At 65.8% G+C, this 112,395-nt stretch carries 100 protein-coding genes, 1 other RNA gene, 1 pseudogene and 1 riboswitch; of the genes and pseudogenes, 44 read left to right on the forward strand and 58 right to left on the reverse strand.

Going from position 1 to position 112,395, the window contains the following annotated elements:
• On the reverse strand, positions 1-412 hold a 412-nt coding region (locus tag CI41S_RS34975; protein WP_139863579.1), incomplete at its 3' end, for an IS110 family transposase.
• Between the two features lie 464 nt (positions 413-876).
• Here CI41S_RS34975 and CI41S_RS34980 point away from each other — a divergent pair.
• Entirely contained in the window at positions 877-1,740 is an 864-nt protein-coding gene (locus tag CI41S_RS34980) for an alpha/beta hydrolase (RefSeq protein WP_172628312.1), read from the forward strand.
• Between the two features lie 45 nt (positions 1,741-1,785).
• Here the strand turns inward: CI41S_RS34980 and CI41S_RS34985 are convergent, their stop codons facing one another.
• Positions 1,786-2,340, reverse strand: a complete 555-nt coding sequence (locus tag CI41S_RS34985) for a DUF308 domain-containing protein (RefSeq protein ID WP_139863580.1) — start codon at positions 2,338-2,340, stop codon at positions 1,786-1,788.
• 162 nt (positions 2,341-2,502) lie between these two features.
• On the opposite strand from CI41S_RS34985, the gene CI41S_RS34990 reads away from it, so the two are divergent.
• Positions 2,503-3,090 (forward strand): TetR/AcrR family transcriptional regulator, encoded by a 588-nt coding sequence (locus CI41S_RS34990; protein WP_139863581.1) that lies wholly within the window; start codon positions 2,503-2,505, stop codon positions 3,088-3,090.
• Positions 3,091-3,184: 94 nt separating this feature from the next.
• Here CI41S_RS34990 and CI41S_RS34995 read toward each other — a convergent pair whose 3' ends face one another.
• Positions 3,185-5,446: a fused MFS/spermidine synthase gene (locus CI41S_RS34995; protein ID WP_139863582.1), complete on the reverse strand. Its 2,262-nt coding sequence runs from the start codon at positions 5,444-5,446 to the stop codon at positions 3,185-3,187.
• Positions 5,447-5,676: 230 nt separating this feature from the next.
• Between CI41S_RS34995 and CI41S_RS35000 the strand changes: the two genes are divergently transcribed.
• Positions 5,677-7,278, forward strand: coding sequence for a phytoene desaturase family protein (locus CI41S_RS35000; protein ID WP_139863583.1), 1,602 nt, complete (start codon positions 5,677-5,679; stop codon positions 7,276-7,278).
• A gap of 357 nt (positions 7,279-7,635) precedes the next feature.
• Here the strand turns inward: CI41S_RS35000 and CI41S_RS35005 are convergent, their stop codons facing one another.
• Complete coding sequence (locus CI41S_RS35005; RefSeq protein ID WP_139480104.1) at positions 7,636-7,800, reverse strand: Flp family type IVb pilin; 165 nt, start codon at positions 7,798-7,800, stop codon at positions 7,636-7,638.
• Positions 7,801-7,980: 180 nt separating this feature from the next.
• On the opposite strand from CI41S_RS35005, the gene CI41S_RS35010 reads away from it, so the two are divergent.
• Positions 7,981-8,862, forward strand: coding sequence for a 50S ribosomal protein L11 methyltransferase (locus CI41S_RS35010; protein WP_139863584.1), 882 nt, complete (start codon positions 7,981-7,983; stop codon positions 8,860-8,862).
• Positions 8,859-9,365 (forward strand): hypothetical protein, encoded by a 507-nt coding sequence (locus CI41S_RS35015; RefSeq protein WP_139863585.1) that lies wholly within the window; start codon positions 8,859-8,861, stop codon positions 9,363-9,365. Before CI41S_RS35010 ends, CI41S_RS35015 begins: the two co-directional genes overlap by 4 nt.
• Positions 9,366-9,372: 7 nt before the next feature.
• Here CI41S_RS35015 and CI41S_RS35020 read toward each other — a convergent pair whose 3' ends face one another.
• The gene (locus CI41S_RS35020; protein WP_139863586.1) at positions 9,373-9,555 is read right to left on the reverse strand and encodes a hypothetical protein; all 183 of its coding nucleotides are present in this window, start codon (positions 9,553-9,555) and stop codon (positions 9,373-9,375) included.
• A gap of 239 nt (positions 9,556-9,794) precedes the next feature.
• On the opposite strand from CI41S_RS35020, the gene CI41S_RS35025 reads away from it, so the two are divergent.
• Together CI41S_RS35025 and CI41S_RS35030 are read left to right on the forward strand one after the other, a co-directional pair.
• Positions 9,795-11,621 carry an aminopeptidase P family protein gene (locus CI41S_RS35025; protein WP_139863587.1) on the forward strand — a complete coding sequence of 609 codons (1,827 nt, stop codon included), beginning with the start codon at positions 9,795-9,797 and terminating at the stop codon, positions 11,619-11,621.
• A gap of 257 nt (positions 11,622-11,878) precedes the next feature.
• The gene (locus CI41S_RS35030) at positions 11,879-13,156 is read left to right on the forward strand and encodes a multidrug effflux MFS transporter (protein WP_139863588.1); all 1,278 of its coding nucleotides are present in this window, start codon (positions 11,879-11,881) and stop codon (positions 13,154-13,156) included.
• 153 nt (positions 13,157-13,309) lie between these two features.
• Here CI41S_RS35030 and ligA read toward each other — a convergent pair whose 3' ends face one another.
• The 20 genes and pseudogenes from ligA to rsmH all read right to left on the reverse strand — a co-directional run bounded on the left by ligA (position 13,310) and on the right by rsmH (position 39,333).
• Positions 13,310-15,457 (reverse strand): NAD-dependent DNA ligase LigA, encoded by a 2,148-nt coding sequence (gene ligA, locus CI41S_RS35035; RefSeq protein WP_139863589.1) that lies wholly within the window; start codon positions 15,455-15,457, stop codon positions 13,310-13,312.
• Between the two features lie 7 nt (positions 15,458-15,464).
• Positions 15,465-17,150 (reverse strand): DNA repair protein RecN, encoded by a 1,686-nt coding sequence (gene recN / locus CI41S_RS35040; protein ID WP_139863590.1) that lies wholly within the window; start codon positions 17,148-17,150, stop codon positions 15,465-15,467.
• Between the two features lie 13 nt (positions 17,151-17,163).
• Positions 17,164-18,072, reverse strand: coding sequence for an outer membrane protein assembly factor BamD (locus tag CI41S_RS35045; protein ID WP_244626777.1), 909 nt, complete (start codon positions 18,070-18,072; stop codon positions 17,164-17,166).
• A gap of 261 nt (positions 18,073-18,333) precedes the next feature.
• On the reverse strand, positions 18,334-19,296 hold the full coding sequence (lpxC, locus tag CI41S_RS35050) for a UDP-3-O-acyl-N-acetylglucosamine deacetylase (protein ID WP_139480092.1): 963 nt from the start codon (positions 19,294-19,296) through the stop codon (positions 18,334-18,336).
• 352 nt (positions 19,297-19,648) lie between these two features.
• Entirely contained in the window at positions 19,649-21,439 is a 1,791-nt protein-coding gene (gene ftsZ, locus CI41S_RS35055; RefSeq protein ID WP_139863591.1) for a cell division protein FtsZ, read from the reverse strand.
• A gap of 89 nt (positions 21,440-21,528) precedes the next feature.
• Positions 21,529-22,845: a cell division protein FtsA gene (gene ftsA, locus CI41S_RS35060; protein WP_139863592.1), complete on the reverse strand. Its 1,317-nt coding sequence runs from the start codon at positions 22,843-22,845 to the stop codon at positions 21,529-21,531.
• Positions 22,842-23,849: a cell division protein FtsQ/DivIB gene (locus CI41S_RS35065; protein WP_139480088.1), complete on the reverse strand. Its 1,008-nt coding sequence runs from the start codon at positions 23,847-23,849 to the stop codon at positions 22,842-22,844. Before CI41S_RS35065 ends, ftsA begins: the two co-directional genes overlap by 4 nt.
• A pseudogene (locus CI41S_RS44735) lies at positions 23,789-24,057 on the reverse strand (hypothetical protein); the annotation flags it as partial. The gene CI41S_RS35065 and the pseudogene CI41S_RS44735, both read right to left, overlap by 61 nt.
• Positions 24,058-24,167: 110 nt before the next feature.
• The gene (locus CI41S_RS35075; protein WP_139863593.1) at positions 24,168-25,160 is read right to left on the reverse strand and encodes a D-alanine--D-alanine ligase family protein; all 993 of its coding nucleotides are present in this window, start codon (positions 25,158-25,160) and stop codon (positions 24,168-24,170) included.
• On the reverse strand, positions 25,160-26,083 hold the full coding sequence (murB, locus tag CI41S_RS35080; protein ID WP_139863594.1) for a UDP-N-acetylmuramate dehydrogenase: 924 nt from the start codon (positions 26,081-26,083) through the stop codon (positions 25,160-25,162). The genes CI41S_RS35075 and murB overlap by 1 nt, the downstream gene beginning before the upstream one ends.
• A 271-nt stretch (positions 26,084-26,354) precedes the next feature.
• Entirely contained in the window at positions 26,355-27,758 is a 1,404-nt protein-coding gene (gene murC, locus CI41S_RS35085; protein WP_139863595.1) for a UDP-N-acetylmuramate--L-alanine ligase, read from the reverse strand.
• Positions 27,759-27,878: 120 nt separating this feature from the next.
• The gene (gene murG / locus CI41S_RS35090) at positions 27,879-28,994 is read right to left on the reverse strand and encodes an undecaprenyldiphospho-muramoylpentapeptide beta-N-acetylglucosaminyltransferase (protein ID WP_139863596.1); all 1,116 of its coding nucleotides are present in this window, start codon (positions 28,992-28,994) and stop codon (positions 27,879-27,881) included.
• 34 nt (positions 28,995-29,028) lie between these two features.
• Complete coding sequence (ftsW, locus tag CI41S_RS35095; RefSeq protein WP_139863597.1) at positions 29,029-30,180, reverse strand: putative lipid II flippase FtsW; 1,152 nt, start codon at positions 30,178-30,180, stop codon at positions 29,029-29,031.
• Between the two features lie 270 nt (positions 30,181-30,450).
• Positions 30,451-31,851 carry a UDP-N-acetylmuramoyl-L-alanine--D-glutamate ligase gene (gene murD / locus CI41S_RS35100; protein WP_139863598.1) on the reverse strand — a complete coding sequence of 467 codons (1,401 nt, stop codon included), beginning with the start codon at positions 31,849-31,851 and terminating at the stop codon, positions 30,451-30,453.
• Between the two features lie 145 nt (positions 31,852-31,996).
• Entirely contained in the window at positions 31,997-33,103 is a 1,107-nt protein-coding gene (gene mraY, locus CI41S_RS35105; protein WP_139480077.1) for a phospho-N-acetylmuramoyl-pentapeptide-transferase, read from the reverse strand.
• A gap of 10 nt (positions 33,104-33,113) precedes the next feature.
• Positions 33,114-34,547 carry a UDP-N-acetylmuramoylalanyl-D-glutamyl-2,6-diaminopimelate--D-alanyl-D-alanine ligase gene (locus tag CI41S_RS35110; RefSeq protein ID WP_139863599.1) on the reverse strand — a complete coding sequence of 478 codons (1,434 nt, stop codon included), beginning with the start codon at positions 34,545-34,547 and terminating at the stop codon, positions 33,114-33,116.
• Positions 34,544-36,001, reverse strand: coding sequence for a UDP-N-acetylmuramoyl-L-alanyl-D-glutamate--2,6-diaminopimelate ligase (locus tag CI41S_RS35115; protein WP_139863600.1), 1,458 nt, complete (start codon positions 35,999-36,001; stop codon positions 34,544-34,546). Before CI41S_RS35115 ends, CI41S_RS35110 begins: the two co-directional genes overlap by 4 nt.
• Positions 36,002-36,125: 124 nt before the next feature.
• Positions 36,126-37,883, reverse strand: coding sequence for a peptidoglycan D,D-transpeptidase FtsI family protein (locus CI41S_RS35120; RefSeq protein WP_139863751.1), 1,758 nt, complete (start codon positions 37,881-37,883; stop codon positions 36,126-36,128).
• 11 nt (positions 37,884-37,894) lie between these two features.
• Positions 37,895-38,335, reverse strand: coding sequence for a cell division protein FtsL (ftsL, locus tag CI41S_RS35125; RefSeq protein ID WP_139863601.1), 441 nt, complete (start codon positions 38,333-38,335; stop codon positions 37,895-37,897).
• Positions 38,336-38,337: 2 nt separating this feature from the next.
• Positions 38,338-39,333 (reverse strand): 16S rRNA (cytosine(1402)-N(4))-methyltransferase RsmH, encoded by a 996-nt coding sequence (rsmH, locus tag CI41S_RS35130; RefSeq protein ID WP_244626778.1) that lies wholly within the window; start codon positions 39,331-39,333, stop codon positions 38,338-38,340.
• 460 nt (positions 39,334-39,793) lie between these two features.
• On the opposite strand from rsmH, the gene CI41S_RS35135 reads away from it, so the two are divergent.
• The 4 genes from CI41S_RS35135 to CI41S_RS35150 all read left to right on the forward strand — a co-directional run bounded on the left by CI41S_RS35135 (position 39,794) and on the right by CI41S_RS35150 (position 43,864).
• Entirely contained in the window at positions 39,794-40,666 is an 873-nt protein-coding gene (locus CI41S_RS35135) for an N-acetylmuramoyl-L-alanine amidase (RefSeq protein ID WP_139863603.1), read from the forward strand.
• A gap of 202 nt (positions 40,667-40,868) precedes the next feature.
• On the forward strand, positions 40,869-41,390 hold the full coding sequence (locus tag CI41S_RS35140; protein WP_139863604.1) for a FecR domain-containing protein: 522 nt from the start codon (positions 40,869-40,871) through the stop codon (positions 41,388-41,390).
• Positions 41,391-41,461: 71 nt separating this feature from the next.
• Positions 41,462-43,309, forward strand: a complete 1,848-nt coding sequence (locus tag CI41S_RS35145; RefSeq protein ID WP_347339280.1) for a CHASE2 domain-containing protein — start codon at positions 41,462-41,464, stop codon at positions 43,307-43,309.
• A gap of 324 nt (positions 43,310-43,633) precedes the next feature.
• A complete protein-coding gene (locus CI41S_RS35150; protein WP_139480069.1) occupies positions 43,634-43,864 on the forward strand; it encodes a hypothetical protein in 231 nt (76 codons plus the stop codon).
• An 83-nt stretch (positions 43,865-43,947) separates the two neighbouring features.
• Here the strand turns inward: CI41S_RS35150 and CI41S_RS35155 are convergent, their stop codons facing one another.
• Together CI41S_RS35155 and CI41S_RS35160 are read right to left on the reverse strand one after the other, a co-directional pair.
• Complete coding sequence (locus CI41S_RS35155; RefSeq protein ID WP_139863752.1) at positions 43,948-45,183, reverse strand: RNA polymerase sigma factor; 1,236 nt, start codon at positions 45,181-45,183, stop codon at positions 43,948-43,950.
• Between the two features lie 98 nt (positions 45,184-45,281).
• Positions 45,282-45,641: a YciI family protein gene (locus CI41S_RS35160; protein WP_139863606.1), complete on the reverse strand. Its 360-nt coding sequence runs from the start codon at positions 45,639-45,641 to the stop codon at positions 45,282-45,284.
• A gap of 268 nt (positions 45,642-45,909) precedes the next feature.
• On the opposite strand from CI41S_RS35160, the gene CI41S_RS43870 reads away from it, so the two are divergent.
• The gene (locus CI41S_RS43870; protein ID WP_172628314.1) at positions 45,910-46,062 is read left to right on the forward strand and encodes a hypothetical protein; all 153 of its coding nucleotides are present in this window, start codon (positions 45,910-45,912) and stop codon (positions 46,060-46,062) included.
• On the opposite strand, the gene CI41S_RS35165 is transcribed toward CI41S_RS43870, so the two are convergent.
• A complete protein-coding gene (locus CI41S_RS35165; protein WP_139863607.1) occupies positions 46,037-46,477 on the reverse strand; it encodes a PAS domain-containing protein in 441 nt (146 codons plus the stop codon). The genes CI41S_RS43870 and CI41S_RS35165 overlap by 26 nt on opposite strands.
• A gap of 106 nt (positions 46,478-46,583) precedes the next feature.
• Positions 46,584-47,480, reverse strand: a complete 897-nt coding sequence (locus tag CI41S_RS35170) for a LysR family transcriptional regulator (protein WP_139863608.1) — start codon at positions 47,478-47,480, stop codon at positions 46,584-46,586.
• 135 nt (positions 47,481-47,615) lie between these two features.
• On the opposite strand from CI41S_RS35170, the gene rnpB reads away from it, so the two are divergent.
• The 3 genes from rnpB to CI41S_RS35185 all read left to right on the forward strand — a co-directional run bounded on the left by rnpB (position 47,616) and on the right by CI41S_RS35185 (position 50,360).
• Positions 47,616-48,031, forward strand: an RNA gene (rnpB, locus tag CI41S_RS35175) — RNase P RNA component class A.
• Positions 48,032-48,188: 157 nt separating this feature from the next.
• On the forward strand, positions 48,189-48,368 hold the full coding sequence (locus CI41S_RS35180) for a hypothetical protein (protein ID WP_139480064.1): 180 nt from the start codon (positions 48,189-48,191) through the stop codon (positions 48,366-48,368).
• Positions 48,369-48,575: 207 nt separating this feature from the next.
• Entirely contained in the window at positions 48,576-50,360 is a 1,785-nt protein-coding gene (locus CI41S_RS35185; protein ID WP_139863609.1) for an adenylate/guanylate cyclase domain-containing protein, read from the forward strand.
• A 60-nt stretch (positions 50,361-50,420) separates the two neighbouring features.
• Here CI41S_RS35185 and CI41S_RS35190 read toward each other — a convergent pair whose 3' ends face one another.
• On the reverse strand, positions 50,421-51,137 hold the full coding sequence (locus CI41S_RS35190; RefSeq protein ID WP_139863610.1) for an alpha/beta fold hydrolase: 717 nt from the start codon (positions 51,135-51,137) through the stop codon (positions 50,421-50,423).
• A 123-nt stretch (positions 51,138-51,260) separates the two neighbouring features.
• On the opposite strand from CI41S_RS35190, the gene CI41S_RS35195 reads away from it, so the two are divergent.
• Entirely contained in the window at positions 51,261-52,004 is a 744-nt protein-coding gene (locus CI41S_RS35195) for a sulfite exporter TauE/SafE family protein (RefSeq protein WP_139863611.1), read from the forward strand.
• A 17-nt stretch (positions 52,005-52,021) separates the two neighbouring features.
• Here CI41S_RS35195 and CI41S_RS35200 read toward each other — a convergent pair whose 3' ends face one another.
• The 4 genes from CI41S_RS35200 to CI41S_RS35215 all read right to left on the reverse strand — a co-directional run bounded on the left by CI41S_RS35200 (position 52,022) and on the right by CI41S_RS35215 (position 58,628).
• Positions 52,022-53,410: an MATE family efflux transporter gene (locus tag CI41S_RS35200; protein WP_139863612.1), complete on the reverse strand. Its 1,389-nt coding sequence runs from the start codon at positions 53,408-53,410 to the stop codon at positions 52,022-52,024.
• A gap of 66 nt (positions 53,411-53,476) precedes the next feature.
• Entirely contained in the window at positions 53,477-55,279 is a 1,803-nt protein-coding gene (locus tag CI41S_RS35205; protein ID WP_244626779.1) for an ABC transporter ATP-binding protein, read from the reverse strand.
• A 330-nt stretch (positions 55,280-55,609) separates the two neighbouring features.
• Positions 55,610-57,202 carry a DHA2 family efflux MFS transporter permease subunit gene (locus tag CI41S_RS35210; RefSeq protein WP_139863614.1) on the reverse strand — a complete coding sequence of 531 codons (1,593 nt, stop codon included), beginning with the start codon at positions 57,200-57,202 and terminating at the stop codon, positions 55,610-55,612.
• A gap of 211 nt (positions 57,203-57,413) precedes the next feature.
• Positions 57,414-58,628, reverse strand: coding sequence for an HlyD family secretion protein (locus tag CI41S_RS35215; protein ID WP_430650063.1), 1,215 nt, complete (start codon positions 58,626-58,628; stop codon positions 57,414-57,416).
• 243 nt (positions 58,629-58,871) lie between these two features.
• Between CI41S_RS35215 and CI41S_RS35220 the strand changes: the two genes are divergently transcribed.
• Complete coding sequence (locus tag CI41S_RS35220) at positions 58,872-59,510, forward strand: TetR/AcrR family transcriptional regulator (protein WP_139863616.1); 639 nt, start codon at positions 58,872-58,874, stop codon at positions 59,508-59,510.
• 285 nt (positions 59,511-59,795) lie between these two features.
• A complete protein-coding gene (locus CI41S_RS35225) occupies positions 59,796-60,638 on the forward strand; it encodes a GNAT family N-acetyltransferase (protein WP_139863617.1) in 843 nt (280 codons plus the stop codon).
• Here the strand turns inward: CI41S_RS35225 and CI41S_RS35230 are convergent.
• The 6 genes from CI41S_RS35230 to CI41S_RS35255 all read right to left on the reverse strand — a co-directional run bounded on the left by CI41S_RS35230 (position 60,635) and on the right by CI41S_RS35255 (position 67,971).
• Entirely contained in the window at positions 60,635-63,304 is a 2,670-nt protein-coding gene (locus CI41S_RS35230; protein WP_139863618.1) for a flavin-containing monooxygenase, read from the reverse strand. The genes CI41S_RS35225 and CI41S_RS35230 overlap by 4 nt on opposite strands.
• A gap of 201 nt (positions 63,305-63,505) precedes the next feature.
• Entirely contained in the window at positions 63,506-64,759 is a 1,254-nt protein-coding gene (locus CI41S_RS35235; RefSeq protein WP_139863619.1) for a Spy/CpxP family protein refolding chaperone, read from the reverse strand.
• 337 nt (positions 64,760-65,096) lie between these two features.
• Positions 65,097-65,801, reverse strand: a complete 705-nt coding sequence (locus CI41S_RS35240) for an SDR family oxidoreductase (protein WP_139863620.1) — start codon at positions 65,799-65,801, stop codon at positions 65,097-65,099.
• An 89-nt stretch (positions 65,802-65,890) separates the two neighbouring features.
• Complete coding sequence (locus CI41S_RS35245; protein ID WP_139480051.1) at positions 65,891-66,085, reverse strand: hypothetical protein; 195 nt, start codon at positions 66,083-66,085, stop codon at positions 65,891-65,893.
• 126 nt (positions 66,086-66,211) lie between these two features.
• Complete coding sequence (locus tag CI41S_RS35250) at positions 66,212-66,595, reverse strand: response regulator (protein WP_139480050.1); 384 nt, start codon at positions 66,593-66,595, stop codon at positions 66,212-66,214.
• Positions 66,596-66,702: 107 nt separating this feature from the next.
• A complete protein-coding gene (locus CI41S_RS35255; RefSeq protein ID WP_139863621.1) occupies positions 66,703-67,971 on the reverse strand; it encodes an extensin-like domain-containing protein in 1,269 nt (422 codons plus the stop codon).
• A gap of 635 nt (positions 67,972-68,606) precedes the next feature.
• Here CI41S_RS35255 and CI41S_RS35260 point away from each other — a divergent pair.
• The 6 genes from CI41S_RS35260 to CI41S_RS35285 all read left to right on the forward strand — a co-directional run bounded on the left by CI41S_RS35260 (position 68,607) and on the right by CI41S_RS35285 (position 74,338).
• Complete coding sequence (locus CI41S_RS35260; RefSeq protein WP_139863622.1) at positions 68,607-69,371, forward strand: DUF2147 domain-containing protein; 765 nt, start codon at positions 68,607-68,609, stop codon at positions 69,369-69,371.
• Positions 69,372-69,498: 127 nt separating this feature from the next.
• Positions 69,499-70,608 carry an AraC family transcriptional regulator gene (locus CI41S_RS35265; RefSeq protein ID WP_139863623.1) on the forward strand — a complete coding sequence of 370 codons (1,110 nt, stop codon included), beginning with the start codon at positions 69,499-69,501 and terminating at the stop codon, positions 70,606-70,608.
• Positions 70,609-70,705: 97 nt separating this feature from the next.
• Positions 70,706-71,506 (forward strand): CPBP family intramembrane glutamic endopeptidase, encoded by an 801-nt coding sequence (locus tag CI41S_RS35270; protein WP_139863624.1) that lies wholly within the window; start codon positions 70,706-70,708, stop codon positions 71,504-71,506.
• A gap of 21 nt (positions 71,507-71,527) precedes the next feature.
• Positions 71,528-72,142, forward strand: a complete 615-nt coding sequence (locus CI41S_RS35275; RefSeq protein ID WP_139863625.1) for an inner membrane-spanning protein YciB — start codon at positions 71,528-71,530, stop codon at positions 72,140-72,142.
• Positions 72,143-72,298: 156 nt separating this feature from the next.
• Positions 72,299-72,613 (forward strand): hypothetical protein, encoded by a 315-nt coding sequence (locus CI41S_RS35280; protein WP_229179885.1) that lies wholly within the window; start codon positions 72,299-72,301, stop codon positions 72,611-72,613.
• A gap of 177 nt (positions 72,614-72,790) precedes the next feature.
• Positions 72,791-74,338, forward strand: a complete 1,548-nt coding sequence (locus CI41S_RS35285; RefSeq protein ID WP_347339281.1) for a FecR family protein — start codon at positions 72,791-72,793, stop codon at positions 74,336-74,338.
• Between the two features lie 75 nt (positions 74,339-74,413).
• On the opposite strand, the gene CI41S_RS35290 is transcribed toward CI41S_RS35285, so the two are convergent.
• The 3 genes from CI41S_RS35290 to CI41S_RS35300 form a co-directional block, all read right to left on the reverse strand.
• Positions 74,414-75,241 carry a class I SAM-dependent methyltransferase gene (locus CI41S_RS35290; RefSeq protein ID WP_139863628.1) on the reverse strand — a complete coding sequence of 276 codons (828 nt, stop codon included), beginning with the start codon at positions 75,239-75,241 and terminating at the stop codon, positions 74,414-74,416.
• A 58-nt stretch (positions 75,242-75,299) separates the two neighbouring features.
• Positions 75,300-75,713, reverse strand: a complete 414-nt coding sequence (locus CI41S_RS35295; RefSeq protein ID WP_172628315.1) for a hypothetical protein — start codon at positions 75,711-75,713, stop codon at positions 75,300-75,302.
• Between the two features lie 77 nt (positions 75,714-75,790).
• The gene (locus CI41S_RS35300) at positions 75,791-76,096 is read right to left on the reverse strand and encodes a nickel-binding protein (RefSeq protein ID WP_139480041.1); all 306 of its coding nucleotides are present in this window, start codon (positions 76,094-76,096) and stop codon (positions 75,791-75,793) included.
• A gap of 157 nt (positions 76,097-76,253) precedes the next feature.
• Between CI41S_RS35300 and CI41S_RS35305 the strand changes: the two genes are divergently transcribed.
• Entirely contained in the window at positions 76,254-78,074 is a 1,821-nt protein-coding gene (locus tag CI41S_RS35305) for a winged helix-turn-helix domain-containing protein (RefSeq protein ID WP_139863630.1), read from the forward strand.
• Here CI41S_RS35305 and CI41S_RS35310 read toward each other — a convergent pair whose 3' ends face one another.
• Together CI41S_RS35310 and asd are read right to left on the reverse strand one after the other, a co-directional pair.
• Positions 78,075-78,869 carry an NUDIX hydrolase gene (locus CI41S_RS35310; protein WP_139480039.1) on the reverse strand — a complete coding sequence of 265 codons (795 nt, stop codon included), beginning with the start codon at positions 78,867-78,869 and terminating at the stop codon, positions 78,075-78,077.
• 217 nt (positions 78,870-79,086) lie between these two features.
• Positions 79,087-79,950 (reverse strand): archaetidylserine decarboxylase, encoded by an 864-nt coding sequence (gene asd, locus CI41S_RS35320; protein ID WP_139863753.1) that lies wholly within the window; start codon positions 79,948-79,950, stop codon positions 79,087-79,089.
• Between the two features lie 34 nt (positions 79,951-79,984).
• On the opposite strand from asd, the gene CI41S_RS35325 reads away from it, so the two are divergent.
• Positions 79,985-81,649, forward strand: a complete 1,665-nt coding sequence (locus tag CI41S_RS35325; RefSeq protein WP_139480037.1) for an aminotransferase class III-fold pyridoxal phosphate-dependent enzyme — start codon at positions 79,985-79,987, stop codon at positions 81,647-81,649.
• A 699-nt stretch (positions 81,650-82,348) separates the two neighbouring features.
• Here CI41S_RS35325 and CI41S_RS35330 read toward each other — a convergent pair.
• The 3 genes from CI41S_RS35330 to CI41S_RS35340 form a co-directional block, all read right to left on the reverse strand.
• Complete coding sequence (locus CI41S_RS35330) at positions 82,349-82,969, reverse strand: hypothetical protein (protein ID WP_139480036.1); 621 nt, start codon at positions 82,967-82,969, stop codon at positions 82,349-82,351.
• 230 nt (positions 82,970-83,199) lie between these two features.
• The gene (locus CI41S_RS35335) at positions 83,200-83,889 is read right to left on the reverse strand and encodes a class I SAM-dependent methyltransferase (RefSeq protein WP_139863631.1); all 690 of its coding nucleotides are present in this window, start codon (positions 83,887-83,889) and stop codon (positions 83,200-83,202) included.
• Positions 83,890-83,913: 24 nt separating this feature from the next.
• The gene (locus tag CI41S_RS35340; protein WP_139863632.1) at positions 83,914-84,969 is read right to left on the reverse strand and encodes a glycosyltransferase family 4 protein; all 1,056 of its coding nucleotides are present in this window, start codon (positions 84,967-84,969) and stop codon (positions 83,914-83,916) included.
• 139 nt (positions 84,970-85,108) lie between these two features.
• On the opposite strand from CI41S_RS35340, the gene CI41S_RS35345 reads away from it, so the two are divergent.
• On the forward strand, positions 85,109-86,491 hold the full coding sequence (locus tag CI41S_RS35345; RefSeq protein WP_139863633.1) for a TAXI family TRAP transporter solute-binding subunit: 1,383 nt from the start codon (positions 85,109-85,111) through the stop codon (positions 86,489-86,491).
• A 307-nt stretch (positions 86,492-86,798) separates the two neighbouring features.
• Positions 86,799-87,581 carry a sulfite exporter TauE/SafE family protein gene (locus CI41S_RS35350; RefSeq protein WP_244626780.1) on the forward strand — a complete coding sequence of 261 codons (783 nt, stop codon included), beginning with the start codon at positions 86,799-86,801 and terminating at the stop codon, positions 87,579-87,581.
• A 36-nt stretch (positions 87,582-87,617) separates the two neighbouring features.
• Here the strand turns inward: CI41S_RS35350 and CI41S_RS44740 are convergent, their stop codons facing one another.
• Positions 87,618-88,331: an acyltransferase family protein gene (locus CI41S_RS44740; protein WP_244626781.1), complete on the reverse strand. Its 714-nt coding sequence runs from the start codon at positions 88,329-88,331 to the stop codon at positions 87,618-87,620.
• Positions 88,274-88,819 (reverse strand): acyltransferase family protein, encoded by a 546-nt coding sequence (locus tag CI41S_RS44745; RefSeq protein WP_244626782.1) that lies wholly within the window; start codon positions 88,817-88,819, stop codon positions 88,274-88,276. The genes CI41S_RS44740 and CI41S_RS44745 overlap by 58 nt, the downstream gene beginning before the upstream one ends.
• Before the next feature lie 250 nt (positions 88,820-89,069).
• On the opposite strand from CI41S_RS44745, the gene CI41S_RS35360 reads away from it, so the two are divergent.
• The 3 genes from CI41S_RS35360 to CI41S_RS35370 all read left to right on the forward strand — a co-directional run bounded on the left by CI41S_RS35360 (position 89,070) and on the right by CI41S_RS35370 (position 92,858).
• Positions 89,070-89,759, forward strand: coding sequence for a L,D-transpeptidase (locus CI41S_RS35360; RefSeq protein ID WP_139863635.1), 690 nt, complete (start codon positions 89,070-89,072; stop codon positions 89,757-89,759).
• A 190-nt stretch (positions 89,760-89,949) separates the two neighbouring features.
• Positions 89,950-91,518, forward strand: a complete 1,569-nt coding sequence (locus CI41S_RS35365; protein WP_139863636.1) for a DUF4403 family protein — start codon at positions 89,950-89,952, stop codon at positions 91,516-91,518.
• Between the two features lie 128 nt (positions 91,519-91,646).
• Complete coding sequence (locus CI41S_RS35370; RefSeq protein WP_139863637.1) at positions 91,647-92,858, forward strand: ABC transporter substrate-binding protein; 1,212 nt, start codon at positions 91,647-91,649, stop codon at positions 92,856-92,858.
• A gap of 108 nt (positions 92,859-92,966) precedes the next feature.
• Here the strand turns inward: CI41S_RS35370 and CI41S_RS35375 are convergent, their stop codons facing one another.
• Positions 92,967-93,182, reverse strand: a complete 216-nt coding sequence (locus CI41S_RS35375) for a dodecin family protein (protein ID WP_139480027.1) — start codon at positions 93,180-93,182, stop codon at positions 92,967-92,969.
• A 175-nt stretch (positions 93,183-93,357) separates the two neighbouring features.
• Positions 93,358-93,645 (reverse strand): hypothetical protein, encoded by a 288-nt coding sequence (locus CI41S_RS35380; protein WP_139863638.1) that lies wholly within the window; start codon positions 93,643-93,645, stop codon positions 93,358-93,360.
• A gap of 440 nt (positions 93,646-94,085) precedes the next feature.
• On the opposite strand from CI41S_RS35380, the gene CI41S_RS35385 reads away from it, so the two are divergent.
• Together CI41S_RS35385 and CI41S_RS35390 are read left to right on the forward strand one after the other, a co-directional pair.
• Positions 94,086-95,393, forward strand: a complete 1,308-nt coding sequence (locus CI41S_RS35385; RefSeq protein ID WP_139863639.1) for an MFS transporter — start codon at positions 94,086-94,088, stop codon at positions 95,391-95,393.
• A gap of 42 nt (positions 95,394-95,435) precedes the next feature.
• Positions 95,436-96,590, forward strand: a complete 1,155-nt coding sequence (locus CI41S_RS35390) for a mandelate racemase/muconate lactonizing enzyme family protein (protein WP_139863640.1) — start codon at positions 95,436-95,438, stop codon at positions 96,588-96,590.
• Between the two features lie 83 nt (positions 96,591-96,673).
• On the opposite strand, the gene CI41S_RS35395 is transcribed toward CI41S_RS35390, so the two are convergent.
• Entirely contained in the window at positions 96,674-97,243 is a 570-nt protein-coding gene (locus CI41S_RS35395; protein ID WP_139863641.1) for a PRC-barrel domain-containing protein, read from the reverse strand.
• A gap of 326 nt (positions 97,244-97,569) precedes the next feature.
• Here CI41S_RS35395 and CI41S_RS35400 point away from each other — a divergent pair, with 326 nt between their 5' ends.
• Entirely contained in the window at positions 97,570-98,976 is a 1,407-nt protein-coding gene (locus CI41S_RS35400; RefSeq protein ID WP_244626783.1) for a glycerophosphodiester phosphodiesterase family protein, read from the forward strand.
• Positions 98,977-99,076: 100 nt separating this feature from the next.
• On the opposite strand, the gene CI41S_RS35405 is transcribed toward CI41S_RS35400, so the two are convergent.
• The gene (locus CI41S_RS35405) at positions 99,077-99,454 is read right to left on the reverse strand and encodes a PRC-barrel domain-containing protein (protein WP_139479452.1); all 378 of its coding nucleotides are present in this window, start codon (positions 99,452-99,454) and stop codon (positions 99,077-99,079) included.
• 279 nt (positions 99,455-99,733) lie between these two features.
• On the opposite strand from CI41S_RS35405, the gene CI41S_RS35410 reads away from it, so the two are divergent.
• Both CI41S_RS35410 and CI41S_RS35415 read left to right on the forward strand, forming a co-directional pair.
• A complete protein-coding gene (locus CI41S_RS35410) occupies positions 99,734-100,471 on the forward strand; it encodes a response regulator (protein WP_139863642.1) in 738 nt (245 codons plus the stop codon).
• Positions 100,472-100,473: 2 nt separating this feature from the next.
• Positions 100,474-101,838 (forward strand): ATP-binding protein, encoded by a 1,365-nt coding sequence (locus CI41S_RS35415; protein WP_139863643.1) that lies wholly within the window; start codon positions 100,474-100,476, stop codon positions 101,836-101,838.
• Between the two features lie 44 nt (positions 101,839-101,882).
• On the opposite strand, the gene CI41S_RS35420 is transcribed toward CI41S_RS35415, so the two are convergent.
• On the reverse strand, positions 101,883-102,092 hold the full coding sequence (locus CI41S_RS35420; RefSeq protein ID WP_139863644.1) for a hypothetical protein: 210 nt from the start codon (positions 102,090-102,092) through the stop codon (positions 101,883-101,885).
• Positions 102,093-102,402: 310 nt separating this feature from the next.
• On the opposite strand from CI41S_RS35420, the gene CI41S_RS35425 reads away from it, so the two are divergent.
• The 7 genes from CI41S_RS35425 to CI41S_RS35455 all read left to right on the forward strand — a co-directional run bounded on the left by CI41S_RS35425 (position 102,403) and on the right by CI41S_RS35455 (position 108,678).
• Entirely contained in the window at positions 102,403-102,939 is a 537-nt protein-coding gene (locus tag CI41S_RS35425) for a lytic transglycosylase domain-containing protein (RefSeq protein ID WP_139863645.1), read from the forward strand.
• A gap of 165 nt (positions 102,940-103,104) precedes the next feature.
• Positions 103,105-103,247: riboswitch (TPP riboswitch) on the forward strand.
• Positions 103,235-104,248 carry an FAD-dependent oxidoreductase gene (locus tag CI41S_RS35430; RefSeq protein WP_139863646.1) on the forward strand — a complete coding sequence of 338 codons (1,014 nt, stop codon included), beginning with the start codon at positions 103,235-103,237 and terminating at the stop codon, positions 104,246-104,248. It overlaps the preceding riboswitch by 13 nt.
• Positions 104,239-104,436: a sulfur carrier protein ThiS gene (gene thiS / locus CI41S_RS35435; RefSeq protein ID WP_139479446.1), complete on the forward strand. Its 198-nt coding sequence runs from the start codon at positions 104,239-104,241 to the stop codon at positions 104,434-104,436. Before CI41S_RS35430 ends, thiS begins: the two co-directional genes overlap by 10 nt.
• A 178-nt stretch (positions 104,437-104,614) precedes the next feature.
• Entirely contained in the window at positions 104,615-105,397 is a 783-nt protein-coding gene (locus CI41S_RS35440) for a thiazole synthase (RefSeq protein WP_139863647.1), read from the forward strand.
• A complete protein-coding gene (gene thiE / locus CI41S_RS35445; protein WP_139863648.1) occupies positions 105,384-105,992 on the forward strand; it encodes a thiamine phosphate synthase in 609 nt (202 codons plus the stop codon). Before CI41S_RS35440 ends, thiE begins: the two co-directional genes overlap by 14 nt.
• A gap of 168 nt (positions 105,993-106,160) precedes the next feature.
• Positions 106,161-108,026, forward strand: a complete 1,866-nt coding sequence (thiC, locus tag CI41S_RS35450) for a phosphomethylpyrimidine synthase ThiC (protein ID WP_139863649.1) — start codon at positions 106,161-106,163, stop codon at positions 108,024-108,026.
• Positions 108,027-108,273: 247 nt separating this feature from the next.
• The gene (locus CI41S_RS35455) at positions 108,274-108,678 is read left to right on the forward strand and encodes a hypothetical protein (protein WP_139863650.1); all 405 of its coding nucleotides are present in this window, start codon (positions 108,274-108,276) and stop codon (positions 108,676-108,678) included.
• A gap of 132 nt (positions 108,679-108,810) precedes the next feature.
• Here the strand turns inward: CI41S_RS35455 and CI41S_RS35460 are convergent, their stop codons facing one another.
• The gene (locus CI41S_RS35460; protein ID WP_139863651.1) at positions 108,811-109,035 is read right to left on the reverse strand and encodes a hypothetical protein; all 225 of its coding nucleotides are present in this window, start codon (positions 109,033-109,035) and stop codon (positions 108,811-108,813) included.
• A 253-nt stretch (positions 109,036-109,288) separates the two neighbouring features.
• Positions 109,289-110,944 (reverse strand): flavin-containing monooxygenase, encoded by a 1,656-nt coding sequence (locus CI41S_RS35465; protein WP_139863652.1) that lies wholly within the window; start codon positions 110,942-110,944, stop codon positions 109,289-109,291.
• Positions 110,945-111,165: 221 nt separating this feature from the next.
• On the opposite strand from CI41S_RS35465, the gene CI41S_RS35470 reads away from it, so the two are divergent.
• A complete protein-coding gene (locus CI41S_RS35470; protein ID WP_139863653.1) occupies positions 111,166-111,681 on the forward strand; it encodes a mismatch-specific DNA-glycosylase in 516 nt (171 codons plus the stop codon).
• Between the two features lie 135 nt (positions 111,682-111,816).
• Here the strand turns inward: CI41S_RS35470 and CI41S_RS35475 are convergent, their stop codons facing one another.
• Complete coding sequence (locus CI41S_RS35475; protein ID WP_139485697.1) at positions 111,817-112,251, reverse strand: hypothetical protein; 435 nt, start codon at positions 112,249-112,251, stop codon at positions 111,817-111,819.
• Positions 112,252-112,395 lie beyond the last annotated feature (144 nt).

Raw genomic sequence — 112,395 nt, forward strand, 5'->3', positions numbered from 1 at the left:
GGAGCTTGTTCTGGACCAGCTTGCGCGCCGTCAGCATTGCGCGGGTCTCCTGCGCGCTCATCGACTTGCAGTGGACCGGCCGGAACCAGCCGAGCCGGATCAATTGCGCGATATTGCGGGCATCGTTGCGGTCAGACTTCACCGGCATCGCCTTGAACGCGTCGCTCACATGGCGCGTCTCCAGAAGCTCGACCGCCAGACAGGCCTTCTTCATCGCCGCATAGAGCCATTGCGACAGCGGTCCGGCTTCAAGTCCGATCCTGGCCAGATCGAACCCGAGCGAGCGGAACCAGTCGATCAGCGCCTCCGGCTCGCTCGCCACCTTGGCCTCGCGAACGATCTTGCCGTTCGCATCGACAACGCACACGCTGGAGCATTCCAATGACACGTCGATTCCGGCATAATGGTCCATGGTCGTCTCTCCTCGATGCTTGGAGCGGGCTCAAGCCCCGACTCCGTTACACCATCAATGTGAGGGACGACCGCCCCCCTTCCAAGCAAGCCGCGCGACGCGCGCATCAAAACAGCGCCGTAGCTAGCGCGGCTTGCTTGGAAGGGAGGACCGCGGGCCCGTTACCCCATCTACACGCTGAGATGCACCTCGCCTCACTGCGTCGCCCGCTTGAACCAACGGGACGGTGCTCTCGCGGCTGCGCGACATGCGCTTCCGAACCCGCTTCACCGGTTTGTGACCCTTCCCGGCCCCCCGGCGGGTTCCGGGACCGGGGCTTGTCGTCGTGCCGTCATCCGATTGTAAAATTGGCCCGATATTTCGCCGGAACAGCGCCCGCTCGGCCTCTTTGGGCCGTTTCACGCGATGTGCCTGATGATGTCAGAGCCAGAGCGCAGCCACGTTACGCAGGATCAGGGGTCACAATGAAACGGGGCATCGTCGTCCTTTGTCTGTGTGCCGTGGCGATCGCGGCCTGCTTCTCGGCAGACCGCTGGGCCATCCGCCGCACCGAGATGACCTTCAACGACATCCTGCGCGAAGACCGCAACGTGACGGTCGAGGTCGCAGTGCGGCGCGACCGCGAGATGCAGGCGATGGCCGACATGATCGAGCTGCCGGTCGCGATCCTCAGTCACGGCAACACCGTCAAGCACACCGAGTACTCGTTCCTCACCAACGTTTTCGCCTCGCGCGGCTACCTCGTGGTCAGCATCCAGCACGATCTCGATACCGACGCGCCGATGGTGACCAAGGTCGGCGAGGAATATGTCGGCCGCCGCATGCAATATAACCGCGGCGCCTTCAACATCATGTGCGCGATCGATGAGCTGAAGAAGCGCTATCCCAACGCGGACTTTCGCCACCTGACCCTGATCGGCCATTCCAACGGCGGCGACATTTCGATGTTCTTCGCCAAGCAGCATCCCGAGCTGGTCAAGAAGGTGGTCACGCTGGATAATCTGCGCGTCCCCTTCATCACCGACGGCAAGATCAAGATCCTGTCGTTCCGCTCCAAGGATCCGCACTTCAAGGCCGACCCCGGCGTCGTCCCCGACGACGACACCGCCGCCAAGGCCGGCATCAAGGTGGTCAGGACCGAGTTTCAGCACAACGATCTCAGCGACCGCGGGTCCGACAGCGTCAAGTCGTCGATCCAGACCTCCGTGCAGCAATTCCTCGATGAGGATGAGCCGCCGTCGACGATCCCGCTCTTGGCCGCGGCGGCGCCGAGCCCGGCCAACGCAGCGCCGGGCTCGGTCGACTCGGCGCCGGCCGAGAAGAAGTAGCGGGCAATTGAAGCTGGCCGACGCCGCGTCGATGCGACGAGGCGCCTATGCGTGCGCGTTGCGATTGGCGGTCGCCGTGAGCCAGATCGCCGATAGCAGGAAGTAGAACGCGCCGAACCCCGCATAGGGCGCGATATCCAGGATCGTCGGCGCAACGCTGCCGATGGATTGGCTGATCATGTAGCCGCCGGCGAGAGCAGACTGCGCGCCGCTCAGGATCATCGCCCATTGCGCGCCGTAGCGGCGCCAGCGCCTTGCCCCCGTGGCGAGTTGCAGCAGCCCCGCGAGGATCGCCCAAACCCCGAACACCGCCAGCACGGCATAGGGGCTGTGGCCGACCGCCGCGATCACGGCGAGCGCCGTCACCGCGCTGACCACGACGTTCAAGGTCTGGGACGGATTGGCGATCACGCCGCCATTGACCCGGGCGTCAGCCAGATTGGCGACGGCGTCCCATGCCGGATAGATCACGAGCAGGAATGCGACGACGGCCGGCTGCCCGCGGAGCAGGACGGCCGCGGCAATCCAGGCGATCGAGAAAATGGCGCGTCCGAAATAGTAGCTTCGCAGCCAGCTGGCTGGGGAGGTTTGACTTTGCATTGACGGTTTCCCTATTGTGCCTATCTACTAGTAGGATGATATGATCGACCTACTAGTAGGAAGGCACAGGATCGGAGTCAATCCGGGCGTGAGACACGTCCGTGTGAGGACACCGCGGTGCAATCAGTTTCAGACAGGCCCGCCGCGAGACGGGGCGACGACGTGAGATCAATGAGTTCGACCGCAGACAAAATCCTCGACGTTGCGCAGTCCCTGATCGTCGCGGGAGGCTACAACGCGTTCAGCTATGCCGACATTTCGGACGCGATCGGCATCCGCAAGGCGAGCATTCACCATCACTTCCCGACCAAGGCCGAATTGGTCGCGGTGCTGGTCGATCGCTACCGGCAGCAGGCGGAGCTCGGGCTGAAGGCGCTCCAGGAGCAGTTCGCAAGCCCGGCCGACCAGCTGCAGTCGTATCTGAACTTCTGGCAGACCTGCATTCGCGATGCGTCACTGCCGTTCTGCGTCTGCGCGATGCTCGCCGGCGAGATGCCGATGTTGCCGGCGGAAGTTGCATCACGCGTGCAGGCGTATTTCCATATGCTCGCGCGATGGCTCGCCGCAGTGCTGCAGGCCGGCGCGGAGCAGCGCTTGTTCCGGTTGGACGAGCGACCGGAAGACGAGGCCCAAATGCTGATGGCCTCCGTTCACGGTGCGATGCTCTCTGCGCGGGCGTTCAACGATCCCGACCTGTTCGTTACAATCGTCAACGCCCAGATTGCGAAGCTGCTGGTGGAGGATCGCTAGAGCGTGTTCGAGCGAAAGTCTGTTCTGGGCTTCATCCGGATCGGATGCGGATTTGCGTGAAGAAAACGCGTCAAACTAGAAATCCAACGCAGCTCTACTGCTCGCCGTCGCGCAGGCGGCGCCAGACCGCGCCGAGCACGTTCGAATAATCGTCGGTCCAGACCCGCTGCTTCTCGTTGGCCTCGGTCTCGGTCCAGACATCCGATGATGCGAGCGTGCCGACATCGGCCTCCTCGCGCGCCGAGACCACGACCGACGTCGAGAAGATGTATTCGTTGTCGCGGCCGGAATCCTCGCTGTAGACCCAGCTCTTCAAGTCGTTGGCATCGGCGATGCCGACCACGACGCTGGCAAGCTCGAGATGCCGGTTGGAGACGTGCATCACCACGGCGCCCTGCGGCGCCAGCTTCTCCTTGTAGATCGCCATCGCCTCCTCGGTCGCGAGGTGGATCGGGATCGCGTCCGACGAATAGGCGTCGACGATGATGAGATCGTAGACGCCGTCGGGCTCCTTGGCGAAGGTCAGCCGCGCATCGCCGATCACAGGCTTCAGATCCGGCTCGCAGTTCTGAATGTAGGTGAAGTATTTCGGGTCGCGCGCGGTGTCGACCATCGACTGGTCGATCTCGAAGAACTTCCAGTCCTCACCACGCTCTGACGCGCAGGTCAGCGTGCCCGAGCCGAGCCCGATCACCGCGACCTTCAGCGGCGCGCCCTTGCGCTCGCGGATCGCCGCGATCGCGCGGCCGATGCCGCCGTCCTTGTGATAGTAGGTGATCGGCTCCGGCCGCCCGGTCACCGGCGTGCCGTCGTCGTTCTTGAACTTCTCCGCGCCGTGGATCGTGGTGCCGTGCATCAGCACGTGATACTGCCCGTTCGGCGTCACCACGATCTTGTGCACGCCGAAGAAGCTGCGCACGGTTTCGACCCGGCCGTCGTCGGATGGGTAGGCGCGCAGCAGCACCAGCGCGACGATCACGGTGGCAAAGATCTTCCAGCGCGTCGCATTCAACGCAAGCGCCAGCAGTGCCGACAGCACGCCGACGGCACCGATCATCCGGACCCTGTGGTCATCGAGCCAGTTGAAGATCTCGCCGGCAAAATAGCTCGGCGCGAGCAGCGCCACCGCCAGCACGGCGAGGAACGGCCAGTACCATGCGCTCCAGCGCGGCAGCCGCTCGGTGCCGGTCGGGCGGCACAGCGCCGCCAGCGCCAGCAGGATCGGATATTCGGCGACCCAGGAGAAGCTGAACGGTGCGATCAATCCGGCAAACAGTCCGCCGACCATGCCGCCGAACGACAGCGCGACGTAGAAGCCGGTGAGATATTTTGCCGCGGGCCGCGTCCGCGCGAGCTCGCCATGGCAGGCCATCGCGATGATGAAGAAGCAGAGCTGGTGACCCCCGAGCGTCAAAAGCAGGTTCTGCTCGCCGCCGACCGCGAGCAGCACCACGACGCCCGCGATCGCCAGCGGCTGCGCCAACAGCATCCATTTGTGCGGCAGCAGCGGCCGCGACTGGAACACCAGCACCCAGGTCAACAGATACAACGACAGCGGCAGCACCCAGAGCAGCGGTGCGGCCGCGACGTCGGTCGAGATGTGCGCCGTCACCGCGATCAAAAGGCCCGACGGCACCGCGGCGAGGAAGATCCAGCGCGCGCGCAGCAGCCAGGACGGCGCCGGCGCGCTGGCATCGTCGGCCGGCATGTTGAGCGCGGCCGCATTGGCCGGCGCGCGCAGCAGCAGCAGGCCGCAGCCCGCGATCAGCACGATCAGCAAGCCATAGCCGCCGGTCCAGATCAGGTTCTGGCTGCGCAGGGTGAACACCGGCTCCAGCAGCACGGGGTAGGACAGCAGCGCGAGAAAGCTGCCAATGTTGGACGATGCGTAGAGGAAATACGGATCGGGGCCGTCGGGATGGCCGGTGCGCACGAACCAGGCCTGCAGCAGCGGATTGTTGGCGGCGAGCGCGAAGAACGGCAGCCCGATCGAGACCGCGAACAGGCCGAGCAGCCAGAACGCATAGCCGGACTGCGGCGGCTCGCCCCAGCCGCTCCTGATCGCCAGCGGCAGCGTCAGCAGCGCGATCACCAGCAGCACGAGATGCACCGCGACCGGAACGACGCGGCGCTTCAGCTTCATCAGGAGATGCGCATAGGCATAGCCGCCGAGCAGCAGCGACTGGAAGAACACCATCGCCACCGACCACACCGCCGGCGAGCCGCCGAGCCGCGGCAGCACCATCTTGGTGAACAGCGGCTGCACCGAGAATAGCAGCAATGCGCTGACGAAGATCGCGGCGGTGTAGACGACCAGCACCAGCCGGTTTCGCGAGGCGGACGGCTCAGAATTCATGAAAGCTCCGGCATGGACCCGGCGGGCGCCGGAAGGGAGGCCGGCGGCACCGCACCGGAGGGTTTGAGTTGAGCATATGGCACTATCGTGGGCAAGAAACCGCAATCACATGCACTTGACGAAGCGCCGCTGCGGCGCGACAGCACGCTGGATCATTTTGAGCATGATCTTTCGGAAACCGGTCTCCACTTTTCCGGATCATGCTCCAGTCAACGGTTCTTGAAGCGGACATGAACGAAACCGACGTCGTCATCATCGGTGCGGGGCATAACGGTCTCACCTGCGCGGCCTATCTCGCGATGGCCGGGCTGCGGGTCAAGGTTGTGGAACGCCGCAAGGTGGTCGGCGGCGCCGCCGTCACCGAAGAGTTCGTTCCGGGTTTTCGCAATTCGGTCGCCGCCTACACGGTGAGCCTGCTCAACCCGAAAATTGTTTCTGACCTGAAACTCGCCGAGCACGGCCTTACGATCGTCGAGCGCCGCGCGCAGAATTTTCTGCCGGCGCCGGATGGCAGCCACCTGCTCACCGGCGAAGGCCGCACCGCCGACTCGGTCGCAAAACTCAGCCAGCGCGACGCCGAAACCATCGGCGCGTTCTCACAGGAACTCGAAGCCATCGCCGACGTGCTGCGCCAATTCGTCCTGCGGGCGCCGCCGAACATCGTCGAGGGCTTTGGCCTCAGTGCGATGAGCGAAGCCTTCAACGCGCTCGGCACCGCCAACATCCTGCGGCGGCTGTCGCTCGAGCAGCAGCGCAATCTGCTCGACCTGTTCACGCGCTCGGCCGGCGAGATGCTTGACGAGCGGTTCGAGAGCGACCTCGTCAAGGCGCTGTTCGGCTTCGACGCCATCGTCGGCAATTATGCCAGCCCGTATGCGGCCGGCTCGGCCTATGTGATGCTGCACCACGCCTTCGGCGAGGTGAACGGCAAGAAGGGCGTCTGGGGCCACGCCATCGGCGGCATGGGCGCGATCACGCTGGCGATGGCGCAGGCCGCGCGCGGCCATGGCGCCGAGATCGCGACCGACGCCGCGGTGCGCGAGGTGATCGTCGAGAAGGACCGCGCGGTCGGCGTCGTGCTCGACAATGGCGAAACCATCCGCGCCAGATATGTCGCTTCGAACGTCAATCCAAAGCTGCTGTATACGCGGCTGGTGCCGGCCGGCGCGCTGGCGCGCGATTTCCTCACGCGCATCGCGCGCTGGCGCAACGGCTCCGGCACGTTCCGGATGAACGTCGCGCTCGCTGCCCTGCCCTCGTTCACCGCGCTATCGGGCGCAGGCGATCACCTCACCGCGGGCATTATCATTGCGCCGAGCCTCGGCTACATGGATCGCGCCTTTCGCGATGCCTGCGACCACGGCTGGAGCCGCGCGCCGGTGGTGGAAATGCTGATCCCCTCGACGCTCGACGACACGCTGAGCCCGCCCGGCCAGCATGTCGCCAGCCTGTTCTGCCAGCACGTCGCGCCGCAATTGCCGGACGGCAAATCCTGGGATGATCATCGCGAGGAGGTCGCCGACCTCATGATCGCAACCGTCGACCAATATGCGCCCGGTTTCGCCGGCTCGGTGCTCGGCCGCCAGATCCTGTCGCCGCTCGACCTCGAGCGGCAGTTCGGCCTGCTCGGCGGCGACATTTTTCACGGCGCGCTGACGCTGAACCAATTGTTCTCGGCGCGGCCGATGCTCGGCCATGCCGACTACCGCGGGCCCCTCAAGGGCCTCTATCATTGCGGTTCCGGCGCCCATCCCGGCGGCGGCGTCACCGGCGCCCCCGGCCACAACGCCGCCCGCGCCATCCTCGCCGACCACCGCGCGCTGTTCGCATAAAGCGCGATGAGATCGGGTTGAATCGACATCGCGCTTTAGCTCTTTGTTTTGAGCATGATCTTTCCGGAAAACCGCTTCACACTTTTCCGGATCATGCTTGAGCGGGGCGCGCCTCGCTGCAACCTGTGGAAAGCTGTGGGGACAAGCGGTGGATCGATCGTGGAAAGACCACGTAGCCCTTTCGGGACAATCGGTGGAAACCACGGTGGACCGGCTGTGGAGGACGCGCCGACAACCGCGCCACGATGCGCTGGATATCCGGTGGAATGAAATGGGGCCGGGCTGTGGACAACCGGCCAAAAAGAAAGCACCGGGCGAGATATCACCCGGTGCCTGAGAACGCCGTCAGCAGCTCAGTTACTTGAGCGAGCTGCTGATCGAGTTGAAGGTGCCGCTCAGCGAGCTACCGACGCCATTCACCGCAGCGATGATAGCGATCGCAATGCCGGTCGCGATCAGGCCGTATTCGATGGCCGTGGCGCCGGACTCATCCCGCAAAAATCTAACGATAAATGCCTTCATTGTAGTCCTGCCCTAAGTTGTGATGTCCTTGGAACTTCCAGCTCCATGGAACTCCGCGTTCCAGTTCCGTAATAGCCTGGAAAAATCTAAGGTTGATTGAATCGGGAACCTATCAATTCTCGCGATATTCGAATGAATCCGGCTTGAAATTTTAACAAAAACTGCGCTACCGGCCCTTCGATGACCCCCTCCACGCACCGCGCCAGCCTCACACTTCCGGACGAATCGACCGCAAAGCGGGTGGTCGACGTGCTTTCCGAGACGTTTTTCGAGGATCAGGCGGCCTTCGCCGCGTTCGAGCGGCCCGACGGCCGCTGGGACGTCACCGTTCATTTTGCCGAGGCGCCGGACCAGGAGCTGCTACGAGACCTCGTCGGACAGGTGCGGCAGGATGTCGCATCTACTTTAGTTTTCGACACCGTGGAGGCGAAGGACTGGGTCAAGGCCAGCCTGGACGACCTCGTCCCGGTCGCCGCCGGCCGCTTCGTCGTCCACGGCCAGCATGACCGCGAGAAGGTTCCGCCGAACAAGCTTGGCATCGAGATCGAGGCGGCACTCGCCTTCGGCACCGGTCATCACGGCACCACGCGCGGCTGCCTGCTGCTGCTTGACCATGTGCTGAAGGCCTATCAGCCGCGCCGTGTGCTCGACCTCGGCACCGGTACCGGGGTGTTAGCCATCGCCGCCGGCAAGGCACTGCATGGCCGCGTGCTGGCGAGCGACATCGATCCGCCGTCGGTCAAGGTTGCCGCAGAGAATGCCCACCTCAACGGCGCGGGACATCTGGTCGATGTGATACGCGCCACCGGCTTTGCCGCGCCGCGCTTTGCCGAGGACGGCCCGTTCGACCTGGTGCTCGCCAACATCCTCGCCAACCCGCTGCGGCAGCTGGCTGGGCCGATGACGCGGCACCTCGCCTCCTCGGGGCAGGTCATCCTGTCGGGCCTGTTGACCCACCAAGCGCCGGCGGTGATCGCCGCCTACCGCGCCCGCGGGCTGGTGCCGCTACGGCATCTCAGGATCGAGGGCTGGAGCAGCCTGCTGCTGCGTTTCGTGAAATGAATACTTCCGGCAGACAGTGCGGCGACTGCACGCTCTGCTGCAAGGTGATGGCGATCGAGGAACTGGCGAAGCCGGCCAACGCGTGGTGTCCGCACTGCAGGCCGGGACACGGCTGCCGGATTTACGCGGACCGGCCGGCGGAATGCCGGTCCTTCAGCTGCGTCTGGTTGGTCAATGAGCTGCTGGAAGAGCACTGGAAGCCCAGCAAGTCAAAGCTGGTGCTGACGACGTCGGAGGATGGCCTCGAGGTCCGCTGCGATCCCGGCTTTCCCGACGCGTGGCGCAAGGAGCCGTTCCGGAGCGAGCTGCAGGAATGGGCGCTATCCGGCGAAACGCTCGACATGACCGTCGTCGTCATCGTCGGCCAGCGCATGACGCTGGTGACCGCAGAGCGCGAGTTCGATCTCGGCATCGTCGGCCCCGACGAGCGGATCGTGCGCGAGCTCGAGGGCACCAAGGTGGTCAATGCGACGGTGGCGCGGGCGTCCGACCTGGAACAGTAACGCGCTTCTATTCGGGCGCTGCAGGATCGCGGCTGACCGCGACATCGTTCTGCTTCAGCTTGCGGCGGGTGCGCGCGTCGGCCAGACGGTCCAGGACCTGGAAGATCACACCGCGGGGCTTCGGTTCGACCGGCGGGTTCGGGCCGCGGGGCTCCGGCGGCGAAATCTTCTCAAACGTGAATGCAGGCATGGTGCATCTCCTCGCCGTTGAGTTGAGACACTCCTGGACACTCCCGGTACGCTTGACGAACGCGTGGACATCGTTCGATCGTTTCCACTATGCCACGATTCAAGCATAAGCTATGCCAAAAGTGTGGACATGCCGTCCGCATTGCGGACTTGTCCAGCGAACGTGGAGCATCGCGACGACTTGCGATCTCAGTGGCGCGTTGACGCGATGATGTTCAATTCGAAGAGAGTGCCAAGGCGATGTTCGAAGCCCATTTCCAGACGTTCGAGGAACCCGAGAGTGGCGTGGCGCTGACCGCGCGCCTGAGCGCGTTCCGCGCCGAGCTCGCGCGCCGCAAGCTGACGGGGTTCGTGATTCCGCGCGCCGATCAGCAGCAGAACGAATATGTCGCCCCGTCCGAGGAGCGCCTCGCCTGGCTGACCGGCTTCACCGGATCGGCCGGGCTCGCGATCGTGCTGACCAAAGAAGCCGCCGTCTTTGTCGACGGCCGCTACACGCTGCAAGCCGGCAAGCAGGTCGACCGCAAGGCCTGGCAGATCGAGCCGCTGGTCGATCCGCCGCCGGAGCACTGGCTGACGCGGCATCTTTCCGCCGGCGACCGCCTCGGATTTGATCCCTGGCTGCACACATCTTCGGCAGCGGAACGGCTGGCCGCCGCCTGCGCCAAGGCCGGCGCCGAACTGGTTGCGGTCGAGAGCAATCCGGTCGATGCGATCTGGAGCGAACGGCCGGCCCCGCCGCTCGGCCCGGTCACCATCCACGGCGCGCAATATTCCGGCGAGATCGAGGCGGAAAAGCTCAAGCGCATCCAGCTCGAGATCAACAAGCTCGGCGTCGATGCGCTGGTGCTGTCCGACAGCCACGCGGTGGCCTGGACCTTCAACATCCGCGGCGCCGACGTCTCGCATACGCCGCTGCCGCTGTCCTACGCGCTGGTGCCCAAGGATGGCCGGCCAAAGGTGTTCATCGATCACCGCAAGCTGTCGAATTCGACGCGCGACCATCTGCTGCAGTCCGCCGATGTCGAGGAGCCGGCGGCGCTGTCGCCGACGCTCACCGAGCTCGCCAAACGCGGCGCCTCGATCGCGCTCGATGGCGCGACCTCGGCGGATGCGCTCAGCCGCCTGATCGCAAGCGCCGGCGGCAAGCCGGTGCGCGGCAGCGATCCGGTCAGCCTCTTGAAGGCGGTGAAGAACAGCACCGAGATCGCGGGCACCCGCACCGCGCACCAGCGCGACGCGGTGGCGCTGACGCGCTTCCTCGCCTGGATCGATCGCGCGGCGCCGTCCGGCGGGCTCACCGAGATCGACGCCGTCGAGGCGCTGGAGACCTTCCGCCGCGAGACCGGGGCGTTGAAGGACGTCTCGTTCCCGACCATCGCCGGCACCGGGCCGAACGGCGCCATCGTGCATTACCGCGTCACCCGCAAGAGCAACCGCCGGATCGAACCCGGCGATCTCCTGCTGATCGATTCCGGCGCGCAATACCAGGACGGCACCACCGACGTCACCCGCACCATCGCGATCGGTACGCCGACCGCCGAGATGCGCGACCGCTTCACCCGCGTGCTGCGCGGCCATATCGCGATCGCGCGCGCGATCTTTCCCGACGGCACCACCGGCGCGCAGCTCGATACGCTGGCGCGACAATATCTGTGGGCCGCCGGCGTCGATTTCGAGCACGGCACCGGCCACGGCGTCGGTAGCTATCTCAGCGTCCATGAAGGGCCGGCGCGGATCTCGAAGCTCGGCACCACGCCGCTGAAGCGCGGCATGATCCTGTCCAACGAGCCCGGCTACTACAAGACCGATGCTTACGGGATCAGGATCGAGAACCTCGAGCTCGTGATCGGCACCGACATCGCCGGCGCCGAGAAGCCGGTCAACGCGTTCGAGACGCTGACGCTGGCGCCGATCGACCGCCGCCTGATCGAGGTCGGCATGCTCAGCGAAGGCGAGCTGGCGTGGCTCAACGACTACCACGCCCGCGTGAATCGCACGGTGCGGCCGCAGCTCGACGATGACGCGACCAAGCTGTGGCTCGATGAGGCGACCGCGAAGTTGTAGTAGCACACGTTCCACATATTCGGTGTCATCCCCCGCGAAGGCGGGGGATCCAGTACGCCGCGGCCTATCGGCTTAACAACGACTGCCTCTGGAATACTGGGTCCCCCGCTTTCGCGGAGGATGACGGCAGCGGTTGTTGCGCTAGGCGAAATATCACCCACGCGCTTCCCGGAATCGGCATGGGCGCATGCCGAAACACACGTATTCCGCGCGAACGAGATCGCTACAGTCGATTCACAATGCGGAAACGGACCTGAATGCACGGCGTGATGGGCAAGCCGCCCGGCGCGGCAAAGGACAACATCGCGACATCGAGGGTCATGCTGCTGATGCTCGTCGTGATGACGGGCGTGGCGCCGATCTCGCTCTACATGCTGGTTCCGGCGCTGCCGGTGCTCGCGACCGATTTCGGCCGCGACATCTCGATCGCGCAGATGACGGTGTCGCTCTACATGGTCGGCATCGCGCTGTCGCAGCTGATCATGGGGCCGCTGTCCGACAAGTTCGGCCGCCGCCCGGTGCTGCTCGCCGGCCTCGGCCTGATGGTCGTAGCCGGCATCGGCTCGGTGTTCGCGCAAACCCTGCCGCAGCTGATCGCCGCGCGCTTCTTCCAGGCGCTCGGCGGCGCCAGCGGCATGGTGATCAGCCGCGCCATCATCCGCGACCTCTATCCGCGCGAGCGGATCGGCCCCATGATCAGCCTGGTCGTCGCCGCGCTAATGATCGCGCAGATGCTGAGCCCGCTAACCGGCGGCCTCCTGGAGACCGCGTTCGGCTGGCATGCGATCCTCTATTTCATTACCGCGGCATCGCTGGCGGTCGCGATCTTCATCGCCGCGGCGCTGCCCGAAACCCGGCGCGACCGCACCGAGAGCTCCAGCTTTCGCGGCGATCTCGGCCGGCTGATGACGAGCCGCGCCTTCGTCGGCTACATGCTGTGCCAGGTGCTGGCCTCGCAGATCATCTTCGCCTTCGCCGGCGGCGGCCCCTACATCGTGGTGACCCAGATGGGCCGCAGCAGCGCCGAATACGGCGCGTGGTTCGCGTGCACCGGATTCGCCTATCTGGTCGGCAATCTGCTGTGCGTGCGGTTCGCGCCGCGGCATTCGCTGGAGAAACTGATCTGGTTCGGCCTCGCGCTGCAGCTCGGCGGCAGCTTCCTGAACCTGATCTGGAGCTTTGCCGGGCTGAACCAAACTCCGCTTTGGCTGTTCGGCACCCAGATGATCGTGATGGTCGCCAACGCCTTCGTGATGGCCAACTCTGCCGCGGGCGCCATCAGCGTCCGCCCCGAGGCCGCCGGCACCGCCTCCGGCGCGATGGGCTTTCTGCAGCAGGGTATCGGCGCGCTGATCTCGCAATTCGGCGCCTATCTCGGCGGCCACTCCACCTCGACGCTGCCGCTGATGGCGGCGATTTTCACGATCTCGCTCGCCTGCGCCGCGACCATGGTCTTCATCGTGCCACGGCGGAAGCTGGTGGTCAGCGAGGAGCTGATCGAGAAGGCGGAGGAGGAAGAGTCAGGAATGATGTGAGGTGAGCGGTCGTGCCGCAGCCTCCGCTCGTCATCCCCGCGCATGCGGGGATCCAGTACGCCGCGGCCCAACCGAATCTCGCTGACGTCTCTGGAATACTGGGTCCCCCGCTTTCGCGGAGGACGACAACGGTGAATGTGGAGAGCGCGCCGCTCACTCCCCGATCAGCTTCAGCCACTCGTCCTCGGTCAGCACCGTGACGCCGTGCTTCTGCGCTTCGGCGAGCTTGGAGCCGGCGCCCGGCCCCGCGACCACATAGTCGGTCTTCTTCGAGACCGAGCCGGCCGCCTTGGCGCCGAGCCGCTCGGCGGTCGCCTTGGCCTCGTCGCGGGTCATCTTCTCCAGCGATCCCGTGAACACCACGGTCTTGCCGGCGACCGCCGAATTGCTCTTCGGCTTCTCGGCGTCGATGATCTCGGTGAGCTCCTCGGTCAGCCGCTCGACGATGCCGCGATTGTGGCTCTCGCCAAAATAGTCCGCGATGCTCTTGATCACGGTGTCGCCGATCTGGTCGAGCGCGTCCATCTCGGCGATCGCCTCCTCGTCGCCCTTGGCGACCTTGAGGCAGGCGTCGTGGAAGGCATCCCACGAGCCGTAGCCGCGGGCCAGCGCCAGCGCGGTGGTCTCGCCGACATGGCGCATGCCGAGCGCGTAGATGAAGCGCTCCAGCCCGATCCTGCGCCGGCTGTCGATCGAGGCGAACAGATTGCGCACCGAGGTTTCGCCGTAGCCCTCGATCTCCTCCAGCTTCAGCTTCGCATTGCGCTTCGGCAGCGTGAAGATGTCGGCCGGCTCCTTCACCCAGCCCTCGTCGAAGAAGTACTGCAGCTGCTTCTGGCCGAGGCCGTCGATGTCGAAGGCGCGGCGCGACACGAACAGGATCAGGTGCTCGACCTTCTGGAACGGACAGGCGAACTCGCCGCTGCAGCGCAGCCGCGAACCTTCCTCGCCGGTCGCGGTTTCCTCGCGCACCACGTCGGTGTGCAGCGGGCACGGGCACTTCTTCGGGAAGTGGAATTCCTTCGCGCTTTTCGGCCGCTTGTCGATGATGACGTCGACCACCTGCGGGATAACGTCGCCGGCGCGCTGGATCACGACGGTGTCGCCGATCCTGATGTCGCGGCCCTCGCGCAGCACCTCGCCCTTGTTGCCGATGCCCTTGATGTAATCCTCATTGTGCAGCGTGACGTTCTGCACGATGACGCCGCCGACGCCGACCGGCTCGAGCTTGCCGACCGGGGTGAACGAGCCGGTGCGCCCGACCTGGATCTCGATGTCGCGCAGCACGGTCATGGCGCGCTCGGCCGGGAATTTGTGCGCGATCGCCCAGCGCGGCGTGCGCGAGACGAAGCCGAGCCGCTCCTGCCAGTCGATGCGGTCGACCTTGTAGACGACGCCGTCGATGTCGTAGTCGAGCTCGGCGCGCTGCTCCTCGATCTTGCGATGGAACGCGATCAGCTCCTCGACCGAGTGGCACAATTTGGTCAGCGGATTGGTCTTGAAGCCGCAGCGCTCGAACCAGTGGATCATGCCGGTCTGGGTGCCTTCCGGCATCGCGCTCATCTGGCCCCACGCATAGGCGAAGAAGCCGAGCGGACGCGAGGCGGTGATACCAGGATCCTTCTGCCGCAGCGAGCCCGCCGCCGAGTTGCGCGGATTGGCGAAGATGGTGTCGCCGGCGGCCTTCTGCCGCTCGTTCAGCGCCAGGAACGCCTTCTTGGTCATGTAGACCTCGCCGCGCACCTCGCAGATATCAGGCACGTTGCGGCCCTTCAGCTTCTCGGGCACATCTTCCAGCGTGCGGATGTTGGCGGTGACGTCCTCGCCCTCGGCGCCGTCGCCGCGCGTTGCGGCGGTGACGAGCTCGCCGCCCTCGTAGCGCAGCGACATCGAGAGCCCGTCGATCTTCGGCTCGGCCGAGAAATCGATCTTGTCGTCCGGCAGCTTCAGGAAGCGCGTGATGCGGCCGACGAAGTCGACCACGTCTTCCTCCGCGAACGCATTGTCGAGCGACAGCATCGGCAGCGAATGGCGCACCTTCCTGAACCGGCCCGACGGCGCCGCGCCGACCTTCTGCGACGGCGATTCCGCGGTGACGAATTCGGGAAAGCGCTTCTCGATCGCGTTGTAGCGCTGCCGCAGCGCATCGTATTCGGCATCGGTGACGCTGGGCGCATCGTCCTGGTAGTAGCGCTTGTCGTGGCCTTCGAGCTCGAGCGCAAGCCGTGTCAGCTCGACCTTGGCCTGGGCCTTGGTGAGCTTGTCGACGTCGACCAGCGCTTTCTTCGCTTTGGTGGCCATGAAGCGACTAACTCGCCGCCCGCAGCAGCCGTTCCGCGGCCGCCCTCGCCTCGGCGGTGATTTCGGCGCCGGCCAGCATACGCGCGATCTCCTCGCGGCGGTGGTCGGCAGCGAGTGCGTTGACGCGGGTGGCGACGCGCTTGCCGCGGTCGAGCGCGTCCTTGGAGATCAAGAGGTGCTGGCCGGCGCGGGCCGCGACCTGCGGCGCATGCGTCACCGCCATCACCTGCACCTTGCCGGCAAGCCGCGCCAGCCGCGAGCCGATCGCATCCGCCACCGCGCCGCCGACGCCGGTGTCGATTTCGTCGAACACCAAGGTCGGCGCCGAGCCGCGATCGGCCAGCACGACCTTCAGCGCCAGCAGGAAGCGCGACAGCTCGCCGCCGGAGGCGACCTTCATCATCGGCCCCGGCTTGGTGCCGGGATTGGTCTGCACCCAGAATTCGACGCGGTCGATGCCCTGCGGGCCCGGCGACGCCGCATCCGATTCGACCTGGGTCATGAATTTTGCGCGCTCGAGCTTGAGCGGCGCGAGCTCGGCATTGACGGCCTTGTTGAGCTTGTCGGCCGACTTCACGCGCGCCGCCGACAGCTTGGCCGCGGCGGCGGCGTAGCGCTTGTCGGCCTCGGCGGCAGCAAGCTCGAGCTGCTTCAATTGCTCGGCGCCGGCATCGATCAGCGCGACGTCGTCGGCATATTGGGTCGCCAGCGCCGCCAGCAGATCCACCGGCGTCGAATATTTGCGCGAGGCGGCGCGCAGCGCGAACAGCCGCTCCTCGATACGCTCGAGCTCGGCCGGGTCGAAATCGGTCGCCGCCAGCGCGGCGTGGAGATGCTGGTCGGCCTCCTCAAGCGCATTGATCGCACTATCGATCGCCTTCACCGCCGGCTCGATCAGCGCCGGCGCATTGGCGGCGCGCCGCTCCAGCCGGCGCACTGCGGCGGAGAGCGAGGCCACCGGCGAATGCGAGCCGCCGATCGCCTCCTGCGCCTCGCGCAGATCGGTCGCGATCTTCTCGCCCTGCATCATGGTGGTACGGCGACCCGCGAGCTCGGTCTCCTCGCCCTCCTTCGGCGCCAGCGTCTTCAGCTCCTGCGACGCATGGCGCAGATAGTCGGCCTCGCGCGCGGCGCGCTCCATGCCGGCGCGATGCTCGTCGAGCGCTGATGACGCGGTGCGTCTGATATCCCACAGCGCTTCCAGCGCCGCGGTGTCCTTCTCGAGCCCGGCGAAGGCGTCGAGCAGCTGGCGATGGGTCGTTGAATCGACCAGCGCGCGCTCGTCGTGCTGGCCGTGGATTTCGACCAGCGCCGTGCCGACCGCCTTCAGCGTCTGCACGCTGATCGCCTGATCGTTGATGAAAGCGCGGGTGCGGCCGTCGGCAAGCTGCACGCGGCGCAGGATCATTTCGCAAGTTTCTTCAGTACCCGTGTCGTCGAGGCCGTTCTCGGCGAGGATTTTGGCCGCCGGGTGCCCCTTCGGCACATCGAAGACGGCGGTGACCTGGCCCTGCTCGGCGCCATGGCGCACCAGGGTCGCATCGCCGCGGCCGCCGAGCGCGAGCGCAAAGGCATCGAGCAGGATGGATTTGCCGGCGCCGGTTTCGCCGGTCAGCACGGCGAGGCCGCGGGAGAATTCGATATCGAGCCGTTCGATCAGGACGATGTCACGGATCGACAGACGCGCGAGCATGCGGGGACAATTCCTAGCCGAGACCCATCTTCTTGAAGGTCCTGCTGATCCAGGAACCCTGATTCTCGCTCGGCTCGAGACCGCCGGACTTTACTAGATTATAGGCGTCCTTGTACCAGCGGCTGTCAGGAAAATTGTGGCCGAGCACGGCGGCCGCGGTCTGGGCTTCGGGTCCGATGCCGATCGACATATAGGCTTCGGTGAGCCGGTAGAGCGCCTCTTCGACATGGCGCGTGGTCTGGTACTGCGTCACCACCGCCTTGAAGCGGTTGATGGCGGCGGTGTAGTCGCGCCGGCCCATGTAATAGCGGCCGACCGCCATCTCCTTGCCGGCGAGCTGGTCGCGCGCGGCCTCGATCTTGGCCTTGGCCTCGGTCGAATATTCCGAGGTCGGATATTTGCGCACCACCTCTTCCAGCGCCGCGATCGCCTTCTCGGTGCGGCCCTGGTCGCGCGAGATGTCCGGGATCTGGTCGAAATGCGAGGCGGCGATCAGGTACTGGGCATAGGAGGCGTCCGGGCTGCCGGGATGCAGCGTGACGTAGCGCGTCGCCGATCCGATGCAGCTGTCGTAGTCACCGGCCTGATAGGAGGCGTAGGCCGACATCAGCAGCGACTTGCGCGCCCAGTCCGAATAGGGGTGCTGACGGTCGACTTCCTCGAACTTCTTGGTGGCGGCCTTCAGGTCCTTCTTCTGGTTCATCATATACAAGCCCTCATTGTAGAGCTTGTCCGCGGGCTCATCGACGAAGGTATCGTCCTTGGCCATGAACTTGTCCCACAGCGCGCCGGTGCCGCAGCCGCTCAGCGGCAGCGCCAGCATGACGAGGCCCGCCGCGAAACGCAGCGTGCGCGCGGCCCGTGCAAGGCCGGAGACATCAGAAGAATTGCGTGGTTCGAGCGCCATACGCATTGCCGACATGAAATATAGAACCTGACGCCTGTGATGCGGTTAACGGCGAAGCCCACTCCGTCCACGAACCGCAATCATGGACTTAATATTCCCCGCGATAGTCCCGTGCCGTTGGCGCCGTCTCGTGTGGCCGCAGGCCCGTTTAGCCGAAAAATGGTCTTGGCAAAACCGAATACGCAGCCATTTCGCCCGGATTAAGGCGGCCGGGTGTCGCCCGGGGTCGCGGTCGTGACTGGTAAAATCCGGACGAACGACGTCCGGCTGCGACGATCAGGACACGTCCGGGCCGTAGGCCGGGGCGATCAGGCCGCCAACCGTGCCGGCGCCGGCTTCGGCATAGCCACGGGACGGCCGCCGCGTGGTCTCCGATTCGACCACCCGCCAGGCGCTGCGGTCGGTCATCAGGGCCTTCAGCAACGCGTTGTTGAGCTTGTGGCCGCCGCGGGAGGAACGGAAGCTGCCGAGCAGCGGCAGGCCGGCCAGCGCGAGATCGCCGATCACGTCCAGAACCTTGTGGCGGGCGCACTCGTCGGCGTAGCGCAGGCCTTCGGTATTGAGCAGGCGGGTCTCGTCAAACACCACGGTGTTGTCGAAGGAGGCGCCGAGCGCGAAGCCTGCGCCCCAGAGCCGGGCCACATCGTTCATGCAGCCGAAGGTCCGGGCCCGCGCGACGTCGCGGCGGAAAGCTTCCGGCGAAAGATCAAAGGTGAAGTTCTGGCGGCCGATCACCGGGTTGGTGAAATCGATCTCGACCTCGGCGCGGAAGCCGCCGGCAAACGGACGCAGTTCGCCGACCGAATCGCCGATCTTGACCTGCACCGGCTTCAAGACCTGGATGAAGCGGCGGACGCCGGGCTGGGCGACGATGCCGGCCTGATCGATCGCCGCGACGAACGCAGCGGCGCTGCCGTCCATGATCGGAACTTCGGGGCCGTCGACTTCGATGGTGGCGTTGTCGACACCCATGCCCCGCAGTGCGGCGAGCACGTGTTCCGCGGTGGAAACCAGCGGCCCTTCGCGGTCACCCAGCACCGTCGCAAAGTCGGTTGCGATCACGGCGTCGGCGGTGGCCGTAATTTCACGGTCGGAACCATCGAGACCGGTGCGGATGAAGATGAAGCCCGCATCAACCGGCGCAGGTCCGAGCGTGAGATGAACAGGAAGACCAGAGTGAACGCCGACGCCAGTCACGGTGGCTTGCGCGCGAAGCGTTGTCTGACGGCTGAACTTCATTCGATAATGCCCACTACCGACTTCACTCAGAACGAGAGGCCTAAACTTTCCCCAAGGCCGACTCGCTTGAGCTCCCCAAGTCACGGCAGGACCATAGTCACTGCCCCAAACCCCGCCAACTCACGCTTCTTTACCGATTGTTACCCCATCTCTGCCGCATTGGTGCCCAAGGTCAACCAAATTGCGGCAGCGCACAAGGGCGTTCCGGGACCGCCATCCGACCACAAAAAGAATAATTAATCATTTAAAATCAGTTGCTTGTTTGGCTGCCTGGATATCCCTTCCGGCCAAAGGAAAAGGCCCCGGCGGTTCCCGCCGGGGCCTTTGTTGGTCGCCAAGCTTGTAACAAACTTCAGTTTGCCTGCCGGCGCAGGAAGGCCGGGATATCAAGATGGTCGTCGCCCTGTGGCGTCTGGGCAACAGGTGCCGGGCGCCCATGGGCGTCCAATCCCTGCGGCGCTGGCCGCTTTGCATATTCCGATACGGGCGCTTCGTTGGCCGCGATCTGCTGCGCGACGCTGCGGGCCGGCTTGCGTTCCGGCATCGGCGGCATCGCGGGCATCGCCGGACCGGAGGCGCGGGCCGCGATCGGCGGCTCGGTCTCTTCGTCACGGCGGCCGAGGCCGACATTGGCGAGCCGCTGCAGCAGCGACAGCCGGGTCTTCTGCGGGTGTTCCTCCTCGGTGCCCTGGGCCTGGCGGATCTCGGCCTGGGCCGGCATCGGCAGGTCCTCGAACTTCGGCATCCGCGGGGTGCGGACCGGCGAACGCTCGGCGGCCTGCGGGATGAAGGTTTCCGGCGGCATCGGTTCCTGCTGCTCGACCTTGGTCAGGTCGTGGTCCGGGAACAGGGTCGGCTTCTGCGCGATCGGGCGCACCGTGACGTCGCCATAGGCCCCGGCCTGCATCGGCGCCTGGGCCGGGCTCTCCGGCGCGACCGCGGCGGCGATCGCCGCCAGCGCGGCGCGCTCGACATTGCCGGTGGGGCGCTGCTGGGGCGCCGCAGCCGGAGCCGCAGCAATCGGCGCAACCGTGACGCCGGTCGGCGGTTCCAGCTTCTGGGCGCGCTCGGCCATGCGCTGGTTGTCGGCGCGCAGGCGGGCGGTCAGGTCGGCCAGCCGGCTCTCCGGCGAGCCGCCCGACTGCTGGGCGGGCGCCTGGGCACGGGACGCGATCGCGGCCTGCTCGATGCCGGTCGCGACCACCGAGACGCGGATGACGCCGTCGAGCGATTCGTCGAACGTGGCGCCGACGATGATGTTGGCGTCGGGATCGACTTCCTCGCGGATGCGGGTCGCGGCTTCGTCGACCTCGAACAGAGTCAGGTCCTTGCCGCCGGTGATCGAGATCAGGAGGCCGCGGGCGCCCTTCATCGAGCTATCGTCGATCAGCGGGTTGGCGATCGCGGCTTCCGCGGCGGTCAGCGCCCGCTTCTCGCCGGTGGCCTCGCCGGTGCCCATCATCGCCTTGCCCATTTCCCGCATCACGGCGCGGACGTCGGCGAAGTCGAGGTTGATCAGGCCTTCCTTGACCATCAGGTCGGTGATGCAGGCGACGCCCGAATAGAGCACCTGGTCGGCCATCGCGAAGGCGTCGGCGAAGGTGGTCTTCTCGTTGGCGACCCGGAACAGGTTCTGGTTCGGGATGATCAAGAGCGTGTCGACCACCTTGTGCAGTTCGGCAATGCCGGACTCGGCGGTGCGCATGCGGCGCTGGCCCTCGAAGTGGAACGGCTTGGTGACCACGCCGACCGTGAGGATGCCCATGTCGCGGGCGGCCCTGGCGATGACAGGCGCGGCGCCGGTGCCGGTGCCGCCGCCCATGCCGGCGGTGACGAACACCATGTTGGCGCCGGTGAGATGATCGCGCAGTTCGTCAATCACCTCCTGCGCGGCGGCCGCACCGACGTCCGGCTGCGAGCCGGCGCCGAGGCCCTGGGTGACGGCGGTACCCATCTGGATGATGCGCTGCGCCTTCGACATGGTCAGCGCCTGCGCGTCGGTGTTGGCGACGACGAAGTCGACACCCTGCAGGCCGGCGGTGATCATGTTGTTGACGGCGTTACCACCCGCGCCACCGACACCGAAGACGGTGATCCGCGGTTTCAGCTCGCTGATGTCAGGGGGGGTCAGATTGAGTGCCATGGTTGCCTCTCTCGATTACGCGCGCGTGGGTTCGCCCCGGCCGCAGGCCGCGGGAGTTGATGAAAATGCTGTGAGCCGGGGTGCGGTCATCAGAAGCCCTCGCGAAGCCATCGTCCGACCTTTCCGAAGTAACCGTCAGTCCCTGTCTTAAGCTGCCGCGTGCGCCGCGGTTCGACATGTTCAAGGTGAGCGTATTGCGGATAGACGAGCAGGCCCGTCGGCACCGAGAACGAGGCGCCCTTCGCCTCGTTCGGCAGCCGGCCGAAGCCAAGCGGGCGGCCGATGCGGACCTGACGGTTCAGGATGCGGGTGGCAAGCTCGACGGTCCCGGTGAGCTGCGACGCACCGCCGCTCAACACAACTCGCGCCCTCGGCTCTGCCGCAAAGGGGGAATCCGCGAGCCGGTCACGGACCATTTCAAAAATCTCCTCGGCGCGATGCCGGACGATATTCGCGATCGTGGCGCGGGATACGATCTGCGGAGTCTCCCGGTCATCGCCTGCGGTGGGAACGGACATCAGCTCGCGCGAATCCGAGCCGCCGGTCAGCACCGTGCCGTATAAAGTCTTGATTCGCTCGGCATCCGCAATGCACGCGCCGATGCCGCGCGCAAGATCCATCGTGATGTGTTGCCCGCCGAGCGCAAAACCGGAGGCGTGCACGAAGCGTCCGCCCGAATAAGTCGCGATCGTGGTCGATCCCGCGCCCATTTCGACCACGGCGGCGCCGAGATCGGCCTCGTCGTCGGTCAGCACCGAGAGGCCTGCGACATAAGGACTCGATGCCATCGCCTCGACATTGAGATGGCAGCGCTCGACCACCAGCATGAGGTTCTTAGCGACCGTCGCATCCGACGTCACCACGTTCATGTCGACGCCGAACTGGCGCGCCACCATGCCTTTGGGATCGCGGATGCCCTTGACGCCGTCGAGCGCGTAGCCGACCGGCAGCGCGTGCAGCACGGTGCGGCCGGCGCCGGTGGCGTGGCGCATGCCGGCCGAGGTGATCCGGCTGATATCGTCTGAAGTGACCGAGCCGCCGCGGATATCTGCAGCGGCTTCAACCAGTTGGCCATGCAGCCGGCCGCCCGACAACGACAGCAGCACGGACTCGACGCGGACCTTGGCCATGCGCTCGGCCAGCGCCACGGCGTGGCGCACCGCCTTCTCGCATTCAGCAAGATCGACGATCGCGCCGGCCTTGACGCCGCGCGACTGGATCTGGCTGTAGCCAATCAGTTCGACCGCGTGGGTGCGGCCGCGCAGCGCCTCGTTCGGCGGCGACGGCTTCAGCCGCGCGATCATGCAGGCGATCTTGCTGGAGCCGACGTCGAGCGAAGCCACCAGCGCGGTGCGCTTCTGCATCGGGCGGGTCTTCGGGGTCAAATTGCGATCGAGGCCGGTCATGCGGAGTCACCCGGCTTCTTCTTGGACTTCTTGTCCTTGAACAGCTCGTCGCGCGCCTTGCCGGCTTCCTCCGACAATTGCACCACCAGCCGATCGGGCAGCCGCATGTCGACGGCGACGATGTCGCGCGAGAACAGTTTTTCGTCCTTGTCGAGCTTGGACAGCGCGGCGAGCGCATTGCCGACGTCGTTCTCGGGCAGGCGAATGTCGAGGCCGTCCTTCAGCCGCAGGTTCCAACGCCGCTCGCCGACGAAGATCGCGGCCTTGGTCACCTGCCGCACCTGCGGGTAGCGGTCGAGCAGCGCGAGGAAATCCCGCGCGCGGGGCGCCGCGCCCTTGCCCACCACCAGCGGCAGATTGAGGAAACGGCGCGAAACATAGGGCTCGAGCACCGCGCCATCGGCGGCGATGACCGAGAGCCGGCCGTTCTCCTGCCACAGCGCGTAGGCGGTGCGCTCGACGATGTCGATCTGCAGCCGGCCCGGATAAAGCTTCAGGATGGTGGCGTCCGCGATCCAGGGATTGGCCTTCAGCCGGTCGCGCACCGTCTCGGCGTCGAGGAACAGCAGCGAGGAGCGGCCGGTGACGCCGCCGATCGCGAGCACCTCGTCCTGGCTCAGCTGCTTGCGGCCGTTGATGCCGACCGTGGTGATGCGGAAGCCCGCGGCATTGGCCAGCGCGTTGCGAGTGTCGCTCAGCGCCGTGGTGAATTCCTCGACATGGCCGCCGCGCACGATGCCGAAGCCGGCGCTGCCGAACAGGATCGCGAGCGTCGCGGCAACGCCGACCCGGCGCGGCAGATAGCGCTCGATCATCAGGATGTAGCGGTTGGGCGGGTCGCGGTCGATCACCGGCCGTTTCGCAGGACGCCGGCGGCGGCGATGCGCGAGCCAGGCACCGATGTGCTCGCGCAGCAGCACCACCGCTCCAATAGCGGCTGCCCTCAGGTCAGCTTGAGGCCCCAGCGATCGCAGCGATCGGGTGAGGCGTCCTGCACCATCCATTGCACGAGCTCGTCACATGTTGCGCCCGCAAACCCATGCGGGTCCCGGCACACGTGACGCCTCAGCAGATACCGGTGGGATAGAGTGACCCCCTGTTCCCTGGTTGCGTTCCTCGAAGCGGTCATCCGCAACAGCTCACGCCCCGGCAGCCAAGCGCTACATGCGCCGCCAGCGTTAACCTTCGGGCTTCCTGGTAAACAAACGGTAAATGTTACCCAGCTGGAGTGGGTTTTGATCAACACTGTGAGTAGTTTGCCGGGGACACGTTAGCATTTTAGCAACAGCGCCGGGTTCCACCCCCGGCCCGAGTCGCCGGTTTCAGCCCCGTTTCGGCGTGCGGCGCCGGGCGATTTCGATCTGGTCGTGCAGGAAATCGGCGAAGCCAATGCCCTGCGCCTTCAAGGCCTTGGGGTATAAAGATGCCGCGGTGAGCCCGGGCAGCGTGTTGGTTTCGAGATAGACCGGCCCCTTCGTCGAGACGATGAAGTCGCTGCGCGAGTAGCCGGTGCACGACAGCGCGCGGTGCGCCTTCAGCGCATGATCCATGATCGCGGTGCTGATATCAGGCGCGAAACGGCCGGGGCAAATCTCCTGGGTCGATTTCAGGAGGTATTTGGCGGTGTAGTCGAAGCCGCCCTCCGCCGGCACGATCTCGATCGGCGGCAGCGCGAACACCGCGCCATCGGACTGCTCGAGCACACCGCAGGTCGCCTCGACGCCGGCCACGAACGGCTCGATCAGATATTCTTCTTTCTCGGCCGCGTTGCGAACCGCGATGAGGTCCTGCCTGGCGTTGACGAAGATCAGCCCGTAGCTCGATCCATCCTTGGCTGGTTTTGCGATCAGCTTGCCGTACTCGGCAAAGGCTCGATCGATATCATCCACGGCGATGCCCTGCGGCGCGTTCACGCCCGCGATCGCCGCAAAGCGCTTCGCCGACGGCTTGTCGAACGCCAGATGCGACGACGCCGAACCGGAGCCGGTGAACGCGATGCCGCGCAGCTCGCACATCACCTGCAATTCGCCGTTCTCGGCGCAGCCGCCATGCAGGCCGAGCACCAGCACGCGCCCTTCCGCGCCGGCCTTGTCGAGCGCCGCGTCGAGCGCGACGCCGCGATCGCCAGGCTTGAAATCGACCTCGAACGGCCGGGCGTGATTGAGCAGCGCCTCCGACCTCACCGCATGCACGGTATCGTCGACGTCCCAGAACCACAGCTCGGCCTCGGGCAGCGCACGATGCAGCGCCTGCGCGCTTGCCACTGAAACCAGGCGCTCCTTGCTGGTGCCGCCGAAGAGAATGGTGGTCTGCATTATTTCTGCTCTATCCCGATCCGCTTGATTTCCCAGTGCAGCTCAAGTCCGGAGGTCTGCTTCACCCGTTCACGCACGGTCTCGCCGAGCGTCTCGATGTCGTGCCCGGTGGCGCTGCCGGTGTTGATCAGAAAATTGCAGTGCATCTCGGACACCTGCGCGCCGCCGATTCTGAGGCCGCGGCAGCCGGCGGCATCGATCAGCTTCCAGGCGCTGTTGCCCGGCGGATTCTTGAAGGTCGAGCCGCCGGTCTTTTCGCGGATCGGCTGCGCGGTCTCGCGATGGGTCTGCACCTCGGTCATGCGGGCGCGGATCGCCTCGGGATCGGAAATTTTGCCGCGGAAGCGCGCCGACGTGAAGATGATCGAGGGATCGACACCGCTGTTGCGGTAGACGAACTTCATGTCGGCATTGCCAAACGTGTGTCTCGTTCCGTCGCGGCCGATGCCGGTGGCCTCAATCAGCACATCCTTGGTCTCGCCGCCATTGGCGCCGGCATTCATCCGCAGCGCGCCGCCGACGGTGCCGGGAATGCCGAACAAGAATTCCATGCCGCCGATATTGGCCGCCGCCGCGGTCTCCGCCACGCGCTTGTCGAGCGCCGCGGCGCCGGCCGTGACGATGTCATCAGCGGCGCTGGTCTCGCCGAAAGCGCGCGGCGCGAGCCGGATCACGACACCAGGCAGGCCGCCGTCGCGCACGATCAGATTGGAGCCGACACCGACGACATAGACCGGCAGCGCGTTCGGCAGGTGTTTCAGGAAATAGCCGAGATCATCCTCATCCGCTGGCGTGAACAGCACCTGCGCCGGACCGCCGACGCGAAACCAGGTCAGCTTCGCGAGCGACTGGTTGGCCAGCAGCCGCCCGCGCAGCTGCGGCATCGCGGCTTTCAGATCGGGTGTGATGTCGGGGAAGATCATGCGACGTCGCTCGAGATACGAGGCAGGTTGAGAGCGCAACGCGTTGCGTTGTGTTTCAGCGCCCGGGGCCTACCCCTCTCCCCAACCCTCCCCCGCAAGGGGGGAGGGAGCCTGACTAATGTGCTCACCTTACAGTGCATCGCGGCTTCGCTCTCTCTCGTTAAGAGAGTCAGGAGGCCACGGGCGGATGGGTTCCCTCCCCCCTTGCGGTGGAGGGTTAGGGAGAGGGGTGAGCCACACGGGTGGTGCTGATAACTAGCAATGAATAACATCACCCCAGCGCCTTCAACTGATCCGGCAGCGCGTAGGCCCATTGCGTGATGTTGCCGGCGCCGAGGCAGACGACGAGGTCGCCGGGTTTGGCGAGGCCGTGCACGATCTTCGCGAGCTCACCGGCATCGGGCAACGGGATCACGTTGCGATGGCCGTGGGCGCGCAGACCGGCGGCGAAGTGGTCGCGGTCGATGCCCGCAATCGGCGCTTCGCCGGCCGGATAGACCTCGGCGACCAGGACCGCATCGGCGTCGTTGAAGCAGGTGCAGAATTCCTCGAACAGCGATTGCAGGCGGGTGAAGCGATGCGGCTGCACCACGGCGACGATCTTGCCGTTGACGGATTCGCGCGCCGCCTTGAGCACCGCCGCAATCTCGACCGGGTGATGGCCGTAATCGTCGATCACGGTGACGCCATTCCACTCGCCGGTCTTGGTGAAGCGCCGCTTGACGCCGCCGAAGCCGGCCATCGCCTGGCGGATCACATCGTCGGAGACGCCGAGCTCGTGCGCGACCGCGATCGCCGCCGTCGCATTCGAGGCGTTGTGGCGGCCCGGCATCGGGAGCATGATGTCGGCAATCTCGTGCACCGCGCCGCTGCCGCGATTGCGGATCGCGACGGTGAACTTCGAGCCGCCGCCCATCGGCGTCAGATCCTTGAGCTGCGCATCGGCCTGCGGATTTTGCCCGTAGGTGATGATGCGGCGATCCTCGATCTTGCCGACCAGGCCCTGCACCACCGGATGATCGATGCACATCACGGCGAAGCCGTAGAACGGCACGTTCTCGACAAAGCTGCGGAACGCGTCCTGGATCGCCTCGAAGGTCTTGAAGTGATCGAGATGTTCGGGGTCGATGTTGGTGACGATCACGACATCGGACGGCAGCTTCAGGAACGTGCCGTCGCTCTCGTCGGCTTCGACCACCATCCAGTCGCCGGCGCCAAGCCGCGCGTTGGAGCCGTAGGCATTGATGATGCCGCCGTTGATCACGGTCGGATCGAGCCCGCCGGCATCGAGCAAGGTCGCCACCATCGTGGTCGTCGTGGTCTTGCCATGGGTGCCGGCGATCGCGACGCAGCTCTTCAGCCGCATCAATTCCGCCAGCATCTCGGCGCGCCGCACCACGGGTAGCCGCCGCGCGCGCGCTTCCATTAGTTCCGGATTGTCGCGCTTGATCGCGGTCGAGACCACGACGACGTCGGCGCCGTCGACATTCTCGGCCTGGTGACCGACCGAAACCTTGGCGCCCTTCTTGCGCAACCGGTCGAGATTGTAATTGTCCGACGCGTCGGAGCCCTGCACGGTGTAGCCGAGATTGATCAACACCTCGGCGATGCCGCTCATGCCGATGCCGCCGATCCCGACGAAATGAATGGGTCCGATCTCGCGCGGCAGTCTCATGTTGCTAACACCTTCATCGTGTCCGGACGCAGCCGGCCATTCTCCGACTTATGAAAGACGGCGCTGGCCGGGACAAGCCCGGCCGTGCCGTTCCACCGCCGAAAATTCCCCGAAAACGGCCTAAATTCCCGCCACTTTCGTCACCAGATCGGCCAGCCGTTCCGCGGCATCGAGCCGGCCGACGCCGCGCGCCGCATCCGCCATCGCGGTCAATTTTCCGGGCTCGGCGGCAAACGTCGTGATCTCCGCCGCCAGCCGCTCCGGCGTGAATTCGGTCTGCTTGATGCGCAGCGCACCGCCGGCCTCCGACAGCACGCCGGCATTGGCGAACTGGTCCTGATCGATCGCACCGGGCAGCGGCACCAGGATCGAGGGCCGGCCGATCGCGCCGAGCTCGGCGACGGTGCCGGCGCCGGAGCGCGAGATCACCAATTGGCTCGACGCCAGCCGCGCCGGTAGATCAGCGAAGAATGGGGCGAGCTCGGCATTGATCTTGAGCCGATCGTAGACGGTGCGCACCCGCGCCATGTCCTCTTCGCGCACCTGCTGGGTAATGATCAGGCGGCTCCACAGCGCGGGCGCAAGCTTCTCGATCGCCGGCGGCACGATGTCGCTCATCACCCGCGCGCCCTGGCTGCCGCCGACCACGAGCAGGCGCAGCGGACCGTCGGCCTCGGACGATGCATATTGCACAGCCGCCGCGGCCAGGATCGCCGGGCGCATCGGCGTGCCGACGGTGGTCGCTTTTGCGGCGAGCGCGGGATCGCGATCGAGCACGCCGGGCAGCGAGGTCGCGATCGCGTTGACGCGGCTGGAGAGGAAACGGTTGGCGCGGCCGAGCACCGCATTGGCATCGTGGATGATGCCGGGAACGCCGAGCAGCCGCGCCGCCATCAGCGGCGGCAGGGTCGGATAGCCGCCGAAGCCGACGACGGCCGACGGCTTCAGCCGGCGCACCACATTGGTCGCCACCAGCATGCCATAGCCGAGCGTCAGCATGGTCCGGACCAGCGAGAGCGGGTTGCGGCTGCGCACGGTCGCGCTCGGCACGAGATCGATGCTCTCCCGGCCGAACAGGCCGGAATAGCGCAGCGCACGGCCGTCGGTCGCGAGCCGCACGCGCAGGCCGCGCTTGATCAATTCCACGGCGAGCGCCTCGGCCGGGAACAAATGGCCGCCGGTGCCGCCGGCCGCCAGCAGGATCAGGGGTGCGTTGTCCGATTCTTGCGAGTGCATGGCATCCAGATAGCCGACGCCGCCATCCCAGTCACTACGCGTAGGCGCGCAACGAGCTGGCGCCTTCCTGCGATTCGATTTCGGTGCGCGGCCGCTGCCTCGTCAGCGCCAGCATCATGCCGACGCCATAGGCGAGCGAGACGAACGAGGAGCCGCCATAGGAGATGAACGGCAGCGTCATGCCCTTGGCCGGGATCAGCTGCAGATTGACCGCCATGTTGATGGTCGCCTGCACGCCGAACAGGATGGCGAGGCCCGATGCCGCGAAGCGCGCGAACATGTCCTCGGTGGTGTAGGCCCGCGTCAGGGTGCGGATCACGATGAAGGCGAACAGCGCGACCAGCATCAGACAGAGGATGATGCCGAACTCTTCGGCCGCGACCGCGAACACGAAGTCGGTGTGGCTGTCCGGCAGGCTCCGTTTGGCGATGCCCTCGCCCGGCCCGAGGCCGAACCAGCCGCCGTTCCAGAACGCTTCCATCGCGGTGTCGACCTGAAAGGTGTCGCCGGAGGCCGGGTTCATGAAGCGCTTGATGCGGCCCGCGACGTGCGGCACCAAGAGATAGGCGCCGAACAGGCCGGCGCCGGCCGCGCCGGCAAGCCCGAGCACCCAGATCATCCGCATCCCGGCGATGAAGAACAGCGCGCCCCACACCGTCAGGATCAGCATGGTCTGGCCGAAGTCGGGCTCCATCACCAGCAGCGAGACCAGCGTCAGCAGCAGCACCAGCGCCATCGAGGTCGCCGGCATCTCCGGCCGCTTGGTGGATTCCGCGAACAGCCAGGCCGCGACGACGACGAAGGCGGGTTTTGCGGATTCGGAGGCCTGGATGTTGACCCCGAGCAGCGTGATCCAGCGCCGCGCGCCCTTGACCTCGGGCCCGACCAGCAGCGTCAGCACGATCAGCCCGATCGAGACCGCGAGCACGACCAGCGCGGTGCGCCGGATCTGCCGCGGCGTCATGAACGACACCCCGATCAGCACCAGCAGCGACGGCACCAGGAACATGACGTGACGATTGAAGAAGTGGAACGGATCGAGCCCGATCCGGGTCGCCACCGGCGGGCTCGCTGCCAGCGACAGGATGACGCCCGCCAGCATCAGCGCGGCGATCGCGACCAGCAGCAGCTTGTCGACGGTCCACCACCAGTCCGAGAACGGGGTGCGTTGGTCACGGGCGAGCATGGGCGTCCCCAGATGGCAGAGGTAACGTCCATTCGTGGCCCAGGATGGTTTCCAGGGGGTTAACGGATTGGATCACTTTTGGGGGATGCGGTTAGGCATATACCGTCGTCGTCCCGGCGAAGGCCCCGGACCCATACGCCGCGGCGGACGTGGTGAACGAGACTCGTCGTCGCAGCGTTGCGCAATAGCGAGCATTGGTGGTTATGGGTCCCGGCCTTCGCCGGGACGACACTGGCCGGGACGACACTGAATGTGTTGCGCGAGTTGCAGCTACACCACCGGCTTGACGCCGGGCAGCGCCTGGACGAGGTCGCGGAAGGCGGCGCCGCGGATTTCGAAATTGCGGTACTGGTCGAACGAGGCGCAGGCCGGCGACAGCAGCACGACGGCTTCCTTGAGCCCCGAGGCCTCCGCGTCGCGCGCGGCGCTGGCGACCGCGACATCGAGCGTGCCGGACATCTCGTGCGGGACGCGGTCGCCGAGCGTGCCGGCAAATTCAGTCGCCGCCTCGCCGATCAGATAGGCCTTGCGGATGCGCGGGAAATAGCCGGTCAGGCTGGTGATGCCGCCGGCCTTCGGCTTGCCGCCGGCGATCCAGAAAATGTCGGCAAAGGACGACAGCGCGTGCGCGGCTGCGTCCGCATTGGTGCCCTTGGAGTCGTTGACGAACAGCACATGGCCGCGGCGGCCGACCTGCTCCATGCGGTGCGCGAGGCCCGGAAAACTGCGCAGACCGTTCTGCAGCACGTCGGTCGACATGCCCATCGCGAGCGCAGAGGCTGCGGCGCATGCCGCGTTCTGCGCATTGTGCAGCCCGCGCAGCGAGCCGACGCCGCCTAACCGCGCCACCTCGCTGCGCGCCGCGCCGGACGCGCGCACGATAGTCTCGTGCTCGACATAGAGGCCGTCGGGCAGCGGGTTCTTCACGGAGATCCGCACCACGCGCTTCCCTGCGCGATCGAGCCGGTCGGCGATGTCGCGGCACCAGCCGTCGTCGACGCCTGTTATCGCGGTGCCGCCGGCCTGCACGCCGGCAACCAGCCGCTCCTTCACCGCGGCGTAATGCGCGAGCGTGCCGTGGCGGTCGATGTGATCCTCGGTGACGTTGAGCAGGATGCCGATGGAAGGATCGAGCGACGGGCAGAGGTCGATCTGGTAGGACGACATTTCGATCACATGGACGCGGCCCATCCGCGGCGGCTCCAGCGACAGGATCGCGGTGCCGATATTGCCGCCCATCTGGGTGTCGTAGCCGGCGACCTTCATCAGATGCGCGATCAGCGCCGTGGTGGTCGACTTGCCGTTGGTGCCGGTGATGGCGACGAACGGCGCGTTCGGCGCATGCCGCCGCCGCTCGCGGCAGAACAATTCGATGTCGCCGATCACCTCGACGCCGGCCTCGCGCGCCTTCGTGACGCTCCAGTGCGGCGCCGGGTGGGTCAGCGGCGCGCCGGGAGTGAGGATCAGCGCGGCAAAATTCGCCCAGGACACCGTGCGCAGGTCGGCGGTGGTGAAGCCGGCCTGCGCCGCCTTCGCGACATTGTCGGTATTGTCGTCAGCCGCGATCACCTCGACGCCGCCGGCCTTCAGCGCGTGGCAGCTCGCAAGGCCGGAGCCGCCGAGGCCGAATACCGCGACCGTCTTGCCGGCGAAGGAGGTGACTGGGATCATGACTGCCTCGCAGTCATGATCCCAGTCATTCCGGGGCGCGCGACTTCGCGCGAACTATGGTGCGCAATTGCGCACCAGAGAATCTCGAGGTTCCGGGTTCTCGCTACGCGAGCCCCGGAACGACAGTGGTTGGAATCTACCATGATCAGCGCAGCTTCAGCGTGGAGAGGCCGGCGAGCGCCAGCATCACCGAGATGATCCAGAACCGGATCACGATCTGCGGCTCGGTCCAGCCCTTCTGCTCGAAATGATGGTGCAGCGGCGCCATCCGGAACACGCGTTTTCCGGTGAGCTTGAACGAGGTGACCTGCACGATCACCGAGACCGCCTCCAGCACGAACAGGCCGCCGATCACCGCGAGCACGATCTCGTGCTTCACCGCGACCGCGACCGCGCCGAGCATGCCGCCGAGCGCCAGCGAGCCGGTATCGCCCATGAAGATCGAGGCCGGCGGTGCGTTGAACCAGAGGAAGCCGAGGCCGGCGCCGAGCACCGCGCCGCACAGCACCGCGAGCTCGCCGGTGCCGGCGACGTAGTTGATCTGCAGATAGTCGGAGAACACCGCGTTGCCGGTGAGGTACGAGATCATGCCGAAGCTCGCGGCCGCGATCATCACCGGCACGATGGCGAGGCCGTCGAGGCCGTCGGTCAGGTTCACCGCATTGCCGGAGCCGACCATGACGAAGGCGCCGAAGATCACGAAGAACCAGCCGAAATTGATCACGAGATCCTTGAAGAAGGGAATCGCGAGCGAGGTCGAGGACACGTCGCGGCCGAGCCGGACCAGCGCGTAGGTCGCGGCCAGCGCGATCACGCCCTCGATCAGCAGCCGCAGCTTGCTGGCGAAGCCGCTGTGCGACTGCTTGGTGACCTTCAAATAATCGTCATAGAAGCCGACGAAGCCGAAGCCGAGCGTCACCGCCAGCACGATCCAGACATAGGGGTTGATCGGATTGGCCCAGAGCAGCGTCGACACCACGAGCCCCGAGAGAATCATCAGCCCGCCCATGGTCGGCGTGCCCTTCTTGGAGATCAGATGCGACTGCGGCCCGTCGGTGCGGATCGGCTGGCCCTTGCCCTGGCGCAGCCGCAAATGGTCGATGATCCAGGGCCCGAACAGGAACACGAACAGCGCGCCGGTCACCATCGCCCCGCCGGTGCGGAAAGTTATGTAGCGGAAGACGTTGAGGCCGCTGCGGAATACGCCGAAGCCCGGCACCGTGTTGGACAGCTCGATCAACCAGTAGAACATTCAAAAAGCCCTATACCGCTTCTTCGTGCGCGGCTCGGTCGGGAAAGCGCTTTTCCAGCGCGCTGACAATGACCTTCATCTTCGATCCGAGCGATCCCTTCACCATGATCACGTCACCGGCGCGGACCGCGGCGACCGCCTGCGCTTCGAGGTCTGCCGAGCTCCCGGCATAGCCTCCCCGCTTGCCGGTGGAAAGGGCATCCCACAGATTCCGCATCAGCGGGCCACAACAATATACGAGATCGATTCGATTGGCCGCCACGACCTCGGCCAGGCCGCGATGCAAGTCGGGCCCGGTCGGGCCGAGCTCGAGCATGTCGCCGAGCACCGCGATGCGCCGGCCATGCGGCCCGGTCTGCGCCTGGCCGAGCACGTTGAGGGCGGCGCCCATCGAGGCCGGGTTGGCGTTGTAGCTTTCGTCGATCAGGGTCGCCTCGCCATGGCCGACCTCGAGCGTGCGGCGGAAGCCGCGCCCGGTCGGGGCCTCGAGCTGCGACAGCGACAGCGCCGCGCGCGCGATATCGGCGCCGAGCAGCGCCGCGCCGGCCAGCACCGCGAGCGAATTCATCGCCATGTGCTTGCCCGGCATGCCGATCTTGTAGGTGATGTCGTGGTCGAGGATGTCGGCATGCACCGCCGAGCAGGTCGCGTGCAGCGACAGGTCGATCAGCCGCGCATCGCAGCTTTTGTCGGTGCCGAAACTGACGATGCGGGAGATGCCGGCCTTCTTGGCGTGCTTCTGCAGCCGCGCGAACTGCGCATTGTCGCGGTTGAGCACCACCGCGCCGCCAGGCTCGACGCCGAGAAAAATCTCCGCCTTGGCATCGGCGATCGCCTCGATGCCGGCGAAGAATTCCAGATGCACCGGCTCGACCGTGGTGATGACGGCGACGTGCGGCCGCACCAGTCTGACCAGCGGCGTGATCTCGCCGGCATGGTTCATGCCGATCTCGAACACCGCAAAGCGCGCGCTCGCCGGACAGCGCGCCAGCGACAGCGGCACGCCCCAATGATTGTTGAACGACGCCACCGAGGCGTGGGTCTCGCCCTGCGCCGACAGCACGCGGCGCAGCGCCTCCTTGGTCGAGGTCTTGCCGACAGACCCGGTCACCGCGATGATCCGCGCATCGAGCCGCGCGCGCGAGGCCAGCGCGAGCTCGCCGAGGCCGGCGAGCACGTCGTCGACCACCAGCAGCGGCGCGTCGGCGGGAAATTTTTCGCGCTGCGCGGCCTCGACCACGGCAAGCGCGGCGCCGGCCTTCAGCGCGGCCTCGACAAAGCTGTGGCCGTCATGGACGTCGCCCTTGATCGCGAAGTATGCCTCGCCCGGCGCAACCGTGCGGCTGTCGATCGAGAGGCCGGTGACGCCCTCCGGCAGCGCGCCCTGCGTCACGGCGCGCATCGCCTTCGTCATCGCTTCCGACGTCCATAGCAATATGCTCATGCGCCCTCCGCTGCCAATGCCTTGGCAACCGCTTCATGATCGCTGAACGGCAACGTCGTGCTGCCGATGATCTGCCCGACTTCATGGCCTTTGCCAGCCACCACCAGCGCATCGCCCGGCTCGAGGCCGGCGATGCCGGCGCGGATCGCCGCGGCGCGATCGCCGATTTCGCGCGCGCCCTTCGCGGTCGCCAGGATCGCGGCACGGATTGCTTCCGGCCTTTCGCTGCGCGGATTGTCGTCGGTGACGATGACGCTGTCGGCGTTCTCCGCCGCGATCGCGCCCATGATCGGGCGCTTGCCGGCGTCGCGGTCGCCACCGGCGCCGAAGATCACGACAAGCCTGCGTTTTGCGTAAGGCCGCAGCGCCTGCAGCGCTTTCGCAAGCGCATCGGGCTTGTGCGCGTAATCGACGAAGATCGGCGCGCCGTTGCGCTCGCCGACGAGTTCCAGCCGGCCCTTGGCGCCTTCGAGATGTTCGAGACAGCCGAACACGTCGTCCGCGGCGCTGCCGGTGCCGATGGCGAGACCAGCCGCGACCAGCGCATTCTCGATCTGGAATTCGCCGACCAGCGGCAGCCTGATCGCGTGCGTGCGGCCGCGATGTTCGAGCACGAGCTTCTGCGCAAAGCCTTCGATGGCGGCATCGGCGAGCCGGATGCCCTCGCCGCCATCGGCGTTGCGTCCGACCGCGATGATGCGGAGGCCTCGCGCCCGCGCCGCGGCGATCACCTCTGCCGAGCAATCGTGATCGGCGGAGATCACGGCGGCGCCGCCGGCGGCGACGAGATCGCGGAATAGCCGGAGCTTGGCGTTCAGGTAATGCGCGACATCGGGATGATAATCCATGTGGTCGCGCGACAGATTGGTGAAGCCGCCGGCGGCGATGCGCACGCCGTCGAGGCGGTACTGGTCGAGACCATGGGACGAGGCCTCGAACGCCAGATGGGTGACGCCGTCAGCCGCGATCTCGTCGAGCTGGCGATGCAGCGCGATCGGATCCGGCGTGGTCAGCGAGCCGTAGACGGTGCGCTTGTCCGAGACGAGGCCGATGGTGCCGATGCTCGCCGACGAATGGCCGAGCCGCTGCCAGATCTGGCGCGTGAAGGCGGCGACCGAGGTCTTGCCGCTGGTGCCGGTCACCGCGGCAATCGTCGCGGGCTGACGGGAAAAGAATCTTGCGGCGGCAAGCGCCAGCGCCCGCCGCGCATTCGGCGTGATCACGAAGGGAACGCGAGCATGGCCTTGCGGCAGATGGTCGCTGGCGATCGCGACCGCGCCGGCGGCAATCGCCGCGTCGATGAAGCGCGCGCCGTCGGTCCTGCTGCCCGCCAGCGCGAAGAACAGGTCGCCCGGCTTCACCGCGCGGCTGTCGACCGCAAGTCCGCCGACCTCGATGGTGTCGGCACGCGGATCGATCGTGGCATCATCGCCGAAGAGGTCGCGAAGTCTCATGATCTTCCAGTGTGGCCGGTGCGATACCCGCGCCGCTTTATTTGAGCATGATCTATTCGGAAAACCGCTACACACCTTGCGCTGGCGTGGCCCTTCGGGTCCGGATCATGCTGTCATGTACGCCTTACTGGGTTGTTCTGGATGCCGCAAGAATAAGGCGGTCGGACGGCGGCAGGTCAAACCGCGGTTCAACGCCCAAAAGCGGCGCAATTCGGGCGATCACCTTGCCTCCGGTCGGCACCGCATTCCAGCCCGAAGTGATGAAACCGTGCGTTTCAGGCAGCGCCTGCGGCTCGTCCAGCATGACCAGAATCTGGTACTTCGGATCGTCGGCCGGCATGATCGCGGTGAAGGAGTTGAGCACCCGCTTCTTGGCATAGCGGCCGTTGATCACCTTCTCCGACGTGCCGGTCTTGCCGCCGACATAATAGCCCTTGACGTCGGCGGTCTTGGCGGTGCCGATCTCGGCATTGAGCCGCATCAGGTAACGCATCTTGTCCGACGTTTCGGTCTTGATCACCCGCTTCGCCAGCGCCTTCGCTTCCTGCTCGCTGCGCTTCAGGAAGGTCGGCGGGATCAGATAGCCGCCGTTGACCAGCGCGTTGATGCCCATCACCGCCTGCAGCGGCGCCACCGACAGGCCCTGGCCGAACGCGATGGTCACCGAGTTCAGTTCGCCCCAGCGCCGCGGAACCAGCGGGGCCGCGCTCTCCGGCAGTTCGGTGCGCAGCCGCGTCAGCTGGCCCATCTTGGCGAGGAACGCCTTGTGCGCCTCGACGCCCTGGCCGAGCGCGATCCGCGCGGCACCGATGTTGGACGAGTAGGTGAAGACTTCCTTGGTGTTGATGAAGCGTCCGAGCGGATGGCTGTCGTGAATGGTGAACTTGCCGTAGTGTAAATTGCCCCGCGCATCCCACGACGTGTTCAAATTGATCTTGCCGGAATCCAGCGCCATCGCCAGCGTGAAGGCCTTGAAGGTCGAGCCCATCTCGTAGACGCCGGTGGTCAGGCGGTTGATGCGCTCGGGGTCGTGCGCCTCCCTGGGATTGTTCGGGTCGAAGTCGGGCAGCGACACCATCGCCACGATCTCGCCGGTGCGCACGTCGGAGATGATGCCGGAGGCGGCCTTGGCCTTGAACTTGTCCTTGGCCTTGATCAGTTCGTCGCGCAGCGCGTGCTCGACGCGCAGGTCGATCGACAGCTCGACCGGCTTCTGCAGCCGGTCGGTGGCAAAGCCGGCGCGGTGCAGGTCGGCCAGACCGTTATTGTCCAGCCACTTCTCCATGCCGGCGATGCCCTGGTTGTCGATGTTGACGAGGCCGATCAGGTGGGCGACCTCGTTGCCGGTCGGATAGACCCGCTTGTTCTCGCGCAGGAAGCCGATGCCGGGAATGCCGAGGCGATGGATATCCTGCTGCTGCTTCGCCGAGATTTCGCGCTTCAGCCAGACGAAGCCCTTGCGTGACTGGATGCGCTCGCGCACCTCGCCGGTGTCGAGATCGGGCAGGGTCGCGGTCAACAGCTCGATCGCCTCGTCCTTGTCGATGATGCGGCGCGGCTCGCCGAACAGGCTGGGCGACTTGACGTCGGTGGCGAGCACCGCGCCGTTGCGGTCGGTGATGTCGGGCCGCGCGGTCGCGATCGCATCCTGCGAGGCGGTGCGCCGCGAACCATGGCTATCGGCACCGACCGCGAACAGCACGAGCCGTCCGGCCAGCACGGCATAGACCGCGGCGAAGGCGAGGATCGCGAAGCCGACGCGGGCACGCGCCTTGGCGGCACGGTCGACATTGCTGCCGTAGAGCAGCGTGCGGATCAGCCGCTGGCTCCAGGGTTCAGCGGGCTTCTGGGCGGCGTTGTTGACGGACGCCGGGCCGGTCATCGGTGATCCCGTCATTGCTGATCTCCCTCGGACGCATCCGCGGGCGCCGGCTGGTCGGCGGGCTGTTCGGGTCCCGCCTTGTCGATCGAGCCGGTCGCGCTGTCGGGCTCGGCGGCGGCCTCGATGGTGTCGATCATCGAGCCGATCGGGTCCTTCGAACCGGGCCGCGAGAAGTTCGGCGGCCGTTCGGGGAGGTTCTTCAGCGAGTCGTACTGGTTGGCGACGATCGGCTTCAGCGGCAGATGGCGCTCGGCCAGCCCCTGCAGCCGCAGCGGCGCGTCGAGCTTGGCCCATTCCGAGCGCAGCCGCGCGATCGCGTCGCGCTGCTCGCGAATTTCCGCGTTGAGCCGCAGCACGCGCTCGACGCGCGCGGTCGATTCCATCTTGATGCGGTAGACATAGGACGCCGCGAAGATCAGCATGCCGATGACGAGCAAATGCAGCAGGCGCATCGTCAGCCTCCCCGCATCACGTCGGCGAGATGCGGCCAAGACGGCAGCTCATCGGCCGCGTGCACCGGCGCCGCGGTGCGCTCGCCGGCGCGCAGCTTGGCCGAACGGGCGCGCGGATTGGCCGCAACCTCGGCATCGCCGGGGGTCACCGGCCGCTTGGTCAGGATCTGAAAACTCGGCGCGGCCTGCGCGACCTCGGGCAGATGGCGCGATCCGGCGCTGACTTTGCCGCGCTCGGCGAGGAAATTCTTGACGATGCGGTCTTCCAGCGAATGGAACGAGACCACGACGAGCCGCCCGCCCGGCTTCAGCACGCGCTCGGCCGCGGACAGCGCTTCGTGCAATTCGTCGAGCTCTTCGTTGACGAAGATGCGCAGCGCCTGAAAGGTCCGCGTCGCCGGATGGATCTCGTTCGGCTTGGCGCGCACCACCTTGCCGACGATGTCCGCGAGCGCCTGCGTGGTGGTGATCGGCGCGTCCTTGCGCGCGGCGACGATGGCGCGGGCGACGGCGCGCGAATGGCGCTCCTCGCCGAAGATATAGATGATGTCGGCGAGCGCCTTCTCGGACGCCTTCGCGACCACATCCGCCGCAGTCGGGCCGCTGTGCCCCATCCGCATGTCGAGCGGGCCGCCGAGGCGGAACGAAAAACCGCGCTCCGCCTGATCGAGCTGCATCGAGGAGACGCCGACATCCATCACGACGCCGTCGACCGCATCGACGCCCTGCGCGGCGCAGACCTCGGCAAGATGGGAGAAGCGATCCTCGACCAGCGTCAGCCGGCCACCCGCGCCGTCGACCAGATCGAAGCCGCCGGCGATCGCGGTGCGGTCGCGGTCGATGCCGATCACGCGCGTCCCCGCGACGTCGAGGATCGAACGGCTGTAGCCGCCGGCGCCGAAGGTGGCATCGACGTAAATGCCGCCCGCGCGTGGGCCGAGATAGTCGACCGCCTCGCGGCCGAGCACGGAAATGTGACGGGAGGCGTGCGCGCTCATCCGCGGTCTCCGATCGGAGCTGCGCAGGCAAACTGGAGTGTGGACGCGCGCCGATCCATTGCGCCGCAAATCCTCGCGCCTTGTCCGGCCGTGCGACGGAAGCTGCGAGATCTCTCCGCCAATTCCCATCCTCGGCCGCAAATCCTGATATCCGACCGGAATTGGGTGGGTTTCCATGGGATTTCGCGCAAACAGCGGACCTCGGCCGTCCCCCGAAACCGGTTCGGCACCTCACCTCTCAGTAACGGCACTTAGCGTTAAGAAAACGTTGACGATAGGTTAGCGGAATAGCTGGCCTTTGATGCGCTTTCGAGTGATGCCTTCGGCACACACCTCCGGCAAAATGGCCTATGGAACCGGCCGGGCGATTGCGCGGCCGGCAGGGTAAAGGAATAGTAAACGCCTATTTGTTTATCCATTTGTCGTATGCCGGTGTTGCGCCGGGTTTTTGAGAGAGCTGATGGCTTCTGGTTCGTCCTCGTCTTCCAATGGCGATTCGAAGCGGCAACGCACCCTTCCCGTTCCGAAGGGCGTGGCCGAGTTGAAGACGTTCACGCCGGATTCCTCGATCGCCTCCGACGTGATCCCGTCGGTGAATTTCGGCGAGCGCGCCAATGGCCGCCAGCCCGACATGATCGTGCTGCACTACACGGGCATGCCCGACGTCGAAGGCGCGATCGCGCAGCTCTGCACCGCGGGCACCGAAGTCTCGGCGCATTACATCGTGCTCGAGGACGGCCGCATCGTGCAATGCGTGCCCGAGAGCAAGCGCGCCTGGCACGCCGGCGTGTCGGCCTGGGCCGGCGAGGACGACATCAACTCCTGCTCGATCGGCGTCGAGATCGTCAATCGCGGACACGACTGGGGCTATCCCGATTTTCCGTTGCGCCAGATCGCGGCGGTGATCGCGCTGTGCCGCGGCATCATGCTCCGCCGCAAGGTGCCCTCGCATCGCGTGCTCGGCCACTCCGACGTCGCACCGGCGCGCAAGAAGGATCCCGGCGAAAAATTTCCCTGGCATTCGCTGGCCAATTCCGGCGTCGGCCACTGGGTGCAGCCGGCGCCGATCACGCGCGGCACGGCGCTCAAGCTCGGCGCGATCAGCGACGACGTCTCCAACATGCAGGCCGCCTTCCGCCGCTACGGCTACAACATCCCGACCAACGGCAAGTTCGACGGCGCCACCATGGAAGTCGTCACCGCCTTCCAGCGCCACTTCCGCCCCGAGCGGGTCGACGGAATCGCCGACCAGTCGACCATGGCGACGCTGCACGCGCTGCTCGCAAGCCTGCCGCCGGATGCGGCGGCGCCGGCCGCCGTCGCGAGCAAATAAGGCCCGCCTCCTTCCTTCGCCCGATGGGCTCACACTGCACGACGGTGCATGGGCACGCCTCGCCGCGCGCGGACCTGATCCTCATTTCCGCCCTTAAGCTGCGTCAAGCGCGCGGTTAGCAATGATTTGCTTCTTCCTTTAAGATGGCAGCACGTCACGACTGCTGCCGAGCCCCAAGCCATTTGAAGCGGAAGGTGTCACCATGACGGTATTTGCGCGATCGATCGGCGTCGTCTTGTTTTATCTGTTTTTGAGCGAGATGGCCGTTGCTCAGACCAGTGACGTCAAATGCCAGACGGTGAGCGCGACGGGTCCTGCACAGACGCTTCGCTGCGACGGCGGGATCACCATCACCGCCGAGAACGGCGCGCAATATACCCTGAGCGACACCAACCGCGACGGTCGCGTCGACTCCGTCGAACTGGGCAGTCAGGCAATCCTTCTGGAAGTACCCAAGGTGCCCAAGGGCAAGCGGTTCACGGTGACGACGCCGCAAGCGATCGCGGCGGTGCGCGGCACCAAATGGGCCGTCGACACCACCGGACAGAAGACTTCGGTTTTCGTCGTCAATGGACGCGTCGCGGTGCGGCGCCGATCTGCCGACCGGCAGAGCGTCATACTCGGACCTGGCGACGGCGTCGATGTCGAGGACACAACTCCGCTCGTCGTCAAGCGCTGGCCGGCTCCCCGCGTCGCGGCGTTGATGGCAAGACTGGGTCAGTAGCCGCAGCGCCGATGCGACGGCATCTCAAAGCCCTGCTGCCGGTCGCTCTCGCAGCGCTATGGGGAGGCGGGGTGTATTTTCTGCACGCCCAGGGCCATCTGCGCGCGCTCGACCGCGCGGAGTCGGCGATGACGGACTTTCGAACGGTGTTGCGCGGCGTCAGAACGCCGCCCGACCTGGTCACGATCGTCGAGATCGACGATGCCGTTGTCAGGCAGTTCGGCAGATATCCGCTCGCAAGGAGCGATCTTGCCAGACTGGTTGATGCGATCGCCCGGCTGAAGCCAAGGGCGATCGGACTGGATATCCTGTTGCTGGACAAGGGCACCGACGCAGGGGATGCGGCGCTGGCCGACGCGCTCGGAGCTGCTCCGACCGCGATCGCCGCTGCCGCAGTGTTTCCCGAACACCGCCAATCGATCCCGGTTGAAAAGCATCAGCCGCTCGGGACATTGCCAGCGGCCGCGAGTTTTCTATGGCCGCTGGAGGAATTTGCCAAACGTGCATCCGTCGGCGTCGTCAACGTGACGACGGATCAGAACGGTGTCCCTCGTTCGGTGCCGATGCTGTTTCGGGGCAGCGACGGCATCGCGATGTCCTTCCCGCTGCGCGTCGCCAGCCTGGCCATGGCTATCGAGCCGGTGATTGAGCCGACCCGCCTGGTGCTGGGCCAGCTGTCGATTCCGACCGACGCCGATCATGGGCTGCCGATCAGCTTCTACGGCCCGCGCCGGACCATACGAACCATCAGCGCTGCCGCGCTGCTGGCGGGCGAGCCGCCGTCCGCGGCGATTGCCGGCAAGGTTGTGGTGGTGGGTGCTGCCGTCGCCGGCGGCGGCGACTTCTTTCCGACGCCGTTCGAGCCGCTGATGCCGGGCGTGGAAGTGATGGCGACCGCGATCACCGATCTATTGGCCGGCGACGTCATCCGGCACGACCGGACGGTGCAGATCGCGGAGGGCATCGTCTGCGTCATCCTGCCGATGATGATCGTCGGCCTCTTGGCCTGGCGCCGCAGCACAGCGGGCATCGTCGCCGCGGCCGGAGTCGTGCTGCTGTGGATGAGCGCAACGTTCCTCGCCGCTTCGTCCGGCGTGTGGTTGGGCGCGGCGGTGCCGCTGGCCGCCACCGCACCTCCGGTGCTGCTGTTCGGCATCATTCAACTCTGGTGGGGCCGGCGACGGGCACATTATTTCGCCATGAAGAGCGAGGTGCTCGGCCAGTTTCAGGCCCCCAGCGTTCAGCGCTGGCTCGCTGCCGATCCCAATTTCCTGGCCGAGCCGGTGCGCCAGAATGGCGCGGTCGTGTTCATCGATCTGTCCGGCTTCACGTCGCTGAGCGAGTCGATCGGGCCCGATCGGATCAGAGAGCTGCTGAACGAATTTCACGGCATCATCGACAAGGACGTCGCAAGATATCGCGGCACGATCACCGGGTTTCTCGGCGACGGCGCCATGGTTCTGTTCGGCCTGCCGCAGCCGGCGCCTGACGATGCGGTTCGGGCGATCGACTGCGCGGTCAGCCTCTCGACCAGCACCTCGCGTTGGCTGAAGGCCCTGCCGGCGCCGATGGCATCAACGCTCGGATACAAACTGGGGGCGCATTTCGGAACCATCGTCGCCTCGCGCCTCGGCGGCACCAGCCATCGTCACATCACGGCGACTGGCGACACCGTCAACGTCGCCAATCGCCTGATGGAGGTAGCGGCCGGTCACGGGGTTGAACTCAGCGTGAGCGACGAACTGCTGCAGGCCGCCGGGCGCGACAGCGCGCTGTACCAATCGGGAGCGCTCACCGGCCCGCTCAAGACCCGGCTCCGCGGCCGCTCGGGTTCGCTGGCGATCTGGCTTTGGAGCCAGCCGGCACGAACGGCCGATGCCGGCGCCGTCGAGCATCCTGACGGCTCCCGCCCGCGCTAAAGCGCGATGAGATTGGGTTGAATCCTCATCGCGCTTTGGCTCGTTGTTTGAGCATGATCTCCGCGCAAACGTGTTCCACGTTTGCCACGAGGGAAAACCGCTTCACACCTTTCCGGATCATGCTCTCAGCGAACTGACCTTCTGCCGATCGCCGCGAGCCGTTGCGCATACAGACGACGCACGGCTCGTGCTGTGTCGCGGCGGTTGCAGCGGGACAGGCCTGCCGCGTGTTGCTTTCCCAATCTGATGCGCATGCACAAAAATGGAACTTTTCACGTTGTGCCGACTTTCTCTGTCGGGGTGGGTCTGAGTGGAGATTCATCCATGTTCAAAGCACTCATCGCGGGAACTGTCGCGATCGGCCTCGTCATTGCTCCGACCGCCGCAGGCGCTATGTCGACCCGGGACAAGACTACGTCGACCATGCACAAGACCCACAAAGTCCATCATGCGCAGAAAAAGGTGAAGATGGCACCCGGCACCACGACCGGCATGTCGGGTGGAGCGACGACGGGGAGTTCGACCAGCGGCGCCAAGGCAAAATCAGGGTACTGAGCGCATTCAACAGCGCGCCGCGCGCCGACGATCGATGATGTAGAGGGATGCCCGTCTTGGGCGGCACGCGGGACGAGGTGATGTCACCCCATCTCCGCGATCCGCCGCGCATAGAGCCGCCGCAGCGGCTCTAGCTGCGTCGCGGCGGTCGCGGCGAGATAGGCCTGTCGCGCTTCTTCCTTGCGGCCGAGCCGGCGCAGCAAATCGGCGCGAACCGCGGGCAGCTGGTCGTAGCCTTTCAGGCCGCCGCGCGCGTCCAGCGCATCGATCAGATCGAGGGCGCGGGCCGGGCCGTCGACCATCGACACCGCGGCAGCGTGGTTGAGCTCGATCACCGGCGACGGGCTGATCCGCAACAGCACTTCGTAGAGGCCGGCGATCTGCCGCCAGTCGGTGTCGGCGTAGCTCGGGGCCTGCGCATGCAGCGCGGCGATCGCGGCCTGCACCGCATAGGATTGCGGGCGCCCCGGCATCCGCAGCGCCTCCTCCACCAGCGTCAAGCCTTCGGCGATCTGCTGAAAATCCCACAGCGCGCGGTCCTGCTCCTCCAGCAGCACGATGTCGCCGGCGGCGGTCTGGCGGCCGGCGCGGCGTGCGTCGTGCAGCAGCATCAGCGCCAGCAGGCCCTTGATCTCGCCGCGCGCCGGAATCAGCGCATCGAGCAGCCGCGCCAGCCGGATCGCCTCGCGCGCCAGGTCGGGCCGCATCAGGTCCTCGCCGGCGGTCGCGGCATAGCCTTCGGTGAAGACGAGATAGATCACCGCGAGCACGCCGCTGAGCCGCGGCTCCAGCGCCTCGCGCTCCGGCACGGAATAGGGAATGCCGGCGAGCTTGATCTTCTGCTTGGCGCGCACCAGGCGCTGCGCCATGGCGTCTTCGCTCACCACAAAGGCGCGCGCGACCTGCGCCGTGGTCAACCCGCACACCGTGCGCAAGGTCAGCGCGACCTGGACCTCGGCGGCAAAGGCCGGATGGCAGCAGGTGAAGATCAGCCGCAGCATGTCGTCGTCGAGCGTCGCGTCGGCCGGCTCGGGCGAGGCCTCGGCATCGAGCAGGATCTGATGCGTCAGCTCCTGCTGCTTGCCGCGAAACGTGACCGCGCGGCGCACGCGGTCGATCGCCTTGTTGCGGCCGACATTGACCAGCCAGGCACGCGGATTGGACGGGAATTCGCCGATCGGCCAGCGCTGCAGCGCCACCGCGAAGGCATCCTGCAGGCAGTCCTCGGCCAGATCGAAATCGCCGACGAGACGGATCAGCGTCGCGAGCGCGCGGCCCGCCTCGTCGCGGAAGATTTTTTCGATCTGGCTGGGGGTCATTTCATCCAACTACGTCATTCCGGGGGCGATGCGAAGCATCGAACCCGGAATCTCGAGGTTCCGGGTTCGCGCTTTGCGCGCCCCGGAACGACGACGCGTTATCGCGGGTTGTCGTAGATCATCACCGGCCTGACCTCGATCGATCCGTCCCTGGCGCCGGGAATCCGCGCCGCGAGGCCGAGCGCGGTGTCGAGGTCCTTGGCGTCGACCAGATAATAGCCGCCGAGTTGTTCGCGGGTTTCCGCGAACGGACCATCCGTCGTCAGGGTCTTGCCGTCGCGGACCCGCACAGTCGTTGCCGTCGACACCGGCTGCAGCCCGTCACCCGCCTTGAAGTGGCCGCTCTGGATGATGGACTGGGTGTAGGCCCCGTACTCCGCCGTCAGCGCCTTGCGGTCGTCGGCGGTCATGTGGGCGTATTTCTCGTCGCTCCGGTAGATCAGCAGCAGGTATTGCATCTCATCTCTCCTCTTGATCGGCTGGATCGCCGACACCCAGTCGAACGGGCGACAGGCCAAACGACATTCGCAGAATAAATTATTTGAGCCTCCGCGGCCGCACGGCGCGGCGCGTCAGCTCGGGCATTTATATCTACAAAATCGATGGCAAGAGCTAATATTATTCGTTTGTCAAAACCAAGATGCCCGCTAGCCTTCTTAGATGTCGTCGCCTCGGCCGCAACCGGCCCGATGTGCAGACGATCGGATCGCTCCACGGAGAACGGCCATGACATCGTCGGGAATTGAAGGCTTGCTGCTGTTGCTGGTGTGCTGGACCGCCAGCCGGGTCCTCTTTGCGGCCGACGCGATCGGACACGGACACAGCGCCGAACAGATCGCGGCCGTGGTCGCGGTCAGCAACCACCCGACGGGCGTGTGACATCAGCCAATCGGCGTTTGAGGTCCCTGACCTCTTCGAACCGCTTCGTCACATCGCGCATCACGGCCACCGTGCCGGCGACGTCGCCCTGCGCGCTGCGCAAGATCACGATCGTGAACTCGACCGAGATGCGCCGGCCGTCCCTGGTCAGCGCGGGGACCGCCAGCAGATCGCCGTGGCCATAACGGCTCTCGCCGGTCTGCATGACCTGCCGGTAGCCGGCCCAGTGCCGCGCGCGCAGATTTTGCGGAATGATCAGGTCGAGCGATTGCCCGACCACCTCCGCGGCCGAGAATCCAAACACCCGCTCCGCACCCGGATTCCAGAACGTGACGAGGCCGTCTTTGTCGGTCGCGACGATCGCGTCCGACGCGCTGCCGAGCAGCGCTTTGCCGAGGTCCGAAGCAAGATCCATCGTGGTCTCCGCTCATTCGCCTGCGCAGGTCTGAACCCGCCGGCCGTTCTTGACAAGCGCGGATTGCCGATCGCAGGCATCGGGAACATCGATATGAACGTTGTGATCAGCGCCCCTTACGATTGCGCTTCGCGAGCGGGAGCGCAGCGTCGCTCTTCAGCTGGGAGGCGGCGGCGCGATGCATCAGCGAGATCGCGTTCGCAACGTGCGCCTCCTGCCGGTCGAGCGGATGGGCGACATAGGCCGGCATCGAAAACACCGGCGCACCGGCGACCGCGTAAAGCCGCTTTGCCTTCAGCAACGGCTCGACGATGCGCCGCGCGAAGAAGCCGGAGCCGCCATTGGCCAGCACATGCTGCAGCCCGAGCCAGCCGATGTTGACGTTGAGCGCAGGCCCCGCGAAATTCGGAAACAGCGTGCTGTGCCGCGCGTAAAATTCCGGGCCCCAGTCGACATAGACATAGCCCGGTTGCGGCTCGGGCGGACTCTTGGGATCGGTCGACACCAGGACCAGCTGCTCGTCGAACAAATGTTCGACCTTCAGCCCGGGACGGCTTTGCGGCGTGTACATCACGCCGACGTCGATGCGTCCCTCGACCAGCCCTTGCATCAGTTCCGGTTCGAGCGCGCTCTCGGCGCGGATCGAGACCTCGGGGCACGTCGTCTGCATCAGCGGCAGCCAGCGCAGCAGATACTCTTCCCACAGCCCGATGCGGCCGCCGACCACCAAGGTTGCGGTGAATCCGCTGGGCAGCCCGACATCGTGGCGCGCCTGCGCGACGGTGCGGACCAGCAGCGACGCGTGGCGCTGAAACTGCCGGCCGGCCGGCGTCAGCGTGGTCCCCGCCTTGTTGCGCACGAACAGCGTGCAGCCGAGCTGCTGCTCGAGCGTGTGGATGCGGGTGCTGACCGTCGACTGGCTGACGTGAAGCCGGTCGGCCGCGGTGATGAAGTTGCCGGCACTCACCACCGCCAGGAAGGTCCGGGCCAGTTCGGTGTCCATGGCGCGTCAGGTCCTTGAATCGGGAAAGCCGATATCAAATGCCGCGGCTCCGCGAATGTCAAAACCATGGACGGCGGCCGGATTAACCATCGCAATCGCTTGACGCGGGCGGCCAAAGCCCCCATGCACAGGGCGTCAGTCGGCCGGACGGCCGCTCCCGCTGGTGCCGAAAGGCCGCGGGGGAGGAAAGTCCGGGCTCCATCGACATGCGGTGCCGGATAACGTCCGGCGGGGGCGACCCCAGGGAAAGTGCCACAGAGAACGAACCGCTCCCCTCCTCGGAGGAAGTAAGGGTGAAAAGGTGCGGTAAGAGCGCACCGCGTTGCCGGCAACGGCGACGGCATGGCAAACCCCACCGGGAGCAAAACCGAATAGGGACAGCATCGCGGTTAGTTCGCGCTTGCGCGATAACACCGCAGGGCGATGTCAGGCCCGCTGTCCGGGTAGGTTGCTCGAGGCAAGGTGCAAACCTTGTCCCAGAGGAATGGCCGTCACGCACCATTCGCGAGAATGGTGCCCTACAGAACCCGGCTTACAGGCCGGCTGATGCTCTAAAGCGTTTTCGAGCGAAGTGGAGTTCCGGTTCGCGTGAAGAAAACGCGTCTTGAAGAAAGGCCACGAGGGGCTCGGCGCAACACGCCGGGCCCCTCGCCACATTCAGCACGAGTGCATCCCATTTGCTAAAGTGTCCTTCGCGGAGGATCGCAGATGGACCTTCAGAAGATCATGGCGACGGCCCGAGACATCGCCAAGCAAACCGGCACAATCACCACCGAACAGCTCAGCGGCTTGTGCCCGAACAGTATGGAGCCCGAAGAGATCGAGGCTCTCCTTGGAGCTCTGCGGGCGGAGGGGATCAGGCTCAAGGATGACGAGGCCGAAACCTAACAGCTGCCGTCCCCGAACACGAGGGGCGCGCGATGCAGTTTGGTGAATCGTCATCGCGCTTTCCCCCTAGCTTGAGCAATAATATCTCCGCACAAGCGCTCAACCGGGCTGCCTTGGAAACCGCTTCGCGCTTTGCCGGCTTACCGTGCGAGTTGGCATCGATCGCGCATCGTGACATTCTGGCCGAGCAACCCTCAGGGGTGGACGATGGAGCAGCGCGGTCCGGAATCACGTGTCGAGCGGCGGCTGGCCGCGGTGCTGGCGGCCGATGTCGTGGGATACAGCCGCCTGATGGGCCACGACGAGGAGCGCACGCTTGCCGAACTGAAATCGCTCCGACAGAGACTGATCGACCCGACCTTCGCGACCCACCGTGGCCGCATCGTCAAGACCACAGGCGATGGCATGCTGGTCGAGTTCGCCAGCGCCGTCGATGCGGTACGCTGCGCGGTCGAACTGCAGCGTGGCATGGCAACGTACAACGCTGAGCTACCGCACGAGGCCCGGATAGATTTCAGGATCGGCATTCACATCGGCGACATTATCGTCGATGATGACGATATCTTTGGCGACGGCGTCAACATCGCGGCCCGTCTCGAAGGTATCGCCGAGCCCGGCGGCATCTGCCTGTCCGAGGACACCCATCGCCAGATCCGCGGCAAGATCGATGCCGCGTTCGAGGACATAGGGCCGCAGGTGCTGAAGAACATCGCCGAGCCGATACCAGCCTGGCGCGCGCGGCTGGGTGACGCGGCTCGTTCCTTCGTCGCTGGGACCGGAAAACCGCTGCAACTTCCCGACAGGCCGTCAATCGCGGTGCTGCCGTTCCAGAACATGAGCGGCGATCCCGAACAGGAGTATTTCGTCGACGGCTTGGTCGAAGACATCATCACCGCGCTGTCGCGCTTCAAGTCACTGTTCGTGATCGCACGAAACTCGACCTTCACTTACAAGGGGCGCGCCGTCGACATCAAGCAGATCGGCCGCGCGCTCGGCGTGCGCTACGTGCTGGAAGGCAGCGTACGCAAGGCGGGCAGTCGCGTGCGGATCACGGGACAGCTCATCAGGGCCGACACCGGCACCCATATCTGGGCGGACCGTTACGACGGCGAGCTGGCCGAGATCTTCGAACTGCAAGACCAGGTGACGCATGACGTCGTTGGCGCGATCGCGCCCCGGCTCGAGCAGGCCGAGATCGAGCGCGCACGACGCAAGCCGACGGACAGCCTTGATGCCTACGACCATTATCTGCGAGGCCTCGCCTGCAGCTATCGCATGGACCGGGAGAGCATCGCCGAGGCGATGGAATTCGTGCGGAAGGCGACCGAACTCGATCCGGAGTTCGCCACCGCGTACGGCCTCGGCGCCTGGTGCTATTACTGGCGCCGGGTGAACCGCTGGACCACCGAGCATGAGCAGGAGACCCGCGACGCCTCGCGCCTAGCCGCCAGCGCAGCAGCGTACGGTCAGGACGATGCCATCGCCCTTTCCTATGCCGGCATGGCTCTCGGCCATGTTGCCGGCGACGCCGAGGCGGGTCTTGCCCTCGCCGACCGGGCGCGGCTGCTGAACACCAATCTTGCGATCGCATGGCATGCCTCGGGCTCGATTTGTGTCCCGCGGGGTCCGCTGGACCAGGCAATCGAGCGGCTGTCGCATGCGCTGCGGCTCAGCCCGCTTGATCCGCTCAGCTTCTGCACGCTGAGCTACCTGGCGCTCGCCAATTTCTTCGCCGGTCATGCCGATGCAGCGTGGCCGCTCGCGGAACGGGCGTGCCGCGACCAGCCCCATTTCCTGCTGGCGTTACGCGCCGCTGCGGCCAGCAATGCCGCCGCCGGACGCCTCATGGAGGCGCGGGCGTTCGCAGCCCGCGCGCTTGAGCTCGATCCCGATCTAAGCCTCTCCAATCTGAAGTCACGCATAGGCCCCCTTCTTCCCGAACGCTTTGCCCAATACGCCGAGACACTGCGCCAGGCCGGCGTGCCGGAGTAAGGTGCGTGCGGCAAGATTCCGCAGGCGATGCCTGCCATCGCCCGGTGGAATGACGGCCGGTTACGCGATGATCTCCTGCAGCAGCGCCATCAGCGCCTCCGGCGCGGTGACGTTCGGCGAGTGGCTGGCATCGATGTCGAAATGGCGCCAGCCGGCTTCGTTCCTGGTGCGCCTGGAGAACTGACCGAAGGTGTCGGCGGGCGTGATGCGGGTGGCGTAGATGTAGCTGCGTGGCAGTGTCGTTTCGCCATGCTGCAGCGTCAGCTTCTGCTCGAAGCATTTGATCGGCATCGCAACGCGGCGTGAGCTCAGCCATTCGACATCGGCGGCCGACGTATCCGGCGGCGTCTGCATCGGCGGAATGCGCCAGCCGTCGCCGTCGCGGGCGGCCTTGCGCATGCTCTCGATGCCCGGTTCGTTGAGGTCGAACAGCGACTGGCCGTCGCGCGGCACGAAGGCGTCGATATAGATCAGTTGCGCGATGCGCTCGCGCATCCGGTCGGCGACGCCGGTCGCGACCATGCCGCCATAGGAGTGGCCGACCAGCACGATGTCGCGCAGATCTTCATAGCTGATGACGCTGAGCACGTCGTGGATATGCGCCTCCAGGTCGAGCGACTGATTGGCGAGGTGCGCGCGCTCGCCGAGCCCGGTGTAGCTCGGCGTGATCAGCCGGTGCCCGGCCGCCTGCATCAGCGGATGCATCTTCTTCCACGCCCATCCTGCCGACCAGGCGCCGTGACAGACCAGAAAGGTTTTGGACGAACTTGCAGTCATGGGTTGCTTCCATTTTCGATTGTCGTTGATGAGCCGCGATTTCGCATAGTAGCCACCGCTCTCGTCGTGTAAACGTCGCGGCAAAACAGCCGTCATTCCGCGGCACATAAGGAGAGAAACGCATTGACCGCAGCGAGCTACGCCATCCTGTTTCTCGGCGCGCTCGCCGGCGGCTTCGTCTCCGGGCTCGCCGGGTTCGGCACCGCGCTGATGGCGCTCGGGATCTGGCTCTACGTGCTACCGCCGACGCTCGCGGTGCCGCTGGTGCTGGTCTGCTCGGTCATCGCGCAAGTTTCGACGCTGCCGTCGATCTGGAAGAGCATCGACTTCCGTCTGGTCTGGCCGTTCATCATCGGCGGCCTCGCCGGCGTGCCGATCGGCATTTTGCTGGTCGCGCGCGCCGACCCGGCTGCCTTCAAGCTCACCATCGGCATCTTCCTGCTGGTGTTTCCGACCGCGCTGTTCCTGCAGAAGAAGCCGATGTCGATCGCGTTCGGCGGCAAATGGGCCGACGGCGCCATCGGCTTTGCCGGCGGCATCTTGGGCGGCCTCGCAGGTCTGTCGGGCCCGCTGCCGATCCTGTGGGCGAGTGTGCGCGGCTGGGGCAAGGCGCAGCGCCGCGGCGTGTTCCAGACCTTCAACTTCACGATCCTGTTCGCCGCGCTCTGCATCCAGGTCGCAAGCGGCCTGGTGAAGATCGAGATCGTGTGGCTCGTCGCCTGCGCATTCCCGGGCACGCTGCTCGGCGCCTATATCGGTTCGCGGGTCTATCACGCGCTCAGCGAACGCAATTTTTCCGACGTCGTGCTGGCACTGCTGTTCCTGTCCGGCGTCGCGCTGATGTGGAGCGGAGTTGCGCCGAAGTAGCACCGCAGTCGACGGTGCTACGCGGACGCGCGCGACGGCGCCGCCGGCTCAGGCGCAAGCTGCGGCTCCAGCGGCGCCAGGCGCTTGCCGAACTCGCGGCGCAGCAGCCACAGGCTCAAGGCTGCCTGCAGCGTGGTGGTCGCGATCGACAGATACCAGACGTGCTGGATCGCAAAGCCTGGAAGGGTCGAGAGCCAGATCACCGGCACCCCGTAGGTGAACAGACGCGCGGCCGAGCTCAGCAGCACCGGCCTGGTATTGCCGAGCCCCTGAAACATGCTGTTGCAGGTGAACACCAAGCCCTGCGCCACCAGGTTGAACGAGACGAAGTGCAGGAACTGGGCCGCGACCGCCATGGTCTCGCGGTCGTTCGAGAAGCCGTCGAGCAGCCAGCCCGGCTTGAACTGCGCCAGCAAGGTGAAGCCGATCATCACGACGATGGCGATCGTCGCCGCCCTGACAAAGGTCTCGCGCACGCGCGCGGCATCGCCGGCGCCGAAGTTCTGGCCGGCGATCGGGCCCGCGGCGAGCGCGACCGCGAGCGCCGGCATCTGGATCAGGCCGAGCACGCGTGTACCGATGCCGAAGCCGGCCTGCGCCGCCGGGCCGAAATCGCGCAGCACGTAATAGATCACGCCCATCCAGAGGAAGATGATCGCGAACTCGCCGCCGGCGGGCAGGCCGACATAGAGGATGCGCTTCCACTGATCGAGCTGCGGCCGCCATTGCGCGGGATCGAAAGAGACATAGCGCTCGAGCTTGCGGAAATACACAAACAGCATCCCGACGCCGATCAGCACCGCGATCGAGCTGGCAAGGCCGGCGCCGGCAACACCGAGCGGATAGCCGGTGCCCCAGCCCGCGATCAAGACCGGCGCCAGCGCGATGTTGATGATCACGGCGATCGCCTGCACCAGCATGCTCGGCCGCACGATGCCGGTGGCGCGCAGCGCCGAGCCCATCACCAGGGTTATGAATTGCAGCGCCAGCGCCGGCATGAACCACAGCAGATAAAGCGTGCCGGCCTCGACGGTGGCCGCGTCGGCCGCGACCCCGCGCATATAGGGGCGCGACAGCAGGCCGCCCGCGACCAGCGTCACCAGCCCGAACAGCACCGACAGCACGATGGCCTGGCTGAACACCAGATTTGCGTCGCGCGGGTCCTTGCGTCCGACCGCCTGCGCGATCAGCGCGACGGCGCCGACGCCGAGCACCTGCATCAGCGCGTTGATCAGGAATCCGGCATTGCCGGCCGCGGCCACGCCGGCGACCGCCGCATCGCCGAGCCCCGCGACGAAATACAGGTCGACCAGCTGGCAGATCATGATCGTGATCATGCCGACCACGATCGGTGGCGCCATCGTCAGGATGTGGCTCACGATGGAGCCGCGTGTCAGGTCTTTCATCGTAACCCCCAAGGAGTCCCCGAAGCTGCGCGGCTGACGGAGCATCTGCCCGTCAGCCGCCCCTTGTCATTCCGCCGCCGCGACCTGGCCGAACTCGGTGGCCTGCCGCTCGAACAGCGAGCGGTAGATGCCGCCGGGCCGCGAGGTCAGCGCCTCATGCGTGCCCTGCTCGACGATCTCGCCGCGATCGAACACCAGGATCCGATCCATGCTGCGCACCGTCGACAGCCGGTGCGCGATCACGATCGAGGTGCGGCCTTTCATCAGCCGTTCCATCGCCTGCTGGATCAGCGCCTCCGATTCCGAATCGAGGCTCGAGGTCGCCTCGTCCAGGATCAGCACCGGCGCATCGGCCAGGAAGGCGCGCGCCAGCGCCACACGTTGCCGCTCGCCGCCTGACAGCTTGACGCCGCGCTCGCCCACCAGCGTGCCGTAGCCCTTCGGCAGCCGCATGATGAAGTCGTGCGCATTGGCAAGCCGCGCCGCCTGCTCGATCGCCTCCATCGAGGCGCCGGGCCGGCCGTACGCGATGTTCTCCGAAAGCGTCCGGTGAAACAGGATCGGCTCCTGCTGCACGATCGCGATCTGGCTGCGCAGCGATTGCTGCGTCGCCTGTGCGATGTCCTGACCGTCGATCAGGATTCTGCCGCCGGAGACGTCGTAGAGCCGCTGCACCAGCTTGACGAACGTGGTCTTGCCGGAGCCGGAGCGTCCGACCAGGCCGACCCGCTCGCCGGCATCGATGTCGACCGACAGCCCGTCATACAGCGGCCGGCGATGGCCGCCGTAATGGAAGGTGACGTCGTCGAACACGATGCGGCCGCCCGCAATGTCGATCGGCCTGGCGTCGTCAGCGTCGACAATGCCGAGCGGCTCGCCATGGATCTGGACCAGCTCCTCCATGTCGTTCACCGAGCGCTGCAGGTTGTTGATGTGCATCCCGACATCGCGCAGATAGGCATGGATGATGTAGTAGCTGGTCAAGACATAGGTGACGTCGCCCGGCGTGGCGCGGCCCGCCGCCCACAGCAGGATCGCGCCGCCGATCACCGACGCGCGAAAGCACAGCAGCACCACGAGCTGCGCCACTCCCGTATGGTTGTAGCGGAACCAGGTCCGCCGCACCCGGCGACGCCAGCGTCCGATCACGCCGTCGAGCCTGATATCCTCGCGCGCCTCGGCGCCGAACGACTTCACCACCGCGTTGCAGGTCAGCGCATCCGCCAGCGTGCCGCCGACCTTGGTGTCCCACGCGTTGGAGACGCGCGCCGCCGGCGCGACGTAGCGGACCTGGAAGGCCATGGTCATCGCGACATAGATCACCGCGCCGATTGCGATCACCGCGCCGAGCTGCGGCCAGTGCAGGCCGAGCAGGATCATCGAGCCGATCAGCACGACGACGGACGGCAGCAGCGCCATCAGGATGGTGTCGTTCAACAAATCGAGCGCCCACATGCCGCGCGTGATCTTGCGCACGGTGGAGCCGGCGAACGAGTTGGCGTGCCAGTCGGTGGAGAACCGCTGCACCCGCATGAAGGCCTGCTGCCCGATGTCGGACATCGTCTTCAGCGTGAACGGCACGATGCTCTGGATACCGACGAAGCGCAGCATCACCGACAGCGCGCCGAGTGCGACGATGGCGACGAATGCGAGCATCGCCGCGTGGCGCGCGGCAGGGTCCGCCGCGCCTGATGTCAGCGCGTCGACCAGATGGCCGGAATAGACCGGCATGAACAGATCGGCCGCGGTGGCGCCGAGGAAACCCGCGGTGACGACGGAGGCGCGGAGCGGCTGCTCCAGCCAATGGCGGAAGACGAATGGCAGCACGATCCGGATCGCGGCCGGTCGCTTGGTCTTTTCAGAGATCATGGCCCATTCCGGCCACGCATCTCTTGCGCCGGCCGGCTCCATCTGAAGCGACACGCGGACGGAATCCGGCCGCAGGCGTCGCGAAAAACAATCGGTAACGTGTTGGGAAGCTTGAGTGACCGGGGATCAGGCCCGATCAGAGCTGCTGGGAGCTAATGCGCGAGCGCGTCCAGCATCATCGAACGCGGGCGTGCGATCTGCATAAACGACGAAATCATGCGCATCTCCCCGGCTCGAGTGACAATATGAAACTTATAAATGCATCACGCCTGATTTGCAAGATGACAAGCGCGTGAGCGCGTCAAACCGCGCCGGTGTGGCCGTAAAGACTCAATGCGCGTCGCCGCCGCTTTCGGCGAGCGAGGTCGGCTTGTTGACCAGCAGCACCAGCAGGCTGAGGGCGGCATAGAACAGCGCCAGCATCAGGAAGGCGTCGCCATAGCCCATCACCGCGGCCTGGCGGTGCACGATCTGCGACAGCTGCTTCATCGCCATCATCGCGGAATCACCCAGGCCCTGCATGCGCTGGGCGAGCATGTTGAGCGTCTCGACCGCGGTGGTGTTGCCCCAGGTGACGCGGTCGTGCAGCCGCGAGATGTGCAGGTCGGTGCGTTCGTTGAGCACCTGGTTGATGATCGCAAGCCCGACCGCGCCGCCGAGATTGCGCATCAGATTGTACAGCCCGGAGGCGTTCTTGACCCGGTCATGCGGCAGCGTGGCGAGCGCGATGTTGTTGGTCGGCACCATCGCGCACATCATGCCGATGCCGCGCAGGATCTGCGGCACCAGCAGCTCGTAGAAATCGTACTCGCGGGTGATCCAGGTCATCTGCCAGGAGCCGAGCGCGAAGGTGACGAGGCCGAAGGCAATGATGTAGCGCAGATCGACCTTCAGCATCAGCCGTCCGACCACCGGCGCCATCAGGAACATCGCCGCGCCCGACACGAACATGGTCTCGCCGATCATCAGCGCGCTGTAGCCGCGGACCTCGGCGAGATAGCGCGGGTAGACATAGGTCAGCCCGTAGAGCCCGATGCCGATGCAGAACTGCAGGAAGCTGCCGACCGCAAAATTGCGGTTGGTGAAGGCGTAGAGGTCGACGATTGGCTCCTCCGCGGTCAGCACCCGCCAGAAGAAGGCGATCGCCGAGACGAAGCCGATCGCGGCACAGGTCGCCACCGAGGTGTCCTGCAGCCATTCGTATTGCGGGCCTTCCTCGAGCACGTATTCCAGCGCGCCGAGGAAGCCGCCCATGAAGATCAGGCCCCACCAGTCGAAGCGCTCCAGCAGTGCGAGATTTGGCTCGTCGAAATCGATCAGCAGCAATGCGCCGATGGTGATGCCGATGCCGGGCACCACGTTGATGAAGAACAGCCAGTGCCACGACATCAGGTCGGTGATGTAGCCGCCCACGGTCGGACCGACGGTCGGCGCCAGCGTCGCGACCAGGCCGATGATCGGCGCCACGATGTGGAACTTGTTGCGCGGGAAGATCAGATAGGCCGAAGCGAACACCGTCGGGATCATGCCGGCGCCGAGAAAACCCTGCAACGCGCGCCACAGGATCATCTGCTCGATCGAGGAGGCGAAGCCGCACAACATGCTGGAGGCGGTGAAGCCGAACGCCGAGATCGCAAACAACAGCCGCGTGCCGAGCGCGCGCGACAGGAAGCCGGACAGCGGGATCGCGATCACCTCGGCGATCAGGTAGGCGGTCTGCACCCACGAGACCTCGGTCGAGCTCGCCGACAGGCCGGCCTGGATTTCGTTGAGCGACGCCGAGACGATCTGGATGTCCAGGATCGACATGAACATCCCGAACACCATGATGATGAACGCGATCAGCCGCTCCGGCCGAATGGTCTCGGAGGCGGGCGGCGCGGCGCTCGTCATCGATGGAGATGCGGTGGTGGTATCAGCCATGGGCTACAGCTCGCTGCTTCCCAACACCTCTCCCCATTGGGGAGAGGTCGGCGCGCAGCGCCGGGTGAGCGGCCGCAGATCCCACGAGAGACGTAACCCCTCACCCGGATTGCATCTGACGATGCAATCCGACCTCTCCCACAGGCGGAGGTGGACTGTCGATGCCGCAACTCTCTGATCCAACGTCATGGCGTTGCGCGCCTTCAATGCATCACTGCGGATGGATAGCCATCGGCGCGTCGAGATCGGTCTCGCTGTCGGCGTCGGCGGCGCCCTCGCGGGTGTCGACGGTGGTGTAGACCGACATGCCGGCGCGCAGCAGGCCCTGCTTGGCGACGCTCGCGGGCACCCGGATGCGGACCGGCAGGCGCTGCACGATCTTGGTGAAGTTGCCGGTGGCGTTGTCCGGCGGCAGCAGCGTGAACACCGAGCCCGCGGCCGGCGAGATGCTGTCGACGATGCCGCTGAACTTGCGGAAGCCGTAGGCGTCGACCTTGATGGTCACGTGCTGGCCGGGGCGGATGCGCTTGAGCTGGGTCTCTTTGTAATTCGCATCGATATAGACGCCCTCAAGCGGCACCACATTGCCGAGCCGCTGGCCGACATTGATGTAATCGCCGGTGTTGACCATGCGGTTGGAGAAGGTGCCGTCGACCGGCGCGCGAACCTTGGTGAATTCGAGATCGCGCTCGGCCCGGGCGAGCTGGGTCCGCAATTCGGCAAGCTGGGCGCGCGCTTCCGCCTGCTGCGCCTTGGTCACCTCGACATTGCTCTTGGCTGCGTCGTAAGCCGCCTTCGCCGAACGCACCGCCGCGGCGCCCTGGTCGCGGCCGGCTTCCGAGACTTCGTACGTCGCGCGCGAGGCAAAACCCTTGGTGTTGAGCGCCTGCTGGCGATCAAAATCGAGATCGGCGCGCTTCAGCCCGGCTTCGGCTGACGTGAGTTGCGCCTGCGCCTGCTCGACCGAACTTTCCGCGGCCAGAACCTGGCGGCCGATGCGCTCGATCGTCGCCTCCTGGGTCGCGATCCTTGTGCGCGCGGCGTCGACCGCGATGCGATAGTCGCCATCGTCGATCCGGAAGATCACGTCGCCGGCGCGCACGACTGCATTGTCGCCGGGCAGGATCGCGGCGATGTGGCCGGCGACGCGGGCGCCGAGCATCGAGTTGTTGGCGCGGACATAGGCGTCGTCGGTCGAGACGTAGAAGCGCCCGACCAGCAGGTAATAAGTGGCGTAGCTTGCGGCGGCGAGCGCGAGCAGGCCGACCACGCCGAGCATCACGAATTTGCGCTTGCCGGACTTTGGCGCCGCAGTTTTAGCGGGCGCGGCGGCCGGCTGCTCCGGCGCAGACGCCGGCGGCGCCTCGGCGGGGCGCTTGGCCTCGTCGGCAGTGGAAGCGTCGCGCGCGACCTCGCCCTCGGCCATCTCAGGCCCGGAACGAACGATGCGTGCAGCCTGGTCTCGTGCTGCGGCCATGGCCGAGGCTCCCCAAAGAAAAATCTCGATGCGTGCGGTGGCGGAAAAAGGGCCATCCAGCGCATCTTTGTCCCCAATGATACCATTGACCGAACGGTTCGGTCAATCTATATTCCCGTCGCGCGGATTATAACGCTTCGATTCTTACCTCGGCCCGTTTTGGGATTGAGTTCTTACCGAGAAGCTAAATCAATGGTTGCAGCCCCGCCCAACCCCCTCCACCTCGTCAGCGACGAGGAGCCGTCGAAGCGCCGCCAGATCCTGGACGGTGCCCGCAAGGTCTTCCTGGAGCTCGGTTTTGACGGCGCCAGCATGGGCGAGATCGCGCGCGCTGCCGGGGTCTCCAAGGGCACCCTCTATGTCTACTTCCCCGACAAGGCCGGGCTGTTCGCGGCCATCGTCGAGGAAGAGAAGCTTGCCAACAGCAAGGTCGCGTTCAATTTCGACCCCACCCGCGACGTCGACACCACCCTCCCCGAGTTCGGCCGCGCCTATGTCGCGGTGCTGTGCCGGCCCGGCGGCGGTTCGGCGATCCGCACCGTGATGGCGATCGCCGAGCGGATGCCCGAGCTCGGCAGCCGGTTCTACACCCATGTGATCGCGCACACCGTCGACCGCTTCGCCGCCTATCTCGAGGCGCGCGCCGCGCTCGGCGAGCTCGTGATCGACGACTATCAGCTCGCGGCCTGGCAGTTCATGCAGATGTGCCAGGCGACACTGTTCCAGGCGTTCATCTTCCAGGCCGCGCCTTCGCCCACACCTGAACGGATCGCAACCGTCGTCGACAGCGCCACCCGCGTGTTCTTTGCGGCGTACCGGCCAAAGGGATGATGCATCCGGACATCGACGTAGAGACCCGGCTGCAAGAACACGTACATCGTCATCACCCGCGAAGTCTCTACGCACTCGCTGTCATCGCCCGGCTCGACCGGGCGATCCAGTATTCCAGAGGCAGCGGTGCTTGAGACGAGAGGCCGCGGCGTACTGGATCGCCCGGTCCACGTGCGCAATCGCGCACAGGCCGGGCGATGACAGCAGTGGGTGGGGACGCAGTGGTTACTGCGGCCAGATGGCGCGCTACTCTGCAGCGAACGTCAATGCGAGGTATCATTCGCCATGAACGACCTCACCATCAGACAGATGCTGCCGGACGAGATCGCGCTTGCGGTGGACTGGGCCGCGGCCGAGGGCTGGAATCCGGGTCTCGCCGACGCCGGCTGCTTTGCCGCCGAGGATCCCGCGGGATTTTTTATCGGCGAGCTCGGCGGGCAGCCGGCCGCGGTGATCTCCTGCGTGAATTACGGCGCGCATTTCTCCTTTCTCGGCTTCTACATCGTGCGTCCGGATCTGCGCGGCCGCGGCCATGGCTTACAGATATGGAACGCCGCGATCGCGCATGCGCGGCCGCGCGTGATCGGGCTCGACGGCGTGGTGGCGCAGCAGGCGAATTACCGGAAGTCCGGCTTCGAGCTCGCCTACGCCAACATTCGCTATGGCGGCACCATCGCGGCACCTCCTGCGCCGAAGGCCGGCATCATCGCACTCACCGATGCGCCGGAAGCGATCGTTGCGGCCGATGACGCCACGGTGTTTCCGGCACCGCGGCCGGCGTTCCTGCACGCCTGGATCACCACGTCAGGACATGTCGGGCGCGCGCTGCTGCGCGACGGCCGGCTGGCCGGCTGGGGCGTGATCCGTCCGTGCCGGAGCGGCCGCAAGATCGGTCCGCTGGTCGCCGACGATCGCGCCGCTGCGGAAGTCGTGCTGTCAGCGCTGCTGGCAAGCACGGGCGGCGGCGAGATCTTCCTCGACGTGCCCGCGGTCAATCGCGACGCGGTGGCGCTGGCGCAGGACCTCGGACTTGCCCCGGTGTTCGAAACCGCGCGGATGTACACCGGCGCGATCCCGCGCTTGCGGATCGATCGCGTGTTCGGAGTGACGACGTTCGAGCTCGGCTAGTTTGCCGCAGCGTTGATCTTCGGCGCTGCCACGTTGTCCTGCTCAAGTTCCTCCGGCAGTCCCGCAAACCGCCGCAGCGCACGTGCCATTTTCGCGCGGGCGCTGACGGCGGTGATGATGACGTCGACCATCACGAAGGACGAGTGGAAGTGGCCGTGGCCCTTGAGCTGCTCGACCTCGACGCCGGCCTTGGCCAGCGCCTCGGCATAGGCATTGCCCTCGTCACGCAGCGGATCGAACTCGGCGGTGGCGATGAACGCCGGCGGCAGCCCTTCGAGCTTGCCGCGCAGCGGCGCGACGCGCGGATCGGTGCGGTCGGCCGGCGAACAGTACAGGTCCCAGAACCAGTACATCAGCCCACGCGTGAGGAAGTAGCCCACCGCGTTGTCGACATAGGACGGCCGGTCGAAGGTCGAGTCGGTCACCGGGCAGATCAGGAGCTGGCCCGCGATCTCGGGCCCGCCGCGCTCGCGCGCGAGCTGGCAGGTGACGGCGGCGATGTTGCCGCCGGCGCTCCAGCCTGCGATCAGCAGCGGCCCGGACCTGCCGCCGAGCTCGGCGGTGTGGGCGGCAATCCAGCGCGCCGCGGCGTAGCCGTCCTCGGCCGCAGCCGGGAAGCGATGCTCGGGCGCGTGGCGATAACCGACACTGACGACGATCATGCCGGTGCGCCGGCACAGATCGCGGCAGAACGGATCGTCAGACATTTCGTCGCCGAGCACCCAGCCGCCGCCGTGGAAATACACCACGACCGGATGCGGCCCCGGCGTCGCCGGCCGGTAGAGCTTGTAGGGCAGCGGACCATCGGCGCCCTGCAGCATGCCGCTGCCGACCTCGCCGACCGGACGCCCGGCGGGACGGCCCTTGTTGAACTCGGTGAGGAAGTCGCGCGCGCCCTGCGCGCCCATGGTCTCGAGCGGCGGCAGGTTCATCTCGCCGAGCATGTTCAGCACCAGCCGCACGTCGGGTTGCAGCCGCACGATCTCGCCGTCATTGCATTGCTCGGCGACACCGGGGCCGGTGAGCTTGAAGCCGAGCATGCCGCGGCTGACGACCTCGTTGCAGATGCTGCGGTACGGACCGACGCCGCCGGTATAGGGCATCACGACCTGCGGCTTGCCGGGCACGTTGGCGCCCGTGTACCAGGTGTTGGCGAGCCGGTGCAGCGTCAGCATCGAACAGTCCGCGACGTGGCGCTGCCAGCCGGCCTGCGCCGTGTCGGTCGCCTCCATCGTGGTGAAGCCGGCGTCGCGCAGCGCCGCGATGCGCTCGACCACCCAGTCGACATGCTGCTCGATCGACACCGCCATGTTCGACAGCACCGACGGACTGCCGGGACCGGTGATCATGAACAGATTGGGGAAGCCCGCGACGGTGACGCCGAGATAGGTCTGCGGTCCCTGCGCCCAGACATCCGACAGCGACTTGCCGCCGCGGCCGGAGATCGGATGCACCGCCATGATGGCGCCGGTCATGGCGTCGAAGCCGGTGGCGAACACGATGACGTCGACGTCGAAGCTGCGGCCGTTGGTCGAAATGCCGCTGGCGGTGATTTGCTTGATCGGCTCCTGCCGCAGATTCACCAGCGTGACGTTGGGCCGGTTGTAGGTCGCGTAGTAATTGGTATCGAGGCAGGGCCGCTTGGCGCCGAACGGATGGTCATAGGGCGTGAGTGCCTCCGCGGTCTCGGGATCCTTGACGACCGCGCGGACTTTTTCGCGGATCAGATCGGCGACCAGCCGGTTGCCGTCGACGTCGACGCCCTGGTCGGCCCACAGCTGGGTGAGAATGTGGACGAGGTCGCCCGCCGCCCATGCCTTCTCGAAACGTTCGCGGCGCTCGGCGTCGCTGAGCTGCCAGCTCACCGCCGTCTGCTGCGGATACGGCACGCCGGTCATCGACCAGCGCGCCTGATCGCGATAGGCGGCGCGATCGGTCTCGAAATAGGTCTTGCGATCCTCCGGCGGCGGGCCGTTGCCCGCAGGCAATGCAAAGTTCGGCGTGCGCTGGAACACGGTGAGCTGCGCCGCCTGCTCGGCGATCAGCGGGATCGACTGGATGCCGGACGAGCCGGTGCCGATCACCGCGACGCGCTTGCCCTTGAGATCGACGCCTTGATGCGGCCAGCGGCCGGTGAAGTAGATCTCGCCCTTGAAGTCCTTGACGCCGTCGATCTCCGGCGGCTTCGGCGACGACAAGCAGCCGGTCGCCATGATGTAATAGCGGCACGCGATCGGGCCGTTGTTGGTCGCGAGCTGCCAGCGTTCGCTCGCATCGTCCCAGGTCGCCTGCGTGACCTTGGTGCCGAAGCGGATGTCGCGGCGCAGATCATAGCGGTCGGCGACGAAGCCGAGATAGCGCAGGATTTCCGGCTGGGTCGCGTATTTCTCCGACCAGGTCCAGGCTTTGTCGAGCTCGGGATCGAACGTGTAGCTGTAATCGATGGTCTGGATGTCGCAGCGCGCGCCGGGATACCGGTTCCAGTACCAGGTGCCGCCGACGTCGCCGCCCTCTTCCAGCGCCACCGCCGACAGACCGGCCTTGCGCAGCCGATGCAACAGATAAAGGCCGGCGAAGCCGGCGCCGACCACGACAGCGTCGATCTGCTGTGTGGTTCCGCTCTGCGTGGAGTCCGAAGCGCGTGCTGCAACCGCTGCGTCTGGCATGCCATTCCTCCCGAGTGTTTTGATTTTGGAAGAAGGCTAGTCCTGCGCATTCAGTTTGTCATCACGACAAGTGCAATCTCTGGTCACGATATTTGCGACACGCGCAGTTCTGCTGCGCGAGATGCAGCGTGTAGACGCAACTTTCGCCTGTCATTGCGAGCGAAGCGAAGCAATCCATCGCGCCGCATATGGGATGAAAAATCACACCCCCCGCTTCTTCGGACCGAGCCCCTCGAACTGCGTCTTCTGCTCGTCGCTCAGGTTCCAATGGAAATCGTCGACCGCGTCGTTCACGCTCATGATCGCCTCTCGCATCGCTTCCAACCGCGCCTTTGCGGCTCTCAGGCGGGCCGGCGGCGTGAGCGCGTCTTTTGGCGGACATGCACTTAAGGCTTCCATGGTGCCCGTCGCAGTGTCCTGCACCACTTCGAGCGCGGCGCGTTGGGTATCGTTCAGTTTCAGGCTGGCGGCGATGTCGTCGAGGGGCCATTGCTGGGCGACGAGCTGGCGGTATTGCTTTTCGGCCTGTTGCTCGTCCTGCGGTTCGCGGCTCGCCTTGCAGGCGGCGTCCTGCATCTCCCTCAGCTTCGCGGCCGCAGCGTTAGTGCGGGGGTCGCGTTCGGGCGCATTGAACCGCGCCTTCTGCTCATCGCTTAGGAGATCGTAGAATTTTTGAAATGGCAGCTGAACGGCTGCAACTGCGCTCAGCATTGCGTCGACGCGGCTCAGCATGGCCGCGAACCGCTCCAGCGCGGTGGTAGCGGCCTGTGCCGGACAGGAGGCGCGGATGATATCGCCGGCGGAAATCCAGGCGCTCGCGAGCTCGTCGAAGGCTGTGCGCTGCGCCTCGTTCGCCGCGACCACCCGGCCGATCCGCTCGAGGGGAAGGCCGGTCGTCTCGGCGGTGTCGCCGCTACAGAGCTCCTGCACGGAGGGCGCTTTGCGATGCCGCCTCGCGGCGGGGCGCTCGGCCGCAAACGCCGAGAGATCGCTCGCTGCGTAAGGCGAGAAGATCGCGGCGTAGAGATCGCCGTAGCCATAGGCCCAGAAGCCGCTGCCATCATTGAGAAGCGCGTAGTCATAGAGATCGCTATAGGCGAACGGCCAGAAGAGCGGACCGACCCAGCCGTATGACCCGTCGGAGTGCTGCCACCAGCCTTGCGCAGCTCGGCCGCCCTGCCAGCCGGCCAGCGCCACGACCGCAGTGAGCTGCGCGCGCTCACTTGGGCGGATCGACTCGGCGGCGGGGCGAAGATCTTGCGGTCTTAAAGCAGCCATTCGGACGCGGCTGTGGCGCGCCGCCATGCGTGCGTGGCGGCGACCTGCGACCGACAGCATGCCGGCCATCGCGAAGCGCGCGACACTCACGGGGCCGCCAACGCGCAGGCGGAAGCCCGCCTCGGCCGCGCTCGGCAGCGCTCCCAGAACGACCAATGCGACGCCGGCCGCAGCCATTCCAAGGTTGGACTTTGACATGACCGCTCCCTTGGCTTCCCTCCTTGGCGGCCAGGCCGCATCGCGTCACAAATATGACTCGCAGCGAAACCGAAAGTTCCCGCCGTTTTCATTCCGGTGAACCTGCGGTCGATCGTCAGGTTCGAGACGACGTAGTCGATCTCACCCCGCGTGATGCTGATGTCCATTAACTCGCCGCCCGTCAGCCGGCATAGCTGGTCCGCGGCCTTCGCATTTGCACCACTCACGAAACGCTTTCCAATATGCTTCGAGGGGACATGATTGTTGTCACACCCCAGGTGTTCGATTTGCTTGCGACGACTTATGAGTGCACGCCCTAGATCGACCGCATCAATCCGCCGTCGACGCGGATGTTCTGGCCGGTGATGTAGCCCGCACCGTCGGAGACGAGGAACGCGATGGTCGCCGCGATCTCTTCCATCTTGCCGTAGCGCTGCATCGGCACGCTGTCGCGGCGCGCATCGGTGGCCGGCAGGCTGTCGATCCAGCCCGGCAGCACGTTGTTCATGCGCACATTGTCGGCGGCATGGCTGTCGGCGAACAGTTTTGTGAAGGCCGCGAGTCCGGCGCGGAACACCGCCGAGGTCGGAAACATCGCGCTTGGCTCGAACGCCCAGGCGGTCGAGATGTTGACGATGGCGCCCGACTTCTGCGCCTGCATGATCGGCGCGACGAGACGCGTCGGGCGGATCACGTTCATTAGATAGACGTCGAGCCCGGTGCGCCACTGCTCGTCGGTCAATTCCAGCACCGCCGCGCGCGGACCGTGGCCGGCGCTGTTGACCAGCGCGTCGATACGGCCCCAGCGCGCCATCACGCCGTCGACCGCGCGCTTGAGATCGTCGTTCGAGCGGTTCGAGCCGGTGAAGCCGAGGCCGCCGAGCTCATTCGCCAGCGCCTCGCCCTTGCCCGACGACGACAGGATGGCGACGCTGAAACCGTCAGCGGCGAGCCGCCGCGCCGCCGCCGCGCCCATGCCACTGCCGCCCGCGGTGACGAGCGCGACTTTTTCTGCTGCCATGATCTGATATCCCCGTGATGACGAAGCTGATGCTAGATCTATCACCTGATATCGCGCGGCGCGACAGCACTCCGCTGCGCGATGTCGCACTACTTCCTGAACACCTGCTTCGAGGCGGCATCGAACCTGGCGATGGGCCGATCCAGCTGCCACAGCTCGACATCGTGGCTCTCGACCAGGCGGCTCGCCGATGTAACGGCCTGGTCGTCATCGGCGCAATCCAAATTGACCACGCCGATCGAACGGCTGTGCGCCCCGACGATATATGCGCGATAGGTAGTCATGTTCGCTCTCCAAATGCGGTGCAGCCCGTTGCGAACGAGATGCCTGCCGCGAAGATGAGCGCGAGCGCGTATGAATTCGAGAAGGATTGCTTGCGGAAGGTATAAAGGCCGAATAAGCGCCGGCCGTCACGGCCGCGGCGCAGCCTTGACCAGCTTGGCCACCGCCGCGACCAGTTCATCCGGCGAGAACGGCTTCTTCAAGAGCGCGCTATCCGGCACGCCGCGGGTCGGCCATTCATCACCGCCGCCGCCGGTGATGTAGAGCACCGGGAACGACGGATCGATCTCGCGCGCGCCGCGTGCGACGCGCCAGCCGTCGAGCCGGCCGAGCAGACGGATGTCGGTGACGAGCGCGCTGTACTTGGTCCGGAACGCCTTCAGCAGCGTCAGCGCTTCCTCGCCGGAGGGCGCGATCGCAGGCTCAAAGCCGCCGTCCCTCAGCGCGTCCTCCACCATCATCTGGAGGTCACGGTCGTCTTCGATGACGAGAATGATCGGCGCGTCTTGCAAAACTGTCCCCCAGTATCCAGCCGGGCGTGCCCGACTCAGCGAGCATATGCAGCAAAAGTGGCCACCGTTTGCACGGTGTCACCCAGTAGAAATACGGGCGTCCTGCCCTATTCGTCGAGGAATTCGTCTTCGTCGTAAGCGCCCGCCTTGCCCCGCGGGGACGGCTTTCTGCCGCCAAGTGAACCTGTGACATAAGGTTCGCGCGCTGCATAGGGGTTGCGCGCCCCGGCGCGTGCGGCGACCTCGTCGCCGGAGACCGCCGCCGGCTGGCAAATCACGCGCCGGCTGGCCCGGCGCATCAGGTCCACATGGATGTGGTCGTAGTGATAGACGTTGGAGCCCGGCGCCAGCACGGTGTTGAACTGCTGGCAGGCCGCGGCCTGGACGTCGCGTAGAAAACCCTGCTCCTCGGGGAGGCCCTTCCAGCCGTTCTTCACCACGATGCGGCGGCCGTCGGCGAGCGTGAAGGCGGCGATGTCGAGCGCGTTGCCGAAGGCGTGTTCGGAAATATGCGCATGCGGATTGCCGTTCATGCCGCGGCAGGAATAGGCCGAGATCTGCTTGATCTCGACCACGCGCGCGCCGAACCAGCGCTGCGCCGCCGGCTGCACGGAATCGGCGAGCCAGCGCTCGAGCGCCGAGACGATCGGGCACGCCAGCGTGGCCGCCGGCTTCACCGCGACCGGGCCGACCGCCATCACCGGGTTGCCGCTCGACGGGCCGAGCCGTGGCGGCGCGGCGTCAGCCGGCTGCTGGGAGTAAGGTGCCGGTGAGTAAGGCGCGGCGGCGCGCTCGCGCTGCGGGTTGGCCGGCAGGCCCGGATAGTAGGGACGTTCACCGCGCGGCTCGGGCGTGCCCTCGGGCGGCAGGTCGATCTCGTCCTGCTGCGGCGGAACGCCGGGCGCCGACAGCGAGATCGGTCCGTTCGACTGGTTGCCGTAGCCCGAGTTCGGCTGATTGCCATAACTCTGCTGAGCGCCATAGCCCGGCTGGCTGCCATAGCCTGACTGGGGCTGATCGGGATAGGGCGCCTGCGCCGGCGGCGGGCTCGGTTGCCGGTTGATCGGCCAGCGCGGCTGGTTGCCGATCGCTGCGGGCGGACGCAGACTATCGTCGGCAAAGCCATAGGCCGAGCTGCTCTCGCCAAGTGCTGCCACCTTGAGCGGGAACTCGGCGCCGCAGACGCCGGGACCGGAGATCGGATCGATGCGGACGAGGTCGGGGCCTTCCTTGACCGCGCCGGATTTCAAACATGCGGCTTCGGCCTCGGCCCGCCACGGCTCGCGCTCGGCAGTCTGAAACAGACCGCGACCGCAACCAGCCAGCGAAACAAGGACAAGGGAGCCGACGAGATACAAACGAACTCCACGCGTCATGCCGCGCAGGTTCTTCGAACTTAATTAAAAGACTCTTCAACGCATTGATGTCAGGAGTCTTTAACCATGCGGCGGAACCCGGCCGCGCGATCGCGCGCCGATTAGGTCTTTACTCCATTCTCCTTGTGATTGTGTCTAGCAATGATGCACTCTGGGGAAAGAGAAGCCGACGGCCCAAAATATACTTGGGGAACCATCAACACTTTGATTCGACATTCGTTTTCGGGTGCATCGCAACTGGGCGTTGCGGCCGGATGCCGAGGCTGGACAGCAGGACTGACTTTTTAGGTCGGGAACGACTTGCTACCCTTTAGAGTTAATGCGGGCAGCGTTGTGAACCGAGGGAGTTTCCCAATGGATTTCGCGAGTCCTCTGCTGAGCAAGCTGAGCATTGTGGCCGCGTACATCGCGTTAGCCTTTGTCGGCGCCATCATTCTCGGCGTGTTCTGATCATCGACCAGGCAAGTAGTTTTGAGCGCCCGGCGGCCGCCCTCGCCGGGCGCTTTGCATTTCAGGGACCCCTAACGAGCCAGCGTGACCCGTATCACAGAAGCCGCGCCTGACGGCGCGTAGCCTCCTCGGCAATCCGATGCAACCAGGCGCGGATGCGTCGCCACTCTCGAGGGGAGACTGTGATGAAGAAGCTCGTTGCAATCGCCGCGCTGCTGATGGCCACGACGACCGCCCATGCCGGCGGTGCGGGCATCACCTTTCAGGTCGACGGCCAGCGCATCCATATCGAGGCGCCGCGCAACTGCAACGCGATGTCCTGCATCCGCATCTCGGCGCCCGGCTATAACGGCACGCTCGGCAATATCAATCTCAAGGGCCTTGGTTCGAAGTCGACCGACGATGACGATGTCGTCTCGGACGCGCCGCCGCCGGCGCCGCCCGCTCCCGCGCCGGTTCAGGCCGCCCCGCCGCGGCCGCAACCTGTCGCACCCGCTGCCGCCGTGGCACCGCCCGCACCTCCTCCTGCGCGAGCCGCGACGGTCGCGACTGCAGCGCCGGCGCCGGTTGATGCCGCGCCCGTCGCACCTGCGCCGGCCCCGGTCGCCGCACAGCCCGCGCCGCAGCCGCAGGCCGCTCCCGCCGCCGCAGCGCCGGCACCCGCGCCGACCGGACCGATCGGCGTCTGGGCCACCGAGGAGAACAAGGGCAACGTCCGCGTCGAAACCTGCGGCGCCAATCTGTGCGGCTACTCGGAAAAGACCAACGAACGGATCCTGATCAACATGAAGCCCGAGGGCAGCAAGTGGAGCGGCCGCATCCACGATCCCAATTCAGGCCGCAACTACGACTCGACGATCGCGATGAAGGGCCCCAATGCGATGCGCGTGCAGGGCTGTGCCTTCGGCGGCATGTTCTGCGGCGGCCAGACCTGGAAGCGGGTCAGCTAAGCGCGCGAATTCGAAGATTGCCCGATGTCCGCTTCCGCCCGGAGGCGGGCATCGGCGTGTGGGCTGCAGCTTCAAGCCGATCGCCGGAAACGCTATAAGACGTGCGTCGAACCGAGGGCGGCTTGCGATGGCGTTGACGGCTCTTGATCTCGGCCTCCGCGGCGCGGTGGTCGGACTCTTTCTCGTGGTGTGTGCGGTGCTGCTGCTACGCACCGCGGCGGTGCACCGCGCCGCGCATTTGGGCGCGGCGCTGGGCGTGGCCGGTGCGGCCTATGCGATTTCCACCGCGCCATACTTTCCGCTGTGGTCGTTCGGCTGGAGTTCTCCCTTCATCGCGCTGGCGATGGGTTCTCCCGTCATTCTTTGGCTTTGGGCGCGCGCGATCTTCGACGAGGGTTTTGCGCTGCGGCCCTGGCATGGTGCGGTGTGGGTGCTGGTCGCCGGCCTCGGCCTCATGACCTTCAATGGCTCGACGAATTGGCCTGGCCTTGCGGCGATCTGCGGCCGCCTCTTGGCGCTGGCATCGATCGGCTTCGCCCTGCTGGCGGTGGCGCAGATTCCGAAAGGCTGGCGCAACGCCATCGCGACGCCGCGCGGGCGGCTGCTGGTCGCGCTGATCGTCGGGATCAGCGTCCAGATCGTGCTCAGCGCCGGTGCCGGGCTTGCCGCGATTCCGTTTCGCGCCATCAGCCTGACCGTCGCGCTGGGCCTCGGCACGTTCGGCGTGCTGTCGGTCTGGATGATGGTGTTCGATCCGCCCGAAAACCTACCGGCTGTCGCCGCAGCCGGCGGCGGCAATGGCCAGGCTGCCCGGGCGCCGGGCCCGCTTGCGGACGCCGGCCTGTCGGCCCCGGACCATGCCGCGCTCCACCGCCTCAGGCATCTGATGGCGAGCGAGCGAAGCTATCGGCAGGAGGGGCTGACCATCGGCGTGCTGGCGGTCAGGCTCGGCATGCCGGAATACCGGCTGCGCACGCTGATCAATGACGGGCTCGGCCACCGCAACTTCAACGCCTTTCTCAACCGCTACCGTCTCGACGAAGCGAAAGCTGCGCTGGCCGATCGCGGCCAGGCCGAGGTACCGGTGCTGACGATCGCGCTCGACGCCGGCTTCCAGTCGCTGGCGCCGTTCAACCGCGCCTTCAAGGCCGACACCGGATTGACCCCGACCGAGTTTCGCCGTCGGGCCGCGGCCGGGCCAACCACCGATGCGGCGGAAATCGCCTCCTCAAACTGACAATCGCTCCTCGGTTTCGAAATTCGATAGGCGCAACGCCGCGCGATCTGCCTGACTGTGCCGATGACAGCACTGCTTCGGGAGTTCGCAGGTGAACATGGCCATACTGGACGGCGGCGCCGGATCCACGGCGCCTCAGGCCAAGGCGGGCAGCGTCGGCTGGCGCGAAGGCATCGTTGTGCTCGCGATGGTGCTGGCGCCGGTCGCACTGGCCGTGCTTCTGACCGCCGCCGGTGCTCTGGCCTACGCAAGCTGGAAAATCGTTTACAGGGACGTCGTTGAAATCCCGACATGGCGGAGTCTTCAGCCGTTCGGGATGCTGGCCTATGTGGTCAGCAGCTGGATTGCGGTCGCGGCGGCCTGGCGCTGGTCGCAGCGACGCTGCTTGCGCCGCGAGGTGTTTCTGTTCCGCCGGCTGACTTGGCCGGCCACCACTGCGAGCCTCGTGGGATTCCTGGTTGCGCTCTACGGCGCCCCGGCCGCGACACATTGGTTGTCGCACGTCACCGGCGGCGCAGGCCCGGGCGGCCGGATCGATTTCCACAGCCCGTACATGACCGCGATCTACCTCGTGCTGTTCGTGGTCACGGCGCCGCTGTGCGAGGAAATTCTGTATCGCGGGCTGCTGGTGGCCTGGCTGCGCCGGATCGGCTGGCACGATTCCGCGATCTGGCTGGTGGGCAGCCTGATCTTCGGGGCCAATCACATCATTCCGTTCAGCCTGGTCTGGAGCGTGGTCATCACCGCCTTCGGCGCCATCCTGTTTGGGTTGCGCCTGCGCTACGACTCCCTGACGCCCGCTTGGCTCACCCATGTGCTATTCAATGCGCAACCATTTCTGATCCTGCCGCTGATCAGCCGGATCGCGCCCGCATTGCACCCTGGATCCATCTCCTGAAGATAGCGAGTTCAAGCAACGATGAAGCATTTCCTCAACGCGGCCAAATTGCTGTTTCTCGACCTGGCGTCGACGCTGTTCTTTCTCGTCGTCTATCTCTTGACCCACAACACAGCGCTGGCGGTCGGCCTCGGCATCGCATTCGGCCTTGTGCAAATCGGCAGCCAGTTGATCCGCCGCAGGCCGGTCCACGCCATGGAATGGCTGAGCCTGTCCCTCATCATCGTCGCGGGCATCGCGACGCTGCTCACCCACGATCTGCGCTTCGTGCTGTTCAAGCCGAGCGTGATCTACGCGATCGTCGGCATCGTGATGCTCAAGCGCGGCTGGCTGAACCGCTATGTGCCCGAGATTGCACGGACGGTGGCGCCCGACATTGCCACGGCCGTGGGCTACGCCTGGGCCGGGCTGATGTTCGTGTCCGCCGCGGTGAATGCCTTCGTCGCGCTGACCTGCAGTCTCGAGACCTGGGCCGTGGCCATGCCGATCTACGGCATCGTCAGCAAGGTGGCGGTGTTCGTCGGCGGATTTGCCGTGCTGCGCATGACCGTGCGGCGCCGCCTCCACGCCATGCCGGCCGACCAGCGTGATGCGCTGCTGGCGCTCGACAGCGGGACGGCGACGGCCTCGCCATGACGGCCAATCCGCGGGTCCGATCTCGCTTGGTTAACGAAACAAACGGAGCGCGCGACGAAACCATTTTGGCGTCGCGACGAAGAATTGCGGAAACCAAGCGCCCCTAGTCATGCAGCCGACGCACCGCTTCGATGCGCTCGACACAAGGGGGACAAGATGGCTTTCACCGCACTTCGTCACGGCAAACTGCTGGCTGCCACCGCGTTCGCGCTGGGTTTGTTGACCTCGGCCGCGTACGCCTACACTGACGAGCAGCAGCAGATGTGCGCCGGCGATGCGATGCGGCTGTGCAGCGCCGACATTCCCGACGTCGATCGCGTCACAGCCTGCATGATCCGCCAACGCGCGCAGCTCAGCGACGGCTGCAAGGCGGTTTTCCACTACGTGCCGCCGGCGCCGCAGCCCGCGAGCTATTCGCCGGCAGCCAAGCCGGGCAAGCCGCTCACGATTACCCCGCACAAGCGCGGCTGACCATTTCATCCAAGATCGAACACGCACCGCCGCCTCCCAAGGAAGGCGCGGTGCTTGATCGTTCCGGTCTGCCAAAATAACCTGACAAGACAACAAGGCGAGACCGTTCATTCGGCATTCAGCCTGACACGGCTCAATTGCCTCTCCGTCCGAATGCTCCCCCGGGAATTCATGCTGATGCGGCGCAGGCTGTCTTTCGCGCTTCTGCTGGGTGTCGGCGTCATGGTTGGCTGGCACACGCGAGCTGTCGCGGCGCCGGACCTGACGCGGCTTGCGCAGGCGCAACCTGTACCGGCGCCTGCACCTCCTCCAGCGCCCGCTGCAACGCCCGCCCCAGCCGCAACGCCTGCGCCCGCGACCCCGGCTCCGGCCGCGAGCGCGCAGGCCGCGGCGCCCGAGCCGATCGGCAACGTCGCGACATTGACCGGCACCGCGACCGTCAAGCGCAACAACGCCACTACGCCGCTGCAGATCCGCGACGACATCTTCGCCAATGACGAGGTCGCGACCGCGGCGACCTCCTCGCTCGGCATCACCTTCAACGACGGCACCACGTTCAACCTGCGGGCCTCGACCCGGATCACGATCGACAGCTACGTCTATGAAGACGGCGGCAAGCAGAACAGCGCGCTGTTCGACGTCGTCAGGGGAACCGCGGCGTTCGTCGCCGCTGCCGTCGCCAAGACCGGCGACATGAAAATCTCGACACCGACCGCGACGCTCGGCATCCGCGGCACCACCGGCCTCGTCGAGGTGCCCGAAGGCGCGACCGCGACCAGCAACAATGTCGGCATCAAGCTCTATCCCGACGAGGACGGCCATGTCGGGCGCATCGAGGTTCATGACCGCGGCGGCACCTCGCTCGGCGTGCTGACGCGCGCGGCGAGTGGCTTTGCGATTCGCCCCGGCGTCGGCGGAGTGCGTTTCGCCGCGGTGCCGCTGACGATCTCGCCGCAGCAGATCACCCGCGACCGCGGCTTTGTCCGCCAGGTGCACACCGCGCAATCGCTCGGCCGCCAGGTGGTGAGCGAGCAGCGCGATTTCCGCCGCGCCAATCCGGACTTCCGCCGCAGCAATCCGGCGGCGCCCTATCCGAACCGCGGCCAGCCGGTGCAGCCGAACCAGCAGCGGCCGAACGCCCTGCCGGGCCAGAACCGCAACGCACCGGGCCAGCCGGGTCAGCAGAACCGTCCGGGTCAGTTGCAGCAGCAGCCCGGCCAGCAAAACCGTCCCGGCCAGCCGCAGCGGCCGGGCACGCCGGGCCGGCAGGGCTTGCAGCAGCCGGGCACGCAGCAGCAGGGCGCGGCGGGTCATGCTTTGCCCGGGCAGCCCGGCGGCGCGGCGCTGCCGCGCACGCCCGGTGCGCAGACGCCGGCCGGACAGCGGCCGACGGGACAACAGCCGGCGGGACAACAGCCGGGACGCCAGGAGCCTGCGCGTCAGGGCGGCTTGCAGCCGGGACGCCCGCAGCAGCAGCCCAGCGTGCAGCAACCGGGCGGCGTGCGGCAACCTGGCCAACTGCAGGGCCAGCCCGGCTACCCGCGCCAGGGCCTTGCACCGCCGGTGCCGGGACAGATACGGCCGGGCTTCCAGCAAGCGGTGCCGGGCGGCCGGCTCGTGCCCGGCCTGCTGCGGCCAGGCGCACAGCCGCGCCCCGGCGTCCAGCAGCAGCGGCGACCGCCACCAGCGCGGCAAGGGAAACCGCCCAAGGACCAGCGTCAGTAGATCAGACACCCGAGCGCGGCACGGGCGACAACGCGCCAGTGCCGCGCGCGAGATCGACGAACGCCAAACGGCGGATCAGCCGTTCCTGGTGATGACGGCCTCGAGATATTCGCCGGGAACGACCAGCGTGCCGTCTGTCGCCGTATTGAACCGGTCCACGAGGGCGAGCATGTCGGCGGCGAGCGCCTGCTGCTTGTCGGCGTCGAGCGCACCAAAGGCCTTCAGCACCGGCCCGTAATAGGTGCGGAAGATCTCGAGCAGGTGTTCGCGCGATTTGTAGCGGAAGTTGAAGTGCTTCGATTTGGCGGCAACGCTCGCGCGCGGACCGAAGAGCGCGGCGAGATGCGTCTCGGTGCCCCATAGCGCGGGAGACTTCACGCCCGGCGCCGGCGGAACATATTTGCCGATGGTCTTGAAGATGTTGCCGACAAAACTGTCCGGCGTCCAGTTGGCGAGGCCGATCTTGCCGCCGACGCGGCAGACACGCAGCAGCTCATTGGCGGCGCGCCGCTGGTCGGCGGTGAACATCACGCCGAACGTCGAGAGCACGACGTCGAAGCGCCGGTCGGGAAACGGCAGGTTCTCCGCGTCCGCTTCCTGGAACGTCACCGGCAGACGCTCGGCCGCCGCCCGCTCGCGGCCGCGCTCGAGCAGCGCGCCGACGTAATCGGTCGAGACCACGTCGGCGAAGCGCCGCGCCGGCGCGAGCGTCGCATTGCCGTTGCCGGCGGCGACGTCGAGCACGCGCTGATTGCTGCGCAGGTCGACGGCCTCGCACAGCGTCTCGCCGACGATCTGCAGCGTGGTGCCGACGATGGCGTAGTCACCCGAGCTCCAGGTGGCTTGCTGGCGCGCCTTCACGGCGGCGAGATCGACGGCGGGCGTTTCGGTCTGAACATTCATTGCTATCTCCCTCGAGAGGTGTCGTGATGAAAATGCAGTGCTGAAAATGTGCTGCGGACTATTCCGTGCGCTGGTCGGGGATGTCAGGGCTCGCGGACGCGACCACGAGGCGCCATTCCGAGCTGAGGCGGCAGCGCTGCCTGGTGCGTTGCTGCGAGACCGCCTGCTCCGCTTGCGCCGCGTGATGGTCCCGTACAACCAGGTCCGCGGCCATGGTGAACACGGGTGAAGAGCCACCTGCGATCACCAGGGCAAAGAGCGCGCGCCGCATGATCGGCCGCGAGGGCCGGACGCCGAGGTTCGGCAACGGTCGGCCGCCGAAGCTGCGCAGCATGACGCGGCTGACTTGCCGCGCACGATTTGCAAGCATGCGAGCGACCGACTGATTGACGATCCGGCTGAAGCGCGAAAGGACAATGGAAAAATACTTTTGCGCCGGACTAAAAACTGGCTCCATGAAAGAGAAAGACATTATCGTATCCTTGATCGTGATGTGACAGCGTGCCGGATCGTCGGATCGGGATGCGCCATCGGACGCTTCGCAAAGCGTCACTCAGCGGCAATGGGCGGTTCGACGGGATCGCCGCGCACCACGACGGTGGTCGCGACCTTGTAAAATTCCTCACCGGGCATGCCGACGCGGCGAGCATGCTCGCGGATCGAGTCGCCGTCACGCGCCTCGTATATGCAGAAGGTGCCAATGCGACCATCTGCCTCATGCACCACGTAGCTGCGGATCCAGCGCACGCGATCGGACATCTGCTCGTTGCCGATCCTGGCGGAGGTCGCGCCGGCGGCCTGCAGCTCGGCCATGTTGGCCCAGGCGCTGGGGCGGCGAATGACGTAGAGATCCATGGAAATGCTCCTCGATGACGAATTGTTGAACGGTGAGCCGCGACGATCGCGAGCCGTGAGGAGCTATATGCGCTGCCGACGCTGACTGTCCTTACCGCGGACTGATCATTGTCTGATCTTTGCCTGAACCTTTTCCACGGCGGCCGGACTCACTGACATGGCCTTCGCCTTTGGACCGTTCGAGCTTGACGAAGCGGGCCGCGTCGTGTTGTGCGCGCGGCAAGAGGTCCCATTACAGCCGCGTGTCTTCGACCTGCTGGTCTACTTCGTTCATCACCGCGGCCGCGTCGTCTCCAAGGATGAACTGCTGGACGCGGTGTGGCCCGACGTCACAGTCACCGACAACTCGCTGCAGCGCGCCGTGAGTGCGTTGCGCGCCGTGCTGCGCAAGGGCGGCATGGAGCATGCGATCCGCAACCTGCCGGGCAAGGGATATCGCTTCAGCCTCGAGGCCGAGAGCGCGCAACCGCTGCAGGCTGCCGAGCCGCAGCTTGGCGAGGCGACCGGCGCGATCGGTCTCGCCCGGCGCGCCGTGGCCGGACAATTGTGGCTGCAGGCCGCCAGCCTGTTCGAGAGCGCGCATGAAGACGGTTCGCTCACTGCCGACGATTTGCACGACTGGGCGCTGGCGCTGCAATGCCTCGGCAAACCTGCGGCGGCGATTCCAATTCTGGTTCGCGCGGTCAGTGCACGCGCCAAGGCGGGCGATGCCGCCGGTGCCGCGGCCGACGCGATCACGCTGTCGGGCCTGCATTTCGAATGCGGCCAGGCCGCGGTCGGCAAGGGCTGGCTGGCCCGCGCGGAAGACTGGGCGTCCGGGCTGAACGATCCGCCGACCAGCGCGCTGGTGCTGTGGATGAAATCGAAGCTCGCCGCATTCGACGGCGATCCGGAACAGGCGCTCGCCTTGGCCGACACCGCCTACACGTCGGTCCGGCACAAGGACGCGATCGGCATCGAGGCGGTGAGCCTTGCCTATCGCGGCTTCTACCGGCTGTGTCTTGGCGACACCAGCGGCGGACTGGCCGATCAGGACCATGCCGCCGCGCTTGCGCTCTCCAGCAACACGCTGGATCCGATCATGGCCGGCCTGCTCTACTGCAACATCCTGTGGGCGGCGCGGATGTTCGGCGACTGGGCGCGCGCCGACCAATGGACGCGCGGCTACCAGAGCTTTTGCTCGGGCAGCGGCATGGAGCTGACCGGATCATGCCAGCTGCACCGCTCCGAGGTGCTCGGCATCCGCGGCTCGCTCAGTGAGGCGCTGTCGCGTATCCAGGACGCGCTGACGCGGCTGACGAGCGATGCGCCGTGGTCGATCGGCGACGCCAACCGCGTGCTGGGCGAGATTCAAGCCGCGATCGGCAATGATGACGCCGCGCTCGCAGCCTATGATCGGGCTTACGCGCTGGGCTGGTGTCCGGAGCCGGGCCGCGCAATGCTGCTGCTGGCAAGAGGCGAAGCCGAAGCCGCCTATGCCAGCCTCGAGCGGAGCCTGATCGGCAAGACCTGGTGGACACTGCAGCGGCGCGGCATCCTGCTGGCGCATCTGGCGCTGGTTGCGGCCCACACCCATCGGAACGAGCAGGCGGAAAGCCTGATCCGTGAGCTGTCCGGCAGTCCGGACCGCTGGCCGATGCCCTCGATCCGCGCGCTCACCAACGAGGCGCAGGCGATTCTGGCGCTTGGCCGGCAGGATCATGACGCGGCGTTGCGGCACCTGCATCTCGCTCGCCAGCTGTGGTCGAGCATCGAGGGGCGGGTTCAGGCGGTGCGGCTGCGGCTGCAGATCGCCAGGCTGCAGTTCGAACGCGACGACATTCGCGGCGCCGCGACCGAGGTCCACGCCGCCCGGCTGATTGCGAGCGAGATGGGATCGCGCAAGCTGGAAGCCGACTGCATCGCGCTTGAGCGCGACATCGACTGGGCGACGGGCGGCCGCGCCGTCGCCGGCCAGCGCCAGCAGTTGCGTGGATGATCACGCGGCGCGGCGCAGCCAATCCCGCACGCGATCGAGCAGGTTCTTGCGCAGGATCGGCTGGGCCGCGGCGCCGATCGGCGCGATCTCCGGCGCAAATGACGGCGAGGTTGCCGGCGCCGCCGGGCCTGCGGCCTGCTCGCTCTCGATGCCATCGCCCGCATCGGCAGCAGCCTCCTGCGGCGCCGTAACCGGCGCCTCAGGCTCGGTGTGCGCCACAACCTCGGGCGTCTCCGCGACCTCCGCGGCCCCGGGCGCCTCTGCGACCACCGACCTGTCGACAACCGGCGTCCCCTCGACGGCCGGCGCCTGCTCGGCAAGCCGGCTCTTCCGCCGTTCCGCAGCCACGGCGCGCAAACGCGCCCGCCGCTCGCGTTCGGCCAGCGCCGCGGACTGCAACGCGATCGGGCCGACATTCTCAAGGAACGTGCGTTCATAGCTGCGCGACAGCCGTTCCAGTGCCTGTTCGAGCGGCAGCCAGTCGACCTCGCGGATGTCGCTCATCAACTCGCGCACCGGCCGGCCGCCGGCATCCATGCGCCAGTAATGCACAACTTTCGAACGGCCGCCGGATTCGTAGACCAGCGTGCCCAGGAACTCGTGCACGTCGACGGCGTGGCCGGTTTCCTCCAGCACCTCGCGCTCGGCGGCGGCGCGCGGCGTCTCGCCGTCATCGAGCTTGCCCTTCGGCAGCACCCATTCATTGCGCTTGCGCAGGCGCACGACGGCAATCCGCGGCGGTGACTCCCGCCGCAGCACAATGCCTCCCGCCGCCAGAACAGGCGTCCGCGCCATCAGAAATCCCAAGGTTTGCGATTTGCAATCGTCGCACGACGATCACGTCCATACTAGAGCATGATCGGCAAAAGTGGAAACCGGTTTTCCCCGCGACAACTGCAAAACATCTGCGTCGAGATCATGCGCAAAAATGCGGCGACGAAACGATCAAATTGGGATTCTTGTTTTGACGCGTTTTCTTCTCGCGAACCGGTGCCCACTTCGCTCGAAAACGCTATGGCTTGCGCAGCAGCGGCTCGCCGCATTTGATCCGCGTTCCCTCCGCGACGTTGTCACAGAATTCGAAATGATCGGGCGCCAGCACGATGATTGTCGAGCCATGTTCGAACCAGCCGAGCTCATCGCCCTTTTTCACCTGCGCATCGCAGGGAAAATCCACCGGTCCCCGCGACTGCGCATTCAGCGTGACGTCGAGGAAATGCAGGCGGATGCTCGCGACCAGGATGGCGGCGACCGGAACCATGGTGAACGCCTCGCCGGTCGAGAGTTTTGCGCACAGCACCGCGCGCTCGTTCTTGCAGAACAGCCGCTCGATCCGCTTCAGCGCGATCGGATTGACGTTCCAGACGTCGCCATGAATGAACGTGACCTTGTCGATGGTCAGATCATACGGCGCATGGAAGCGGTGATACATGCTCGAGGTCAGCCGCAGCGTGACAAAGCGGCCGTTGCGATGCCGCTCGACCAACGCGGGGTCGCCGACCAGATCCAGCAGCGAATAGGGCGCGCCCTTGACCTGGAACAACTGCCCATCCTCGATCCGGCCATGGGCGCCGATGATCGCGTCCGACGGGCTGGCGATGATGGCGGGGTCGGCCGCCGCCGGGCGCAGGCCGGGCTTGAGCTCGCGGGTGAAGCAGTCGTGCAGGCTGCGAAACTCGGTCTTCTTGGCCTCCGAGAGGTCGAGGTCGGAGAACAGCTTCCAGCAGGCGATCGAGGCATCGCGGACCAGCGGGTTCTCGACCTTGGAGAACCAGCCCATGAACCGGGTCAGCGCCGCCCGCGGAATCCGGTTGGTGAGCAGGAAATTCAGGTCTTCCTGCTGGGTGAATGCCGAGATCAGGCCCTTGACTGTCATGAATCTGTTAGGTGCCGAGGCTAGCGCTTCTGTCATGGAAACATCCCTTCCGATTCTCTCGCTGTCCGCCGCCGCGCTTGCCGGCGCCGCCGCAGCTTTCCCCAAAATTCAGGCCCGCATCGCGCTGTCGCGCGCGAAGCACCGCTCGCTGACCGGACATTCCAAGATGTCCAAGATGGTGGCGCGGATGGTGCCGAAATACGAATTCGACATCGACGAGTTCTTTCGCTCCGACGGCGCGCCATCCGAGGTCGCGATGCAGCGCCAGGACGGCTTCTTCCGCCTCGCCGGTCTCTACAAGGAGCGCTACCCCAAGGGCCGCGCGCTGACCGCCGAGGTCTCGGACCGCATCTCCGATCTGCAGTTCACCGAATCCTACCGGGTGCCGTTCCAGTACAGCCGCCTGGTCCGCGAGCATCTCAACACCTCGGCCTTCATGCAGGCCTCGAGCGGCGTCACTGTGACCGACGTCGACGGCAACACGTTCTACGACCTCACCGGCTCCTACGGCGTCAACATCTTCGGCAACGACTTCTACAAGGAGTGCATCGCCGAGGGTGAGAAGCGCGCCCATGGGCTCGGCCCGGTGCTCGGCCCCTACCATCCAATCATCACCGACAACGTGAAGCGGCTGTGCGAGATCTCCGGCCTCGACGAGGTCTCGTTCCATATGTCCGGCACGGAGGCGGTGATGCAGGCGGTGCGGCTCGCGCGCTACCACACCAAGCGCAAGCGCCTGGTCCGCTTTGCCGGCGCCTATCACGGCTGGTGGGGCGACGTGCAGCCGGGCGTCGGCAACCCGGTGTCGCCGCACGAGACCTTCACCCTCGCCGAGATGTCGGAGAAGACGCTGCACGTGCTGCGCACCCGCAGCGACATCGCCTGCGTGCTGGTCAACCCGCTGCAAGCGCTGCATCCGAACGCCAACGCACCCGGCGATTCCGCGCTGGTCGACTCGTCGCGCTCCTCGAAATACGACCGTGCCGCCTACACCGACTGGCTGAAGCAGCTGCGCGAGGTCTGCACCGCGCGCGGCATCGTGCTGATCTTCGACGAGGTGTTCGTCGGCTTCCGCCTCGCCGCCGGCGGCGCCCAGGAATATTTCGGCGTCAAGGCCGACATGGTGACCTACGGCAAGAGCCTCGCCGGCGGCCTGCCGGTCGGCGTGGTGTGCGGCCGCAAGGATCTGATGCGGCGCTTCCGCGACGACCGTCCTGCCGATGTCTGCTTCGCCCGCGGCACCTTCAACTCGCATCCCTACGTCATGACGTCGATGGACGAGTTCTTGAGCCGGCTCGCCAGCCCGAACTTCCGCTCGATCTACAACGGGCTGGAGGAGACCTGGAACGGCCGCGCCAAGGCGCTGAACGACCGGCTCGAAGCGCAGGGGCTGCCGGTTCGCGTCGGCAACATCTCGTCGATCTGGACGGTCTATTACACCGAGCCGTCCCGCTACAACTGGATGCTGCAATACTATCTGCGCGCCGAGGGCCTCGCGCTGAGCTGGGTCGGCACCGGCCGGCTGATCTTCAGCCTGAACTACAACGACGCCGACTTCACCGAGGTCGCCGACCGCTTCGTCGCCGCCGCGGAGAAGATGAAGCGCGACAGCTGGTGGTGGCACAAGGACGGCCTCACCAACAAGAACATCAAGCGCCAGATCCTGCGCGAAATGGCCGCCGCGAAGTTCAAGCGCTGAGCGCAGCCGCCGCCCACGCTCTATCCCCCCCTCGCCCCGCTTGCGGGGAGAGGGTCGGGGTGAGGGGGAGTCTCCCCAAAGCCGGTGACAGACGGACTCGCGGAGAGGCCCCCTCACCCGGATTGCATCTGCGATGCAATCCGGCCTCTCCCCGCAAGCGGGGCGAGGCGAAGCGGGTGTGCCGGGGACGTGCCCTCGCGATAAGGCTGCGCACAACTCTCTCCCTCCCTCGCCCCGCTCTTGCGGGGAGAGGGTCGGGGTGAGGGGCTGCGTCCACATGATTGCTGCCGGACGGACTCGCGGAGACTCCCCCTCACCCGGATTGCATCTGACGATGCAATCCGGCCTCTCCCCGCAAGCGGGGAGAGGCGAAGTGAGTACGCGGCTTAGTTGTCCAAGCCCTGAGACAAGGCACAACTGTCTCCCCCCCTCGCCCCGCTTGCGGGGCCGCGACGAGCAAAGCTCGCGCTGAGAGGGTTGGGGTGAGGGGGAGTCTCCGCGAAACCGGTGAGAGATGGACTCGCGGAGAGTCCCCCTCACCCGGATTGCATCTGCGATGCAATCCGGCCTCTCCCCGCACGCGGGGCGAGGCGAAGTGAGCGTATGGCCGACGAGATTCAATCGAAGTGGTCCCAAGACGTCGATGCCCGGGGCTGGCCCGGGCATCACGCAGTTCGAAAGAGATTGGGGGATCAACGATCAGGCAGCGTGCTTGACGTGCTTCTCGAGACCCGGATCGATCAGCTCGCCCTTCATCAGGAACAGCGGCGCCTTGTGATAGAGCTTCAGGTCGTTGAAGGGATCGGTGATGATCTTGGTCGCCCAGACGAGGCCGGTCTCGACGTCGCGGATGAAGAACAAATGGATGGTGCGGAACAAGAGACCGCCGATGCCGACCGCGAGCCAGATCTTGGCCACCTGGCGGGTGAAATCGCCCATCGTGACCCAGGGCTTGAACAGGCCGAACAGGGTCGGATCGAAGTACAGCACCATCGGCGACAGCGCCCAGATCGACATCAGCACGACCTTGCGCTGCAGATTGTAGCCGACCTTGATGTCTTCCTTGTGCTCGTGGGTGGCGTGGTTGACGTGGTCGTAGCCCTTCGGCTCGAAGAAGAAGTGACCCGCCTGGCGCGAGGTCATCGAGACCAGCCAGCCGACCAGCGCCGACACCACCGGATCGAAGAACAGCATCACATAGGCGAACAGGAAGCTCAGCGCGCTGACGAAGTGCAGGCTCTGGTTGATGCGGCTGTGATGATAGTAGCGGTGGTCATCCCAGCGCTGGGTACGCAACTCTTGCAGAAAATTCTTGATCATTGGTTCCCCCAACATCTTTCGGAACTTGGTTTACAGGGATTCGATGTACGGCGTGTGACATCATCATAATGACATATAACGATGTGGAGCGACGCCTTGACGCAACCGGAGAGTGCCTCGCCTCACCCGGCACGCGCACTCGCGGTGGATGAGGCCGAGGCTCGGTACCGTAGTTTCCCGGTTCGAGGCGGCGCTGTGCGCCGCGTCACGCGGGAGCAACGGCGGCGGCGTTAGGCAGCCTTGGCGACCTCCGCCTTGCGGAAGCGGACCAGCGAGAAGTGACCGAGCGGCGGGATCAGGCGGCGCTCGGCGAGCTCCATGCCGTGCGCGCCGGACAGCCATTTGGTGTAGCGCGACCAGGCGAACTCGGCGGTGCGGAAGCCGAGCGGACGCACCACGGGCTGCAGCCGCTGCTCGATGAAGCGGCGGACGCCGGCGTCGGCGCTGACACGGGTCAGGATGATCAGCTCGCCGCCCGGGCGCACCACGCGGGCGAACTCGTCGAGCGCGGCTTCCGGATTCGGCACCGCCGACAGCACGTACTGCGCCATCACCACGTCGAACGAATTGTCCGGGAATTCGAGCTTCTCGGCGTCCATCACCGCGAGCCCCTCGACATTCTTCAGGCCGTATTCGGTGACCCGCTTCTTGGCCTTCTCCAACATCGCTTCGGAGATGTCGGTCCCGAAGATGCGGACGTGCGGGCCGTACAGCGGCAGCGAGATGCCGGTGCCGACGCCGACTTCGAGCACACGGCCGCCGATCTTGTTGGTGGCCTGGATCGCGGCCTGCCGGCCCTTGCTGAACACGCCGCCGAATACGAGGTCATAGATCGGTGCCCAGCGGTCATAGGCCTGCTCGACCGTTTCGCGGTCGAAGTCCATGGAGCGCTTTGCGTCCAGCTTGAGGATATCAGCCATAGTCCCTTGTCTCTCGTTCGTTTGTTAATTCGAAACCGCGGTCTGGCCGGCGACACGGCGGGCGGGCCGCGGCGCGCGGCTCGGCTGCAGCGTGGCCAGATTGCCGATGAACTGACGCGCACTGTTTTCCCAGGAGCGCTCCAGCGCAAAATTGCGACAGGCTTCGCGCGACATCGTCAGCGCGCGCAGGCAGGCCTTGTGCAGGTCGTTGTCGATCGCGCCGATCGGATGATCCGCGATGACGTCCTTCGGGCCGGTGACCGGAAACGCGGCGACCGGCGTGCCGCAGGCCAGCGCCTCGAGCTGCACGACGCCGAAGGTGTCGGTGAGGCTCGGGAACACGAAGACGTCGGCGGCGGCGAGGTGCGAGGTCAAATCCTGGCCCTTCTTCTCGCCAAGGAAAATCGCATCCGAATATTTCTGTTCCAGCGCCGCCTTCTGCGGTCCGTCGCCGACCACGACCTTGGAACCGGGCAGCTCCAGCGACAGGAAGGCGTCGAGGTTCTTCTCCACCGCAACGCGGCCCATGGTCATGAAGATCGGCCGCGGCAGATCGAGTTTGGCCGGCTGGTCGGGGTTGAACAGGCGGGTGTCGACGCCGCGGGTCCAGAAGCCGAGCTTGCGGAAGCCGCGCTCGGCGAGCTCGGTCCGCAGCGAGTCGGTCGCCACCATCGTCATCGATCCGGCGGCGTGGAAGTGGCGCAGCACGGCGTAGCCGACGCTGTCGGGAATGCCGGTCCGCACCGAGACATATTCCGGGAAGCGCGTGGTGTAGGACGTGGTGAAGGCGAGCTTGTTGCGCTTGCAATAGCCGCGCACCGCCCAGCCGATCGGCCCTTCGGTCGCGATGTGGATCGCCTCGGGCGCGGCCTCCTCGATCCGGCGCGCGATCTCGCGGCGGTTCGGCAGCGCCATGCGCAGGCCCGGATAGGTCGGCACGCCGACCGAGGGAAAGCCGTCCGGCGTCAGGAATTCGATCTCGGCGCCGAGCGTCGCGGCGCTGCGCGACAGCGAGGTCAGCGTCCTCACCACGCCGTTGACTTGCGGATGCCAGGCATCGGTCGCAACCAGTATGCGCATTGCAGGAGATCCAGATCGTTAACGTTTGATTCTGCTCGCACGACGTTCTGACATGGATGTTTCAAACGTATGACGTCATCGAAATGTTAGGTTCTTTTTGAACCCCTATGCCCCGTTTTTCGTGTATCGTGACAGTAAGATGTCAGAGCAGCATGAAAATCCCGGCGCCGTGCGCCGCAGGCTGAAGCGGCGAAACTGGTCGCTGCTGATCCTTGCGGTCGGCATCTTCGTGTTCGGCCTCGCCGCCGGCGCGCTGTACTACGCGCTGCGTCCTGTGACGCTGCAGGTCGCGGTCGGCCCGACCGGCAGCGACGACGTAAAGCTGATGCAGGCCTTCGCACAGACGTTTGCGCGCGACGGCAGCGCGGTGCGGCTGAAGCCGGTGATGACGGCGGGCTCCGCCGAGAGCATCGCGCTGTTTGCCGCCAACAAAGTCGATCTCGCGGTCGCGCGCGGCGATCTCAATCTGCCGGCGAACGCCGAGTCGGTCGCGATCCTGCGCAAGAACGTCGTGGTGCTGTGGGCGCCGTCGGGCACGAAGGGCGCGCGGCGCTCGGCAGCGCGGATCAAGAGCATCGACGATCTCGCCGGCCGCAAGGTCGGCGTGATCGGCAGCACGCAGGCCAATGTCACGCTGCTGCGCGTGATCCTGACCGAGTCCGGCGTCAACCCCGACAAGGTCGCGGTCGCCCAGTTCTCGACCAAGCAGATCGCCGATCTGGCGCGCGATCCCTCGCTCGACGCCTACATGGCGGTCGGCCCGCTCGACAGCAAGATCACCACCGACGCGATCTCGGCAACCGCGACGGCGCGCGGCGAGCCGCGCTTCCTGCCGGTCGAGGTCTCGGAGGCGATCGCGCAGAAACATCCGCTCTACGAATCCGAGGAGATCCTCGGCAGCATCTTCTCGTCGTCGCCGGCGCGGCCGGAGGACAAGGTCGAGACCGTCAGCGTCAACCATCTTTTGATCGCCCAGCATGCGCTGAACGATGCCACCGTCGGCGCGCTGGCCCGGCAATTGTTCGCGCTGCGCCTGCAGGTCGCCCATGACGCGCCGGCGGCCTCCAAGATCGAGAAGCCCGACACCGACAAGGACGCTGCGCTGCCGGCGCATCAGGGCGCTGCCGCCTATATCGACGGCACCGAGCGCACCTTCCTGGAAAAATACTCCGACTATCTCTGGGCCGGAATCCTGCTGATCTCCGGCCTCGGCTCCGCCGGTGCCTGGCTGCGTCACTACATGAAGCGCAACGAGCGCGAGCAGTACATCACCCATCGCGACAATCTGCTGGCGCTGATCACGCGGGTGCGCAGCGCCGAGACGCCGGAGCAGCTCGAGGCGATGATGAGCGACGCCGACGATCTCCTGCGCGAGGCGCTCGACTGCTACGACGACGGCGCGATCGAGGAAGGCGATCTCTCGGTGATCGCGCTGACGCTGGAGCAATTCCATCACGCCATCGCCGATCGCCGCGCCGTGATCGGCGGCGACCGCCCCGGCCTGCCGCGGCTACGCGCCTAGCGCTCGCCTATAATTTCGGGATAATGGAATAATACCGGTGAGTTGCCCGACGTGTCAAGGCCGTATCGCCGGTCGGCCGTCGGCTACTTTGCATGGGGTTGTTTTTCGGCATTTTGGCAGCCCCCCGCGACGGCCCGCAAGTGGGGTGAGAGAGAGCGCAGTTCCGACGTGGTTGCCGTTTGACCTGATCTCAACAACACCGCGCGGAATTGCTCCGAGAGCAATGTGCTCCGAGAGCAATATAAAAGTTGCGCGCGCATGCACGCGATACCATGTTGCTCATCATCGCAACGCATCGCGCAGCACCATGACCGCCTCCGCCATCGCAGAACTGCCCGGGCCATACGTGCTCGCGGTTGCGTTCGCCGGCGTGTTCCTGATCGCCTTCATGAAGGGCGCGTTCGGCGGCGGCTTTGCCATCGTCGGCATCCCGCTGCTCTCGCTGGCGATGGATCCGATCGCCGCCGGCGCGCTGCTGGCGCCGCTGTTCGTCGTCATGGACATCACGGCGCTGCGCTTCTGGCGGCCGAGCACCTGGTCGCGCGCCGACCTCGCGATGCTGCTGCCGGCGCTCATCGTCGGCATCGGCCTCGGCTATTTCGTGCTGCGCGATCTCGACCGCCACGCGGTGGAGATCGTGATGGGTGTCGTCACGCTGGCGTTCGCCGCGACCTGGTTTCTCGGCGGCGGCGAGATCAAGCCGCGACCGCGCTCGACCATCAAGGCTTCGCTGGCCGGGCTCGGCTCGGGCGTCACCACGATGGTCGCGCATTCCGGCGGACCGCCGCTGGCGATGTACCTGCTGCCGCTCGGCATGCCGAAGGCGCTCTACGCCGGCACCACCAGCCTGTTCTTCACGGTCGGCAACCTCTTGAAGGCGGGCCCGTGGCTGGTGCTCGCGACGCCCTCGCGCAGCCTGTGGATGCTGATGGCGCTGTGCGTACCGGCGGTGCCCGCCGGGGTCTGGGCCGGCTGCCGGCTGCACGAGCGCCTCGACCAGCGCGCGTTGTACCGCGCCTGCTACGCCATTCTGGTCGTCACCGCGGCCAAGCTGCTGTGGGATGGCCTCGCTGGATACATCCGGTTCTGAGCACCGCAGCCGATCCCGGCTGTGCTTCGGATGCCGTCAGGGAGCCGCGGATCGCCTGCCGGCGACGCCGCCGGCCGCAGCGCCGAGTGGCCCGTCATCGGCCGCGAGCCGTCGCGGCGCCACGAACGAGAAGCCGCTGCGCAGCTTCAGCACCGGCTTTTCGATCCAGTGCCAGGAGAACGCCGCGAACAGCGTGATCAGCACGAAGCATATCCAGAACTGCGCGAGCAACGATGTGCTCGGCAGCAGTGTCTTCACCACCTGCTGCAGCGGAAATCCATAGAGATACATCCCGCAGGAATAGTCGCCCCTTGAAAACACCGGCAGGCGGGGCAGCTTCGAGACGCCAAGGTATGCGGTGATGTAGACCAGCGCCGGGCAGAGGGTGGCGTTGAGGACAGGCTGGGTCAGCCAGTCGACCGGCCCGATGATCGCGACGGCGAGGCAGAGCAGGCAGCAGGCGGCGAGAATGCGCCAGTCGTAGGGGATGCGGTACCGGTAGGGGTAGATCGCGACCCCGAGGATGAAGGCGACCAGCAGTTTTGAGCCGCGCCCGAGGAAGATCGCCGTGCTGAAGATCTTGTCGTGCAGCGAGGCGGTGACACCGGGGGTCAGCTGCGGCGGAAGCGCGGCGTGCCCGGTGAGATCAAGCACGAGACCGATGCCGACGAGCGCGATCGCACCGAACAGGATCAGCGCCGGCTGCGCAACAGTCCGCAGGAGATCACGGCCATCATCAGCACGTAGCACATGTATTCGAACGGGATGGTCCAGAGCGAGCTGTTGACCTCCGGTGCGGGATTGCCGCTGAACACGCCGGGCAGCATGTAGTCGACCAGGCCGGCAATGTTGCCGAAGTACCGGTAGGTCCCGTAGCTGGTGAAATACTCCGACAGCGGCAGCGAGGTGAAGATCGGTCCGAGGATCAGCGCCGACAGCACGATCTCCACGGCGAGCGCGGGAATGATCCGCAAGCCGCGATTGATGACGAATTCCTTCAGGCTCAAGCGCAGGCCGCTTGCCGCGACCAGAAATCCGCCGAGCACAAAGAACACCACCAGGGCGGCATAGTGCGGAAAAAACACGTACCACGGCTCTGGGCCGTTAAGACGTCCCATCGCGATATAGGGCGCATGGGCGGCGACGACGGAAACCGCGAGCGAAATGCGGAGAAAGTCGAAGCCCGGACCGAACCCCTTCTGTCGATCCAGCATGTTGCCGATCGATTGCCGTGACATCATTTCCTCTCAACCGAGAAACAATGCGCTGGACAGCAAGGGGCGTGCCAAGGACTTCTGTCCTGTGCCGGGACACTTCCGGATCAACCCTGGATTAACTGTCCCACGAAACACGCACGAAACAATTCCCTAACGCCACGAAACCATTTTGGCAATTTCGTGCAAACGTCCGGAAACGCCCACCCTGTACTGGTTTGACCCAACGACGCGCCGAACCGGCGCGCAAGGGCGCAAACAACAGGGGTCGACAATGTTCAATTCCAGCAAGCTGAACTCGCGTCTCGCTGCCGCCGCCTTCGGTGCGCTGGCGATCGGCGCCGTGGCATTCTCCAATTCCGCCGCGGCCGCGCCGCTGCCGATGTTCCCGTTCCTGCTGACGCCGCCGACCGAGACCGCGCCGCCGCCGGTGCAGTCGATGCCGCAGGCGCAGGACGATGAGGGGTCGTTCCAGCTGCCCGCCCGCCTCCGCCGCCAGGTCGTCGCCTATCCGACCCGCGAGGCGCCCGGCACCATCATCATCGACACCCCGCACACCTATCTCTACCTCGTGCTCGGCAACGGCCAGGCGATGCGCTACGGCATCGGCATCGGCCGCGACGGCTTCACCTGGTCGGGCACCCAGACCATCACCAAGAAGGCGGAGTGGCCGGACTGGACCCCGCCGCCGGAAATGATCGCCCGCCAGCCCTATTTGCCGCGCCACATGGCCGGCGGCCCCGGCAACCCGCTCGGCGCCCGCGCCATGTATCTCGGCGGCACCATCTACCGCATCCACGGCACCAACATGCCGGAGACCATCGGCACCCGCGTCTCCTCGGGATGCCTGCGCCTGACCAATGAAGACGTTACCGATCTCTATTCGCGGGTCAGCGTCGGCACCAAGGTGATCGTGCTGCCGATGACTGACCGCCGCGCGGATCTCGGCGCGACCATCCGCTAGGCCGGACACATTCGTTCATCGACAACGGCTCCGGCTCCCCGCCGGGGCCGTTGTCGCGTCCGTTAACTGTGCGCCGCGATTTGGCGGCAGCCGCCCAACTCCGCCCCCGAACCAGCTTGATCCGGCCACACTGGCGCCCTCGTCGGCAGGCCTGTACAACCGCGTCGAGTTCATTTCATCCGGGGAAATGATGCGTCTGCCGATGCGTCCATGGACGATCCTGATCGCCGTCGTGGTGGTCGCGGTGTCGTTCCTGATCAGCCTGAAGGCCATGGACTGGTTTGCGCCGCGCGCCACGGTGCAGCAGCCCAAGCTCGTGGAGGTGCCGCCACTGCCGACGGCGCCGCGCTCCTCGACGATCGTGGCGCAGGTCTCGGTCGCGCTGTCGGCGATCCGCGATGCCGCCGAACGCGGTGCGCCGAAGACGTTTGGCGGCAAGGCACCCAATCCGGCGACGCAGATCCTGCAGAACGCCGATATCAACTGGACTGCCGGGCGCGGCCCGATCGCGCTGACCGGCGCCCAGGATGTGCTGACGCTGTCGACCCCGATCGACGGATCGCTCAAGGTCACCGGCTCGCTGTCGGCAAAGGCGAACGGGGCGGTCAACGACGCGCTCGGCAGCCTGCTCGGCGCCAACGTCGCCAAGCAGATCGGCGCGGTGAACATCAAGAACGTCAACGCCAATGCCGAGATCAAGGGCAACGTCACCCTCACATCGCGGCCGAAGCTCGGCGCCTCCTGGCGGATCGAGCCCAACCTGCAGGCGCAGGTCAATCTCGGCGACACCAGCCTGACCGCCGCCGGCGTCCGCATCAGCGTGCCCAACCAGGTCAAGCCGGTGATCGACAAGACGGTCGCCGATCAGATCGCGGCCGTCGAGGCCAAGCTGCAGAACAACCCGGCGTTCCAGAACAGCGCGCGCGCGCAATGGGTCAAGGCCTGCCGCTCGATCCCGCTGCAGGGCACTGGCGGCACCTCGTCGATGCCGCCGATGTGGCTCGAGCTGCGGCCGACCCGCGCGATCGCGGCGCAGCCCAAGGTCGATGCGTCATCGATGATCCTCACCATGGGGATCGAGGCCGAGACCAGGATCACCGAGACCCAGACCAATCCGAGCTGCCCGTTCCCCGACAAACTCTCGATCGTGCCGCCGATGCCGGGCAGCGTCGCAATCGGCCTGCCGGTCGACATGTCCTTCACCACACTGACCCAGCTCGTCGAGGCGCAGCTCAAGGGCAAGACCTTTCCCGAGGACGGCTCAGGTCCGGTCGACGTGACTGTCAAGCGTGCGAGCATCGCCGCCTCCGGCGACCGCCTTCTGATCTCGCTGCTGGTGCAGGCCAAGGAGAAGGCCAGTTGGTTCGGCCTCGGCGCCGAGGCGACCGTGCACATCTGGGGCCGCCCGCGGCTGGATCAGGAGGCGCAGACGCTGCGGCTGAACGATGTCGAGCTGGCGGTGGAATCCGAGGCCGCATTCGGCCTGCTCGGCGCCGCCGCGCGTGCGGCGATCCCGCGCGTGCAGCAGGCGCTGGCCGACCGGATGATCGTCGACCTCAGGCCGTTCGCGAGCAATGCGCAGCGCAAGATCGCCGCCGCCATCGCCGACCTGCAGAAGAACGAAGAGGGCCTCCGCGTCGACGCCGAGGTCACCAGCATCCGCCTCGCCGGCATCGCCTTCGATGCGAAGACCTTGCGGGTGATCGTGGAAACCGACGGCACCATCAAGGCCGCGATCACCGCGCTGCCGGCGCTGTAAGCGGCGGAACCGCCCCTCCCCGCATACCGTTGTCTGCCCACAAAGTCGGCTTTGCGACACCTTGCCGCACCGGATAGAACGGCGCCGTGGACAGCAACCCTCAACGAAAAGTCAGGGAGAGAACAACCATGAAATCGCTCTTGGCCGCAGCTGCGGCCGGCCTCGCGCTCGCGGCCTCCGGCACCGCGGCCAACGCCCAGATCTCCGACAATGTCGTCAAGATCGGCGTGCTCACCGACATGTCGAGCCTTTATGCGGACGCCACCGGCAAGGGTTCGGTTGCCGCCGTCGAGATGGCAGTCGCCGATTACGGCGGCAAGGTGAAGGGCGTGCCGGTCCAGGTGGTCTCGGCCGATCACCAGAACAAGCCCGACGTCGGCATCAACATCGCGCGCAACTGGTACGACAACGACAAGGTCGATGCGATCCTCGACGTCCCCACCTCCTCGGTCGCGCTGCCGATCTCGGCGCTGACCCGCGAGAAGAACAAGATCAACATCAATTCCGGCGGCGGCTCCTCCGACATCACCGGCACCGCCTGCTCGCCCAACACGGTGCACTGGACCTACGACACCTATGCGCTGTCGAACGTTGCCGGCAAGGCGATGGTCAAGCGCGGCGAGGACACCTGGTTCTTCGTCACCGCCGACTACGCCTTCGGCATGGCGCTGGAGCGCGACGCCGCCAATGTCGTCAAGGAGAGCGGCGGCAAGGTGCTCGGCGACGTGCGGCATCCGCTGAACTCGTCGGATTTCTCGTCGTTCCTGCTGCAGGCGCAGGCGTCGAAGGCCAAGGTCGTGGCGCTGGCCAACGCCGGCGGCGACACCACCAACGCGCTGAAGCAGGCCTCCGAGTTCGGCCTCGTGCAGGGCGGCCAGAAGATGATCGCGCTGCTGCAGGAGATCACCGACACCCACTCGCTCGGCATCAAGGCGACACAGGGCCTGATCGTCACCGACGCCTTCTACTGGGACATGAACGACGAGACTCGCGCCTTCTCGAAACGCTTCAACGAGAAGGTCGGCCACATGCCGACCATGATCCAGGCCGGGCTCTATTCGGCGACCATGCATTACCTGAAGGCGATCGAGGCCATTGGCACCGACGAAGCGCCGAAGGTGATGGTGCAGATGCGCGACACGCCGATCAACGACTTCTTCGCCAAGAACGGCCATATCCGGATCGACGGCCGCATGGTGCACGACATGTATTTGTTCGAGGTCAAGAAGCCGGAAGAGTCCAAGGGCGAATGGGACCTCTACAGGCTGATCGCCACCGTGCCCGGCGACGAGGCGTTCCGTCCGCTCGACAAGGGCGGCTGCCCGTTGGTGAAGCCGTAGCCGTCGTTGCTGTGTAGGGTGGGCACGCTTTCGCTTTGCCCACCCTACCGTTCCGTAGCCCGGATGCAGCGAAACGCAATCCGGGCTACGAGCTACGGTTGCGTGCGCTCACGAACCTTCGAACTTGAACGAAACTTTCAACTTGGCGCGGTAGGCTTCGACCTTGCCGGCGGCGTCCAGCTGCAGGTCGAGCTCGACGACCTCGGCAACGCGCAAATCGCGCAGGGTCTCTCCGGCCCTGCTGACCGCTGCTGCGGCCGCCTTTTCCCAGGAGTCCTTGCTGGTCCCGATCAGCTCGATAACCTTGTAGACGCTCTCAGCCATGTCGTCCTCCCTTTGCTGTCAGGCAGGAGGCGAGTGCTCCCGCCGCGATCAGCCTAACATCGGGACATCAGGGCTAACAGGATGCGCCGCACCATTCCGAGTGTGGCGTAGCCCGGATGGGCTACGCGCTTCGAAATGCGGCGGGCAATCGCTTGCCCGCCGAGCAGTTTGACGATTAGCGGCCGCGGTGATGGTGGCTGTAGTGCGGCACTTCGGCGATGCCAACGCCGCTCTCCTCGGCCTGCAGACGCTGCAGCACCTGCGGCGGCAGCAGAACCAGCTTGGCTGCCGGCGTCGGCGCACCGCCATTGAGCACGTCCCGATAGGGATACATCGCCTGATACGCGGCCGGCTCGGAGATCGCCGCCTGGGCTGACGCCGCCGTGACGGTGATGGCCGACAGCGCCGCAGCCAGCGCGATGGCTTTGAACGTCTTTGCGACGTGGGAAATCCTGGTGGTCATGGTAACGCTCCGGCGATTTTCATCGCATACGATTAACTCGGTTACGCTTGATAGATGCCCCCGAGCGGCAGGATTTCAAGCGTTCCGATTAAATCGGATACGATTTATAAGCGTCCATGGCTTCAAATAATCGTGTCGGCGCAACGCCGTTGAGCAATTTGCAGGGCTGGCCTGACGGCGCGGCAGAACTCGCAAGGTTGAAGGCGCCGCCTGCCCGTCGCGATCACGCCCGCGCGAGCGAGGCGGCATCAGACTCCGCGATATCTCGTTTTGAGATGGCGCCATCTCAACAATTCATTATTCGCCGAACGCCCCGCCCGATAAGGCGTGTCATCCGCCTTTGGTTCAGCGATCTGTCTGCCGCTGAAGACCGCGACGCTCGAACCATCGAGACGGCGAACGATACGCCATGTGCGAACAACAACGACACGGGAGCGAGAATGTCCGACGCGGTTGCTGACAGGGCGATCAGGAAGGCTTTCGTTCGGCTGATGCCGGTGCTGTTCGTCTCCTACATCCTGGCCTATATCGATCGGGTCAATGTCGGCTTTGCGGCGCTGACGATGAACGCCGATCTCGGCATTTCGCCCTATATCTTCGGGCTTGGCGCCGGCGTGTTCTTCCTCGGCTATTTCGTCTGCGAGATCCCGAGTAATCTGGTGATGGCGAAAGTCGGTGCGCGGCGCTGGATTTCGCGCATCATGATTTCCTGGGGCGTGATCGCCGTCGCGATGGCGCTGGTGCAGGGACCTGCGAGCTTCATCGTCATCCGCTTTCTGCTTGGAGCGGCCGAGGCCGGCTTCTTCCCGGGCGTGATCCTGTACCTGACCTACTGGTTTCCGCAGCAATATCGCGCGCGCATGATCGCCGCGTTCATCGTCGCAGTGCCGGTGTCGCTCGCGCTCGGCGGACCGGTCTCGACGGCGATCCTGCAGATGGACGGGGTTGCCGGCCTGAAGGGATGGCAGTGGCTGTTCATCCTCGAAGGGTTGCCGACCATTCTGGTCGGCCTGGTCTTCCTGAAAGTGATGCCCGACCGGCCGGGCGAAGCAAAATGGCTCAGCAGCGAGGAGCGGAGTTGGCTGCAGAATGCGCTCGACAGCGAAGCGCGCGCGGTCGCCGGGGCGCATGGGCTCAGCCTGCTGCAATCGCTCGCCGACATGCGCGTGCTGGCGCTCGCATTCATCTGGTTCGCCAACACCACCGCCAATCTCGGCCTCGCATTCTTCCTGCCCCAGATCCTGAAGGGCCTCGGCCTGACCGACATGCAGACCGGGATCACGACCTCGATCCCCTACATCTTCGGCACGCTTGGCATCATCGCGTTCGGCTTCATCTCCGATCGCCACAATGAGCGCCGATGGACCCTTTGCGCGGCGCTCGCGCTCACGGCGCTCGGATTGACCGCGGCCGGCGCCCTGTCCGGATCGCTGCTCGCCGTGGCCGTCATGGCGGTTGCCGCCGTCGGCATCTACGGCGCAAAACCGCCGTTCTGGCCGCTGCCGTCGACTTTCCTTGTCGGCAACGCTGCGGCCGCCGGCATCGCGCTGATCAATGCGACCGGCAATCTCGGCGGCTTCGTCGGGCCCTATGCGATCGGCTGGATTCGCGATGCAACACACAGCTATCAGGCCGGGCTCTACCTCCTCGCCGCACTGTCGTTCGTCGCCGCGGTGCTTGTACCGGTCGTCGTCAATCCGCGTTTCCTCAAGGTCGCGACGCCGACGTCCGGACTGAAGCGGGCCTGAGCCGGCCCGATCGCACATGCCTCGCCGAAAGGAGCACTATCCATGACCATCAGCATCGCGCGCATCGAGGTGTTCCTGTTTCGCGCCGAGGTGAAGGAGCCCGTCAAGACCTCGTTCGGCAGCATTCCGAGGCGCAGGGTTCTGCTGTTGCGCGTCGAGGATACCGATGGCGCGTATGGTTGGGGCGAAATCTGGTGCAACTTCCCGCCCTACAGCGCCGACAACAAGATGCGGTTGCTCGAAACCGTGATCTGTCCCGCAGCGCTGGCTTCAACCTATCTCGATCCGTCGGACGCCTGGCACACGCTGACGGCGCGGACTCATCGCTGGGCCCTTCAAGGCGCGGAGCCCGGCCCGTTTGCGGCGTGCCTCGGCGGGCTCGACCTCGCGCTGTGGGACCTTGCTGCACGGCGCGCGGGGAAATCGCTGCGCGCCATGCTCGCCGGCACCGCCGTGCGCGATAGGGTGCCGGCCTATGCCAGCGGCCTCAATCCGGACACGGCCGCCGAGACGGTGGCGCGCTGCCGCGACGCCGGGTTTCGCGCCTTCAAGGTCAAGGTCGCGTTCGGCACCGAAACCGATACGGCTGTCGTCTCGACCATCACGCGCGATCTGCGGAGTGGCGAGCGGCTGATGGTGGATGCGAACCAGGGCTGGGATCTAGCCGAGGCCCGGCGCGCGGTGGCGAGGCTCGGCGCATTCGGCCTTGGCTGGATTGAGGAGCCACTGGCGGCGGACCGGCCCGCAGCCGAATGGGCCGAGTTGGCGCTGCTGTCGCCAGTGCCGCTGGCAGGTGGCGAGAACGTCATGGGTTACGAAGCCTTCGCGGGTCTGATCGCGAACGGCTATCACGGTGTAGTTCAGCCTGACATGTTGAAATGGGGTGGCGTCACCGGTGCCTATGCGGTCGGCCGGCGCGCGGTGCAGACGGGACGGTCCTACTGCCCGCATTGGCTCGGCAGCGGCGTCGGCCTGCTTGCAGCGGCCCAAGTGCTTGCAGGGGTGGGCGGTCCCGGCCTGCTCGAGCACGATGTGATGGAGAATCCCCTGCGTGAGGCGCTGGCGCAGCCCTTCCCCCGCGTCCGGGATGGTCTCTTCCCGCTGCCTGACGGACCAGGATTGGGGGCGGAGCCCGACCTCGCGGCTGCGGCCGACTGGCTTGTCACACGGCAGGAATACGGCGCGCCGCGATCTTAGAGGCAAGGCGCGCGAAGTCATTGCGCAGAAAACGCGCCCGGCGGTACCGGGCGCGTTTGGCTTTCACGGAACGCGATTGCGCGTTACTCAGTCGAATACTTGAACTCGGGCATTGCCTTCAGCTCGTCCTTGGTCGCGTTGAAGACGGCGTGATCGGGATACCAGGGGTTCGGCTTCGACGCCGTTGCCGGGGCCGCGCCGGTGGTCGTCGACGTCTTGCTGGTGCCGCCGGCACCGCCGGGGCTGCCGGTGTTCGACGCGCTGGACCCGGTGTAGGCGACCGGTTCGGTCGAGAACTTCACCTTGTCGATCGGCACGGCGACCAGATGCTCGCCGACGCCAAGGAAGCCGCCGACGCCGATCACCACCGCCTTGATGGCCCCGCCCTTGTCCATCAAGAGATCGTTGATCGAGCCGACGCTCTCGTTCTTGTCGTTGTACACGCTGAGACCGACGACCTTGGATGCGCGCCAGTCGCCCTTATACGAGGTCGATGAGACGGCTGTCGTGCTCGCCGGAGGCGATGTGGTGCTCGCGGCCGGAGGCGACATCTCGTTCTTGTCGCTCTTGGTGTCGGTCGGCGTCTGCGCGAACGCAACGGTTGCAAGCAGCGCAGTGCCGGCGACGCCGGCCATGATAGATCTGACTAACATGTTGGCTCTCCTCAGTTCGCAAAATCGATACATGGAGAACCCGTAATCTTGGCAAGCGTTCCTACGGGAACCTGCTATCAAAGGCCACTCCAGCACGGAGGAACGCTTCGACGCGACGCAACAGCCTTCGCGGAAGCGAAGCCGCCGACGACTCAACTAACGGCCGTAGCCCTCAAGCGTTGCATCCATCGCCGACCGCGTTGTGTAAATTCGGCCTGTCCCGTTTTTTGCCCGCCCGGCCCGCCTGACAGTCATCGGACTGTCAGAGAACTGCGACATGAGGAACAGGAGGTAACAGGTGCTGCGTTGGAGATGGAGGGCTGGCTATGATGCACACTGGTTCGCTGCGGAAACTACGCGTTGGCGCGATGCTGCTCGCGACCGCGGCTTTGGCGGTCCTCCCCGCCTCGATGGCGTCAGCGCAAGCCGGCTCGGCACCGGCCGGCGCAAAACCGTTCCTGACCCTCGATGGCAAGCAGCCCTTGGTCATCGGGCATCGCGGCGTGCCGGGGCTGGTGCCTGAAGAGACCGAGGCCTCGTATGATCTGGCCGCGGCGCTGGGCACCGATTCACTCGAAGAGGACCTGCACCTGACCAAGGATTGCGTCCTGGTGGCGCGTCACAATCCGTGGCTGGGCGACAATACCAACATTGCCGAGGTGGCGAAGACCAACCCTGTGGTTGCGGCCCGCAAGCGCACGACACCGGGCGTCCGCGTCAAGGTGAAATGGCCGCAAACTCCCACCAGCGGACCGGCTGACTATCCCACCGATCTCGTCGATCCGGCCGACCCCAAATCGGTGCTGAAGGCGCTGATCGTCGACGGCGAAGACCGCACCAATGACTGGTCGATCACCGATTTCACCATGGCCGAGCTGAAGGAGTGGATCGCCGGCACCACCTATGATGCGGCCAATGAACGGCCGAAGGTGTTCAACGGCAAGCTGCCGGTTATCAGTTTCCAGGACGTCATCGACATCGCCAAGGCCAAGAGCAAGGAGACCGGACGCAGCATCTCGGTCTATCCGGAGACCAAGAACCCAACCTGGAATAATGCCCAGGCGATCGCCAATGGCTGCGGCGCGCCTGGCAGCCGCCCGCTCGAGGATGCCCTGATCAAGATCATCAAGGACAACGGCCTCAACGCCAAGGACGCGCCCATCATCGTCCAGAGCTTCGAGCCCGGCAGCCTGAAATACATGCGCAGCCAGGGCCTTCAGACGCGGCAGGTCCAGCTCATCGACGGCAACGGCGTCGACTTCAAGACCGGCAAGGTGCTGCTCAACAACATCACCACCTCACGTCCGTACGACTGGACGATTGCGGGCGACCCGCGCCAGTACGATGCGATGCTGACGCCCGAGGGTCTGGCGGAGATCAAGACCTATGCCGACGGCATCGGTCCGTGGAAGGCCTATATCGTCCCCTACAAGATTTTGCCGTGGAAGGACAGCAACGCCGACGGCACGCCCTACAAGGGATCGACACCGGAGGCCACGACGCAGGAGGCAACCAGCGTCATCGCCGACGCGCATAAGCTCGGCCTGTTCGTGCATGTCTTCACGTTCCGCAACGAGAAGAAGTACCTCGCTGCCGACTATCGCGCCGATCCCGGCCTGGAGTATCTGAAGTTCTTCCGTCTCGGCGTCGATGGCGTCTTTACCGACTTCACGCACACCGGCGTTGCCGCCCGCGCCGCCTATCTGCGCGAGCTTGGCTGGCGAGGCGACTAGAGCATGATCCGTGTGAAGCGTTTTCCGAAAAGATCATGCTCAAACAAAGGGCTAAAGGGCGATGACGATTCGACCCGATCTCATCGCGCTTTAGGCTGAATCAGAAGCCGCCCCAATAGGGCGGTACGCCGTAGAAGCGATGCAACTCGGCTTCCTGCGAACGGTCGCCCCAATCGAAATCCTTGTCGGCGCGGAACGACGGCGCGCGCTTCAGCTCGTCATCCTCTATGTCGAGCTCGTAGGCCTCGAACTTCGGGTTGTAGTGCAGCTTGCCCCACGGCAGCGGAATCAGGTTGGTTCCGATGCCGAGGAAGCCGCCGAAGCTGAGTACGGCGTACGACACCTTGCCGGAAATCTTGTCGATCATCAGCCGCTCGATATGGCCGATCATGTCGCCGTTGGGCCGCCGCACCGCGGTCCCCTCGACGCGATCGCTTGCAATGAGTTGATGCGGTCTGGTCTGGACCTCGACAGCCATCTCACCCTCCACAGCCTGAAAAACAGTCAACGCCTCGCCGGGCATGCGGGTTCCGCCGGGATACGACAGCCGCCCTTCCCCTTTGCCCTCTGGGCCACCGAGGCGGCGTGCAGATTGGGCCAGTTCTTTCGCCATTTCAATGCACTACGCTTGATGACAGAACGCTAACTTTTCACGCTGGCGGCGACCTGCTACCTCCGGATGCCGGGCAAGATTTCAGACATACACTGAAACAAAATTCCTCAGCCGCTTTCCCCGAATCACGGACAAAAGATCGGTATGACCCAGGCCACGCCCAACATCCTTGTCGTTGAGGACGATCGCGAGACGCGGACCCTCATCGCAAAATATCTCCGCACCAATTCCTGTCACGTCACCACCGCCTCCGACGGCCGCGAAATGGCCAAGGCCATGACCGACCACCGGATCGACCTCCTGGTGCTCGACGTCATGCTGCCAGGCGAGGACGGCCTCAGCCTGTGCCGCAAGGTGCGCGCAGAATCGCAGACGCCGATCATCATGCTGACCGCGCGCGGTGAGGACGTCGACCGCATCCTCGGCCTCGAGATGGGCGCCGACGACTATCTGGCAAAGCCGTTCAACCCGCGCGAGCTGCTGGCGCGGATCAACGCGGTGCTGCGCCGCCAGGTCGCCGCGCGCAACGCCAGCGCGATCGAGGGCGCCACCGTGCTGACCTTCCTCGGCTGGAAGATCGACATCCGCCTGCGCGAGCTGCGCAACCCCGAGGGCGCCCGCGTCGCGATGACCAGCGCCGAGTTCGACCTGCTGCGCACCTTCTGCGAGCGGCCCGGCCGCGTGCTGTCGCGCGACAGCTTGCTCGATCTGACCCAGGGCCGCAGCTCCGGCTCGTTCGAGCGCTCGATCGACGTGCTGGTCAGCCGCATCCGCCGCAAGATCGAGCCCGACCCGCAGGAGGCCACCATGATCAAGACGGTGCGCTCCGGCGGCTACGTGTTCACGCCGAGGGTGGAGGCCGTTCCCACCGCGAGCAACTGACCATGAAGCTGCTGAGTGTGCTGAGTCTGCGGAGGATCGGCGCACAGATGGCGGCGCTGGTGGTGGTATCGATCGTCGCGCTGCATCTGATCATCACCGCAATCTTTCTGATCCACCGCCCGGACCAGCCCGAACCGCCGGATCGCTGGCACAACCAGCTTGCAGCCGCCACGCAGCTCCTGGGACGCGCCCCGGTGTCGGAGCGGCCGCGGCTCGCAGCCGACATCACGCGCGCCTTCCCGCAGCTGGCGATGAGCGACCTGCCGGACGAGACCGTCCCGATGACCGATCCCGATACGCAGAGCCTGCACGCGCTGCGCCGGCTCGGCGCCGGCTATCGCGTCTTCCTGCTGCCGCGCGACGCCGGCGTCACGCCGCATGAGGGCGAAGTCCGCCGCGTCGCGATCCGCCTGCCCGACGGCGACATGATCGCCGCCAACCTGATGCCGGATCTGCACCTGCGGCCGTTCTGGGGCGGACCGTGGATGATGACGGTGCTGTTCGCCGTCATCTGCGTCACCCTGCTCAGCCTGTGGGCGGCATGGGCGCTGACCGCGCCGCTGTCGTCCTTCGTCAAGGCCGCCGAGACCTTTAGCCTGAACGGCGCCGCGGCGCCGCTGCCGGAGCGTGGCCCGGAGGAGATCCGCTCGCTCGCCAAGGCACTGAACCGGATGCGCGAGCGCATCACCGCGCTGATCGACGACCGCACCAAGATGCTGGCTGCGATCAGCCACGATCTGCGCACGCCGATCACGCGGATGCGGCTGCGCGCCGAATTCATCGAGGACGAGACCCATCGCCTGCGCATGCTGCGCGATCTCGACCAGATGCGCTCGATGCTGGAATCGGTGCTGTCGTTCCTGCGCAACGACCGCAAGCTCGAGGACATGACGCTGGTCGACATCGCAAGCACGCTGCACCTCGTCACCGACCAGTTCGCCGACATGGGCCACAAGGTGACCTATGATGGCCCGCAGCACGCGATGGCGACCGCGCGGCCCGCCGACCTGCATCGCAGCATCACCAATCTGGTGGAGAACGCGGTCCGCTTCGGCGGCGATGTCGCGGTCCGTCTCGCCGTTACGCGCGACCTGCTCACCATCGACATCGAGGACGATGGCCCGGGTATTTCGGATGCGCACAAGGCGAGCGTGCTGGAGCCGTTCGTGCGCGGCGACCAGGCGCGCAACATGGACGAGGCCGAGGGCTTTGGCCTTGGACTGTCGATCGCCAATGCAATCGTGCTCGCGCATGGCGGCACGCTGTCGCTGCACGACCGCAAGCCGCACGGGCTCGTGGTCCGCATCCAACTGCCGGCACGCCAGCAGCCGCAGCTCGACCAGCCGCCGCAGAAATCCGCGGCCTGATCAGGCGATCGAGTTCGGGCGAGCAGTGTTCGGATGTGTTGCGTTCACGCGGCGAGCGGGGTGAGCTGCTCGTCGTCGTAGATCGCGATGGCCTCGAAACGGTAATTGCAGGCGCGGCAATTCCACAGATAGGACGTGCGGCCTTCGCCATGCTCCACCCAGTCCGGGCGGGAAATCGGTTTGCCGCATTGTGCGCAGGGATTTTCGCGAGGTGTGTAACCAAAATCCGGACGGGCAAAATCCTGACGAGCCATGGCGCATCTCCCGAACAGCGTTTCTTATCGGCTTTTGGAATAGACAGTTGTGCTGACTGACTGAACTGGCACCGCTGCCGGCAGGCAGTGTAGACCTCTGTTGATTCATTTGCACGACAAACCGTTGTTTGCGGCGTGCGGAAAAATCGATCCTGTCAATTTGAATTTTTCTCGTCGTGTTCGCAGCAGCGAGAACGATGCATGCAGTGGCATCAATTCGTGACGCGGGTTTTGCCACATTCCTGCCTGCTCGCCGTACCAATGAAGCCGCAGGAACTGATGCGCGTTCAATGGCCCCGATCGACCCGACATGAAGACCTTTCAAACCTTTCTTCAGACCCTTGGCTGCCTCGCCGTGATCGCGGCCCTGGTGCCGTGGGCAACTGCGAGCGCGCAATCGCGCGCGCAGTATGAGGCGATGGTCGCGGCGGAAGCGCAGGCCAATCTGGTGCCGGAAGCGCTGGTGCATCGCGTCATCGTGCGTGAGAGCAAGTATCAGCCAAAGCTGATCGGACGCGGCGGCACCATCGGGCTGATGCAGATCAAGCTCGGCACCGCTCGCGGCCTCGGCTACACCGGCACCGCCGAAGGCCTGCGCGACCCCGGCACCAACCTCAAATACGGCATCAAATACCTCGCCGGCGCCTACCGCGCTGCCAACGGCGATCACGATCGAGCCGTGCGTTACTTCGCGGGCGGGTATTACTACGTCGCAAAGCGCCAGCGCAGCGAGCACCTGAAAGAGGCGAAGCATGTCGGCACGCGTGCACCGCCAAAGGCGTTCGTCGGGTCGGAGCAGGTGACAGCCGAGACCGCCGAGGCGAAGCCGGAACAGGCTTCAAAATAAGGCCGATCGCGCCGCGGCCGCCCGGCAGCACCCGGTCGTCTTCGATCACCTGCTACCACACAAGCGATCCGAATCCAGCCACGCGCCCGCGGCGAAGAGCGCGGTCGGGTTCCTTGTCAGTTCCTGGCATACACGTTGACACGCCCGCTCATCCGCCTACATTAGAGCCGTTCCGAGGGGTGCTCCGAGGAGGAGCTGAGATACCGCAAGCTTGGACCCCGCCCAATGGCGGAAAAGTCCGGGACCGCGGTGACCCTTTGAACCTGATCCGGGTCATGCCGGCGAAGGGACAGGGATGTACCAGACGTCAAGACCGCGGGGGGATTCCCCCGTTTCCATCATCGGCGCAGGCATAGCCGGCGCCTGGCATGCGCTGTTGCTCGCAGAGGCCGGACGAGCGGTTACCCTGCACGAGCGCAGTGACGCCACCATGACGGAATCCACAAGCCATTGGGCCGGCGGCATGCTGGCGCCATGGTGCGAGGCCGAGGCCGCCGAGCCCGTGATCTCCCGCCTCGGCATCCGCTCGCTGGATCTGTGGCGACAGCATTTTCCGAAAACGCCGTTCAACGGCTCGCTGGTGGTGGCGCATCCGCGCGACCGCAGCGATTTCGAACGCTTCGCCCGGATGACCAGCGGCCACCAGAGGCTGGATGCAGAGGGCGTGCGCGCGCTCGAGCCATCGCTCGAGGGCCGCTTCCGCGATGCGCTGTTCTATCCTGACGAGGGCCATGTCGAGCCGCGCCGCGTGCTGCCCGAACTGCATACCGCGATCGAGCGCGCCGGCGGCACCATCAAGTTCGGCAGCGATGCCGAGGCCGGCGATCTCGACGGCCTTGTGATCGACTGCCGCGGCCTTTCCGCGCGCGACCGCGAGTCGAGCCTGCGCGGCGTCAAGGGCGAGATGGTCATCATCGAGACCGCGGAGGTTACGCTGTCGCGCCCGGTGCGGCTGATCCATCCGCGCTGGCCGCTCTATGTGATCCCGCGCGGCGACGGCCGCTTCATGCTCGGCGCGACCTCGATCGAGGCCGAGGACACTGGCGTCAGCGTGCGCTCGGCGCTGGAACTTTTGGGCGCAGCCTATGTCGTGCATCCGGCGTTTGCCGAGGCACGTATCGTCGAATTCGGCGCCGGGCTGCGGCCTGCTTTCCCGGACAATCTGCCGAAAATCAGGATCGAGCAGGAACGCATCACGGTGAACGGACTCTACCGTCATGGCTTCCTGCTGGCGCCGGCGCTGGCCGAGCTAACGCTCGCCTATCTCGCGCGCGGCGAAATCGACAACGAGGTGATGCAATGCGCGTGATCGTCAACGGCGAGCAGCGCGAGATCGCGGCAGGCAGCGTCGGCGCCCTGCTCGCCGAGCTCGACTATGAGGGCACGCATTTCGCGATCGCGCTGAATTACGATGTGGTGCCGAAGAGCCGCTGGGCCGAGACCCCGCTGAAAGCCGGCGACGAGATCGAGATCATCACGCCGCGGCAGGGAGGGTGATGGTGAGGACTGCGCACGTTCCGCACACTCCGCTCTCATCGCCCGGCCTGTGCGCATGGCGCACATGGACCGGGCGATCCAGTACGCCGCGGCCTCTCGGGTCAACTACAGGCGCCCCGGCGTACTGGATCCCCGCTTTCGCGGGGATGACGACCTCATTTGGGGAGACACCTCCGACATGGTGAACTTCTACGGCAAATCCTTCGCCTCTCGTCTGCTGATCGGCACGGCGCTGTACCCCTCGCCCGCGATCATGCAAGCGGCGATCCGAGCCTCCGGCGCCAGCATCGTCACGGTGTCGCTGCGGCGCGAGGCGGCGGGCGGCAAGACCGGCGATGCGTTCTGGTCGCTGATCCGCGAGCTCGGCGTCACCGTGCTGCCCAACACCGCCGGCTGTCGCAGCGTCAAGGAAGCCGTCACCACGGCGAAGCTGGCGCGCGAATTGTTCGACACGCCCTGGATCAAGCTCGAAGTGATCGCCGACAACGACACGCTGCAGCCCGACGTGGTCGGCCTGGTCGAAGCGGCCTCTATCCTGATCAAGGACGGCTTTGAGGTGTTCCCCTATTGCACCGAGGATTTTTCGGTGGCCGCGCGGCTGGTCGACGCCGGCTGCAAGGTGGTGATGCCGTGGGCCGCGCCGATCGGCAGCGCCAAGGGCATCATCAACCGCGACGCCTTGAGGTTGCTGCGCGACCGGCTGCCCGACATCACGCTGGTGGTCGATGCCGGCATTGGCGCGCCGTCGCATGCGGCGGAGGCGCTCGAGCTCGGCTACGACGCCGTGCTGCTCAACACCGCCGTCGCGAAAGCCGCCGATCCGGTCGCGATGGCAAACGCCTTCCGCCTCGGCGTCGAGGCCGGCCGCACCGCCTACGAAGCCGGGCTGATGGAAGCCCGCGACTTCGCCTCCCCCTCCACCCCTGTCGTTGGGACACCGTTCTGGCATGCCGTATCCTGATCGCTTTTATCCCGTCGTCGACAGCATCAAATGGGTCGAGCGACTGACAAAACTCGGCGTCGGCACCATCCAGCTGCGCGCCAAGGAGCTCGACGACGGCGCCGCGCTGCAGATCGTCAGCGACGCACTGGCGGTGACCAAGGGGACATCGACAAAACTCGTGGTCAATGATTACTGGCGCGCGGCGATCGTCGCCGGCGCCGAACATCTGCATCTCGGCCAGGAAGACCTTGCCGACGCCGACCTCGCCGAGATCCGCAAGGCCAAGCTGACGCTCGGCATCTCCACCCATGACGATGCCGAGCTCGCCACGGCGCTCGCCGCGAAGCCCGACTACGTCGCGCTCGGCCCGATTTTCTTCACCACGCTGAAGTCGATGCGGTTCGAGCCGCAGGGCATCCCGAAGATCACCGAATGGAAGCAGCGCATCAGCGCCATCCCCCTTGTCGCGATCGGCGGCATCAAGTTCGAGCACGCGGCCGAGATCTTTGCCGCCGGCGCCGACTCGATCGCCGTCGTCTCCGACGTCACCCAGAACGCCGACCCCGACGCGCGGGTGCGGCAATGGCTCGGCCTCGAAGCGGAGGCCGCGTGATGCACGGCATCGCACACTACTCATCCCGTCACCCTGAGGTGGCCGCTTCTTCAGCGGCCCTCGAAGGGTCGACGGCCCGGCTCGTCGACCCTTCGAGGCGCGCAAGTGCGCGCACCTCAGGGTGACGAGAACAACCATCGCTCAAGAGATTAAAACGGAGGATCCCTCATGAACATCCGCTCCAACCCCGACAACACCCGTCCCGCCGTCACGACAGGCTCGCTGCCCGCCTCACGAAAAATCTTTGCGACGCCGGAGGCCGCGCCCGACCTGCGGGTGCCGCTGCGCGAGATTATTCTTTCGGAAGGCGCCGGCGAGCCGAACCTGCCGGTCTATGACACCTCGGGTCCGTACACCGATCCCGCCGTCACGATCGACGTCAATGCCGGCCTGCCGCGCAATCGGCTGGCCTGGGTCAAGGAGCGCGGCGGCGTCGAGGAATATCAGGGCCGCGACATCAAGCCGGAGGACAACGGCAATGTCGGCGCGGCGCACGCCGCCAAGGCCTTCACCGCGCACCACAAGCCACTGCGCGGCCTCGACGGCCACAAGATCACCCAGCTCGAATTCGCCCGCGCCGGCATCATCACCAAGGAGATGATCTACGTCGCCGAGCGCGAGAATCTCGGCCGCAAGCAGCAGCTCGAGCGCGCCGAGGCCGCGCTCGCCGACGGCGAGAGTTTTGGCGCCTCGGTGCCGGCCTTCATCACGCCGGAGTTCGTGCGCTCCGAGATCGCGCGCGGCCGCGCCATCATCCCCTCCAACATCAACCATGCCGAGCTCGAGCCGATGATCATCGGCCGCAACTTCCTCACAAAAATCAACGCCAATATCGGCAACTCGGCGGTGACCTCGTCGGTCGAGGAAGAGGTCGACAAGATGGTGTGGGCGATCCGCTGGGGCGCCGACACCGTGATGGACCTCTCGACCGGGCGGAACATCCACACCACCCGCGAATGGATCTTGCGTAACTCGCCGGTGCCGATCGGCACCGTGCCGATCTACCAGGCGCTGGAGAAATGCGACGGCGATCCGGTCAAGCTGACCTGGGAGCTCTACAAGGACACGCTGATCGAGCAGTGCGAACAGGGCGTCGACTACTTTACGATCCACGCCGGCGTGCGCCTGCCCTACATCCATCTCACCGCCAACCGCGTCACCGGCATCGTGTCGCGCGGCGGCTCGATCATGGCGAAGTGGTGCCTCGCGCATCACAAGGAAAGCTTCCTCTACACGCACTTTGACGAAATCTGCGATCTCATGCGCAAGTATGACGTCTCGTTCTCGCTCGGCGACGGTCTGCGTCCCGGCTCGATCGCGGACGCCAACGACCGCGCGCAGTTCGCCGAGCTCGAGACCCTCGGCGAACTGACCAAGATCGCGTGGGACAAGGGCTGCCAGGTCATGATCGAGGGCCCCGGCCACGTGCCGATGCACAAGATCAAGATCAACATGGACAAGCAGCTCAAGGAATGCGGCGAGGCGCCGTTCTACACCCTCGGGCCGCTGACCACCGACATCGCGCCGGGCTACGACCACATCACCTCGGGCATCGGCGCGGCGATGATCGGCTGGTTCGGCTGCGCCATGCTCTGCTACGTCACGCCGAAGGAGCATCTGGGTCTCCCGGATCGCAATGACGTCAAGACCGGCGTCATCACCTACAAGATCGCGGCCCACGCCGCCGATCTCGCCAAGGGCCACCCGGCCGCGCAGCTGCGCGACGACGCACTGTCGCGCGCCCGCTTCGACTTCCGCTGGCAGGACCAGTTCAACCTCGGCCTCGATCCCGACACCGCAAAGAATTTCCACGACGAGACGCTGCCGAAGGAAGCCCACAAGGTCGCGCATTTCTGCTCGATGTGCGGCCCAAAATTCTGCTCGATGAAGATCACCCAAGACGTCCGCGACTACGCGGCGACGTTGAACGACAAGGAACAGGGCATGGCGCAGATGAGCGCCAAGTTCAGGGAGATGGGCGAGAACGTGTATCTCGATGCGGACAAGGTGAAGGAGAGCAACCGGGTTTTCTGACCCTCACCGCTCGTCATGCCCGGGCAACAGCGCGAAGCGCGTCTTCGCGCTAGACGACCCGGGCATCCATCGCAAAGCGAAAGGCCGGGCGAGAGCCCGGCCTTTTTGCGCAATAAAGTAGCCGGATGAGCGACGTGTCCGCCATAGCTCGAAGAGCGACGGCGGAAGCGATATCCGGGGTTTCTCTCGGCCCCGCATCTCGCTACGCTCACGCGGGCTACAGACCGCTCACTCGGCAGAGACCGCCATGACCGACAATCTCACCGGCGTCTGGGACGGCAGCTACGTTCAACCTGATACCGGCGTGGTCACGTTTCTGGCCACCCTGATCGAGTCCGGCGGCGCGCTCGGCGGCAGCATCACCGAACCCTGTATGATGCCCGCTTGTCCGCTGACCACCCACAACGCATCGGTTACCGGCCATCGCTCCGGCAGCGCGGTCGCCTTCGTCAAGCGCTACGAGCCGCCGGGCTACGGCTACGACACCGTGCATTACGAAGGCGCGGTCAACGCCGAGGCGACCGAGATCGACGGCCACTGGAAGATCCCCGGCACACAGTTCTCGGGCACGTTTCTGATGATCCGCGCCAGCCGGCCGGCGGAGCAGGTGGCAGGCGAAGAACGGACCAAGGAGCCGGTGCGCAACCGGTAGGGCGGATCAGCGAAGCGTAATCCGCCGTTTTTCCAATGCGACTAGATCGGTGGGTTGCCGCGTCGCTAACCAATCCTACGATCCTGGAATCAGCAAACTGGGCTCGGCTCGCTTGCCGTGGCATGACCGGTTCTATGCCGCCACTTCCGCTTGGCGAATGTCACGTTGCGCTTTGAATGCAGCGATGAACACCTCGAGGCCAACCGGGGTCAAACCGTTCTCGCTGATGAGACCCAACCGCATCAGGTTGATTGTCTCGTTCATGCTGTCACCATGCAACGACCCGCCGCCGAACAGCTTGATGATAATTCGCTGCTCCCGGCGCGTCATGTTATTCCAGAGCGTCAGAGCGGACACCCATGCCTCGTGCGAATCGCTGAATGACACTTTGGAAATTAGCCGATCGCCCGGAGGCCAAATCGTGGCGGATATCGCCGCGCGTTGAGAAGAGCCCCCGTTTTCAACAGACCAGCAAGCGAGGTCCGGGTGAGCAAAGTGCGTAGCCGGGTTAGCCAACGGGTCCGCGCTTGGCGTGGCCCGATGACAGGCTCCGGCGTGCCCACCGATTTGGCCGACGAAAGAATGGCGGGTTATGCCTCGCTAATCCGACCTACGAAGCCGCCGCCTGTACGCCAGCTTCTGCCTCTGCCCCAAACTCAATCTCCTCATACCCCTTCGCCGCGACCTCGTTGATGATGCCCAGAAACTTCGGCGTGCCGCCGTTGTAGACGAAGTAGCGCACGGTGCCCTCCTCGTGCCCCGCCACGTTCGAGTTGTAGCCGGTGAACCAGGACTTGGCTTTGCGCATCAGCATGATCTCGTACATTTTGGCGACATGCGCGGTCCAGCGCTGCTGCGCATCCAGCGTTGCCTCGGCGCGCGTGTAGCCGCGGTCCCACATGAATTTCAGCAGGTTGGTGCACCAGCCGACGCCGTTCTCGATGCCGCGCGGAAAGTTGGTCGAGGCGGAGGCGCTTTGCGGGCCGGTCGGCATCAGCAAATTCGGGAAGCCGTGGACCAGCATGCCGAGGAAGGTGGACGGCGCCTGCTTCCATTTGTCGGCGAGCTTTTCGCCACCGATGCCAGTGATGTCGATCAGGTCGTAGGCGCCGGTGATGGCGTCGAAGCCGGTGGCGTAGACGATGATGTCGAAATCGTAGTCGCGCGCCGTGGTGCGCAGGCCGGTCTCGGTGACGCGGACCAGCGGCGTCTCGCTGAGATCGACGAGGTGCACGTTATCGCGGTTGTAGGCCTCGAAGTAGTTCGTCTCCAGCGGCAGGCGCTGCACGCCAAAACCGTGATCTCGCGGGATCAGCTTTTCGGCGACCTTCGGATCGTTCACGCGGCCGCGAATGCGGTCCGCGATATACGCCGACAGCTCGGCATTGGCGGCTTCGTCCATGAAGATTTCGCGAAAGTTCGCGAGCCAGATGCCGAAGCCGGGCTCGTCGTAGAGCCTGTCCCACAGCGCGAGGCGCTCCTCGCGGCTCACCTCGTAGAATCCGCGGCTCTGCGGCCCATGGACAAAGCTGCCCGGCGTCAGCGCGCAGGCGGCAAAGATCTCGTCATAGCGGGCGCGGATGTCGGCCATCTCCGCCTCCGAGATCGCGCTGTTGTTGAGCGGCGCGCTCCAGTTCGGCCGGCGCTGGAACACCGTGAGCTCGCCGACCTTGTCAGCGATCTCGCCGATCACCTGAATGCCGGTGGCGCCGGTGCCGATCACCGCGACCTTCTTGCCGGTGAGATCGACCGGTTCGTGCGGCCAGTAATAGGTGTGGAACGACCGGCCCTTGAAGTCGTCGATCCCAGGCACGCGCGGCATGGTCGGCGCCGAGAGCAGCCCGATCGCCAGCACCACGAAGCGGCAGGTCAGCTCGCGGCCGTCACTGAGCGTGAGGTGCCAGAGATCGCGCGTCTCGTCGAAGCGCATCGCGTCGACCTTGCAATTGAACTGCATGTGCCGTCGCAGATCGAATTTGTCGGCGACATAATTGAGGTAGCGCAGGTTCTCGGGCTGGCCGGAAAAACGCTCCTTCCAGTGCCACTCGTCGAGCAGCTCGCGCGAGAACGAAAAACCGTAGGTGTAGCTTTCGGAATCGAAGCGGCAACCGGGATAGCGATTCCAGTACCAGGTGCCGCCGAGATCGGGCGCGCCTTCCAGCACGGTGGCATCGATGCCGAGATCGACCAGCCGCTTGATCTGGTAGATGCCGGCGACGCCGGCGCCGACCACGATCACCTCGTAATGGGTTTTTGCTTCGCCCATCGGTTCCTGCTCCGGAATTCTTGCCTGGTTGACGCGATTACAGACCGTTTTGCCTGATCAGGCAACCGCAGGATCGACGACGCAGCTTGCGTTGAGGCGCTGCCTGCGCGACATCGATCCCTGCAACTCAACGGCGCGTAGCCCGGATGAGCGCAGCGACATCCGGGGCCTCTCCCCGCATATCGCTGCGCTCATGCGGGCTATCAACACCATTCCTCAAAATGCCGGACGATCTTCCCCACCGCCTCCCCGACCAGCTCCGCGCCAACCTCCGCCTCGTGTTCGTTGGCACCGCGGCCAGCACGCGCTCGGCCAAGCTCGGGCATTACTACGCGCATCCCGGCAATCGGTTCTGGCGGGCGCTGCATGAGGCCGGCATCACGCCGCGGCGCTATCGGCCGGATGAGTTTGCCGCGCTGCTCGCGCTCGGCATCGGCTTCACCGACCTTTCCAAGACCGGCGCCGGGATGGATCGTGAGATTGCGCGGCCGTCGTTCGACGTGATCGGCTTTCGCGCGAAGATCGAGACGTTCCGGCCGAAGACCATCGCCTTCACCAGCAAGAAGGCCGCGAGCCTGTTCTATCAGCGGCCGACCAGCGCGCTCGCGCTCGGCCGGCAGCCGACACTCACCGGCTTTCCCGCTGTGTTCGTGCTGCCGTCGCCATCGGGCGCGGCGTCCGGACATTGGACGTTGCAGCCGTGGCGGGAGCTCGCGGAGTGGATCGCGCCGATGTAGCCCGGATGGAGCGAAGCGCAATCCGGGAATCGCTTCCGCGGAGACACGGCCCCGGATTTCGCTTCACTCCATCCGGGCTACATGCTCCTTCGCCGTCACGCTCGCGGTGGGTTGCGAGACGATGCGCTGGCGCCACTATTCCTTCAACGTGATCGCAAGTCCGCTGAGGTCGAAGTTCGCCATCAGGCCGACCTGCTTGCCGCCCAGCTCCAAAATTGCGCCGTTCGGGTTGGTCAGCACGATGCCGCGGATCCCGGCGCCGAAGGCAACGCCGGCGCCCGCAGCGGCGTAGACGCCGGCGATGTCCTGGGCGCGGCGGATGTTGCGCACCCGCCCCTGCAGCGTGGTCTGGGAGCCGCCGAACACGAGGCCGTAGTCGAGCCCGCCCGCCGTCAGCCCGTAGGTCTTGCCGTGGAAGGTCATTACGCCCTTGCCGGCGGAGCCGCCGAACACCCAGCCGCCCTTGAAGATGACGAGCGTCACGGCTCCTTCGTCGGCCAGCGCGGCGGACGATCCGGTGAGCAGCGCCAGTGCGAGCAGCACGGCGCGGGCGGCGGACGGAAATTTCATGGGGTATTCTCCAGACGGCAAATCGAGTCGCGCCAATCTAGCCGATGGGCGGCACCGTTGATGTGTCCGCAAAAGCACACAGAGTTGAGCTTGTAGCTGACGCCGCGGAGCCTATCATCGGGGCGGGCCAAAATTTCGCTTTGA

The organism is Bradyrhizobium ivorense (genome assembly GCF_900696085.1).
GTDB lineage: Bacteria > Pseudomonadota > Alphaproteobacteria > Rhizobiales > Xanthobacteraceae > Bradyrhizobium > Bradyrhizobium ivorense.

What these genes read in the sequence shown, in the direction of transcription:
- CI41S_RS35030 (WP_139863588.1), top strand. Translation starts at nt 11,879, where the DNA reads ATGCACGGCGTGATGGGCAAGCCGCCCGGCGCGGCAAAGGACAACATC.
- CI41S_RS35010 (WP_139863584.1), top strand. Translation starts at nt 7,981, where the DNA reads ATGACCCCCTCCACGCACCGCGCCAGCCTCACACTTCCGGACGAATCG.
- CI41S_RS35395 (WP_139863641.1), bottom strand. Translation starts at nt 97,243, where the DNA reads ATGTTAGTCAGATCTATCATGGCCGGCGTCGCCGGCACTGCGCTGCTT.
- CI41S_RS35290 (WP_139863628.1), bottom strand. Translation starts at nt 75,241, where the DNA reads ATGAATGTTCAGACCGAAACGCCCGCCGTCGATCTCGCCGCCGTGAAG.
- ftsW (WP_139863597.1), bottom strand. Translation starts at nt 30,180, where the DNA reads ATGCTCGCCCGTGACCAACGCACCCCGTTCTCGGACTGGTGGTGGACC.
- CI41S_RS35415 (WP_139863643.1), top strand. Translation starts at nt 100,474, where the DNA reads ATGAAGCTGCTGAGTGTGCTGAGTCTGCGGAGGATCGGCGCACAGATG.
- CI41S_RS35365 (WP_139863636.1), top strand. Translation starts at nt 89,950, where the DNA reads ATGCGTCTGCCGATGCGTCCATGGACGATCCTGATCGCCGTCGTGGTG.
- CI41S_RS35305 (WP_139863630.1), top strand. Translation starts at nt 76,254, where the DNA reads ATGGCCTTCGCCTTTGGACCGTTCGAGCTTGACGAAGCGGGCCGCGTC.
- CI41S_RS35205 (WP_244626779.1), bottom strand. Translation starts at nt 55,279, where the DNA reads ATGATCTCTGAAAAGACCAAGCGACCGGCCGCGATCCGGATCGTGCTG.
- CI41S_RS35215 (WP_430650063.1), bottom strand. Translation starts at nt 58,628, where the DNA reads ATGGCCGAGGGCGAGGTCGCGCGCGACGCTTCCACTGCCGACGAGGCC.
- CI41S_RS35380 (WP_139863638.1), bottom strand. Translation starts at nt 93,645, where the DNA reads ATGACCACCAGGATTTCCCACGTCGCAAAGACGTTCAAAGCCATCGCG.
- CI41S_RS44745 (WP_244626782.1), bottom strand. Translation starts at nt 88,819, where the DNA reads ATGTCACGGCAATCGATCGGCAACATGCTGGATCGACAGAAGGGGTTC.
- CI41S_RS35350 (WP_244626780.1), top strand. Translation starts at nt 86,799, where the DNA reads ATGACCGCCTCCGCCATCGCAGAACTGCCCGGGCCATACGTGCTCGCG.
- CI41S_RS35405 (WP_139479452.1), bottom strand. Translation starts at nt 99,454, where the DNA reads ATGGCTGTCGAGGTCCAGACCAGACCGCATCAACTCATTGCAAGCGAT.
- CI41S_RS35000 (WP_139863583.1), top strand. Translation starts at nt 5,677, where the DNA reads ATGAACGAAACCGACGTCGTCATCATCGGTGCGGGGCATAACGGTCTC.
- CI41S_RS35470 (WP_139863653.1), top strand. Translation starts at nt 111,166, where the DNA reads ATGCCGGACGATCTTCCCCACCGCCTCCCCGACCAGCTCCGCGCCAAC.
- CI41S_RS35225 (WP_139863617.1), top strand. Translation starts at nt 59,796, where the DNA reads ATGAACGACCTCACCATCAGACAGATGCTGCCGGACGAGATCGCGCTT.
- CI41S_RS35265 (WP_139863623.1), top strand. Translation starts at nt 69,499, where the DNA reads ATGGCGTTGACGGCTCTTGATCTCGGCCTCCGCGGCGCGGTGGTCGGA.
- CI41S_RS35300 (WP_139480041.1), bottom strand. Translation starts at nt 76,096, where the DNA reads ATGGATCTCTACGTCATTCGCCGCCCCAGCGCCTGGGCCAACATGGCC.
- CI41S_RS35325 (WP_139480037.1), top strand. Translation starts at nt 79,985, where the DNA reads ATGGAAACATCCCTTCCGATTCTCTCGCTGTCCGCCGCCGCGCTTGCC.
- CI41S_RS35075 (WP_139863593.1), bottom strand. Translation starts at nt 25,160, where the DNA reads ATGCAGACCACCATTCTCTTCGGCGGCACCAGCAAGGAGCGCCTGGTT.
- CI41S_RS35425 (WP_139863645.1), top strand. Translation starts at nt 102,403, where the DNA reads ATGAAGACCTTTCAAACCTTTCTTCAGACCCTTGGCTGCCTCGCCGTG.
- CI41S_RS35340 (WP_139863632.1), bottom strand. Translation starts at nt 84,969, where the DNA reads ATGCGCATACTGGTTGCGACCGATGCCTGGCATCCGCAAGTCAACGGC.
- CI41S_RS35455 (WP_139863650.1), top strand. Translation starts at nt 108,274, where the DNA reads ATGACCGACAATCTCACCGGCGTCTGGGACGGCAGCTACGTTCAACCT.
- rsmH (WP_244626778.1), bottom strand. Translation starts at nt 39,333, where the DNA reads ATGAGCGCGCACGCCTCCCGTCACATTTCCGTGCTCGGCCGCGAGGCG.
- CI41S_RS35310 (WP_139480039.1), bottom strand. Translation starts at nt 78,869, where the DNA reads ATGGCGCGGACGCCTGTTCTGGCGGCGGGAGGCATTGTGCTGCGGCGG.
- CI41S_RS35255 (WP_139863621.1), bottom strand. Translation starts at nt 67,971, where the DNA reads ATGACGCGTGGAGTTCGTTTGTATCTCGTCGGCTCCCTTGTCCTTGTT.
- thiS (WP_139479446.1), top strand. Translation starts at nt 104,239, where the DNA reads ATGCGCGTGATCGTCAACGGCGAGCAGCGCGAGATCGCGGCAGGCAGC.
- CI41S_RS35440 (WP_139863647.1), top strand. Translation starts at nt 104,615, where the DNA reads ATGGTGAACTTCTACGGCAAATCCTTCGCCTCTCGTCTGCTGATCGGC.
- CI41S_RS35165 (WP_139863607.1), bottom strand. Translation starts at nt 46,477, where the DNA reads ATGGATCTTGCTTCGGACCTCGGCAAAGCGCTGCTCGGCAGCGCGTCG.
- CI41S_RS35020 (WP_139863586.1), bottom strand. Translation starts at nt 9,555, where the DNA reads ATGCCTGCATTCACGTTTGAGAAGATTTCGCCGCCGGAGCCCCGCGGC.
- CI41S_RS35270 (WP_139863624.1), top strand. Translation starts at nt 70,706, where the DNA reads ATGGCCATACTGGACGGCGGCGCCGGATCCACGGCGCCTCAGGCCAAG.
- CI41S_RS35210 (WP_139863614.1), bottom strand. Translation starts at nt 57,202, where the DNA reads ATGGCTGATACCACCACCGCATCTCCATCGATGACGAGCGCCGCGCCG.
- CI41S_RS35160 (WP_139863606.1), bottom strand. Translation starts at nt 45,641, where the DNA reads ATGCAATACCTGCTGCTGATCTACCGGAGCGACGAGAAATACGCCCAC.
- CI41S_RS35190 (WP_139863610.1), bottom strand. Translation starts at nt 51,137, where the DNA reads ATGACTGCAAGTTCGTCCAAAACCTTTCTGGTCTGTCACGGCGCCTGG.
- CI41S_RS35140 (WP_139863604.1), top strand. Translation starts at nt 40,869, where the DNA reads ATGACGGTATTTGCGCGATCGATCGGCGTCGTCTTGTTTTATCTGTTT.
- CI41S_RS35120 (WP_139863751.1), bottom strand. Translation starts at nt 37,883, where the DNA reads ATGACCGGCCCGGCGTCCGTCAACAACGCCGCCCAGAAGCCCGCTGAA.
- CI41S_RS35260 (WP_139863622.1), top strand. Translation starts at nt 68,607, where the DNA reads ATGAAGAAGCTCGTTGCAATCGCCGCGCTGCTGATGGCCACGACGACC.
- ftsZ (WP_139863591.1), bottom strand. Translation starts at nt 21,439, where the DNA reads ATGGCACTCAATCTGACCCCCCCTGACATCAGCGAGCTGAAACCGCGG.
- CI41S_RS35275 (WP_139863625.1), top strand. Translation starts at nt 71,528, where the DNA reads ATGAAGCATTTCCTCAACGCGGCCAAATTGCTGTTTCTCGACCTGGCG.
- CI41S_RS35335 (WP_139863631.1), bottom strand. Translation starts at nt 83,889, where the DNA reads ATGGCTGATATCCTCAAGCTGGACGCAAAGCGCTCCATGGACTTCGAC.
- CI41S_RS35005 (WP_139480104.1), bottom strand. Translation starts at nt 7,800, where the DNA reads ATGAAGGCATTTATCGTTAGATTTTTGCGGGATGAGTCCGGCGCCACG.
- thiC (WP_139863649.1), top strand. Translation starts at nt 106,161, where the DNA reads ATGAACATCCGCTCCAACCCCGACAACACCCGTCCCGCCGTCACGACA.
- mraY (WP_139480077.1), bottom strand. Translation starts at nt 33,103, where the DNA reads ATGTTCTACTGGTTGATCGAGCTGTCCAACACGGTGCCGGGCTTCGGC.
- murD (WP_139863598.1), bottom strand. Translation starts at nt 31,851, where the DNA reads ATGATCCCAGTCACCTCCTTCGCCGGCAAGACGGTCGCGGTATTCGGC.
- CI41S_RS35345 (WP_139863633.1), top strand. Translation starts at nt 85,109, where the DNA reads ATGTCAGAGCAGCATGAAAATCCCGGCGCCGTGCGCCGCAGGCTGAAG.
- CI41S_RS35180 (WP_139480064.1), top strand. Translation starts at nt 48,189, where the DNA reads ATGGACCTTCAGAAGATCATGGCGACGGCCCGAGACATCGCCAAGCAA.
- CI41S_RS35390 (WP_139863640.1), top strand. Translation starts at nt 95,436, where the DNA reads ATGACCATCAGCATCGCGCGCATCGAGGTGTTCCTGTTTCGCGCCGAG.
- CI41S_RS35375 (WP_139480027.1), bottom strand. Translation starts at nt 93,182, where the DNA reads ATGGCTGAGAGCGTCTACAAGGTTATCGAGCTGATCGGGACCAGCAAG.
- CI41S_RS35150 (WP_139480069.1), top strand. Translation starts at nt 43,634, where the DNA reads ATGTTCAAAGCACTCATCGCGGGAACTGTCGCGATCGGCCTCGTCATT.
- CI41S_RS35430 (WP_139863646.1), top strand. Translation starts at nt 103,235, where the DNA reads ATGTACCAGACGTCAAGACCGCGGGGGGATTCCCCCGTTTCCATCATC.
- CI41S_RS43870 (WP_172628314.1), top strand. Translation starts at nt 45,910, where the DNA reads ATGACATCGTCGGGAATTGAAGGCTTGCTGCTGTTGCTGGTGTGCTGG.
- CI41S_RS35240 (WP_139863620.1), bottom strand. Translation starts at nt 65,801, where the DNA reads ATGGCAGCAGAAAAAGTCGCGCTCGTCACCGCGGGCGGCAGTGGCATG.
- CI41S_RS35200 (WP_139863612.1), bottom strand. Translation starts at nt 53,410, where the DNA reads ATGAAAGACCTGACACGCGGCTCCATCGTGAGCCACATCCTGACGATG.
- ligA (WP_139863589.1), bottom strand. Translation starts at nt 15,457, where the DNA reads ATGGCCACCAAAGCGAAGAAAGCGCTGGTCGACGTCGACAAGCTCACC.
- recN (WP_139863590.1), bottom strand. Translation starts at nt 17,150, where the DNA reads ATGCTCGCGCGTCTGTCGATCCGTGACATCGTCCTGATCGAACGGCTC.
- thiE (WP_139863648.1), top strand. Translation starts at nt 105,384, where the DNA reads ATGCCGTATCCTGATCGCTTTTATCCCGTCGTCGACAGCATCAAATGG.
- ftsA (WP_139863592.1), bottom strand. Translation starts at nt 22,845, where the DNA reads ATGACCGGCCTCGATCGCAATTTGACCCCGAAGACCCGCCCGATGCAG.
- CI41S_RS35115 (WP_139863600.1), bottom strand. Translation starts at nt 36,001, where the DNA reads ATGAGACTTCGCGACCTCTTCGGCGATGATGCCACGATCGATCCGCGT.
- CI41S_RS35185 (WP_139863609.1), top strand. Translation starts at nt 48,576, where the DNA reads ATGGAGCAGCGCGGTCCGGAATCACGTGTCGAGCGGCGGCTGGCCGCG.
- CI41S_RS35410 (WP_139863642.1), top strand. Translation starts at nt 99,734, where the DNA reads ATGACCCAGGCCACGCCCAACATCCTTGTCGTTGAGGACGATCGCGAG.
- CI41S_RS35475 (WP_139485697.1), bottom strand. Translation starts at nt 112,251, where the DNA reads ATGAAATTTCCGTCCGCCGCCCGCGCCGTGCTGCTCGCACTGGCGCTG.
- CI41S_RS35420 (WP_139863644.1), bottom strand. Translation starts at nt 102,092, where the DNA reads ATGGCTCGTCAGGATTTTGCCCGTCCGGATTTTGGTTACACACCTCGC.
- CI41S_RS35230 (WP_139863618.1), bottom strand. Translation starts at nt 63,304, where the DNA reads ATGCCAGACGCAGCGGTTGCAGCACGCGCTTCGGACTCCACGCAGAGC.
- CI41S_RS35155 (WP_139863752.1), bottom strand. Translation starts at nt 45,183, where the DNA reads ATGACCCCCAGCCAGATCGAAAAAATCTTCCGCGACGAGGCGGGCCGC.
- CI41S_RS34980 (WP_172628312.1), top strand. Translation starts at nt 877, where the DNA reads ATGAAACGGGGCATCGTCGTCCTTTGTCTGTGTGCCGTGGCGATCGCG.
- asd (WP_139863753.1), bottom strand. Translation starts at nt 79,950, where the DNA reads ATGACAGTCAAGGGCCTGATCTCGGCATTCACCCAGCAGGAAGACCTG.
- CI41S_RS35045 (WP_244626777.1), bottom strand. Translation starts at nt 18,072, where the DNA reads ATGTCGGCAATGCGTATGGCGCTCGAACCACGCAATTCTTCTGATGTC.
- CI41S_RS35285 (WP_347339281.1), top strand. Translation starts at nt 72,791, where the DNA reads ATGCGGCGCAGGCTGTCTTTCGCGCTTCTGCTGGGTGTCGGCGTCATG.
- CI41S_RS34985 (WP_139863580.1), bottom strand. Translation starts at nt 2,340, where the DNA reads ATGCAAAGTCAAACCTCCCCAGCCAGCTGGCTGCGAAGCTACTATTTC.
- CI41S_RS35220 (WP_139863616.1), top strand. Translation starts at nt 58,872, where the DNA reads ATGGTTGCAGCCCCGCCCAACCCCCTCCACCTCGTCAGCGACGAGGAG.
- murG (WP_139863596.1), bottom strand. Translation starts at nt 28,994, where the DNA reads ATGCACTCGCAAGAATCGGACAACGCACCCCTGATCCTGCTGGCGGCC.
- CI41S_RS34995 (WP_139863582.1), bottom strand. Translation starts at nt 5,446, where the DNA reads ATGAATTCTGAGCCGTCCGCCTCGCGAAACCGGCTGGTGCTGGTCGTC.
- CI41S_RS35065 (WP_139480088.1), bottom strand. Translation starts at nt 23,849, where the DNA reads ATGGATGGTGCAGGACGCCTCACCCGATCGCTGCGATCGCTGGGGCCT.
- CI41S_RS35110 (WP_139863599.1), bottom strand. Translation starts at nt 34,547, where the DNA reads ATGAGCATATTGCTATGGACGTCGGAAGCGATGACGAAGGCGATGCGC.
- CI41S_RS35360 (WP_139863635.1), top strand. Translation starts at nt 89,070, where the DNA reads ATGTTCAATTCCAGCAAGCTGAACTCGCGTCTCGCTGCCGCCGCCTTC.
- CI41S_RS35025 (WP_139863587.1), top strand. Translation starts at nt 9,795, where the DNA reads ATGTTCGAAGCCCATTTCCAGACGTTCGAGGAACCCGAGAGTGGCGTG.
- CI41S_RS35465 (WP_139863652.1), bottom strand. Translation starts at nt 110,944, where the DNA reads ATGGGCGAAGCAAAAACCCATTACGAGGTGATCGTGGTCGGCGCCGGC.
- CI41S_RS35235 (WP_139863619.1), bottom strand. Translation starts at nt 64,759, where the DNA reads ATGGCTGCGGCCGGCGTCGCATTGGTCGTTCTGGGAGCGCTGCCGAGC.
- CI41S_RS35280 (WP_229179885.1), top strand. Translation starts at nt 72,299, where the DNA reads ATGGCTTTCACCGCACTTCGTCACGGCAAACTGCTGGCTGCCACCGCG.
- murB (WP_139863594.1), bottom strand. Translation starts at nt 26,083, where the DNA reads ATGATCTTCCCCGACATCACACCCGATCTGAAAGCCGCGATGCCGCAG.
- CI41S_RS35385 (WP_139863639.1), top strand. Translation starts at nt 94,086, where the DNA reads ATGTCCGACGCGGTTGCTGACAGGGCGATCAGGAAGGCTTTCGTTCGG.
- CI41S_RS35400 (WP_244626783.1), top strand. Translation starts at nt 97,570, where the DNA reads ATGATGCACACTGGTTCGCTGCGGAAACTACGCGTTGGCGCGATGCTG.
- CI41S_RS35015 (WP_139863585.1), top strand. Translation starts at nt 8,859, where the DNA reads ATGAATACTTCCGGCAGACAGTGCGGCGACTGCACGCTCTGCTGCAAG.
- CI41S_RS35370 (WP_139863637.1), top strand. Translation starts at nt 91,647, where the DNA reads ATGAAATCGCTCTTGGCCGCAGCTGCGGCCGGCCTCGCGCTCGCGGCC.
- CI41S_RS35245 (WP_139480051.1), bottom strand. Translation starts at nt 66,085, where the DNA reads ATGACTACCTATCGCGCATATATCGTCGGGGCGCACAGCCGTTCGATC.
- murC (WP_139863595.1), bottom strand. Translation starts at nt 27,758, where the DNA reads ATGAGACTGCCGCGCGAGATCGGACCCATTCATTTCGTCGGGATCGGC.
- CI41S_RS35295 (WP_172628315.1), bottom strand. Translation starts at nt 75,713, where the DNA reads ATGTCTTTCTCTTTCATGGAGCCAGTTTTTAGTCCGGCGCAAAAGTAT.
- CI41S_RS35135 (WP_139863603.1), top strand. Translation starts at nt 39,794, where the DNA reads ATGGCTTCTGGTTCGTCCTCGTCTTCCAATGGCGATTCGAAGCGGCAA.
- CI41S_RS35330 (WP_139480036.1), bottom strand. Translation starts at nt 82,969, where the DNA reads ATGATCAAGAATTTTCTGCAAGAGTTGCGTACCCAGCGCTGGGATGAC.
- ftsL (WP_139863601.1), bottom strand. Translation starts at nt 38,335, where the DNA reads ATGCGCCTGCTGCATTTGCTCGTCATCGGCATGCTGATCTTCGCGGCG.
- lpxC (WP_139480092.1), bottom strand. Translation starts at nt 19,296, where the DNA reads ATGAAGTTCAGCCGTCAGACAACGCTTCGCGCGCAAGCCACCGTGACT.
- CI41S_RS35170 (WP_139863608.1), bottom strand. Translation starts at nt 47,480, where the DNA reads ATGGACACCGAACTGGCCCGGACCTTCCTGGCGGTGGTGAGTGCCGGC.